The sequence below is a fragment of the Caldisphaera lagunensis DSM 15908 genome (assembly GCF_000317795.1).
GTDB classification, from domain to species: domain Archaea; phylum Thermoproteota; class Thermoprotei_A; order Sulfolobales; family Acidilobaceae; genus Caldisphaera; species Caldisphaera lagunensis.
Genome location: NC_019791.1, coordinates 461,372 through 576,714, shown reverse-complemented (window position 1 = coordinate 576,714; position 115,343 = coordinate 461,372). Strand labels below are relative to the sequence as shown.

The window sequence follows — 115,343 nt, the reverse complement described above, 5'->3', positions numbered from 1 at the left end:
AATTATCGGTGTAGGAGGAATTATGAGTTGTAAACAACTTAATGAAATATTACAATATGCTAATGCTGCAGAAATTTATACGGCTATTTTATACATGGGTCCTGGTATAATAAATAGTTTAAATGAAAGATGTAACAAATTATAAAAATTAATTATTCGACTCTTTATATTTTGCTACTTTCTCCAGGATTTACTTCTCATCGATTCTGATCCATCTCTTATAGTTCTTTTGTTATAATCATGATTTCAACGAATTCTACCAATTTGAATAACCATTTTTTGTTAACAAAGAGCTCTTAACAATATAACAAACTTTTATATTGATACTTCTAAAAAGGAAGTAATCATCTAAAAAAGGATCTGATAACAAAAAGAGAAAACTTTTAACCACAGTCCTCTAAAAAATTAATTGCCCAGTAGGGTGTAAATAAATAGTGTGAGGAATGTAATCTTGAGTGAAGGTAATCGTAAGGTATCGGACCTCCGTGAGGGGGAAGATAATGTCTCTATTAAGGTAAGGGTTTTAAGTGTTGACGAGCCAAAGGTCATCCATACAAAAAGAGGAGATAGAACAATAAGCGAAGCCATAGTTGGAGATGAAAGCGGCAGAATAAAACTTACAATGTGGGGAAATCAGGCTGGGAAAATAAATGAGGGAGATGCTATAGAACTAAAAGGCGCTTGGACAACAAGCTTTAAAGGAGATGTCCAATTAAATATAGGATCACGTGGTGAAATAAATAAGATAGATGAGGGATCACTTCCTAAGCCTGAAGATATACCAGAAAATACACCAAAGGCATCAGAATCGAGTTCAAGAAGTTATGGAAGATCTAGAGGAGGATATAGAAGAGGAGGATATGGGGGAAGAGGATATAGAAGAGATAGAGGAGGATATTCTTCCTCTTTTGGAAGTTCTGAGGAAGGAGAAGAAAGTAGCGATAGTGAGGATGAAGAGTAATAATCTTATTTTTAATTTTATTAACAGCCTATTTTTATTATAACTTTTTTATGATTTTGTTTTTAAATTAAGCTTAATTTATATTTCTTATGATTATTACTGATATAATATAAAGTTTTTAATCCTTAGTAATATTAATGTTTCTGAAAAGGTGAATGGTGATGCGCCTTTGTGGAGACTAAGAATTTAAGCTCCGTTAACATAGGACTTGTTAATATATCTGATCTTAAACAACATGAGTATGCTCTCGATGAGCACATAGAGGAACTAAAGCAGAAAATTATAATGGAGAAAATTATAAGAAAGCCGATAATTGCTGATATAAATACTGGTACAATAATAGATGGAGCTCATAGAACAAGGGCTTTAAAATCTCTAAATGTAAAATATATCCCTGCGATCTTGATAGATTATCTTAATTATAATGAAATGTATGTTGATAAATGGATTAGAATATATTATTTTGACAACCAAAGTGAAATAATAACAGATTTAAAGTCCATATTCTGTTTTGATAATATTGAGCATAATCATAAAAGCACAAAAATAAAACTATGCGATGATAATAAAATAGATGCATATATGCAAATTAACAAATTTGAAAATGAATATAAAGAACTAATAAAAGGAATTTACTTTTCTAAATCACCCCTTAAACAAAATAAAAGGAATGGAATTATAATTGATCCACCAAAATTAGATAAAAATGATGTAATATATGTAGCATTAAAGCAAATGCTGTTACCTCCAAGATCAACTAGACATATTTCGCTATTAAAGAAAATTTATATTAATTTCTCTTTAAAAGATTTATATTAAAATCTTATAAAACAAAGATACTTTAAACTCTCTTTTTTATTTAGTTACAGTGGTGGATACATTGAGTGCTTCAGTGCCGAAATATTTAGTAAGAGATGTAATGAGAACCCCAACTGTAAATATATTGCCTACCAAAAGTGTTAGTGAAATAGCAAGACTCATGATTGATAGGGATGTTGGATCCGTATTAGTAGTAAATGAAGAAGGAAACTTACTAGGAATAATTACAAAAACAGATATTGTAAGAGAGGTGGTTGCCAAAGGCTTATCTCCATTAAATATTAATGCAAGCCAAATTATGACTAAAAACCCATACTACGCATTTGAAGACGTACCATTAGAAGAAGCTGCAAGTCTAATGGGAAGCAAAGGTGTTGGCCATTTACCTATCTTGGATTCAAGAACTTTAAAGCCAATTGGAATGCTTTCTAAGAGAGATATATTAAAATTAGCTCCATATTATATTGACTTAGTTTATCAATTAAAGGCAGAAAAGATAGGAAAATAATCCTATGAGCATTGTTATTTAAATATAAGGGCTCTGATAAAAGTATTTTATCTAAGGAGATAAAGATGTCAAAATACATAGCTGATGCCATGCTTGGTACATTAACAAGATGGCTAAGAATATTAGGATATGATATTATATATTCAAGGGATTATAGCGATGGACAAATAATAAATATTGCTTTGAAAACAAAGAGAATGATAATTACAAGAGATAGAGGATTATATCATAAAGCTAAAAAACTTAACATAGATTCGTATTTAATTGAATCTACAGACATTGTTAAAATATTATCTGAATTATATTCTAAAAAAATAATAGAATTAGAATTAGACCCTGCAAAAAGCAGATGCCCCCAATGTAATGAAAAATTAATTAAAGTAACTGATAAGAATTTAATAAGAAATAGAGTTCCTCCAGGAGCATTAAAGACTTACAATACCTTTTATCTCTGCAAGAAATGTGGTCAAGTATATTGGGAAGGAGGACATTGGAAAAACATAAGAAGAATAATCAACGAAGCAAAAATTAACTCGATTAACTCTTCTGAACCTAAAGAAAATTTTAAATAAGCAAAAATATATTCATTACAACAAATGAAAGCCCATAAATTATGGTGGGAAAATTTTAAGATTTTTTCATGAATATTTTATTGATATACTTAATTTAAATTTTAATATCTAGTCTTCTATTTAATTTACATGTGCAAAGTATGCCAAGTTTACATGAATATGGTTTGATTGCAATAATAATAATTTCATTATCATTCTTACTATCAAGAAGGCTAAGACATGATATTATAGGAATTGCAACAATGATAGTTTTAATTATTGCTGGCTATTTAACCCCTCAAGAAGCCTTACAAAATTTCAGCTCGATAACCGTTATTATGCTTATTTCATTAATGATCATAGCAGGTACGTTGGCTGATTCTGGAATATTAGAAGTTATGGGAAATTATATAACATCTAAGATTAAATATGAAAAAGTTTTATTGTTATTACTTTTATCTTTAACTGTTATCGCCTCCGGATTTGTAAGTGATGTTGCATTGATCTTAGCATTTATACCTCTTATTTATTCTGTTTCATTAAGGCTTAAGAGACCTATATCAAGATATTTATTACCTTTAGCTTATGCTGCAATCTTAGGAGGTCCTACCACTCTAATTGGGACCTCAACAAATGTTATATTAACAAATGCATGGTACAATAAATTTGGATATAATCTAAATTTATTTGAGTTTGCAAAAATAAATTTAATTGCATCATTTATAAGCATAATTATATTGGTATTTGTTATAACGCCTTTTTTAGGAAGGAAAATTAAAGAGGTTTCATCATTAAAAGAAATAACAGTGCAAAGTTATATTATAGAGGCACAAATAACAGGTGATAGCAATTTTATAGGAAAGACTCCAAAGGATGTGGAAAAATCTCTCAACGCAAAAGTTATTAGAATTATTTCTCCATGGAGATTTATTGGAACGGTAAGAAAGCTAAAAGAAGGAGATATTTTATTATTAAAAATAACTCCTGCACAACTTCCTTTGATACTTTCATCTAGAGGATTAAAAATTTCTGAAAAAGAAAAGGAAGAAAAAGAAATGTTCTTTGAGTTATTAGTAACTAGTTCATCAAAACTAAAGGGGAGAAAAGTAAAGGAATTAGATTTAGATACTTATAACTCTTATGTAATAGGGATTGCATCTGCTAATTTCATAACAAGAATTAACGATTACATATTGAGACCTGGAGATATATTATTAATACAAGGAGAAGAACCTAATGTGGCAAAACTTGCAAAATACTATGACCTATTACCTATTAATAGTCAAGGATTAAAGGCTTTTGATAAAAGAAAAGCCTTATTTTCAATCTCTGGTTTAAGTATAGCAATAATACTTAGTTTCTTCAATTTTAATTTAGGCTTATCATTTTTAATAGGTGCATTAATTTCTACATTTAGCGGTTTTTCAACATTAAGAAAAATGTATGAATATGTTGAATGGCCTTTAATAGTCTTTATAGGTTCTTATTTATCTTTAGGAGAAGTCATCATAAATAGTGGGATTTCATCCATGGTTGGAGGATTGATCCATAGCTCACTCCTAATTTTGTTTTTATTAGCAATACTGCTTAGCAATACTGTTGGTTATGTTACAGCCGCTATAATACTTGCACCAATAGCGTTATCATTCCCAAATCCATTATTAGGCGTTACAGTTTTAGCTATGGGGGCTTCCTCTCCTTTTTTGACCCCATTCGCACATCAAGCTAATCTTATAGCTTATGGCACAGCAGGATATAAAAATAGAGACTTCTTATTAGCTGGAATACTAATAATCTTAATAAAGTTTTTAGTAACATTTTATTTGCTAGGATTACTTAAACTATAACTTTTGCTCCTTTTTGAATTTTTAATTATATAATCTTCTAATACTTCTACTCCAATTCCTGGTTTTTCTGGTGCAGTAATTGTACCATCTTTATTAAGCTTCCAAGGAGGTTCTACAATGTCTTTTTCATAGTATTTTTCTGATGCACTTATATCATTAGGATACCTTACTCCTGGCAAGGTTGCTGCAGAAACTAGATGGCCTCTTCCAATACCTGTTTCAAGCATACCTCCTATCCAAACATTTCTATTTGCTATTTTATACCAGAAATCGTGAATTTTTAATACCTCATTAAACCCTCCAACCCTTCCTGGCTTTATGTTTATAATCATTGCTGAATTTAGTTGATAAGCCTTTCTTGCATCATTTACATCTTCTATGCTTTCATCCAAGCATATAGGTGTTTTTATGTGTCTTGCTAATTCTGCATGATCAACTAAATCTTTCCAATGCAAAGGCTGTTCGATCATGAGCAAATTGTAATTATCTAATTTTCTGAATATCTCAATATCATTTAACTTATAAGCTGAGTTTGCATCTACCTGCAAAGGTAAATCTTCACCAAATTCTTTTCTTAATCTAATAACAGGCTCTAGGTCATAACCAGGCTTTATCTTTATCTTAATTCTTTTATAACCCTTTTCTAAAAATGATGATACTTTTTTAACTAAATCGTCCGTTGTTTTTTGTATTCCTATGCTAACTCCGCTAGAAATATTTCTATTTACTCCACCTAATAATCTCCATAAAGGCTTTCCTTCCACCTTAGCTTTTAAATCCCATAAAGCCATTTCAAAACCTGCCTTTGCCATATTATGACCTCTAATGTTTGAAACCTTTTCATTAAATTTATCTACATCAATTTCTTTCTCTTCAATAACTTTTGGTATTATAAAATCATTTAATATATGCCAAGCAGTTTCCCATGTTTCATAACTATACCAAGGTCCTTCTCCAGCTACTGATTCGGCCCATCCAACCTCTCCTCCTTTTTCTTCTAATCTAATTAATAATGCTGGTCTTTCGATTGTTTTCCCAAAACTTGTTTCAAAGTCTTCTTTTAACTTAACCCACAATTCAAAAATTTCTATTTTCTTTAACTCCATAACTTATCTCCCTCCAATAAATCGTTTAGACTAGTCTTAATTAATACAACATACCCATTGTTTTTGCTTTTAGTATAACCTATTGCAATATAACCGTTGCTTAAATAAAACTTGTATGCCTCTCTTGTATATAATCTCCACATTTGTGCAATATCTTTGTTTATTTCCTTTATAAATGATATTTCTTTTGGTATAGAAATTAAGACTATTTTATTATTTAATTTAAATTCCTTCTTTATTGGTATTTCAATATCAAAGATTTCTCCTTTTTTCCCTTTCTCTTTACTTGTTTTACTATCTATGGCTAGATAAGCTCCTTTCCCCATTAACTCTTCAAATGATGGGGTTTTAATTTTGCCTTCTAATTTATTAGAAACATATTTACTTGAGATATACCATTCAGCCTCAAATCTGTCTGTTTCCAATCCTTTATTTATTGAATCCCTTATATTGCCGTAATAATTTTCTTTATAAATCCTTCCTATAGCCCCCAATTTTTCTAAATTGAAATTCAAGTTTAATGATTGCAATGGGTCAAAAGTCCATTTAATAAGGTCTATACCTAGTTTCAATACTTCTTCTCTTTGTTTTATTTTTAGTTTATATCCAACATTTTTATATTTATATTCATTTAAAACGCCGGTCATATGGCTATAGAAATATCTATTTTCATTACATCCAACTGCCCAACCCATATTAAAACCTATCATATTTCCATTATAGAATGCTCCTAAAATAATGCCACCATTTTCTGCAAGAGCCTTTAAAATATGTACAGGTGTTGCTTCTGTATAATCAGGCATTCCCCAAGCAGATTTTTCAATTTCCATAACATTTTCCAAATCTTTTGCATCTTTTATCTTTTTTATTAATATGTCTTCCATTATTTCTCCCAATAATTTTAATATAAATAAAAATTTAAATTTTAATTTAGCTAACCAATACAAAGTTTTTTATAAAAATTTTTTGTTTTAAAAGTAGGAGAGAGAAATGAAATATAAAGTCTTTGGAAAAACAAAAATAAAAATTAGTGAAGTTGGTTTAGGTTTTTGGCAAATAGGCTCTACTTCTTGGAAAGGAGATATAAGTAAGGCCAAAGAAATAGTTAAGCAGGCATTAGATTCTGGAATTAATTTTTTCGATACCGCAGAAGTATATGGCAATGGAAAAAGTGAAATGTCTTTAGGAAATGCAATAAAAGAACTTAATGCTATAGATTCAACTTTTGTCGCAACAAAAGTTGGGGGATTCAGACCAACTGAATATTTTATAGAAAAAGGTATCAAAAGATCTATCAAAAATTTAGGATTTAAACCACATCTATTGCAACTTCATTGGCCACCACCAATTTGGATACCATTATGTTCAACTATTAGAGGTTTAGAAAAAATGGTTGACAAAGGATATGTAGATTTCATAGGGGTTTCTAACTTTTCTGGAAAATTATTAAATGAAGCCATTCATTGCACATCAAAGCATGAAATAATATCAAATCAAATTGAATATAATCTAGCCTATAGGGTACCAGAAATTGATATATTTCCCTTAGCAAAAAAAGAAAATGTTGAAATAATTGCATATAGTCCTTTAGCAAAGGGGGCTTTAGCAGGGGCCTTAAATCCTAATTCTTTGGCTCAAAAATCTGATAAAAAGTTTAACATAATTAAAAATGATAATGAACTAATATCAACACTAAATTCCATTTCTCAGAAAAGAGGTTATACATGGTCTCAAATAAGCCTAAAATGGTTAATAAATAACAATACATTACCAATACCAGGGACTAGAAACAAAAATAGAGTAATAGAATATGCAAATTCATCAGAAATTGAATTAGACAAAGAAGAATTATCGTTACTCAATAGTGTTACAAATAAATATGTTAATATGTGGGGAAATAAATATGGTAATTTAAATTCTATAAGATATGTTCCTTGCATATTGCAATATATAGGCATAAAAATTGCTGGTGGAGCTTAATTTTCAATAAGATAATTTTCAATAAGATGAAGTATTAATCCGGTGTTACCAGGGAACACTGCTAAAGTGCTCTAAAATTATATTTGTAATATAGAGTTGAGGGATAAAAAATGATAGGAGATGTTGTAAAAAAATTCTTTGCAAGAGGTCAATACAAAGAGACCGGTCTATCTCAAGAAGGCATTAATTATGATGAGATACTTGCCCAATTAGGTTTAGTTAAAATGGAGTTAGATAGAATAAAGACCACAATTATAAATGAAATACAAAATTATTATGAAAAAATGGTTAGCTCAAAGAAATTGAATAACACTGAAGATATGGAAATGAATGCTGCAGAAATAGTTTTAAAAAAGAGGGTATTGAAAGCTGTGTTAGCCTATGGAAACATGATAGAATTAACTATAAGGAGAATACAGGATACAAGAAGTCTAGAATCTATAGTTAAAGTATTGACGCCATTAAGATATGCAATGAGCGCTATGGATGAATATTTGACAGGCTTCGCACCAGAAGCCGTTACGTCATTGAGCAATGTATTAGAAGAAACTGAAAACGTAATAAGAAAGACAGGAATCATAGCAAACTCAATGCCTCAAGGAAAAAGTGTATCAGAATTAGTTCCAGAAGCAAGTGAATTAATAACTAATGCTATGGCAAAGGCTCAAAAAGAAGCAGAACAGCTTTCACCAAGGGTTCCAGAAACCTTTGATCCTGATATAATAGAAAGAAAAGTTTTTGAATATATAAAGAATAAAAATGGAGTATTAAGCTTAAGGAAAGCATCAGAAGAATTGGGTATACCTTTGGATGTAATTAGAGAAACATTATATAGATTAGAGGCAAGGGGAATAATTAAAGTAGATCTTCCAAATCAATCAACAACGTAAAATAGCCTCTCACTCTTTAAACCATTTTATTTAAATAAATAAAAAGAGGTTAGATTATGTCAGAAACAAACCCAGTTGCAATGCTAGAACAAACTGCTAGGAGAAAGATGCATGAAGCATTAGATGCTGAGAGAAATAAAGATTATGAAACAGCCATTGATAAATATAAAAGAGCTATGGAGGCTCTTGAAGAAATCATTAGAAATTATCCTGAGCATCCCATGGTAAAAATATATAAAAAGACTATAAATGAGCTGAATTTAAGACTTAAATATTTAGAAAACAAAGCTAGCCAGCCTATTGGGGAAACTGTTTCTGATGAAGTAAGGGTAGAAATTAAAGGAGATATAAATGATAGCTTGCCTGACTTTGTTTTAAAGGAAAAACCTAGCATTACATTTGATGACATAGCAGGCTTGGATGAAGCAAAAAGAGCAATAAAAGAAGCAATTATATATCCTATAAAAAGGCCTGACCTATTTCCATTAGGGTGGCCAAGAGGAATACTTCTATATGGTCCTCCAGGAACTGGAAAAACCATGCTAGCGGCTGCTGTTGCAAATGAAATTAATGGGGAATTCATATATTTAGACGCAGCTAATATAATGAGTAAATGGTTAGGAGAAGGAGAAAAGAATGTAAAGAAGGTATTTGATTATGCAAGAAATAAATCAAAAAATGGTATACCAGTTATTGTATTTATAGATGAATTAGATGCATTATTAGGGGTCCATACAAATGAAGTAGGAGGGGAAGTAAGAGTAAGAAATCAATTTCTTAAAGAAATGGATGGCCTACAAGATAAATCAATAACATTACATGTTTATGTAATAGGTGCAACAAATAAACCTTGGGCTCTTGATGAGCCATTTATAAGAAGATTCCAAAAGAGAATTTATGTACCTTTGCCAAACAAAGAGGCTAGATTAAAATTGCTTTCAATGCTTACATCAAAGATTAAAATAGATGAAGGTGTAAACTTTGATCAACTCTCAGAAATGTTAGAAGGATATTCAGGTAGCGATATAAAAGATATTGTTCAAGATGCCTATATGATAGCTGTGAGGGAATATTTTGAATCTGATGGAAAAAGTGAAACTGTTAGGCCTATAAATATTAATGATTTCAATGAGGCAATTAAACAAAGGAGGCCTAGTGTTAATAAAGAAATGCTAAAGCTTTATGAGAGTTGGACTGAAAGATTTAAGGCTATTTAAATATTGTAGGATCTTTTCTTAAAGCTGCTTCCCAAAACATTATTTCAAAATTTACACTGTTTCTGAAGACATTTTTTATCCCATCATTTAATTTTATATCATCAAGGGCATCTATTATGGTCTCTACTCTATTCTCATAATCTTTTGAACCATAAAAGCTTGCCCATAAATCGTATATTTCATTAGGTGACCCTTTTACAAATTTTCCAACAAAACTATAGCCTATCATGCAAGGCGCCCAGGATGCAAGAAAATAATCCCAACCAATCGTTGAATTATAATATAAATGTCTAGTATACGCATAATTAACTAAATTATATCCAGTATTTTCTATAGCTGCATCATCAATGTTTAATTTTTCTAAAATCTCTTTTTCTATTTCCAATCCTTTATCTCTTGTATTAAAAATAGCATTTAATATATTTGTAATTTTATTTAGAGGAGCTTTGCTTGATGCATTCAATAATGACTTAAGCATTATATTAACATATTTTGTGTCTTGGATCATATAATATTTAAATGAATCTAAAGGTAAGGTACCTTCTTTCATTTTAATAACAAATTCATGCCTAATATACTTATCCCATAAATCTTTCACATCGTCTCTTAAAATATCGAAATTGCTCATCCAAATCCCCTATTACTACTAAGAATAGTAAAAATTTTATATTTTTATCGTGGAATACATTATAAAATTAATCTTCTTTATTTTTCATTTTAAAAATTTTTTGAAATAATATAGAAATATGGACCGGCCGGGATTTGAACCCGGGACCTCCGCCGTGCGAGGGCGGCATTCTTCCACTGAACTACCGGCCCTCATAAAATAAAGAAAATTAATTAGGCTATATTTATTTTGCTAAAAAATAGTTAAGAAAGTAAAGATATGATGAAAATCAACATTATTAATATTTCCCCACCCTAAGTATATTGCTTAATTATTGTAAGAGTTTTTATATAACTTTGTTATATATATATCCAGGGTGAATATATTGAATAAATTAGGAAAAAAAGGAAGCATTATAACAATTTTATTATTAATTTCATTAATATTGGTTAGTATATCATTTATTCATGTTAGTAAAGCAGAAACAACTCCAGTTCTAAAACCATCATTTATAGCATATTCATACTGGGGTTCAAATACATCACCTATTTTAGCATATCCAGGAGCATCGTTTTTACCTTTGACTATAACAGTTACATATTTAGGACCTTATACGTTATATAATGTAACAATAAATTCAACAATTACATATCCTTTAATATTATCAAAAGGAAGCTCGATACCTAGTCTATATATTCCTGTGTTAACTCCTGGAACTACATTAAAATTATTTGGACTATTTAATGTTAGCAATACTTCAAATGGTATATATAATGAAACACTTAATATAAAATATACAATATTTAAAACTATACCTGAGACTAATCAAACAATACCTATAAGTCAATTTACTACAATAAAATATTCAGTCCCTATTTTAGGTTATGTTGACTTAAAACTAGTTGGATTCAAAACCAATCCTCCTGTTATTTATGCTGGAGACACAGCTGCGATATTAACTGTTTATTTAGTAAATCAAGGTAATGTTATTGCAAGTAACGTCAGTGCTTATCTTTATACACCTTCTCAATTATCACCATTATATTTAGGTTCTAATAAAATAAACATAGGTTATTTGCCAATAGGAACTCCAGTAAACATATCATTTCCTCTTGAAATCCAAAATATAACTACTCCTATATCATTAATAGAACCTTATAAGACTGTACAAATACCAGCTTCATTTAATACTACAGCTATTCTTGTTATTAAAGGAAATGGTATAAATGAATCATTTAATATACCAATTGAAGTTAAACCATCGGCATATTTTATTGCCACACAGGTATATCATAACTCATTAACACAAGGAGAATCAAATACATATTTAACAATATCATTAATAAACTTAGGTAGCGCAACATCAAAATTTGTAACAGTTACTTTATTGCCAAATCCAGTTATAACTCCATATGTTTCTTCAAGTATTAATCCATTAATAGGAGTTGAAACTATTAATTATACAGTTGGTGATATACCTAGCAATGCTATTTTTAATGTTACATTTGTTATTAGCGCTTCATCCGGAATAACGCCAGGAACATACTACATACCTATATTAGTAACTTGGTACCAACCTCCTACAATGACACCAATGCATCAAGTAATAGAAATTCCTATAACTATATCTTCATCATTTTCAATAGGCTCATTTAGCAAAATAAGCTCCATTGATATACTATATCTAGTAGCAATCATTGTAATCATAATACTAATTGTTATGGTTATTATTGGAAGAAGGAGAAAACATTAAACCTGGGGAACCTTATGCAAAAGGATCCTGAAAATCCATTTTTGGTTTTAGGTGTGCTAACATTTACTACTGCATTAACAAGCTATGTTGAAGCTATGGTGATACCTTCTCTACCACATATAGAACAAGCTTTGTCTGCAACAAATGAAGAGGCTGCATGGATAGTTTCTGCATATTTGGTTGTTGGAGCTGCAATCGCTCCTTTATTTGGAAAGATGGGAGATACATTTGGAAAAAAGAAACTTTATCTTATCTCATTAACTCTATATTCATTAGCTGTACTTTTTGCTGGTTTTTCTCCCAATGTTTATTTTTTAATTGGATCTAGAGCTATTCAAGGTTTTGGGTTTTCTATTTTTCCATTAAGCATTGCAATAATAACAGATATATTCCCTAAAGAAAGGGTTGCTTTAGCTCAAGGAATTTTAAGTGCTATGGTAGCAATTGGAATGACTATTGGTATTATAGCTGGCGCATATATTGAGGAATATTTAGGATGGAGGGCAATGTTTCATATAGCATTTGGCATCGCTTTAATTTCTATAATAATTTCCTATTTAAGTATAGGTCCACATCCTCCAGTTAAAAAGGAGAAAATCGATTATTTCAGCACTACTTTATTATCTATTGGCACAGCCCTAATTTTGATATATCTTACTGAGGCCCCATATAAAGGTTGGATTTCATTGTATCAACTACCTATAATTGTTTCAGGTTTAGCATTGTTTATAGGCTTCTTAGTTTATATAACTAAATCAACTAATCCATTAATAAGACCTGATCTTTTAAAAATCAAAAATGTTATGGTAGCAAATTTAGCTGGCCTTTTCTCAGGAGTAACTATGTTTACACTATATTTAGCAGTTATATATTATGCAGAGGAGCCTACACCATATGGCCTAGGATTATCAGTTATTAACGCTGCTTTTTCATTATTACCTGCAACCCTTGCTATGATAATATTGGCCCCTTTGGTTGGCTTGGCTGTTAGTTCAATAGGACCAAAACCAGTGCTTATATATGGTTCAATTGTTTCACTAATAGGTTTCTCCTTATTCATATTCAACAGGTCAGGAACCTTACCTTTAGTATTAGATTCTTTTGTAACTGGCATAGGCATTATATCTATTATGACACCTATAGTTAATATGATAGCAATTTCAATGCCTGAGGATAGCGTTACTGTTGGTCTTGGATTTAATACTATGGTTAGATTTCTAGGATCTTCTATAGGACCAGTTATGACGGCTAATTTAATGACAACATATGTTGCATATGCATCATATTATCTTCCAAAATATGGCTTTTCATTCTTTACTGAGGCTGGGCCTGTTGCATTCAATTATACATTTTTAATAGGAATTATATTTTCATTCTTAACTTTTGTAACAGCATTGTTTATGAAAAACTATACTCCAAAACAAAAATAATTTTTTTAAAAAACTAAGGGTACATATCCTTCTGAAAGATAAGAAGAAATTTTACTACCCACATACACCACATCAATACCTAATTCTGAAGAAACTGTTTGTAACTCATTTAAAGTCCCATCTTGCTCTGCTAAGAATTTGCATGCAAGAGGTTTTTGATTAGCATAAGATAAGAATTGTTTTAAAGCATCTAAGACTCTTTTATCTTTTAAACTCAGGAATTTTTCTGAAGGTCCAAAAAATACGAGTTTTAAATCAGAGACCCATTTATATTTAAATGCATTTGTTGACCATAATAATCCAGTTAATATTTTATCAATATCACTGCTTGATAAAATAACCAAAACCTTAAGTTGTGATCCCATTTATATTCCCCATTTATATAAAAGAAATCTAAGTTTTTATATTATATAGGAAAATAAAAAATTTAAAGTTATTTTATTGCAAGGGAAACAAAATCTTAGGAGAATAAAAATGGAAAAAAACATAGCAAATAAATACATTAATTTCAATAACATGCTTAGTTACGATATTGGATTATTGGAAGAATTAGATTCAATATTTGGAAATTCATGTAAAATAATTAATCTCCTTATTAAACCTCCAACTAAATTTTATTTAAGAGTTAATACGCTAAAAATAACTAGGAATGAATATTTAAACATATTAAAAGAAAGGGGGATAAAATTTTATAAAGATGAAAATATAGATTATGCTATTTATGCCCAAATAAGCGGTCCTTATGAAATTCCTATATATGATAAGAAGATTTATGTAAATAAATATGCTTCCGAGTCCATATATCTTGGTAGCAATTTATACATACCAGGAATTCTTAAGGCTGATAAAATAAAGAAGGGAGATAAGGTAACAATATTTAATAGAAATGATATACCTTTAGCCTCTGGTATATCTATAATAGATTGGGAAGACATATATAGACTCAAAAAAGGATTAGCTGTTATTGTAGAAGATTCAGTTTATAAATCTCCTAAAATTAGAGAACTTCCAGGATTTGAAGAAGGTTACATTTATTCACAAAGCCTTCCAAGCATGTGGGTTGCGGAATTAGCTGATCCTAAAGAAGGATCGATTATAATTGACATGAATGCTGCTCCAGGAGGAAAAGTTGGTAATATAGCTCAAAAGGTTGGAAAAAACTCAAGAATAATTGCAATTGATAGACCTAGTAAAACAAATGACTTAACAGAAAAAATGAAAAGACTAGGATATGATTGGGTTGAAGTTATTGGAGGAGATTCTAGATATGCAACTCAGGAACTTAATATTAAAGAAAAAGCAGATCTTGTATTAATTGACCCTCCATGCACGAACTTAGGAGTAATACCAAAGCTTAGCGATAAAAAAAGCTTAAGGGACTCAATAATTTTATCAAGATATCAAAAACAATTTATAAATGAAGCTTTTAAATTATTAAAGCCCGGAGGGATATTAATGTATTCTACTTGCACATTAACCTATACCGAAAATGAAGAAAATATAAAGTATGCCTTAGAGTTAGGTTTTGAATTAGATGAGATAAATATAAAAGAAAATGTAATTAAAAATGATTATGGAATCAGATTTTCTCCGGAGAATGACTACCCTGGATTCTTTATATCAAAGCTGATCAAAAAGAAAACTTAAAGTATCAAAATTATATTTTGATATTGGAGAATAACATTGAAAAAAGTTTTAATAATAGCCAGTGGGGGCGGGCATACAGGACATAGCATTGCATTAGCGGAATACCTTATAGATATGGGCATAGAGGTAGATTTCATAATACCTGAAAATGATACGTGGACTAGAAATTCAGTAATAAATTATGGAAATGTTGTTTCTGAAACTCCTAAATTTTTAGATCCAAGCGAATCATTGTATAAAGGCATATTAAGAGCCCCTATTGCTATTATAAAATCCCTTGCTAAGGTTAAGTCCGGATATAAACTGGTTATAGCAAGTGGTAGTAATCATAGTATTTCAACAGGATTAGCACTATGGTTAAAAGGTTCTGATATTATAGTGTTTGAATCTACAGAGAGATTCTTAGAGCCAAGTAGAACTATTAAAACATTAGGAAAAATTTCAAAATTAATTGCATTTCAATGGGAGGAACAATTAAAATTTAATGATAAAAAAGGAAAGGTTGTAGGACCTTTCTTAGGTAAATTAAAATATAATATTAAAGATGAAGGATATATATTGGTTAGTGCTGGAAGCTATGGATATAAAAAACTTTTTGATGCATTATCAAAAACAAATTTGGAAAATATTGTATTACAAACTGGTAAAGTTGATCCCAAACCATATATAGCATCGCATCCTGAATGGAAAGTTTTTCAATTCGATCCTAACTTAGAAAAATATATTGCAAGCGCAAGTATTGTTATTACCCATTTTGGAAGAACTGCTGTAGAGAGCGCCTTAAAATATAAAAAACCTACAATCCTTGCTCCAAACATTGAATGGAAATGGATGCAAAATGAGATAAGAATAAAAGAATCGGAAATTATGGCAAAAAAGTTAAATGCATATTATTTACCTCCCAATTCTCTTAATGAAAATTCTATAATGGAGGCAATAAAATATACTAAAAATTTAATTCCTTATAGTTACAACGATGGAGCATTAGAACTTGCTAAGATAGTTAACTCAATATTATAATTTAAGGTTTGAAAAATTCAAATACAATAGGTGTTTAAATAAATGCCACAACAGAATTATGAAGAAAGATTAAGGGCTGTAAAGATTTTAAGATCTGCAAGAAAATTCTTATCTCTATCAAAGATTTCAGAGCTCACCGGCTTATCCTTATCTATAATTTCTAGATATTCTTCAGAATACACTTTACCTTCTGAAGGAAATGCAAGAGAAATTATAAACTCTCTCTTATCTAAACAAATTATATCAAACATTGTCGCCAATGCAATAAAGGTTTATAATGGTTTTTATGATATTAGTGGAGTTACTTGGAATCCTGATGCTCTATTATTAATATCGGAATATGTAAAAAAGAGGTTTAATGGAAATTTTGATAGAATATTAACGCCAGAAGCTGGAGGAATTAGTTTAGCGACATCAATTAGCATTTCTTCCGGAGTACCTATGGTTGTTGCTAAAAAGCAAAGACCTATATCATCAGAACCTATTATAGAAGGAGTTCATTTCTATGGGCCTGCATCATATACAGTATTTTATGTTCCAAAAAGGGAATTACCCAAAGGGGGTAAGATACTTATAGTTGATGATTTTAGCGTTAGAGGTCATACTTTAAATGCATTAATAGAATTAATAAGAAAGGCCGGAGCTGAACCAAGATCGATGCTAGTTATTGTAGGTATTGGAAAGGATTGGAAATTATTGCCAGATTCTGAGGCTTTAATCGAGATAAGCGGATAAATTCTTAGCTATTAGTGGACCCACATCTATATAATCTACTTTGCTCTTCTTTGGTAACGTATTTGCTGCATATATTTTATTAACTCCATTAGAAAACAGTTTTTCTTCAGCATTTTCTAATAATAATGCATGTGATACCATTACATAAATATTTCTTGCCCCTTGATTTTTCAAAATTTGTGTTGCCTTTAATATAGTACCTCCTGTGCTAATTATATCATCAACCACTATTATATCCTTTCCTTTAACATCTAATTCTTTTGTTTGCATAGTAATTTCTCCTGTAATTCTATCCCTAGCTTTGATAAAGTAATCATATTCACAATTCAAATAACTGGAGAGAATTTTTGCTCTATCTATTGCACCTATATCAGGAGACAATACAGCTATATTTTTACTATCAAAACCAATTTTCTCAGCCATGTATGTATATGGCCTTATATTAATTGCTTTTTTATTGAAAAATTTTAAGCTATCTTCTTTGTGTATTTCTATTGTTGCTAAAATATTATAGTAATCGCTAAATATCTTCAAAATTCCCCTTATGCTTATAGGTTCTCCTTCCAAGAATACCTTATCTTGCCTTGAATAAGCTAAGTATGGTGTTATTAATATTTGATCTTTAGCTCCCGATTCTTTAATAGCATCTCCTAACAATATTGCCTCTATTATGGATTTGTCTTGAGGATTTATAAGAGATTGAACAACAATCGCTTTACTATCCTTAACATTGCATGGTAACCTTACATAACTTTCTCCATCTGGAAATACTTTATAAATTGGCTTACACAATTCTGCAGATAAAGAGTTTGCTAATGATTTTGCTATTTCTTCTGAAACCATATTAGTTCCTGAAATAACTATATTTTTCATCTTCAGGTCCCCTAACTATTATTATGCTTATCCCCTTAAATTATTATAAGGCATTTAAATTTAACAAATTACATTTACATATTTTTATCAATAAAATTATACATAAACTACTCAAATTAAACATTTCTAATGAAAAAGAGGATTTAATGGTCCTTAAGCATTGAGGACCAATTTTGCAATATTTTCATTTCTCAAGATAATTTTTCATGTTCATATGAATCTTTATATAAAAATTTACATAATTAAAAAATTATGATAACAAGAAAACATCTAGATTTAAAATATAATGTTAAAAAGGTACTAGAAACCTAGCTTATATAGAAATAGCAGTGAGGAGGATGGAGCGACCCTGATCAGTGATGAGCGACTTTCCTCTGAGCATCGTAATGAATTCAAACAAATCTTAATAACTTCTTTCAAATAATATTTTTAAACCTCTATCTCTAAAAAATAATTTAAAAGAAAACATAGGTGAGCCTAAGATGAATCAAAACGAATTTGATGTAATATTCATAGGAGGCGGAGGAGCTTCATATCCTGGAGCCTTTGAATTAGCCAAAGCAGGGAAAAAAGTTTTAATGATAGATAATAAGGGAAACCTAGGCGGCGATTGTTTATATGCAGGTTGCATACCATCAAAAACTGTTAGAACAAAGATATTGGAATTCACTTCAACAAATAAAGAAATAGATCCTGAAAAAATTTGGGATGAGGTTGTTAAAACAAAAGAATGGGTTCAAGAAATAAGATACCAACAACATATGGAAGAAATAAGGGAACATGAGCCAAATTTAACATTTATAAAAGGATGGGCAACAATATTATCACCAAATAAGGTTAAAGTCGAAGGAGAAGAAAACTTTGAGGCCTATGGAAAATATATGGTTATAGGAACTGGTGCTGAACACGTAATTTTAAACATACAGGGGAAAGATTTAGTATTAACAAGTGATGAATTGTTTGCATATCAAAAAACAATGAAAAAACTGCCAAAATCAATTGCTATTATTGGAGGAGGCTATATAGGGGTTGAAGTTGCAGATATGCTTTCAAGATTAGGGGTTGAAGTATCTATAATAGAAATGATGGACAGACTCTTACCAACAATGCCTATCGATTTATCTAAAGCAGCTGAGTCAAGAATGAAAGAGGCAAAAGTAAGCCTGTATTTGAATAGTCCCGTTGCTTCCATAGAAAAGAAAGGAGAGATGAAAGTAGTTAAAGCAAATAGTAAAAATGGAACTATTGAGGTAGAAGCAGAGGAAGTTTTGATGGCAGTGGGAAGAAGGCCTAGAATTAAAGGATATGGATTGGAAAACTTAGAAAAAGAGGGGTTAAAAGTAGAGAAAAACGCAATATGGGTTTCTCCATCATTAAGGACTACTCTTCCAAATGTTTTCGCAACAGGAGATGTTACTGGAAAAGCAATGCTATTCCATGCAGCAGTTAAAGAAAGTATTATAGCAGCTAAAAACATATTGATAGGAAGAGATGCCTATAGGATGAATTATCACTCTGTTCCATTTACAGTCTTTACATACCCAGAAATAGGTATGATAGGCTATACTGAAGAAGAACTAAAGAGTTTAGGGATCGCTTATGATGTGGTTGATTACAAATTAGCAGGTGATGCACAATCCCAAATAACTAATCATAGGGAAGGATGGATGAAAATATTCCTAGAAAAAGAAACACTAAGAATTTTAGGAGTTCAAGTATATGCTCATGATGCTGCAGAACTAATGGGAGCTTTTGCTGTTGCTTTAGAAAATGGATTAACAGCTAAGAACCTCGCATGGGTTTGTGGGCCACATCCATTAACTTTTGAATCAATAAACTATGCCATGAGACCCTATTTCTAAGATTCTTTAAATTTTTCTATGAAACATGTAAAGAAATATCTCTTTTAATGTTTAATTCGATAATAATTAATGAAAATAAACATATTATATATCATCTTCAACCTACAATAGATTTGCAAACATCTCATATAGAAATGTGTTCTTTGCTCATTCAATTATTTAAAAAGGTAATCTTTCATATAAATTGTTAAGCTACATTCATTTTCATTGTTAACCCCCCGGTTAACAATGTCTTATTTGTTTTAATAATAAAATTAAAATTATATTTTAAATATAATGAAAATTTTATATTATTATAACTATAGTATTTCTCAATTTAATTAAACCTTCTCATATTTTCTATCTTTCTATATAACCTATATATAGCTCTATAGTAACTATAGAAATCCTTATAAGTAAATTTTTTATCAACAAAAAAATGGGGAAAATAATTGAGTGATCACAATCCGTTTGAATATATAGACAACGTAAAAACTAATATAAGCCATATAAAAGTTTGGTTTACAGCAGGTATGGGATTTTTCACTGATGCATACGATCTTTTTGTTATTGGTATTATCTTAGTAATATTAAACAGGTTAGCATCCCCTGCATTTCATTTAACCGATCTTCTTAGTGCTTTATTAGCATCTTCAGCTATAGTAACCGCAATAATAGGACAGCTTACCTTTGGTAGAATAGCAGATATATTAGGTAGAAAGAAAGTATATGGAGTAGAGGCAATTATTTTAGTAATAGGAGCTTTGATGAGTGCATTCTCTCCAAATATATATTGGCTACTAGCTTCTAGATTTATTATGGGCTTTGGAATAGGCGGAGATTATCCAATTTCATCTACTATTATGAGTGAATATTCACCAAGAAAAGATAGAGGAAAGTTAGTTTCATTGGTTTTTGCCGCTCAAGGAATAGGAATAGCAGTTGCTGTTATAGTAGGTTTATTATCAGTATCGTTTTTCCCACATTCTATTTCATGGAGAATATTAGCTGGGATTGGAGCTATTCCACCTGCTTTAGTAATATATTACAGAAGAAAAATACCAGAAACGCCTAGATTTAGCTTATTAGCAAAACATGATAAAGAAGAAGCTGAAAAAGCTATAAAATTTGTTGGGGCTAATACAAAAGTTATACAAGTTAAAACCAAAGAATGTAGCCTAAGAGAATTTTTAAAATCCTATAGTATGTTATTAATAGGAACCTCAATACCTTGGCTTTTAATGGATATGGCTTTATATGGAACTGGAGTGTTTTCATCACCAATTACTTTGGCTATATTAGGGGGATCTAATTCATTAAAAGCAGATGTGTTAAGAGCAGGAATCCCTCTATTAATTGGAATACCTGGCTACTTCTTAACTGCCGCTTTTATTGATAAAATAGGAAGAAAAACTATACAATCAATGGGATTTGGTGTAATGGCTTTACTTTATTTCATAATATCAGAAAGCATTATAACTAGTGGAACCAAAATTGATGGATTTTTAATACCAACAACGTTAGCATATGTATTATTTGGCTTAACATTTTTATTCATAAACTTTGGTCCAAATACAACAACGTTTGTTCTACCTTCAGAATTATATCCTGTAAGATATAGAACAACAGGTCATGGAATTTCTGCAGCATCAGGTAAGTTAGGAGCGGCTATTACAACATTTTTGTTCCCATTCTTATTGCATAGCTATGGATTAAAGTTTATATTAACAATGCTTGGAGTAGTTAGTGCTATAGGACTAATAATAACGTTATTAACAATACCAGAGCCAAAGATGAAAAGCCTTGAAGAAATAAGCAAAGAAAAAATAGAAGTTTATGAAAAGCCTATAAGCGCTTAAGCTATAGGTTTACCTACAGGTTTTTCTTCTTTCTCTTTTACCTCATTATTTTCGAACACATATTTCAATAACGATAACGCCCCTTTTCTTGATAAAAACTGATTGTTATTTCCACAATAAGGTGAAAAAACACATCTTGGACATCCATCTTCGCAACTACACGATGATACAATTTTAAAAGCAAGATTTTCTATTGATTCAAATCTATCAAAAACCAATTTAGATCCTCCATGACCTCCTATAGATGAATCATATATAACTATGTGACCTGATGGATAGCTTATTCCCCCTAAATCAGTATCTGATGCTCCTATTATTGGTCTTGATGCAGAAATTAATACGTGTTCTAAGGCATGATAGCTACTTATTTTCTTTTCACCACTTTCAAACAATATTTCAGGATACCTCGTTAATACACCTTTAGTCCAATAATTCCATTTTATTGGAGTTTCATAATATGATGTTGAAATTGTATTTCCTGAATATTCATCTTTAATAACATAACCTGTTACTTCTATAGATATATGTACATCACCATATGTTAATGGTATTGTACCAGCTATTCTTTTCTCTCTAGGTATTACCTCTATTACATATATATCATAAAGAGGTTTAGTGTAAAAACTGATATCATTTAATTTTGTTACTTCAGCCTTATAGGAATCTATATCTAATTTTGTTGATAAATAAACTTCACCAGAATGATAATATATTGCATTTGGATATAGATCATATAGAGCTTGAGGCATTTCTCTAAAACCTATTCTTTTGTTTTTATAGTAAATATTAATAATTGGCCCAGAGGATCTTATTGAGTAATTGGCCACAAATGCTTTACCACTTTTCCAATTAGGATAAAGAACATCATTGTTATTGTTAATGTAGTTTTCATTTTCCAAATCTTTTAAAACATCTAAAAACTCTTCAGGTAAGTTATCTTTTTTAACAAAACCTTTTTGCAATAAATATGCAACAAAATGAAGCTTTAATATCTCTTTATTTTTGGGTTCTATAAATCCTGGATCTGGATCTTGGGAGAAATATTTATCTGGATTGTTTAAATAATAAGATTCTATAGGATCATCTCCCATTATTGTAACTACTAACCCTGGATTTTCTCTTCTTCCAGCTCTTCCAGCCCTTTGTAAATAACTGGAATAACTTTTAGGTAAAGAAGTCATAACTACAGCATCTAAATCACCAACATCTATTCCTAATTCTAACGTTGATGTGGCAACAACTCCATTTATTATACCTTCCTTTAATTCTCTCTCAACATTTTTTCTAGTTTCTGCACTTAAACCAGATCTATGGACTAATACATTTGTATTATAGCTTTTTCTAGAGATCCTTGATATTAATTCGCTCATCTGTTGAGAATCTGTAAAGGCTAGAACTTTTAGGTTCTTTTTTATTAAAGAAGAAATTATATATGAAGAAAAGGTCCACCTGCTCATATAACCATGATCAATAAATACATGAATTGCTAATCCCTTTCTCCTCTTTGGTCCATATACTACCTTTACTTTCCTTCCAAATAATTTTTCTCCCATTTCTTCAGGATTTCCAATTGTTGCCCCTGAACCTATGAATAATATGTTTTTTGATAAACTAGATAATCTATATAATATCCATTTCATATGAGATCCAAAAATTCCTTTATATACATGCATTTCATCCAAAACAACAAATCTTATGCTTCTAAAAATTTTTCTAAAATCTGATGATAAAGAAAGGCCTAGATGAATCATATCTGGATTGCTAATTAAAATTTGGGGAGGATTTTCATATATTTTTGCCCTTTCTTTTGCAGGAGTATCTCCATCTATAATCCCATATGATATTCCTAGGTCTTTAACTATATTGGACAGCCTTGATATTTGATCCCTTTCCAGGCTTTTTGTTGGATATATTAATAAAGCCCTCTCTTCTTTGTTTTTTAACAATTCATCTAATATTGGTATTAAAAAGGCTTCTGTTTTTCCAGTCCCTGTACCAGCAGTTATTACAGTATCATTGTTGTTTAGAATTGAATCCAATGCATCTTTTTGAAACTTATACAATTTTATTATTCCATAATTAATTAATGCATTTTTTAATTTCTCCGATATATTTAATTCGTTTAAACTAGGTCCTAATTCAGGATATCCATAGTCTTCCTTATAAATATTAGAGATTTTACTTTTTTGTTTCTCAACAATCTCATTCAATGTTGATAACAAATCAAGAACTTTTTCCGCTCTGTCCTGTTGCATAGTTTTTATGCCTCACATAATTTGATAATCCTATCAATTCAATAACCCTATCAATAATCCAAGATAGGTTTTTATCTCCCCACGATCTCCTTATTTTTAGCTTTTCATATTTAACTTCTAATAGGGCTTTTCCTTCATGATCATAAACTATAAATCTTCCTTTAACCTTATTTTTTGGATTTCTAACAAGAATTACATGAACTGCATATTCATTGGGATTTAAATTTAAATTTACATAACCTGATTTTCCTTCTTTATAAGTTCCCTTACCTTCTTCTATTGGATCTTTTATTATTTCTTCCTTATCTTTTCTAATAATAACTACCATTCTTCTCATTGCATGTAATCCTGTTTTGCTCTTTGTTGATTCTACTTCAAGCTTAATTTTCCCCATATTTATCCACTACTCCTAATTTGTTTTAGGACTAATAAGATTTATTAACAACATTTTAAAAAGTTTCTTTTGAATAATTTATAAAGAGATGTGGTAGATAATCTTGGATGTAGATGTAGTAATAGCGGGTTTAGGAGTTTCTGGATCATCTTTAGCCTACGCCTTATCTGAAAAGGGATATAAAATTAATGCATATGATCCAATAAAAAAATATGAAAAAGCTTGCGGGGAGCAAGTAAGTGCGTCATATAATTCAATAAATCTTCTTAAAAAATCAAATTCGATAGTAACAATGCCAAACGATATTAGCATTTATGTTAATAATAAAGAGGTTTCAAACATAAATTTTGGAGGAAATACTCCTTGGTATATTATTAATAAACCAAATTTTATTCAATATCTAAGAGATTCTGCATTATCTAATGGAGTTAACATAATATATAAACCATGGAATAATGAAAGAGGAATGATAACGGTTGATGCAAGGGGTCCCTTTTCAGGAAATTTAAAGGATAAGATCTTGGTAAAAAGATATATTGTTGAAACAGAATGGGATCCAAATCATGTTATTTTAGATTTCAGACCAAATGAATTAGGTTTGTATTGGATTTTTCCTGCTGATGATCAAGGGAAACTAGTTAATTTGGGAGGAGGGTTTGTTAATTTATGGGATGATGAGAAACTTACTAAATTGATAATTGAATATGCTAGATACAATTTAAAAAAGGTAGAAGTTAAAAACACAAAGGCTGCACCATTAGATGTTTTCTCTCCCTACAAACCTTATTCTCCTTCTGATAACATTTTTTATGTTGGAGAAGCTGCTGGTCTTGTTTTATCTATTAGTGGAGAAGGTAATAGGCCTGCGATAGAATCTTCCTATGCTCTTGCAGATGCTATAAGGAAACACAATCTAGAAGATATATATGAAATTAAAAATGATTACATAAGGTATTCAAAAAAGGTAGCTAATGAATCCTTTTTATCACGAAAATTATTTATGTTTATAACTAAATATAAAGAAAACTTCGATATGGTAAATATATTGAGCAATATACCCAAATGGTTCTGGTATAAGTATTTGTCTGTAAGCCTTGAATTTAATGATGTAATAAAATTAGGAAGTGATATAAAATTTATTTTATCTATTATTAAAGGAATTAAATAATTTTTATCAAACATAATAAATAATTTAATTACATATTATATCATCATTAATATAAATCATAAAATTTTTATAAATGGGCCCGCGGGGACTTGAACCCCGGACCGCCCGGTTATGAGCCGGGCGCTCTACCTAGCTGAGCTACGGGCCCCCTAATAGTTTTTAGATTTGTGTTGGTTTATTAACTCTTTTGGAGGAATTTAAATAATTAGCATAATAAATTAGAACATAAAGATTAAAATATATCAACCTACTAATATAAATATTGAGTTGGTGGTGGGGAAGTGTCGGAAGCTATAGTTATGATAAATGCAGATGTAGGAAAAGAGAATGATATTTTTAATAAACTAAATGAAATGCAAGAAGTTAAAAAAGTCTACATGGTATATGGAATACATGACATAATAGCGTTTGTTGAAGCAGAAAGTATGGATAAATTGAGAGGATTGATAACTGATAAAATAAGAAAACTTGATGGTGTAAAAAGCACACTAACGAGTATAGTAGTTGTTGGCAAAGAGAAAAAATAGTTAGATGAGATTTAATGAATAATATAATTTCAATTTCTTTTGATGATATTGATAGCCAGTATGGTGGATGTACAACTCATTTCACTGGAATTTTTTTTAATGAAATTAAAAATAAAGTTAAGCTAATAGATTATCCTTTGCTTATTAGACTAAACCCTGGAATACCATGGAAAACGAGAGGGAATGCTTCAACAGCTCTCAGATTTATCTATGATGATCCTAAAGAAATATTTGAAATAGCAAAAAATTTAGTTGATGAATATACAAATCCAAGACCACCTTTACCAAATAAAAAACCTGGTATAGTAATGATTCAAGGGAAACCTTGGGAAAATGAAAAATTTAAAACTTTTTATAAAAAAACATTATCAGATTTTGTCTTATTAGATGATGCTATTAAATTGTTAAATGATGAATCAAATAAAGAAAATGTGTTTTATTATGGAGGTAAAGGTTTAATTGGTGCAACAGCTGCTCAAGGCGCCTTAGGTTTATATGAACCCTATACTTATGAATTAATTTTTTATAGGTTGCCTGAAAATTGGGATAAAGAAAGATGTGTTGATGACAATACTGTTTTAAAAGTAGATAAAAGTTTACCTTCTTGCACAATTAATAATTATGATTATATTAAAGAAAAATCATCAGTAAAACCTAATGGGCCAGATCCAATTTTAGCTGGTTTTAGAGGTACTTGTGAAAAACTATTGTGGAATTATGAAAAATCTCTTTGTGAAAAACCTCATTTTTCTTTATTATATAGAAGTAATCAGCATACAAGCTTTGAGCTTTTCAAAGATTTTTATCCATACCCATATAGAAACGTTGAAATTGAAGGAACCGTATTAAATACTAAAATCCTACCTAAAGGCCATGTTATTATAACTTTAAGAACAAAGTATGGAGATTTTGATATATCATTTTATAAAGATACTGGCCCATTAAACAAAGCTGCTAAATTACTTGAAAAAGGAGATGTAATTAAAGTTCAAGGATCAGTAAGGCCTTATTCTTTTAATAACACAACAATTTCAGCCTATTCTATGGAAGTGATTTCCATTAATTATACATCAATAAAACTATCTCCTAGATGTGTTGTTTGTGGTAGTAGAATGAAAAGCCTAGGTAAAGGGAAAGGTTTTAGATGTGAAAAATGTGGATTTGAAACAAAAAATGTTGAAAAAATTGAAATAATAAAGGATAGAAAACTACTTCCAGGAATTTATTTACCAGAAACTGGAGAGCTAATGCATCTACAAAAAGAAAAATATGTAAGACTTCCAATTTTAACAAATTTTCCCAATGTAGATGAACATGATATACTAAAGATTTATAATAATCCATAATTGTTAACTCCCCAGTTAACAACCCCTCTATTTCCTATGGAAATGTATTAGAAATTGATAGTTAACTCCCATCCCCCTCTATTTCCTATGGAAATGTATAATTCTATTAATAAATGCTAGTTAATTTCCTATTGGTTTGTATAATGATTCTTTAATAAAAAGAGTTAGTTTCTGATCTTATAAAAATTTCTAGATGAAATTGAGGGGTCTAGGAATATTATATTCTAAAAAATTAGAAACTATTCTAAAAAAAAAATAGATTTGGCCAGGCCTATTAAAAGATAGTATGAAACCCCTTAGTTTCCTCTGCATCCCACTAATTAACTCTAAAATATAAACCTCCTCTGTCATATTGAAATATTGGAATGCAAGGGTGTTTGTATGTATTTAGAGCTGAGATTCCATGGTAGAGGCGGTGAGGGAGCAGTAACTGCCGCTACAATATTAGCCAGAGCAGCAGTATTAGAGAATAAATACGCTCAAGCAATACCAAATTTTAGCGCTGAAAGAAGAGGGGCCCCTGTAGAAGTTTACTCCAGAATATCTGATAAGCCAATAGAAAAACATAGCCAAGTAAGAAATCCAGATGCAGTAATAGTATTGGATTATGAGCTTATAAAAATGGTAAATGTTTTAGATGGCTTAAAGCCAAATGGGATAGCAATTGTTAACTCCCCGGTTAAAGAACCATTAAACAATGTAAAAACATATTGTGTTGATGCAACAAAAATTGCAAAAGCTCATAATTTAGTTGTTAGTGGTTGGCCTACAGTAAATACTGCTATCTTAGGGGCAGTATCAAAATCCTTAGGTATAGTTTCTATCGATTCTATTAGTAAAGCAATTATGGATCATTTTTCATCACCTAATATTGCTAAAGCTAATGCATCAGCAGCTATAGATGCATATAAAGAAACTTCCTTATGTGGTGGTCCATATTGATGTTAGGTTTTTATATATTTAGATTATTTAAGTCTGTTTATGTATACATAAAAGGGTGGATTATATGACACAGAATAGTCAAGTAATAGAGGAACCAAAGACATACTTTTTAGTCCCTATATCCAAACCTGATTATGGCTCTTCTGGAAAAACTGGTTCATGGAGAACTGAAAGGCCAGTAGTAAATGAAGAAAAATGTACAAAATGTCTCTATTGTTGGCTTTATTGTCCAGAAGATACAATATTAAGGAGGGAAGATGATATGGTTTATGTTGATTATGATTATTGTAAGGGTTGTGGAATATGTGCAGCTGTTTGTCCAGTAAATGCAATAGATATGGTTCCTGAAGTTAAGAGAGGTGAAAATTAATGATTAAAACTTTAACTGGAAACTATGCGGTAGCCGAAGCGGCTAAGCTTGCAAGAATTAAGGTAACATCAGCATATCCAATTACTCCACAAACAACAATTGTTGAGAAACTTTCAGAAATGATTGAAAAAGGAGAACTAGAGGCTAAGATGATTAGAGTTGAAAGTGAACATAGTGCATTGGCAGCAACATTAGGGGCTGCGGCAGCAGGCTCAAGGGCCTTCACAGCAACAGCAAGTCATGGATTGCTATATATGCATGAAGTTTTATGGTGGACAGCCTCAGCTAGAATACCAGTAGTTATGGCAGTTGCAACAAGAGCTATTGGTGCTCCATGGAATATACATGTTGAACATAGTGATATAGTTGATCAAAGAGATACAGGTTGGATTATAGGAATCGCGCAAGAAAATCAAGAAGTATTAGATATGACAATACAAGCTTTTGCAATAAGTGAAGATCCAAGAGTGTATTTACCAATGATTGTTGGATTAGACGGATTTATTTTGACCCATACAGTTGCACCAGTAAATGTTCCTGATCAAAAAGATGTAGATAATTGGTTGCCTCCAAGAAGACAACCATATGTAATAACCCCAGAATCAAAAATAGCGATGGGAAATATGACGAGTGATGAAGACTATTATATGATGAGATATTCAATACAAGTTGGTCAAGAAGCTGCAAAAAAGGTTATAGAAGAAGTTGATAATAGTTATGGAAAGGCATTTGGAAGAAGCTATGGAGGTCTAGTTGAATGTTATAAATGTGAAGATGCAGATTATGTAATGGTATTAATGGGAAGTTGGGCTGGAGACGCTAAAGAAGCAATAAATTCTTTAAGAAATAAGGGAATCAATGCGGGAATTGCAAGGATTAGATTCATTAGACCATGGCCTGCAGAAATATTAAGAGAAAAATTAAGCAATAAGAAAGGCGTTTTAGTATTTGATAGAAGTATTTCATTTGGAAATACAGGACAGCTCTTTACTGAATTGTCATCAACACTTTATGGAATGACAAGCATGAGAGGTGTTATTGCAGGTCTGGGAGGTGTTGATGTTTTGCCCGAAGATTTTCAAAATGAAATGATAGATTTTGTTAATAAGGTAGAAGAAAATGGAAAAGTTTATGATCCTATTAAATGGTTGTTCCCAATGAAATATAGAAAAATTGAAGAGGTGATTCAGTAATGCCAGTTAGATTAGCGGATTTTCCAAGAGTAAGATATGGAATGCCAGGTAATGCTGCCTGCCCAGGATGCCCTGAAACTATGGGTTTAAGATACGTTAAAATGGCCCTTGGAGATAACGTTGTTCTAGTTATTCCAGCAGGATGTAGTAGTGTAATCCAAGGATATACTCCAAAGAGCGGAATAAACTTCCCCATATTAAACATAGTCTTTGCTAGCGCATCAAGTGCGGCAGCAGGAATGGAAGCAGCATTTGAGGCTCAAGGTAAAGATGCAACAGTAGTAGTATGGGCTGGAGATGGAGGAACTGGAGATATAGGTTTTCAGGCTATGAGTGGGGCAGCTGAAAGAAACGATAATATATTATACATATGTGCAGATAATGAAGCTTATATGAACACAGGAATTCAAAGAAGCAGTTTGACACCATTTGGTGCATGGACGACAACAACATGGACTGGGAAAACAGAATATAAGAAAAACATACCAATGATTATGATTGCTCATGATGTACCTTATGTTGCTACTGCAACAGTTGGCTATCCTCAAGATTTTATAGATAAATTAAGAAAAGCTTCTAAAATAAAAGGATTTAAATATATACACCTATTAGCCCCTGATCCAGTAGGTTGGAAATTCGATCCAAGTCTCACCGCTAAATTAGGCCAATTAGCAGTTCAAACAGGTTTGTTCCCATTATTTGAATATGAAAATGGAAAGCTAACAGTTAGCGTATTTAGTAGATTATATAGAAGGCCAGAAAAAAGAGTTCCTATAATAGAATATATTAAAGTTCAAGGAAGATACGCTAATTTAATGAAAGACCCTGAAAAAATCAAAAAACTAGAAGAAGAAATAGAAAGACAATGGAAATGGATTGATATCTTAGAAAAATCAAGTAATCCAAGCAATGTTGCCTCTCAAGCAATAAAAGAAAATAAATAAACATTTAATAATAAATTTTTAAATCTTTTTTGTTTTAAAATATAATAACTTTAAATAGTTAAACATAGATCTCATATAAGTATATCTTTATTCCCTCTGCTTTCCTAATTAAGAATGAGGTTAGGTGTGCGCTTTGAGCGATGAACCATCAAATCTATTAGATTTGGCAAACAAATTTTTAGCATCATTGGAGGAACCATTTGTCGGAAGACATGAAGAAGCATTAGTAATAACTCTGTCTCTTATAACAGGAGAACATGTAGTATTGATTGGAGAGCCTGGAACTGCAAAAAGTGCTATGGCTAGAAGATCAGCTGATTTATTGGAAGCAAAATATTTTAAATATCTCTTAACTAAATTTACAGAGCCTAGTGAACTCTTTGGACCTCTTGATATTGCAGGTTTAAGAAGAGGTATATATAAAAGAATTACTAAAAATAAATTACCGGAAGCAGAAATTGCATTTTTGGATGAGATATTTAATGCAAACAGTGCTGTTTTAAATAGTATTTTAAGTATAATGCAGGAGAGAATATTATATGATGGATATAATGAAATAAAAGTTCCTTTATGGACTTTGATGGGTGCCTCAAATAAAATCCCAGATGAACCAGAGTTGGAAGCTCTTTATGACAGATTTTTATTTAGACATAATGTAAAGCCTGTAGATGAAGAACATTGGGACGGGCTATTGGATGCTTCATGGAATATAGAGAAAGGGGTTTATTACCAGGCTAATAAAATAATGGAAATGAACAATATAAAATCTTTAAATTCAATGATATTTAAGGTAGATATATCTAATATTAAAAATAAATTATTGAAAATGTTTATAATATTAAGTGAAAAAGGATTGCAATTAAGTGATAGGAGAAAGGGTAAAATATTAAAGGCGATAGCAGCTCATGCATTGCTAGAAAAAAGATTCCAAGCAACGGAATCTGATTTGATTGTATTAAAGTATACAGTCCCAAAGAACTTTGAGGATTTTGAGAAAATAGAAACAATATTGATGGAAGAATTAAAAACTAAAGATAGAGTTATAAGAGAACTAGAAGAAATTTCAAGTAATATAAAGAATTCCAAAAGGGTTATACAGCAAATGCAATCATTTGATCCAAGGCTTTTAGAAATATACAAGGGTCTAAAAACAGCTAAATCCAAAGTTCAAAATCTAGTCCAAGATGTAGAAGATGAAGAAGTTAGGAAAAAGGCTGAGGAATTAAATGAGATGATAGATTCATTGTCTCAAGATATTATGATAAAATTGAATATGTGAGGAATTAAAAATGGAGGAAAATCAAAATAAAAAAATAAAGCAAAGCGTTTATAAAGAAATAGGCAATATAGATGAACTAAGATTTTATAGAGGAGAAAAAATACTTAATATTGCAAAAGAACTTTCTGGAAAGAATTTAGATCCTAGAATTTCTCCGTATTTAGGAATTGATTTATTCTATACATATTATTTCCCTATACCAAATATTGAAGAATTTTCTCCTGAAGATGATGAGGAAGATGCATTTAGGAGAACTGTTATATCTACCTTGTTAAAAACAGAATCCTCATGGAAAACTAAGATATACACATCTGCTGATAGTGTAACCAGCACAGTTGCAGCGGCATCATTTATTGAAAAACTAAACAAATTATTGCCACAAAATGAAGGTAAGAATAATGGTAAAGAAGGGGCTAATCAAAATGAGTCAGATAATGAAGGCGATACTTCTCAGGAATTACAAAATGCAATACAAAAAGCATCAGAATCTGCAATGAAAGATGCAGAAATGGCAAAAGAAGTTAAAATGTTAGCTGAAAAAATGGGTGCAGGCAGGGGTAGCATATTTTCTCTAGAAAGTTCGGCGGAAGAGATATTAAAATTGGCAAGAGAAACTGATGTGGCAAAAATATTGGAAAGGATAGAGGGTTTAAAATTAATTACAAATGCAAAAACAAAAAATGCAATAAATTATTCTAAGGGTTGGATTTCTGGTATTGAAATAGGTGGAGATATTGAGAGGGTGCACTATAGTCAATTAGCATTTCCAAGTATATTATTTTATGCTGAATTTGCAAATGATAGATTGCTATTATATGAAAAGAATTTACCATCAAACAAAGGGCCCATTTATGTATTGCTAGATAAAAGCGGAAGTATGGTAGGATCTAAAATAGATTGGGCTAGAGCTGTTACTGTAGCGTTATTTAAAAAAGCTATGGATGAAGGAAGGAACTTCTTTGTAAGATTTTTCGATTCAGTGCCCTATCAAGCTATGAATTTAAAGAGCAATGCAAATCCATCAGAAATATTAAATGTGCTATCATATTTGGCAAGGGTTAAGGCTGGAGGGGGAACTGATATAACAAGGGCTATTTCATCTGCTGTTGATGATATGGAAAAAACAAAAACGAGCAGTAAAGATAAGCCTAGCGATATTGTTCTAATAACAGATGGAGAAGATAGGCTAAGCCCAGAAATAATAAATAAATTGTTGAAAAAATCTAATTCAAGGTTACATTCCGTTATGATACAGGGTCATAACGCGTTTTTACAACAGGTTTCATATAGATATCTTTCCGTTAAGAAGCTTGAGCAAAAAGAAGCATTAGAGGTTGCAGATTTTACATAGGCTTTAAGATTATTTAAGGTCTTATGTTATAAGCTTCTTCTATATTATCAACATTAATTTTATATAAATATTCTTCATTTATGTTATATTTTTTTGAAAAGTATGTAATTTTTCTAGGCAGCTCCCAAGGATATACAACCTTTTTAAATGAGGGATTATCAGGAAAATCACTTTCTATCATAAAAATTGGTGGTAGATTATATAAAACGATATTTAAAACCTCATCAATTCCATATACTGTAGCTGAATATCCTAAACTATCGATTTCAGTTAGCATAGATGGTTTTGCGTGATGGAATACTATTTTCTTTTTATTTCTTATGTTTGCTTTATTAACACTATAATCAATAATTCTTACCGTATCGGTATCTGCGTTTTCTAGATGTAAATGGATCATACAATCATAATCTTTAGCGTATTCTAAAGCCTTTTCTAAAATTATTTGAGAAATTGCAACCCTTTCTGATTGAGTTTTGTAATGTTGTCTCCCTACTTCTCCAATACCAAAAAGCTTTCCCTCTTTACATAAGCTTGCCTCATATTCAATAACCTTTAATCCTAAATTTAATACACTACTTGGACTCATTTTTACCTTATCTATTAGAAAATCAATATCTTCTGGATGAAAGCCAGCTATACATGCTGTTTTAACTCCTATTTCATTAGATTTTTGGCATTCATTTATCTGATAATTTATCATTTTCTCATAGGAATCAAATCCGTTAAAATCATCAAAATAATCCCATGGAGATGAAGAAATATATGCAATGAACCAGCCATCGTTTGATTTGAATTTTTCTGATATTTTATAGCCTAATCCTTTGATAGGATTTATATGGGAGTGTGCATCTGCAAAGATCAATTAAATCACCATGTTTAATAATTAAGCTGTCTATTTATAGATTTCTAACTATAATTTTTGTATTATTAGGATTTTTATTCTTACTGGCCCCCAAATTTTCTATAGAGCTGTTTAATGCTTCTTTTGTAATTGTTAACCGGGGGGTTAACAATGAAGATTATTTTTTAAGAAGAAGCTTGTTCCAATGTTCTTAATAATAAGGAGGGAGCAAAAACAAAATCATTCAAAAAAACTTTTGTTTTTTGTTTTAATTTTATGTTTTTGGCCCCCAGGCCAAAATTTGTGAACCCGGGGGCCATTCCTATTCCAGGCTTCTATCTGTTATGCCGAATTCAACATCTTCTGGGTTTAACTCATTAACTATATAATCAAATGCCTTCTTAGGATCGGTATGAGATCCACAACTATAAACGTCAACTGTGGCAAATCTATATTCGGGCCATGTATGAATTGTTATGTGGCTTTCTAATACAATAGCCACTGCACTAACTCCTTCACCGATTTTCCATGCCTTAACATCTAAAATTGTCATATTACCTTCTTGACCAGCCTTGTTTAATAAATTAATTAAACCCTTTTCATCGCTTAATAAACTAATGTTTTTGCATCCCTTAATGTTTCCATAGATATGACGACCTACAACTTTTGGCTTTTTCTCATAGTCATCCTCTACTCTGTAGGCAGTCTGCATTTCTTACACCCCCCTATTTAAACCCTCTATAAATATATGCCCCAGCACTTTAAAATTTACCCCCCTCTTTATAACTATAATATTTATGGTCTAATTTTAGATGAGATTAAATTCACTTACCATAAATATTTATCTTTGAAAAATTAAAGGTTATCTCGTTAGTTGATGTTGTTCTTATTTTGTTTTTTGTTAAGACAAATTATATGATATGGCTTTCATGTATTTAATATATTATATTAATTTTTATTTTTACAGCTTGTGATTGTAATTTTTGATGATATATGTTGTTTTATGTATTTTAACATCTAAATCCTAATAATTCGCACCAAATTCTAAAAACTTGATATTATATCAACTACTTCATTTCATGAATAGCTAAAATTCTTAGTATAGAAATTTTAGATATTTAAAATTAATTTTATAAATAAATTCATCAATTATTCTGTTAAAAACTTGGAAAACATATAAAAAGCCCAAAAACTAACAATGATTAAAATGGAGCGGGGTAGGGCAGCCTGGTAGCCCGCGGGGCTCATAACCCCGAGGCCGGTGGTTCAAATCCACCCCCCGCTATATTTTAAATAACTTTTTATTTATGATATAAATAACACAGATGGATCAGAGAAAATTTTAAAGAAGTAAAACCATGTCTCTTTCATTGCTAACAAATTAAATGTGAAAAGTATAAATAAAGATTTTTTATTAAAAGATCCTTAAAGGATAATCCTAATGGAAAAATCAATAAATTAATAACAAATGTATTAAGTATTTATGGATTTTAATAGTTGTTATCATTAAACTAATATATTATGAGATCAAAGATTATGAGATCAAAGCTGAAAGAAATAAATTAAAAGAATTTATTATATAAAAAATAATTTAAATAATTTAAATTGCTTAGAAACTTAATCCTTAGCTGCTATTGCTTCTACTTCTATTTGAGCGTTTGCTGGCAAATCATTTACAAATATAACTGATCTGGAGGGATATTGACCTTTGAAGTATGTTGAATATATGTTATTAAATATTGAAAATTTAGAGGAGTCTTTCATAAACACTGTTACCTTAATTAGGTTTTCAAATGTTAAATTAGACGCCTCTAATATAGCCTTTATATTTTCTAATACTCTTCTTACTTGCTCTTCAAAATTATCGCTTACAATCTTTCCAGTTTTAGGATCTAATGGAACTTGACCTGAAATAAATAACAAACCATTATATGATATCGCCTGACTATAAGGTCCAATAGGTTTAGGTGCCTTATCAGTAAAAACTGCTTCCCTCATTATAATCCCCATATACTTTTAATAATCATGAATTAAAAAATTTTATTTAAATTACCTTTTATAAATTATTTTTAAATTTTTATGAACTGTTAATTTTCTTATAAAATTCAGATATTTCTGCAATATCTTTATTCCCTATTCCCAACGCATCTGATAATTTTAATATATCAGAAACATATTTTAATAGTGGAGAATATGTTACTCCATAATCATTTATGTATTCTAAAGTTTTTTCTGCAACATATTTACTCAATTTAACACTAAATATTTCTTTATAGCTATTATTTATCATCATTGGAAATCTTGATCTTAGTTGAATGGAATCTGCGCCTCCCATTGATAAGGCCTTAACTAATAAATCCTTATCAATTCTTAGTTTATCTGCTATTTGAGAAACTTCAGCTAAAAGAACTGTATTTGCTGTTAAAAGTAATGTGCTTATCAATTTTATTATGTTGGCATTTTCATTGCTTCCTAAATAGATGTATTCTCCCATATCTTTAAACAATTTATCAGATTTATCAACTAAATCTTTTCTTCCTCCAACATAAAATATTAATCTACCAGCCTCGGCGTCCGAGGGACCTCTTTCTATTTTTGCTGAAATATAATTTAATCCATTGTTATTAATGAAATTGATAACATCATTCAATTCATCATATCCCATTGTTGTCATATCAATAATTATCCCTTTATAATTAACTAATTCTTTTAGTGCTTCTATTACTTCCTTTCCAGTTGGTAACAATAATAAAATAAAATCAGAGTCCTTAGATTCTGAAATAGAGTTAAGAGGCTTAAAGCTCTTTAGGTTAGATAAAATTTTATAAGACGTAGGGTCTACATCATAACCTTCTACATCATATCCTTTATTTACAAGGTTTTTAGCAATACCCCTACCCATTCTTCCTAAACCAATAATACCGATCTTCATTTTTAGTGCCTCTTTTAGTTTTATTTTTATAGTAGAACATTAAATTTTTTTAAAATGGCTTGTATATAGTTTTAATAGAAAGCACATATTTTTAGGAGTTTTGATAAAGATTTCAGTTCCTCCATATTTCACTAATTCTTCAAATATCTACTTTGCTGAATTCCTCCCCACTCTAATGGATGAAGTTTCTGGCGAGAAATAAGAATGATATAAATTCATGAATTACTTAAATAATAAAGATAATAAACAAAAATCTTAAAGTCTTATAAGTAATATTCTTTATTTGTTGGAAAACATGTTTAATTTTCATACGTAATTTTAAACACGAAAGTTTTCTTTTGGTTAATATCATTTAGAAAAGAATTATTAATGAAATATATTTAAAAATCTCATGAAGTTTTTATTTATAAATAATCTTTATATATTTCTTCTACACATATTTTATCGGTGAGATATATGAGTTCATATGAAGATATTTTGAAACCAAGTAGTAGTGCGTTGATAGTTTGGGATGTTCAAAATATGTTAGTTCAAGGGATTTTTAATAGAGAAGAATTTATGAATTCTTTAAATAAATTAATTTCTTCTGCTAGATCTTCTAATGTACCAATATTTTATACCAAAATTACTCCTCTTCCAGATAGGTTCGAATCTCCAGCTAGAAAGTTTATCTTATCAAGGTGGGGCAGTAGAGGTTCATGGGGTCAAGATCCTTCTCTTTATGAATTGGCAGTAAAGCCAGAAAAGAACGAAATTGTGATAAATAAAAACACTGCAAGTATATTTGTAGGTACAAATTTTGAACTTATGGTAAGAAATGCTGGTATAACCACACTAGTCTTTACTGGAATAGCAACAGAAATTGGAGTCGAAAGCAGTGCTAGGGATGCATTCAATTTAGGCTTTTATCCAATAATTGCTGAAGACGCAGTTTCATCATATGATAAGGAAGCACATGAAAGATCTTTAGCTAATATGAGAAAGATGTTTATAGTTATGAAGTCTGAAGATATAATAAATTATTGGAAAAGGCTAAAGTAGGATAAATATGCTTTTATATATTAATTGTTAACTGGGGAGTTAACACTAACTAAATTGCTCTAACCTTTTTATAATTAGAATTATATTTATAGAGAGGTGATAAGCTTGAACGATCTAGAAAAGAAAGATACTAGAGAGTTGCTTGATATGGTTTATATAAGGCTAGAGCTCTTAGAAAAGGATGTTTCAGAAATGGCTAAGAGTGAAGGATCTAGAGGAAAATTAATTGCAATAAATGAATTAACCGAAGAAATAAGAGATATACTAAATATAATAAGAACTAAATGTTGATTATTTCTTTATTCTACTCGTTACGAAGTCCTCATAAGTGAAATCAGGTTCTTGTCCTGGTGCTAATAATCCTTTATTTCTCATAATTTCTCTAGTTAATAGCCAATAAACTAATGCTAAGCTCCTCCTACCTTTATTATTTGCTGGAATTATAAAATCAACATCTTCTATTTTATTATCAGTATCAGCTAATGCAACAACAGGTATTCCTATTTTACTTGCTTCTACCAATGCTTGTCTATCCGTTCTTGTATCTGTTATTATAATTGCATCGGGCTCCATATAATTATCTAGCTTAGGATTTGTGAATATACCTGGTATAACTCTTCCACTAATTGCTTTGCAACCTAATTTATCACACATTATAGTTATTGGTCTTTGCCCATAAATTCTTGTTGAAACAACTGCTATTTTCTTGGGGTCAAATGTTGATAAGAATCTACCCGCAATTCTTATTCTTTCATCTATTTTGTTTACATCAAGCAAATAAAAGCCATCTGGAAGTATTTTATAAACAAAGTTTCTCATGTATTTTGTGCATATCTGTGTTCCAAAAATAACTCCAGCTTTTTTATATGTATCTGATGAAACTAATAATTCCTTATTTTCTTCTTCACTCAAGAGCTAACACCCTTTTCCAATTCCTTAGCCCTTATAATTCTAGCTGTGCTATATTTTGAGATCTGTTCTATATAAGCCACACTAGTATAAAGAGTTCTTCTACAACAATACCTTTTTACTCCTAGATCATCCAAAACCTTTTCAGGATCTTCTCCAGCTTCTACTCTATTCTTAAAAGGTTCATATAAATGCCCAAGAGGGGCACCGCAAGTTAAACATCTAACAGGAGGTAACATAATTTTTCACCTATATGAAGTCTGCCAACCTCTTCTAGCTCCATATCTCATGTATTTCTCAGGCTCTGTTCTTCTGTAGTCTCCTGATAGCATTGATCTGTCATATTCTTCAAATATTTGCTTAATTCTCTCTGCTATCTCGTTTCTTTTTTGGCACTCTTCACTGTTATCATTGCATTTGAAATATGAGACCAAACCTCTCGCTATAGCGGTCCTTATTGCTGCTGCTTGACCCATAACTCCTCCTCCATTAACCTTAACTTCTATATCAATTAAGTTTCTAATTTCTTTGCCAACAAGCAATATTGGTTCCAAAATTTTTGTTTTTGCCATAACGTTAGGAATTATTTCAGCAGGGACTCCATTTACTTTTACTTTTCCATTTCCAGGTTTAATTATGGCTGTTGCAACAGCCTTTTTTCTTTTCCCTGTTGATATTATTACGTTTGCATTACTCAACAAAATTCACCTTCCAACCCATATTCTCTGCAATTACTTGCAAAGTTGTATACCTACCTCCTAATTTTTCTACACTAGCTTCCTGTACTTTTATAGCTTCCTTATTTTTATATTCTTTTGGAACACCAACATAAACAATTAATCTTTTTAATGCTTCTTCTCCTTTTTTATTATTTTTAGGCAACATACCTGAAACAGTCTTTTTAAATAATCTAGTAGGAGATCTAGCTCTCTTAGGTCTCCATTTATGAGAATAGTGCGTTTTAACGTTTAATATTGTGTCTTTGTAAAACTGAATTAATTTTGTCGGATCTCCGCTTACAGCTATTTTTTCCGAATTTAATACTACAACTTTCTTTCCTTCTAATAATAATTTTGCTACATGGCTTGCTAATCTACCTAATATTGTATTGCTACCATCAATTACTATTTCTTCCATTATTATCACCTCATATTAATATTTTAATACTCTTTCCCTCTGGATATGTTTTTAATGCTTCTTCTATGGTAATATAGTTACCTCCAGAGGATCTTATTTTTTCTATAGCTTCTTTGGAAAATGAAAAAGCTATTATAGTTACTTTTTTGTTTATCCTCCCTTCTCCCAAAACTTTTCCAGGTATCAATATTACATCATTATCATTGGCAAACCTATTTATTTTATTTAAGTTAACTGCAATTCTCCTTCTCTTAGGTCTTGATAATAATTCAGCAGCATATAACCATATCTTAGATTTGGTATTCTTATATTGCTTTCTCAAACTACTGATAGTATTAAGCAATATTTCATTTGTAACTTGTCTCCTCATGCATTACTCACCTTTTCTATTTTTTCTAACAGCTCCTCTACCCTCCTATCAAGGCTATTAGAGGCTTCTAAAATAATTTGCTGTGGCTCTAAAGATCCGTTAGATTCTACAGTTAATAATAACCTGCTGCTATCATATCTAACCTTTATTATATCTTTACAAGAACTTTCTTCACAATACCTTAATCCGCTTGTGTTTATGTTTGTTTTATATTCTATTGTTGTATTTTCTCTTGCTTTTAATGAGTTGGCAACTTCTTTATAATATGAAACACATTCTATACATTCATCAGTTGCTTTTTCGCCATTTATATCAACTAATGTAGTATATTGTAAAACAGATGCAGATGCAGGGCTCCATTTTCCATGCTCTTTTCCTCTACCAAGTCTAGCGTATGCAACTAAATGAATTCTTTGTCCGGGCGCTAAATAAACAATTGGGGTATCTGGATATGCAGGCTTTATGCTTGCATCAGAAAACTTCAAATCAGATGCCTTAACATAAATACCGCTTCCACTATCATTACTTAACTCCTTTTCAAGAACTATTTGTGTGTAACAATTTGTATCTGTTTCACTTTTTCCTGCACAATTTTCTGGTAAACCATATTTGTGAATAGCATCATCAGATTTCAATACTAGTAAACCTAATCTATGAGCTATTATTTCATCATAAACGCTTGTATCATTATCGTAAAAATAAACATAATCAACTGCCATGGTTGGTACATCCGATAAAACAAGCCTCCTTAAAGCATTGCCAAATGCTATTGGAAATCCTTCTAGATATACTGTGATTCTATTGTTATTGAAATCTAATATGTCAACACTTTTTTCCATTTTTGCCACCTAATCGTCTGCAAAATAATAAATAATACCGGGCTAATTAAATTTATATTAAAAAATGAATAAGATAAGGTTTAGACTCTTCTTCCTCTCCTTCCACCAGGTCTCCTTGTTGTATCATGAGGTATTGGAGTTACATCTTCTATTCTGCCTATAACAAATCCTGCTCTTGCTAAGGCTCTTATAGCAGATTGAGCTCCAGGTCCTGGAGTTTTTGGACCGTGGCCACCAGGGGCCCTAACTTTTATGTGTATAGCTGTTATCCCTCTATCCATGGATGTTTGGGCCGCCCTTATTGCAGCTATCATTGCTGCATATGGTTGTGGTTTTTCTCTATCTGCCTTTACAACCATACCTCCTGAGACTCTTGAAGAAGTTTCAGAACCAGTTAAGTCAGTTATGTGAATTATGGTATTATTAAAACTGCTATAAATATGCGCAATTCCCCATCTAAGTTCCCTAAATGCCATCATGACTCACCTTTTTCTTCTTGAGTTCCAACACTTTCAATACTTTTTTCCATAATCTCTTTAATTGGACTCCCAACAGCATATGTTATTTTATCCTCATCATCTCTTGTAACTAAATATCCAGGATTTGTAACCCTTTTACCATTAATAGCTATATGACCATGTGTTATGAATTGCCTTGCTTGATAAATGGTTTTAGCCATGCCTTTTTTAAAGACTATTGTTTGCAACCTTCTTTCTAAAACATTTTCAGATGTTAATCCTAAGATATCATCAAGACTTGAATCTTTATTTATTAAACCTAATTTGAACAATCTATCTAGAAGGCTTTTACTAGCTTCAGATCTTTGAGGCTCTGGCAACGCTAATAGGTGTCTAGCTTGATGTCTAACCTTTCTTATTATTGTCTCTGCTGTCCATAACTCTTTTTTGTTCCTTAATCCATATCTTCCAATTATTTTAATTTCTGTTTCTAGCCTGGACTTAATCCAGGGATGTCCAGGTCCTTCCCATCTCTTTCTACTGTTTTTGGGATCCCCCACTTGTCTCCACCTTCTCCTTCTTAACTCCTATGGTCATTCCCAACCTACCTGTTGTATGGGTCTTTTGCCCCCTAACCTTTAATCCTAATTTATGTCTAACTCCTCTCCACGAATTAACTTTTTGTTCTCTTTCTACATCTCTTCTAGCCACAAATATTAGCTCTGCTCCTATAAGATGTTTATCTAATCCTGTTTCATAATCTTTTCTTCTATTGTACATCCAATTAGGTAACTTTAGCTTTGTTAAATCGTTTAATACATCTTCTAAACTCTTTAATTCTTCATTGCTTAAATAACCAATCCTTTTCTTGGGATCTATACCCAAATGCCTAACAATTGCTAAAGCTGTTTGATAACCAATACCTTTGATTTTACTTAATCCTAATATTACATTTAGATTACCATTTATGTCAGTTTCTGCAATTCTTAGCACATATTTGAATTGTTCCTCTTTTTCTCCTTTAGTTGGCATTCAACATTCCCCGAAAATAAAAGATATTTAAACCTTTAATAGTTCTATGCACCAGCTTTAGCTCTTAGTTCTTTTATTTTTTCTACAACTTTCTTAATATCGTTTTCTGCTTCTCCACCTTCTACTATAGCAACGCTAGCTGCTCCAACCTCTATGTTTACTGCTTCTCCTAATTTTTTCTTGCTGGGAACATATACAAATGGTATTTTCTTTGCATCGCATAGTAATGGCAAGTGTGCAACTATTTCCGGTGGATCTACATCTGTTGCAATAACAACTAGCTTTGCATTTCCTCTTTCAACAGCCTTTGTTGTTTCATTTGTTCCTTTCTTTACTTTACCGCTTTCTTTTGCCTTACCAACTACTTTATACACTTCCTCAGCCAGATCCTCTGGCACCTCAAACAATACATAGCTTGGTTTCGACATGCTCATTCTCCTCCCCGATTGGGTCGTCATAAATATTGTTAACTGTTTAACTTTTAAATATAACGCACCCCTATAATTAATAGGTGTGAGATAGTGTGTCTAGATAATCTAGGTCCTGGTAGTAAAGCCCCAGATTTGGTTAACATGTTTGTAGAAATTCCAATGAATAGCAGCGTTAAATACGAGCTCGATGAAGAAACTTGTTTAGTTAAGGTTGATAGATTTTTATATACAAGCATGTCATATCCATTTAATTATGGATTTATTCCAGGAACAAAATCTGAAGATGGAGATCCAATAGATTTGTTATTAATAAGCAGGGAGCCTATAATGCCTGGTTCAATAATTGAAGCCAAGCCTATAGGGATGCTTATTATGCAAGATGAAGAAGGGCCTGATAGCAAAATAATAGCTGTTCCAAAAGAAAAGCTTGATCCAATTTATGGTTCATGGAACAACGTTAATGATATACCAGATTTCTTAAAGAAAAAGATTTCTCACTTCTTTGAACATTATAAAGAATTAGAACCTGGAAAATGGGTCAAAGTTACTGGTTGGGAAGGAGCGGATAAGGCAAAAGCAGAGATACTAAATGCAGTTAAGAGGGCAAAAGAAGAAAAAGCTTAATTTTTATAATTTGATAAATTTTTATAAAATTTTATTTTATTGTTATAATAATAACATTATTTAGATTTGATCCAGTTTGACCTGTTTTTATTAATAAATTTGCCTTATTTAAAACATAATAGCTGTTGTTATTTTTTAATTCCTTTTTTATATCAATTCCAAGAGATTTAATATAATCTATATCTTCCCCGGAAAGCAATGCACCAGCAGAATCTGTAGGCCCATCTATTCCATCTGTAGCAATAGCTAAGATAGCTGTCCTATTTTTATAATGAGTATTTTCGCTTATTTTTAATCCCCATGATAATGCCAATTCCATATTTCTACCACCAATTCCATTTCCTTTTACTGTAACGCTTGTTTCTCCTCCAAGAATAAAAGCAACAGGAGGGCTAATGGGTAGGCCTTTATTAATACAATCCAAGGTTATTGATGCTAAGGCATATCCCACTTCTCTTGATTCCCCTTCAATACGAGACGTTAATATAATAGTCTTATATCCCATATTGGAAAGCAAATTTGAAACGTGTCTAAGTATTAATTCATTATTTGCTATTATTTCATTCTTTATTTTTTCAAATACCTTATCACCAGGTTTTGGGGTTTCTCTTATATTTCCTTTAATCCCTTCCGATAATACATCTAATACAGATTTTGGTATTTTGTCATTTAAACCATAATTTAAAATAACATTAAATGCATCATTAAATGTTGTGGGATCAGGAACGGTTGGTCCTGAGGCTATTTGATCTAATACATCTCCTGGCACATCGCTTGCATATAATCCATATGCTTTTTTAGGATAAATATATGATGCAAGCCTTCCCCCTTTGATTTGAGATACATGCTTTCTAACTGTATTTATTTCTGATATACTTGCCCCAGAATCTAAAAGTAATTTATTTAAAACTTTAATATCATCTAAGGAAATTTTATTTAAGGGCTTTTCAACCAAAGAAGAACCTCCACCTGATATTAGAAATAAAAAGTTTGTTTTTTCATCACTTGTTTTAATCCATTCCATTATAGAATCCGCTGCCTTAATACTGTTCTCATCTGGTATTGGATGGCTTGACTCTATTACTTCAAAATTTCCTTTAGGTCTTTTACTTCCTTTGGGTATAACAACAACCCCACCTTCAATTTTGTTATCTAATATTTCAAGTGCTCCATCACTCATTGATGTAGAACCCTTACCAAATGAGATGATTATAACGTTATTTATGTTAATGTTTTTAAGGTATTCTTTAACATGTATTGATAAGTCAGATTTTACTAATATTTCATTAATCAAACCTTTTAAATCATCTTTTGGATTAGTCATTTTAATCCTCTTAATATTGTTTATAATAAAACTTTTAAACAATATACAAAAATCCTATTTGTTTTCAACAAAATATTCTATAAAAGGTATTATAATGCCTGGGGCAATAATGAATGCAATATATATTAACAATATTATAGATAAATTTAATGTTATGTAAGCTTGTACACCATTTATTGTAATTGGTCCTGCGCTTAATATGCCATTATTAAAATAGCTTAAAATAATTAACAAACCTAGTAAAGATGAGGTAGCCCTTAACAAGGGGTTATAAATTGTTCCCTTCATAATTCTTGCAACAACATCCAATCCTACGAACAAGCCTATATAAATATATATTTCAGAAGGAAGTAACGACGTTATTGCTGTAATTTGATTACTTAAGGTAGAGGAAATTAACGTTAATAAAAAAGGTAAGAGATAAATATAAACTATTGAGTATAAAATCCCTTCCAAAATACCAAGTAATATTTGTTTTATGATCCAATATATTTTTTTCTTATCCAACGTTATTCACTTCCGTTAAATTAAAGAAGTACATATTAGCAATTTTTCCAGCAAAGGTAAATTCATATTTTGTTGCATTTTCAAAGTAATAAATAGGTATGCATTTATTAATAGTTTCATTAGGTATTAAGTTTCCCGTAAATAATATATTATTGGAAGTACTTCCATTAAAATATTTCAATTTCAATAAAATTGATGCATTATAAATTTCTATTTCGTTATTATATTTAATATTAAATAATAATCCAGGGGTTCCATTACATGTTGTTTGTGTTTCTGTAATATTTAATGGATGTTGTGTAAAGCCTGAAATAAATTCATATAATGGATATACAGCGAGTCCAATCAAAATTAAACCGGCAATAATGGCTAAAATGCCAAGCTTCAATTAAATCCCCATCATTTAATTAATTCAACTCCTTTTGATAATATTGTGGAGGCAGCAGCAAGTGATATACCTAAGAATGCAACCTTAACTAATAAGATAACCAAGGCTTCTGCCGTAAATGATATTGGTACAGAATTTGATGAGCTGGAATTTAAAGGACCTAATAAATTAAGGAATCCTGGGTTCAAAAATGAAAGGTATGCTTCATAAAAAACAAAAACTAATAATATTACACCAATAGCAATCAATGCTATTCCAATGTATTTTGATGTTTTCTTATCATTTACATTTGTTTTCTTATCATTTACATTCTTCTCTAATTGAGGTTGATTTTCTTCTTTTGAAGACAAAATTTTCACCACTATATTTTATATTATTTAAGTTTAAATTCTTTCATTAAATATTCTAGGTTAAAATAATTAGATTTATATACATTGAATAAAAATTAATAATGTATAAATTTAACTATATAAGATAAATGGTAATAACTTTATTTGGGGGAAATAATGAGTTTTATAAAAAAAGCAAAGGCACTATTTAATATGACAAAACCAGCTCAAATGGGACTACTTTTAATAACAGTATATGGAGCATATTTTGCTGCTGGAACTTCAATAAATATAAGAAACTTATTATTATTGTTACCGGTAGGTATAGGAGGTATTGGTGGAGTAACTGCTCTTAATATGTATTTAGAAGTAGATATAGATTCTATAATGGCGAGAACTAGGAAGAGACCCTTGCCCTCAAAGCAGTTATCAAACACAGAAGCCATTGTTGGAATAATATTGCTTATTTTAATTGGAATTATAGCAGCTGATTTTATAAATAAATACGTTGTATTCGCTATAATAATGGGTCTTTTCTTTGATATAATTGGATATACAGAATTAACTAAGAGGACAACTGCAACAAACATTTTGTTTGGTGGAATAGCGGGGGCTATGCCTTCTTTGGGAGGTTGGGCAGCAGCAACAGGATATTATGGCATAGGAGGTATATTATTGGCATTGATAGTTTTGGCATGGATTCCCATGCATATTTGGTTTATTGTTTATTATAATATAGATGATTATAAAAATGCATCAATACCTATGCTTCCAGTAATTTCAAATGAAAAAACCTTTGGAAATATAGTTGTATTTTCAATAATATCTCTTGCTATATTATCATGGCTTTTTTACTTTTTAGAAGGAAGAGGTATGATTGCAGCTTCCTTATCAACAATATTAGTTATAATAGCATTATTAAAAATTAATAAATTCATGAGATATCCGTCAAAAAATAATGCATTATCTGTATTTAAATTTGCAAATTCTGTTATTGCTGTTGTATTTGTTTTAGCAAGATTCTTTTAGGTGATAATAATGAGTAATCTTTGTAAAGGAATATGGTTATATGTCTGCATTTTTTATTCAATCTCAGCATTCTTATTTACATTATCAATATTAACAATGCATGAGATTATGATATCTTCAGGAATATTTTTAATTTCATTAATTGAGCCAATAGTTTTCTTAAAAAGAAGAGACTATTATATTTATGCTACATTATCAATAATTTCTGTCCTATTTGTTTTAATTTCTCTAAAATATTTATCATTGATAATATTAGTTTTATCATTGATATACGTTACTCTTAAAGAATTTAAAGCAATAGTTTCTTCATCACTTTTAATAGCTTCAATGATAATATTCATGTTTCAGTCATTATTAATAGAAAAGATTTTATTTTTTGTCTTTTTATTATTATCAACTATTTCAATAGGATTTGTTACTAAAAGAGTACATGCATTCGTTATAGTAATAGTAGCTTTAATATCACTTTTTACATCGCCTCTTGTTGGATTAATATCATCATCAGTTGTTGCAGCTATAGCATCATTTTATTTTAGACAAGAAGAAAAGGTATGTCCATTTACAACTGATGCTGGATTAGCAGTTGGTGGAGGTTTTATTGCAGGGATAACAATAATATTATCAGCATTGTATGGTTGGAATTTAATAGTATCTTCCTTGCTTGTTTTAAGCGTTTTACTTTTATTGTCAGGCTCTATGAAACCAGAAACAGTTTTAACAAATAAATATGAAAATAATTAATAATAATTCCTTATATTAATAATTAAATTTTATTGATTTCTTTGGAAGAACTAGCCTAGCCCCATCATTATTTGTTATATATTGATTTGTATTAATATTATACAAAGTATAAGGCCTTCTAAGAGTATTAACTTCAATAAATGCATCTATTGCATTTTTAATAGCAACCTCTCTTGGTTTATTTCTTATCCTTGGCAATAATGATACACCTGGTTTTCTCCAATTAATGCAGGGCGTTAATGTACCATCAGCAAGCAATCTAACTCTCATGCAACCTGCACAAAAAATGGGGTTATTATATGATTTAACCATCTCTACTGTTGTTCCATCCGGCATAATATAAATAGGTCTATTATGTAATTTTCTATTTATGACTTTAGCCCCATTTTTGATTAGCATGTCTTCTATTAATGATAGCGGGTAGTGTAAACTATTAAATTGCCTTGAACCAGCATTTATTGGTTGCAATTCTATTAGCTGAAGTGTTACTTTCTTATCAGAAGCAAATTTTATTAATTCTATTACTTCATTATTATTTAATCCATTTACAATGGAAGCATTTATTTTAACTTTAAGATTATATTTTAAAGCTTCATCAAGACCATTCAATGCTTTTTCTAGGCCATCAACCCCTGTTATTTTATAATACGTTTCTCTATTTAGTGAATGTATTGATATGTTTACCCTATTTAAGCCAACATCCCTTAGTTTTTTAGCATAAAACTCTAAAAGATAACCATTTGTAGTCATAGATATATCAGAATTTTGGGCATATTTTCTTATGTTATGAACTATATCTACTATATCATTTCTAACTAATGGTTCTCCTCCTGTGAGCTTAAATCCTGTAATTCCTATTTTTGATGCTGCTTCTGCAACTATAGAATAATCTTCCGGTGTAAGTTCTGGAGGCATTGTACCTATTTTTTGTGGTTTACCTATAGGATCTCCTTCTAAATGACAAAATATGCAATTATAATTGCATTCTCTTGTTACAGCAATTCTTAAATTTTCTAAAGGTCTTCCATATGCGTCGATAAGCCTTTTTTCTAACATTCTTTGCTCCTCTTATATAATTTTATTTTCATCATTTTATTGATTCATGTTATATAAAGATAAAATAAATGTATATATATTTAATTTAGAGTCTACTATAAAAAAGAAATGTTAGATTTAAAAGACTATGTAAATAATGAGAAAATCATTATAAAAAGAGAGACAATTAATCATAATTAATCAAAGAATTATTTAGGTTTTAAAAAATATTATAAATAAACTTATATGACTATTAAGTGCAGGAAGAACTGATTTGGAGGATTGAAAAATGAAGGGAGGAATAATATCGATACTCTCGCCAAGTGAAGAAAGCGCGAAGCAAGCAGCTGAAAGATTGGGAAAGTTACAAGATAAAGGAGATCTAAATATTTATTATAGAAAACAAAATGATTATATTTTATCTACTATAACACCAACGCAATATCCATCATCTATAATAAATGCATCAATAGCCGCATCTCTTTCTAATAAAATAATTATTTTACTAAATGAAAATTTAGATTGGAAAGATGGCGAATTATTATTAATATCAAATTCTTCTGGTGTTAAATCAATAGCTATTCATAATAATGTTACATTAATTAAGAAACTAATAGGATCTTTTGATGCAAACAATATAGAAATCAGCTCAGATTATGAAAATGAACTAAGATATCAAGAACCTGAAGAAAGAAAGGAGGATTTCGTTTATATCGATAGAATATTTACTGTTAAAGGTGTTGGAGCTGTTATGTTAGGATTTACTTTTATGGATTTAGAAGTTCATGATAAACTCATTGCACTTCCTTCAATGCAACAAGTAGAAATAAAAAATATTCAAGTATTGGATGAAGATCAAACAAAAGTAGGGAGCGGAGTAAGGGTTGGCTTAGCTTTAAAAAATGTAAAGGCAGAAGATTTAAAGGATACCTATGCTTTAATACCTGAGGAAAAGAAAGTTGTTAAATCCTTAGAAGGGGATCTTATAAAATATCCATGGAGTGAAATCAAAGATAATAGTCAATACCATTTTATAGCTGGAGGTATAACAATAATGGGTCACTTAAAGCTAGATAAAAAAGCCAAGGTTGAATTAAATAAACCAATGCCATTAACAAAAAGAATTATGGTTGTTGATGTTAATTCAAAAATTGGTAAACCAAGAATTGTTGGATATCTCATTCTCTAATGCTGATGTACTATAAATGCTAAAATTTAACAGGACATTAATTAAATATTAACTCTCTTAGATAAAAATAAAAAGGGATTAGAAATGAGCTATGACTTAAAGAAGCCTGTTGATCCTGATGAAATAAATGATGAATTGGGAAAATTATTGGTAAATATTTCAAGACAAAGCGTTGAATATTATTTTAAAAATAAAAAGGTAATGGAATTGCCCAAAGATCTTCCTGAAATTTTATACAGACCTGGGGCTGCATTTACAACTATAGAAACTTATTACTCTAAGGAACAACATTCTTTAAGAGGATGTATTGGATTTATTGAACCAATAAAGCCTTTAATAAAGACTGTAATTGATGTTTCTATAGAAGCTGCATTTAATGATCCTAGGTTTGAACCAATGAACCCAGAAGAGCTTGACACAGTTACTTTTGAGGTATCTGTACTTTCAAAATTAGAAGAAGCACCTAAAGATAAGGAAGGTAGGATAAATTTTATAGTTATAGGGAGAGATGGATTGGTTGTAGAAAGGGGGTATTATAGGGGTTTGTTATTGCCTCAGGTACCAGTTGAAAATCTATGGGATAAAGAAACATTTTTATCAGAAACTTGCTTAAAAGCCGGATTATGGCCTGATTGTTGGCTAGATCCTAAAACAAAGGTCTATAGATATAGAGCTATGGCATGGAAGGAAGTAGAACCAAAGGGAAATATAGTTAGAAGGGATTTAGCCTTAGAATATGAATCTTTAATAAATAAAACTAGGTGAACTACCCTGCTCTTAAGGACGGAGCATCCCCACCTCGCGGTGAGGATTTCCTGCTTCTTAGAGCAACCTCGATCTCCCTACATCCACAGCGGAGGTTCCATCAAACGGAACCGTTTCGTTATATCCCGTGTGGAAGAGGAGTTATGGAGGGTCTGCTCTCCACAGGCTTAATCCCCAGTCCCTAGGGTATGACCCAGCACTTTCAGCCGAGGCCTTATATTTATTATTTTATTATTACCATAAAAACATTTCTATAAGGGGGCTATCCATCCCTCGCAGAAGGGGACTTCCGCCCCTTAATCTCCATAAGGTTAAAAAATTAAAATATTTTACATTAAAACATAATAAAAATCTTACCTTTTAAGGTCTGATTATAAAAAGAGATGTGGTTTTATTATAAAAATAAAAAGCTAAATTATTTAGATTTCAAACGCGTAGTTAATAGTGAATAAGGGAGAAATAATGGAAAATCTAAGATCAAGAATTGAAAAATACATAAATAATGTTGAAGAGGCATTAAAAGATTTAGACTCAAAGAAAAATTTATTGAATGAAAAAGGAATTAATATTGAGAATTTAATGGTTAATATGAAAGCCTATTTAGAAGACGCAAAGTATTTTTTAAAGGCAGATAAATTAGAAGATGCCTTAGTTTCTATTTCCTATTCAGAAGGCCTTATAGATTCATTGAAATTTATGAATTTAATAGAAGTAAAATGGCCTGAAAATCCAATAAAAGAAACAAGGGTATTTGTTGCTGGAACGTTTGATATATTACATCCAGGTCATGTGCATCTATTAAAATTTGCTTCTCAATTCGGAAAGGTTTTTGTTGTAATAGCTAGGGATATAAATGCATATAAAAATAAAGGAAGGCCAACAATTTTAGATGAAAACACAAGATTAGAAATGGTATCTTCTATAAAATATGTGTATAAAGCAATGCTAGGCGATGAAAATGATATTATAAAGCCTATTGAAATAATAAGGCCTGATATAATAGTGTTAGGCCCTGATCAATCTATTTCAGAAGAAAAGCTGGTATCTATAATAGAGGCTAGAATGAATTACAAACCAACAATAATTAGGTTTAAGGAAAAAGAAAGATTTTCAGGAGATTTAAGAGGGTCAAGCGATATTTTAATCAAAGGGTGTGAATATTTAGAAAAATATGGAAATGTTTATAAGAATAATAAGAACAAATAAGTTAGCAATTAACATTCACAAATAACGCTTTTTATCAAATTTTCTTTTATTTAAATTGTTTTCATAAATTGTATAAAAATTAAATAATAGATGTTTAATCCTTGATAAAAATTTATTTTAATAAATTTTTAATCTCCACCAAGTATTTCGCTAGGTTCAACTCCTATATCTATTTGAGTTATGAATTTTTCGAGTTCTCTAATGGTAACCATACATAAATAATATCCAGCATCATCAACTATAGGTAAATGCCTAAAACCATAATATGCCATTGTTTTAATAGCTTTTGAAGCACTCCATGAAGGATTTCCTATAATAGGATTTTTTGTCATAACGTCTTCTATAATAACTTCTTCTAATTTTTTATTCTTAACTAATACTTTATTTAAAAGATCCCTTTCAGTAAAAATTCCAATAATTTTTCCATGTTCATCTATTACTGCCACTGCTCCAATACCCGTTTCATTCATAACCTGTATAGCCTTACTCACATTATCTTTAGGATAAACTTTAGGTTGAAGGCCAGGACAAATTGTAATTATAGGTGGCCCTTCATTTTGCATATATATCACCATATTAATGTAGGAAGTAGAAGATATTATATGTTTAAATTACGATTGTTTATTATAAATAAACTTGGTATTCTTAATTTTCTCTTTATAGAATTTATTATGGAAAGAGTTAATATCTTAAAGAGAGAATTATTATTTTCCATGATATAAAAACTATATTAAAATATAAATTCAAAAATAAGAATGAAAAAGAAGGGAAAAGGAATGCATTGCGACCCAAAAAAGGAAGCTGCTAAAGGAGCTCTTGAGTTAATAAAAGAATTCATATCAAATTATGAAATAATAGGGCTAGGTACAGGCTCTACTACTCAAGCTTTTATTATGGAATCTAAGGAATTATTAAAAAATAAAAAATTAATTAGCTCTAGTAATTCCACATCATTATTTTTATCTTCTTTAGGCTTAGAAACAAAAGAATTCCCCCTTCTTAATTCAAACTATATTTATATAGATGGAGCAGATGAAGTTACTAAACAAGGATATATGATTAAAGGAAGAGGTGGGGCATTATTAGGAGAAAAGATTTTGGCATATTCTTCAAGTCTAAATATATTTGTAGTTTCTGAAGAAAAGCTAGTAAATAAGTTAGGAGAAAAAAGACCAGTACCTATAGAAGTAATACCTAAAGCCTATCCATATCTTTTAAATATTTTTAAAAGAAATAATTTAAGGTCTGAATTAAGGCAATGCAACGCTAAGGATGGCCCTATTATTAGCGATTGGGGAGGTTATATTATAGATGTTTATACTGGTCCTATGGATGATCCAAGGTATTATGATAACATGCTTAGATCATTTCCAGGTGTTGTAGAAACTGGTATATTTATGGGTTTATCAGATTATATAGTAATTGGAAAAGAAAGTTGTGGTTATGATGTCATTAGGATTAAAAGATAGCCTTTCGTTAAAAATCGATGAACAAACATATCAAGAGACTCCTGAGAAATGGGAGAAAAAAGTAAAAGAGGAAGGATTATCTAATAAATTTATTTTAATAAGTAAAGAACCCGAATTATGGGTTTTTTTAGGGGAACATGGAGATCATTTGATATTATCTAAAAATGATACTGCAATATATTGTAGTTGTAAAGGCTTTAGGATGGAAATAGAGAAAAAAAGTAATAAAGGGTGTACCCATGTATATGCCCTTAAGATAGCAAAGAAGTTTAATAAATTTAGAGACGTCTCAGCAAATATAAGCATAGAAGAACTTAATAAGATAATAGAACAAATTATGGAACTAGATTATAGCAGTTATTTAAGAACAATTTTAATTAAATATTCTAGTTAAAAATTTTAAATAAATCTGGCAAAAATTATAATTATTGCCACAGCAGCTGATATTATTATTAATGTAGTGGGAGATATTTCTATTTTACTTTCATAGTCCTCATAAAATGATATCAACCCAGCTGCAGTCATCGGAGAAGTCTGTTTCTTCTTTGAAGACCTCTTCTTAGGCTTAGTTGACATCGATGTTCACTCCACTTCTATATACTGTAAATTAGAGCTTTTAAACTAATGGTATTTAAGAGTAGAGATCCTCTTATATGGATTCTTATTGAGAAGTTTTTGGTTAAATCAGACAGTTATAATTGTTGATACGATACTAATCATATTCTATTTTTGCTCTTTATTATGTTTAAGTTGAAAGTTTCTTTATAATATCACCTAGAGACCCATTCAGTGAAGGTAATTTAAAGAAAAATCCATATTAATTTTTAAAAGAATATTTAAGGTTATTTTTCCTATAAAAAGGAAACGTATTATAATTAATGATAAGTTAGTTCTTTATTATAATATTTTCAATAAGAATTTCTTATTGCCCTTATCATATGATAAAGAGAAAGGGGATCTTTTTCAACTATTGTGCCATTAACAATGCCATCGGCTCCAGCTTTTATGGCCTCCTTAGCGCTCTCTGGACTATTTATTCCTCCACCAACAATCAGCAATCCATCATATTCTATTTGATCTAATGCTCTCCTAACTAATGATATTGTTTGAGGTGGTATTGGATAAGGCGCACCACTCCCTGCTTCTAAATAAATAATTTTAGCGCCCAACATTGCTCCGGCTAAAGAATAAGCTGCTGCAATATCACCTCTTTCATAAGGAATAGGCCTAGCCTTTCCAATATATCCAGCAGCACCACCATGACCTATTATTATATAGGCAGTAGGTATGGTTTCAAGGCCCATTCTTAATATTATAGGAGCTGCTTGGGCCTGAACCCCGCCAACATAATAGGGATCATCACTATTTAATAAAAGCATAAATAATACAGCATCTGCAGAAGAAGTTAATCCATTAATATTGCCTGGAAAAAGTATCACAGGCAAACCAGATTCTTTACAAGATTTTACAAGCTCTGTAAGATGGGGTTCATAAACTCCTAGAGAACCCCCTATTAGTATGGCATCAGATCCAGCTTCATATGCATTCAAAGATATTTTTTTAGCTATTTCTGGGTTTGTTTTATCTGGATCAATTAATGTAAGATGAATTTTATTGTCTTTATTTTTTAACAATCTTTTAAATGTCTTATCTTTCAATTTTTCACCCTAATCAATTAATATTATTCATTCAAGGGCCATTTTAAATTTGTTATATTTCACCTTCATCATCTACCTCTTCTTCCGTTTCAGCTTCCGTTTCACTCTCAGTTTTTTCACATTCGCTTAGTTTATTATCATAACTTAGATCTACTATTTTATTATATACATCAACTCTATCTAAAACCCTAGGAACCTTTAATTCACAATATAGATGGCAATTACCACATTTTGCGATAGCCATTTTTTCGTCTTCATTTCCTCCAATTTTAGCGAAATCTATGGTTAATGTAACAGATCCACATCTAGGGCATTGGAAATATCTGCTCGGATGTCTTGGCTTCTTTGGTTTTAGTGATTTCTTCCTCCTTCTTCTTGCCACCAATGGCACCTCTTATGACTTTACAAAAAATAATGTGAAATTCACAGTTTAAATGTCTGTTCTTCTTTTAAATCTAAAAATCTGATTATTTATATTTTTATTATAATGAATTTTCCAATAGGTTAATCAGAATTTTTTCATCAATGTTTGTTCCATATAATCTATTTTTGAGTCTATCAACTACTACTGGATTAGCAAAGGCCCTTCTTATCGATTCTCTTAACATATCACGCCCAAATCCATAATCACTTAACTTTTTATTAAATCCAACAGAGCTATGGAACTCTATTAATGTTTTGGTAATTAAAGAATCATCAGAATTAGGCTTTATATTTGGATTTAATATTTTTAAAATCTTTGTGGATTCATTTGGAGAAGATTTGTGTATTAAAGGAGCTAATAATGGTCCTATTAAGGCTAAACCACATCCATGAGGCAAAGAAGGAACTAATCCACTCATAATATTTTCTAATGCATGTATTATATTTGTTGGACTTAAATCTATAGAAACACCGGCTAGCATTGATGCATATAATAAATAGTACCTTGGATTTATATCATCTAGTTTTTGTATAGCTAAAGGTAAGTTTTCTTTAATTTGATTTACTACCTCAAGGGATAGCATATGAACTAAAGGAGGACTATTTGATGTTGTAGAGGATTCGTATGCATGATAAAACGCATCGAATGTAGTACATAACACTTCTTCTTTTGGCATAGATAATGTATATTTTGGATCATCAAAGGCAGCTTTAGGATAACAAATAGCGTTACCTAGCTTATCACCTCTTTCTGTATCAGTTGTATTTGCATATCTATTAGCTTCAGAACCAGTTCCATGAGTTAAGTTAATAGCATATATTGGTATAATTTTTTCTACCTTTCTTTTTCCATATAGGTAATCAACTGTTTTGCCTCCATTAGCTGCCGTTGCTGCGCCCAGTTTTGCAGTATCAATAACGCTCCCTCCTCCAATAGCTATTATTGCATTTGGATTGTAGGAAATTATCATTTTAGCAAGTTCATCAGCTTGTGAAGATAAAGGATTTGGAGAAACATTATCGAATATATAATAGGAAACCCCATTTTCTTTTAATATTTTAATTGTATCATCTAAGGCGCCGCTTAACTTCGCTGACATCTTTCCAGTTACTATAATAACTTTCATATTATCTTTTAGATAATTTTTTAACTCTTGTATTGATGAAGGACCAAAGTTTATCTCATCATTATTGTATATCCATTTAAACTTTATCATTTTCTCCCCGAAGTTAAGTTACGTTTGACACTTATCTATATTTGTTTAAAAAGTATTAATATGCTAAATTTTAAATGTTTAATTTAAAAACCCTAAGAATGTTCTATAATTCGTGAGGGCGGCGGTAGTCTAGCCTGGATTAGGACGCTGGCCCGCCACGCCAGAGGTCCCGGGTTCAAATCCCGGCCGCCGCATTTTACTATCAAAAGCTTTAGATGAAATTTATTATAATGGATCTATAAATAAAATAATTTAAAATAATTAAAAAATAATTAATTTAATGTCTCGCTAAACCTATTAGTATACCAATTATGAAACCAAGAAGTATTGGACCCATAGTTAGTAGACCTAATGTAAACATAAGATTTCTTAATAATGGCTCTAAGCTTATTGCTTGTGATTGTAGTGTAGAAATTGTTTTACTTAGGCTTCCTCCAAAACTCCAAGCATTTAATATAACTCCAATTATAACTATAACAATAAATGCTATTATATATTTCAAAATTTTAATTGAAACATAACCTAATCCTAGCCCTAGGAAAAATTCTATTAGCAATGTTACTAGTTCATAAGGGTTATGTAAAGCATTAAAAAACATCTGAGTTGTTGAAGCATTTGTTACTGTTATTGTTGATAAAAATTCTATCATCTAATTCACCGCATATTTATTACAGAGTAAAGTATATAAGGCTGATAACATATTTTTTAAAAAAATAAACTATTAAATATAAACAAATTTATGGTTTAATATAAGCAAATCCTAACTTTTCTAGTTTAGCAATTGTAAATACTCCAGAGGGAGTTATTTCACATTCATCTATTAATTCCTCCTTAGTTATTTTAAGTGATTTCATAGATTTTTCACATATCAAAACCTTTACTCCTTTTTCTTTTAAATTTTTAATAAATTCCAATGTATTTTTGTTAATATTATTTTTTAAAAACAATAAAGGTGCTTTGTAATTAGCCAATAAAATGATCTCATACGTATAGTTTTCTGCATTTGCCTCTTCAATAAAGTTTCTTATGTTATTAAGAGATAGTATTAATGTTTCTTCATCATTTCTATCTATATGAAATAAAACCTTTATTTTCTCAATCATAGATCCCCCATAATCTGAGTTCCTCTCCTCCCTAAAAGATTATTACCCATTAATTTGAGTTTTCATGTCTTATATGAAATAAATATGGTAAAAGAAATAGGTAATTTAATACCAACAGATGTTGTTGATGATAATGAAATTTATGTAATTAGCAAAACAGGATTCGATATATTAGTTTATACTGATACAAATGTAGAATATAATGCAAAGGAGAAAGAATACGATATATACTTAATTTCTGAACAAATTGCACCTAGATTAATAAGTAACTCTGCAGCATGTGTAATCAAAATATAGTCAATAATTTGTTTACGTAATAAATTTAGTTTTTAGTGTTTTGATTATTATAACTTTCTATTTAATTATATATGTTCAAATTTAATTTAGATATTGGTTAGGATCTAAAATATTATAAATATTATAAATTTATGTTCAAATTATTTTATATGAATTTTCGATGGAAAGCAAAATACTTCAATGTTTTTCTTTTTATTTGAGAAAGATTTGCTAAGTTTTAGTAATTAGAATTTTAATTTTTAATAATAGTTTAAAATGGTGAGTCATTTCTTAAGTAATTCTATGAAAATACAAATCATGGAGGGAACAATCTTTCAGGGAGGAGAGAAGGTCAGAGGCCGAACTTGTAAAAACTACTGTATAGCTTCGTTGTTATTTCCACAGCTTTCCTCATATTGTCCATTTTTACTATATTTGGAATTTAAATTTCATGCTATCGCTCAAGCCCTTAACAAGTGAGTTGTTGTATTATAAATAATATAATGCTATAATTAAATAACTTATAAAAATTTTATATAGAGAAATGATTAGTGATTTTTATTATTTATTTTTAAATACATTTTATTTCCATATATATATTTAAAGCCCTAAACAATAATATATGAAACGGTGTGAACATGTATGACAAAGAATTTGCAGAGAAAATCAGTGAATGGAAAGAAATAGAAGAAAACCATTCAAAATCTCACAAAGAAACTATGGATAAGGTAAAATCGCCAATATTAAGATTAATATTAACTGTTATTTCTTTAGATTCATATAAACATAGTTTAATTTATGAAATCATAGAAGATACGATAAAAGAAAATAAATATAATATTCTATTAAAGGAAGAATCTGAAGAAGTTTTAAAAGAGCTTAAGAATCATATAATGGAAGAAAGAGAGGCAATAAAATTTTTAACTAACTTCTTAAATTCAAACAATGATTTTGTTAGATTTGCATTAAAGCTTATCTATAAGGATGAGTTATTACATCATGTATTACTTCATGATGCATTTAATGCATTAATTAATTCAAATGACGAATCTTTTAAAGAACTCTATGAATCAATCGATAAATGGTTAAAATGTGATGGTTAACCACTTTATTATAAAAATCAATAATAATTTAGAATTAAATTTAATAATACTGAAGTTTGCTTTATATGATAACATAGTTATACTTTCTATATAATTTTAGGTCTGATATATTTAATTATTAGCTATTTGAATAATGATGTTTATAATTATTATGAATTTATATGTAATTATCAAGAAAATGCATTCGTTTTATATTTTTTCTATCATCGTGTAATGGATTTATTATGACAATAAATGAATTGTAATTGCCATAGGAAAATTCTACATAACCTTCTTCTTTAGCCTTCTCATACATTTCTAATGTTCCCCTATCCTCCTCATCATAAATATTTTTCTTTGATAAACCTGGAATAGCTAAAACTGCCGTTAACGGATTATATTCATATGAATATGCCATTATCTTAAATCTACCTGCCGTAATATAGCTAGGAGACATCGAATATTTACATTCAATTATAATGTGTTTTTCATTTAATGATGAGATGCTCTGTAATAGAGAAATGTCTGGTCTTCCTTTAAATTTTTCTATTTTGCTTTCGCTAAAATTATCTACCATCTTTAAATTAGATGATTGTAAAGATTTATTAAAATATATTTTTAGATCATCTAATTCTATTATACCGTCATCATTAACTCTTTTAATTATTTTTCCCTTGCTTTCCAAGTATTTTATAACTATATAAAGTAAGTATAGCTCATATAGCTTGCTTTCAGTCATATACAAAACTTTTCTTAAATTTTCTTTGCTAGAATCTTTAAGCATTTCAGCGCTGACTTTAATAACATTTAAACTTTTTAATAGTCTATAAGACATAAATGCACGTTTTAGCCACTCTGGATCAGTATATATTTCATCTCTATAATATCCTTTGGGAAAATATTTGGACACTCTTTTAATCTTGGATAAATTATCTTTAAATTCATTAATAAAATCAAAATATTTTATTTCTTGTATAGATGGGTCTTGTATAGATCTCATTTGCTCATAATAATATGAAGCAATTTTTCTTGATTTTCTTATAATATAACCTAGTATTGAATATTCTGGTGCATTTAATCCTTCTCTATAAGTATAATAAGCAAAAAGGCCTTGTGGTAAAGAATTCATTGTATGATCAATGCTAATTTCTCCAAATATATCCTTATCATATTCTACTTTTAACTCTCTATAAGTTATTTTCTCTTTTCTTGCTTTTTCAGCTATACTAATAAGATCCCTTATAATAAGATTAGCAATAGATGATTGCAAATATAATAAAGAATATTTATCAATATTAACCGGGTTTTCTCCTATAAGCTTCTCATATATCTTTACAATATTCAATTTTTTCTGATATCTTATATAATATTTCCCTACTTTTCTTATTAATTCCTTGCTCATCCTTTTCTTATAATTTGATCTTTGCTTATTGATTATCAATGTTTACACCTTAACTGTCTATGGTCCTTTTTGGCACTCCTCTATTTTATTTTTAATAAAATTAATTTTGCTAGAATTTATTGTACCAATAGTAGATAATAAATAAGCTATGAACTTATCATAATTGCAATCAGATAACTTCAAAGAATCTAAAACAGATGAAAGAGGTATCGGAATCTTTTTATCTTTATTTTTATTCTTTTCAAAACAATTTAATAAATTTTTTATCTTATCTTTATCTATGCAATCTTTATTGTTTTTACTATAATTATCAACAATATTATCTAATGCTTTCGGCTTAAAATCAAACCTAATAAATCTTCTTGTTATGGCCTCACCAACATAAAACAGATTCCTTACATCAGTGAGGTTCATTGTAGCTATAAACCTTATTTTCTTTAATGGATCATTCTTAAACTTTTCGTAATTTGTTAAAAATTTTTCTGCCTCTTCATCTTTTTCATAATAATTTCTAATTTCCTCTATAAGCTCTCTTGTTATTTCCCAATTTTCTGGTAAAGGAGAATTAATTATGGTTAGAAATTCTCCAAATGCTTTATCAATATCTGCTCTGTTTATTTCATCTATTATAACAACATGATACCTATCATTACTATTAATTATTTCTGATGCCTTGTTATAGGCCCTTATTAATATACCTGATTTCCAAAAAATTTTACCATCAGAAGATAGTGTTTCGCCACCTATTACATTTCTTCTAAACCATAAAGAATTAGCTGTATATATCGATACCTCATTTCTTTTTGTTATTATTTTTGCTAAATCTTTAGCAATGGTTGTTTTAAATGTGCCAGGATCTCCTACAAATAAAAGGTTTCCTTTTTTAATAGAATTAATTAGCATATTTAATTTGTCTTCATTAGATTTACCTATTTCAGATATTTCAATTAAATTTAAAATTTCTTTTAGATTATTTTCTATTTCCTTAATTTTCTCTTCTTCAATTTCATTAATTAATGATTCATTTTGTTGTGAAATTGAAGGATTTTCTGAAAACGAAGAATATAAGGATTTATTAATTGCTTTATTATATAAATCTTGGTAAAAAGTCAAGGTGTTTTTTACTTCTTGATTATCAAATTTCTCTTTTATATAATCCTTAACTTGATTATTATACTCATTATAGCAAGTATTAGATATAGGTATTAGTTTTAAATCACTTCCCAATTCTCCATATAGATTTATCTTTTTAAAATCTTCATTTTTATCAATGTGTTCCTTTATATCTTTTATTGTCTTACTATTTAAATAAAGCACTTTTATTCTGAATCGTATTTTAAAATAACCGTTTTCTTCTTTCCATCCTATAAAATTCCTGTAATAGTCATAATTAATATCAGTCACTATACCAAAACCTATATAGCCATAGTTATTTTTTGAACTACCTTCTGTGACATAAAATAGAGAAAATAATGGTTTTTCTAGTTTAATTTCATTGCTTTCACCATTTTTATTTAAAAACTGATTTCTATACTTTTCAATCAATGATTTAAATTCGATACCTGTTTCTTTGTCTGTTCCTTTATTACCACTACCTGTATCACCCCATAAAGTGAAACCTATTTCTCCTTTAATGGAATATCTAATTGATTCCATCCAATGATCGTAGTGTCCTGGAAAGGCGCAAAATAGAAATTTGTTGTTTTCGACATACTCTTTTAATTTGTTAATTGTATTATTTATATCATAATTATAATCTAATAAAAATTCAAAACCTTTTCTTGGCTTTAACCATTGGCCATACATTCCTTGCACCCTTCGAAATTTTTAGCTAAATAATTTATAGATATCCACCTTAGTGAACCGCTCAGCCTTTCTATACGGATCACCCTCGCGATGAGGATCTCCTTTTCATAGAACAACCCTGATCCCTCTACACTACAGTGGAGGTTCCATCTAACGGAACCATTCAATTATGTTCCATTTAATAAGTTGTTGTTTGTCTATAAAAATCTTTCTACAAGGAACTATCCATTTCTCCCTCATGGAAAAGACCTTTCATCCCTTTAACCTTAATAGAGTTAAAAAAAGATAAATTTTCATTAAAAATGAAAAAGTATTATGTAGTATAATAATAAAAAATGATAAATGTAAACATATTATTAGAATTATTAGTATCATAAAATTAATCCCATTATATAATTTATGCTATTGAATTATTGTTAACCTGGGGGTTAACAATGCTATAATATAATAAAAATAATATGAAGGAAATTCATAGAATAATATAATAAGTAATTTAAGCTTAATAATCTGTTAATATATAGATAATAGTAAAATAAGTGAAAACATAAGGTATTGCAAAGTATGGCTTTAAATATATTAAATACAATTTTATGATTTATAAATTCGATATTATAAACATAGCATTTGATTAGCTTCCCCATTCTTTTTTATATAATTATTGTTTAAACTTGTATCATCAAATACAACAGGATTACTTTCTAAATTTATGACATAATCTCTTTCGATATATTCATTTAAATTATCAATAGAATTCATAATAAAATTATATGAGATTTAATCTGCAATAATTGCTAGCTAAGTTCTATTATTTTTAATTTTTTACTTTTATCATTTATTTCAATATTTTTTAGAATAACAACATTAAATGATATAATAAAATATTTATAATAATACATAAAACAAGCACAGGTATTATAATTAGTTAAAAAGTAATAAAGATTTAAATGATCAAAGTTTTCTTTCGTATCATTAGCATCAATTCTAACTTCTTTCAATAAAATTTCTAAAAATTATTTCATAAAATTATCAAATTATTCATTTATTTCATTTGTAGAAGACTTTATTCTGTTAATTACATGTAAAAGAAATTTTTCTTCAAAGAAACTTTTTAATTTATCGATTTCTATTATATATTTAACTTGCAATAAAGCAGTTTGCTCCTAAAATAGAAATGAAGGAAATAAGAAATGAGTTCATATATGGTAGAGAATCTAAAATACCTGTTCGCATTTATATTCCAAAAATTGTTGAAACACAAGGAATTCTAATTTATTTACATGGTGGAGGCTTTGTTTGGGGATCTAGCGATTCCTATGATCATGTATTGAGATATTTAGCAAATGAATGTAAATGCAAGGTAGCATCAATTGATTATAGATTAGCACCATAAGTTTCTAGCTGCAGTTATTGATACATTTGATTCAGTTAAGTATTTTTATGAAAAAATGTTGCAATAGCAGGAGAACGCATTAGTAGAAACTTATTACTTCCCCTACCAGCGAGACTTTCATTTATTGTAATAAAATATAATTTTTATATCTAATTTATAAGTTTAGGTTTATAATTTATTATTGGGAGCTAGAAATGAGCAATTTAGAGGTTAATCGAAATATAAAATTAGATGAATTAATGAGCAACATTGCTTTAATAACCGATAAGGTTGTTCAAATTGTTTTAGACTTATCTAATTCCCTGCTAATTCCTACCATGAATATGTTTAAGACAATTGCCAATACTCTTCAATCTCAAGATTTTATATCTCAAAATCCTGCATTACAAGAAAATATTAAAAATCTTGTAAAAACTCAAGAAAATCTTTTAAATTCACTTATTGGATTTTCAAATTATGTTTCAAATGTTTTAAGCAATTTAATAAATAATTTTATGGCATCCTTTGATCAAAATAGTATAATAACTTATTTTAACAAATTTATAAACTATGTTAAGGAAATAATATCAAGAGTTCTAGGCATATTAAAACAAATTTTTAATATTCAATTCCTAGACGCATTATTAAAATTTGTTGAGACTTTTATGAATAACTTATCTTCAAATATTAATAAAATATCTAATAGTGGTGGAAGCATTTCTGATATGCTAAAATTAATGCTTGATCAAGACTTTATTGCTTTTATAAACATAATATCACCAATAGCTAAGGCATTGGGCCAATCAATGAGGTCGATAAATATAGAAAAACAAGAAAATAATCAAAAAGTTAGTGATAATTCTAAGTCTTAATACTTAATTTAAAATAAGTAGTCTCTAAAAAATATTGTGGTATATGTTTATAAAGCATAATATCTACAAAATACTGGGAAGCGTTTCATGATAAAAGATATTAAAAGGGCCTTAATGATAACATTAACATCACCAGTAAAACCTGGTTCTATTCATAGATTTATGCCAGAAATAGAATTTGAAGAAAGAATTGTAGAGGCATTAGAAGTCTTTGATATTATGGACGAAGCGTATAGAAGAGGAAAGGAATTAGCTCTAGGAAATATAGATTCTAGATCCTTAGGATTAGGGCATTTAATATCTTCTGCTTATAAGAATGCCTTTGATTCTATAAACGAAAGACCATTACCGGGACTTGATGCAGCTGCTATAGTTTTATCATCAATTGATGGGTATTCTGAAGGGATAAAACAGAACGTTATTAATGGTATAAATTCTTTTTTATCAAGGATATTATATAAAGGAAAGCCTAGAGATGCAGTTGAATTTGTAGAATCTTTAGAAGATTTAGGATTATCGAATTATATTAATTTGCTTGAAAGGTCAGGCATTACCAAAGAGTCAATAGAGTACGAAGAAAGATCTCTAGGGGATGTATTTGAAATTTTATCAAAAATAGATTCAGGTTTTTTGCTTAATTTAAAACATTATAGTAATTTGTTGAAGTTTTCAAAGATGTTGATGAACTCTAAAAACGTTATACAAGCAGCTTTAAAGTCATATGTTTATATAGGGAAGGATTTATTTAAAATAGAAGAATTTTCGGATCTAGATATAAATGATCCAAACATTTTAAGCAAATTGCTCTCAAAAGATAAGTTATTAAAGAGAAATAGGGAAGATTTAAATGCAATTTTGGGAGGTGTTTTAATTATCCTCTATTTTTCATTAAATAATGAAAATCCTTTAAAATTATTTTAACAAAATTAAATACAAAAATACAATATATGAGAATAAAATTTTTAATATATCAAAAATAATTATATTAGATAAACGTTAAATATTAGTATATAAGACCCCACAGCAAATTAAGATTTGGAGGATTAAAGTTGGCAGCGCTAGAAAAAATTAAAGAATATTTGTCAGCATGGAAAAGGATAATATTGCTATCGAGAAGACCTGACGAAGAAGAGTTTAATCTCTTAACAAGGCTAAGTTTATTAGGCTTTGTTATAGTAGGAGCTATAGGATATATAATACATTTGATTTATGTATTATTGATTGCATAAGGTGATTTGCTTGTCAATTAGCAATCAAACACAAAAAAATAAAATATATGCTATTTCAGTAGTTGGGGGATATGAAGAAAAAATAGCTCTTATTTTTGCTGAAAGAGCTCAATCTTTGAAATTAGATATAAAGAGTATTGTCTACTCAGAGGATTTAAAAGGCACTGTTATAGTAGAAATAGGAGATCCTAAGGACTTATTTTATTTGATAAGAGGAATAAAGAATGTTAAAAGAAGAAGACCTATAGCTATAAGCTTACAAGATGTAATTAAGTTATTGAAGCCTCCAACAGCATTACCAACAATAGCTAAAGGACAATTAATAGAAGTAATTGGAGGTCCTTTCAAAGGTATGAAAGGGAGAATTGTGGAAGTATATGCAACTAGAAATGAGGCTGATATAACTTTATTAGAAGGCGATTCAAAAATAGTTGTTACAATACCTACAGAATATATAAAGGTTACCGAAGAAAAGTAATTTCAGCTAAGGTTAAAAGTAATGATTTTATCTTTTTGTATGATATAATTATAATATAGGAAACATTAAAATTTTGAATATAAGCCAAGTATTCATTCTCTTAACAAGAGACCCCGTCAATGAGGGCAGGGTAATTTACAATACTGAAGAATTAAACTTAAGATCAAATTGTAATTTCTATATAAAGCATTATGCATGGTCAATAAAAACTTTTCTATGGAGAATTGGCTAATCCTAAGGAAGCCCCTTGCTAATGTATTTGTTGTGTTCATGATGAATAAAAATAATACTTTAATTTTGATAAATGATTATCAATTAATATATGCAAAAGGTCTTTAAACGTAGAATATAACAAAAATTAACTGAGGTTTGATAGAAATGGCAATTTCATATGAACAAGGAACTGCATTAGGAATAAAAGCAAAAGATGGAGTAGTTCTTGCAACAGATAAAAGGATGTCCTACGGAAGCTTTATAATGAGCAGAAACGCAAAAAAAGTATATTTACTAAACGATAGAGTAGGCATTGCATTAACAGGACTTTATGCTGATGTTAGCGGTTTAGTAAGAATTATGAATGCGGAAATAAGCTATTATGAAACAACAAATGAAACTACAATGAGCCTTTATGCTATATCTAAATTATTCTCGAATATATTATATTCATATAAGATGCTTCCATTTCTAATTGAATCAATAATTGGTGGATTAGACAGAGATGGTAAACCAAAGATATATACACTTGATGCTTTAGGTTCAGTAACTGAAGATAAATATATGGCAGTAGGAAGTGGGGGGACAACAGCTTTAGGAGTATTAGAATACTCATATAATGATAATTTAACAATTGATGAGGCAGAAAAAATTGCCATAACAGCGCTGAAAACTACTATGGAAAGAGATTCCTCATCAGGTGATGGAATAGATCTACTCATAATTAAATCAGAAGGCAAACCATTAGAAAAATCATATAAATTAAAAGTAGTAGAAGAAGGTCAATAATATAAAAATGATTAAAGATGATAATAATTGTGTTGGAATTAGGGAAAATTTTAATGTTTCCATTGCTATAAATGATCAAATTTTGTTTAGTAAAAAAATTAATTTAAATGATTTTATAAATATAAGAGATATAGAAAATAAGGTTATTGCAGCAGTAGATGCATCTTATACGAAAAATGATTTAGGTATTGGAGTTGCCATAGCTTTTGAATATCCTAGTTATAATATAATCGATTGCGAATTAATAGCAAGGAAAGTGTGCATACCATACATACCTGGGCTCTTGGCATTTAGGGAAATGTATTTAATTTCTACTCCTTTATTAAAGTTATTAAAAAAAGTAAAACCCCAAGTTTTGTTTGTAGATGGCCATGGATATGCACATCCCAGATTTGCAGGGATAGCAACTCATATAGGAATAGTATTTGATATACCAACAATTGGGATAGCCAAAAAGAAACTTGTTGGAGAAGAAGTAGTTGAAAACAATGAATTATATTTAAGGTTTAAAGATCGTTTAGTTTCAAAAATATTGTTGATAAATAATAAAAAAATTTATGTAAGTCCAGGAAATAAGATATCCTTAGAAAATAGCTTTAATATAACTAAATTGATGATAGGTAAATTCAATTTGCCAATACCTATATATTTGGCAGACAAATTATCAAAGATAGCAAAAAGGAACCTTGAGGTATCTTATTTGGATAGTTCTAACATATTTTCTATAAATAACAATTTAAGCAATCTATGTAAAAAATTGATAAATAAAATAAAATAAAAAATTATTTTATTAAACTTGTTTTTTGTTTTTCTAAAAGCTTTCTAGCTCCATTAGTATGAGATTCTATTGTTATATCAGTATTATTGTCTTTTATTATTAGAACTTCATCTATTATTCTTCTTCCACAAACTGGACATCTATAATATCTTGTTATTTTTGTTGATCTACCATTATTATTTGATGTTTTTTCTGTTTCAGATAGATAATCCATGGGAACTTTACATCTAGGACATAGTATTTCTGTTCTTACTTCTTTTATCATGATTTTCACCTTATATTTTGTTTATTAGTAGTTTTTAGAGTCCACACTATTTTTGCTTTCTCTACACTTTGCTAATTACTGTCCAGACCTTATAAAATATAAAGGATTTTATGATATAGAGAAAAGTTAATATATTAGTCCTATTTTTATAAGAATTAAACTTCTATATCATGTATTCCAACTTCTTTAGCTCCCATGCTGGTTATTTTGGCTAGTCTTCCATTCCAAGCCTCCTCTATGTTTCTTGCTCCGGCATAGCCTAGAGATGCTTGAAGGCCTAAGGCCATTTCACTTATTGCATTGATTGCACTACCACAATATTCTACTAATCCTTCAACACCCTCTTCAATTGCCTTACTTGGCTTAGAATATCTATCCTCTGCATATCTTTTTTCCATAGCGCCTCTGCTTGCCATACCACGATATTGTTTATATACTTTATCTCCAATTCTTATTTTAATTCCTGGCGATTCTTCAGTACAGGCTAAATATCTTCCTACCATTATACTATTTGCTCCTGCTATAATGGCTTTTGCTGCGTCTCCAGCATTTTTTATTCCTCCATCTGCTATAATTGGGATTTTGCCAAAAAGGCCCAATTCTTCTAGAGCTTTCCTTGCGTTTATTGTTGCAGTTAAAGTTGGTACTGAAGCTCCTGCAACTTCTCCTGTTAAGCAAATACTACCACTTGATATACCCATTCTAAGCCCTGAAACATTTTCAACCTTTGATATGGTATCTTTGACTCCATCAATTGTTCCTAAATTTCCTGCAACAATCTCAGCACTAACATTTTTTGCTATTTTTGCAAGACTGCTTAATGCATTATCATTATGTAAATGTGCTACATCAACGACTAAAACATCTGCCCCTGCCTTATCTAAAATTTTTGCTCTTTCTAAGTCAAATGGTGATATGCCAGCCCCTACTCTTAGTTTATTATTTTCATCAAGGGTTGGGGTTAAATTTATCATGGATAATAATTTTGATAGGTAATCTATTTTCTTTGAATGAAGTGAATAATCTGCCCCTATCTTTAATATTATTGCTTTTATCTCTTTATTTATTACAACTGCAAAATTATCTTGTTCTTTTGATAAAACATCTTCTATCTTTGAATCTGGATCTACCTTTTGCACTTCTTCCCATAAATAAGGTTTTTGATCTTTCACTTTTGATACCTGTAATGCCTGTTCTTCCTTTGACATATTTCTATGTATTATTCCAATTGCACCAAGCCTTGCTAGAGTTGTTGCCATCTTCCAATCAGTTACAGTATCCATAGGGCTTGAGACTACTGGTATAGTTAAGGTAATATTTTTTGTAATTTTTCCAGAAATATTTACTTTTGAAGGTTCAATAGGTGATCTGCCTGGTACTATTACTACATCATTAAACGTTATGAATTCCTCTATACTCATATTTGACCCTCAACTAATTTGTTTCGAAATATAGTAAAAAGTATTTAATAAATTTTAATAAAATTTTCAAGGATAAATTAATTTAATCAAGGAATTTTGTATTAAAGAGAATAAGACAAATGCATCGTATGCCAAAAAGAAATAATTTGCTCTTTCTTAAATAGTTTATGCTAAAACATTTATTATTTCATATCTCATTACATCTACTAGACCTTTATCTGTTATACGAAGCTCAGGTATAACTGGAAGGGATATGAGCCCCAATGTCATGAAAACACTATTTAATGATGCTCCGGAAGCCTTTAATGATTCTTCTAACTGTTTAACTTCCTTATATACACTTTCATAATTGGAATCACTTATTAATCCAGCAATAGGAAGCTTTACTAAAGAAACTAGCTTTCCTTTATCTACATAAGCAATTCCGCCATTTGATTCCATTACATACTTTAAAGCAGTTATCATATCTTTAACATCATAACCTGCTACGATGAGATTATGTGTATCATGTGCAATTGTTTGAGCAATAGCCCCCTTTTCAATTTCTAAATTTTTGACAAAACCTTTACCTATGTTTCCAGTTGCATGATGTCTATCTATAACAGCTATATGCATTATGTTTCTTTCCATATCAGAGTCAACAAAACCCTTCTTAACAGGCAAGTACTCAACAATCCTTTCTGTTAATGCGCTACCTGATATTGCCTTTATTATATTGACCTTAACTTCTTTAACATTGTCGTTAACTTTTATTAGTAGATCTTCCTCATTAAATGGCTTTATATTTATAGTATTTTTAGCGTATTCTGGATATGAATAATAAGAATCTATGTCTTTAATTATATAACCATCTTTATATATTACTTCACCATTTATCATTGTCATTTTAACATTTATTTTATCTAATCTATCAGAAAAAACTATATCAGCAAACCTCCCAGGGGCTATTATACCTATTTTATCATCCATACGAAGATGTTCAGCAGAGTTTATTGTAACCATTTGAATAGCCTTAATAGGATCAATTCCCAATTCTATAGATTTATTTATTAGGTAGTCCAAATGTCCTTGCTCTACTAAATCCACAACATTAATATCATCTCCTACAAGGATTAACCTTCTGTTATCTATTTTGTGTTTTGTAATTAATTTCGATAGTTCATTTAGATTTTTCCATGCGCTTCCTTCTCTTACAAATATATACATTCCCTTTCTAACTTTTTCTAATGCTTCTTCCAACAAAGATGATTCATGATCGCTATTAATTCCTGTTATCAAATAGCCATCAAGCTTCTCTTTGTTAAGCAATGGTGCATGACCTTCTATAACTTTATTGGCAGATTTAGTTATCTCTAATTTTTCTATAATGTTGTTATTTGCCTCTAATACACTTTGAAAATCCATTACTTCTCCTAATCCTATAATTTTATCCATTTTTATTAGTTTACCTATGTCGTTTGAATCTATTATTTTACCCCCGCTATCTAAGCCTTTGTTAATATCTATTGCAGGTACACAACTTGGAGCTTCAAAATAGATTCTTGGTAAGGCATGATGACTTTCTTCTATAAATAGTTTAACTCCTTCATAGCCCAAAACGTTGCCTATCTCATGAGGATCTGCTATTATTGTTGTTACTCCATGTTTAATAACAAGTTTTCCAAACTCCCTAACATTTAAAAGGCTTGACTCTATATGTATATGGCTTTCAATAAATCCAGGCATAACATAATTATTTTTTGCATCAATTATGTTAGTTTTGTTTCCAATATATTGGCTTATATCTTCATTTTTATCCATTACCCTGATTATTATACCTTTATAAATACCTATCGATGCGCCCTCTATAATTTCTCCTGTTGTAACGCTAACTAAATTTGCATTATTTATAATTGTATCTGCTTTTATATTTCCTTGCGAAGCCATTATTAATTCCTTTAATGTTGGCAATATACCATCCTCTAGATAATATTTTTATTAGAGTAGAGTAGGCTAAAGTAAATATATTTTTCTCTTAATTTTTTATGTTTTCAATTTCTGCTTGTTTAAGTGATTCTAAAATTAACATGGTTCTATGGTAGTAGGAGGTTTTGTAGATGTTATAAATGAAACTGCTGTTATTTTTTTAACTTCATTTGTAATTCTATTTGATATTTCATCGATAACATTATTAGGAGGTAAATAGTAATCCGCTGTCATTCCATCATCGCTATTAACTAGTCTCACATTAATTATATATCCCTCTTCTCTTTCATCTCCCTTAACTCCTACCCACGATTCTGATATTGTTACAACAGATTGCCATAGGTTATTATATATACCTTTAGCCTTTAGAACATCATTTACTATTTTATCTGCCTTTTTTAATAAATTTAATTTTTCATTGGTAAATTTTCCAATAATTCTTACAGCTAATCCAGGTCCTGGAAATGGATGTCTATTTAATATTTCTTTAGGTATTCCAATGATCTTTGCTAATTCTCTAATTTCATCTTTATATAATCCTCTTAGTGGCTCTATTATATCGATATTGAACCATTTGGGAATTCCTCCAACGTTATGGTGTGATTTTATTTTTTGAGAATACTTTGTTTTCCCACTTTCTATAACATCAGGATATATTGTACCTTGAATTAAATAAGAGGCATTTTCTTTTGTTATCACTTCATTAAGTTTTTTGGCAAATAATTCACCAATTATCTTTCTCCTTTCTTCGCAACTAGTTATCCCCTCAAGTTTATTGAGGAATTCTTCTGATGCATCAATATATATAGGATTTATTCCAGCTTTTTCTAAATTTATTTTTGATTCTTCGACTTCATTTATTCTAAATAATCCATGATCAATTAAAACAGGGATAACATTATTTGATCCTATAGCTTTCATAACAATGTATGTTGCTACTGTTGAATCTATACCACCGCTAACTGCAGAAACAACCCTACCACCTTTATAAAGTGATTTTATATTATTTAATTCATAGGCATAATAATTTGATACCCTTTCGTTTGCTGAAATTTCCTTAATATCAAAACCAATGGATTGAGCAAAATTTTTGAAAATTAATTCTCCATTTCTAGTATGGGTTACCTCTGGATGGAATTGGACTCCATAAACATTCATATTAGGTACTTTAATTGCTGAAATACAACCCTTCTCAGATATAGCATTAATTTCTGCATCTCCTGCTTCAACTACACAATCTCCATGGCTCATCCAGACTTCTGCTGGACTATCAATATTATATAGTAGTTCATTTCTTTTATTTATAAAAATCCTTGTTCTTCCATACTCTGGATTATCAATGATTTTGCCGCCAAACATCAATGAAAGTAACTGATGGCCAAAGCAAATACCCAATATAGGTTTACCCATATTTATTAGATTTCCAATATTTTCTTGTATTTCCTTTATATCATCCCTTAAAGCACTCATTGGACTTCCAGATACTATAACAGCTTTTGCATTGTAAACATCTTGATTAAATTCTGAAGTTAAAATGGAATTTACATTAATATAAGTTAATCTCTTCTGAATCAAGTGAGTATATTGCGAACCTAAATCAACGATAGCAATATAATCCATTTGAAACCCTCTTTTTAATGCTTATTTAAAATAAAAGGTTTCAGGTATTATATAATTTGCTATAATAAGAAATTTTTCCTTAACTATAAATAAAAAACTTATTATAATATTAGCATAGAATTTTTTATTATAAACTTGAAGGGGGTTTTTCTCCTAAATCTCTCATAAGAAGTCTCGACGCGATTATTAATGGATCCCATGCAGGGCTTAGGGTTGGTTGATATCCTATATCACTGTTAAATAGATCCCATATCGTACCTTTTATTGTCAATAAACTGGCTATAACATTAACACGCCAGAAAACTGATTCTCCTGGGCCAATAGCTTGTGCTCCCAATAATTTGCCGGTTTTGTTGTCAGCAACTATTTTTAAATAAATTTTGTTTTCTCCCCCTGGTATATAATGTGCCCTTATTCCTGCATTCATCGATGCTTCGATTGGTTTAAAGCCTAATTTTTCTGCTTCTGCTTTAGACAAGCCAGTTCTTGCTATTATAATATCAAATGCTTTTAGTGCAGAGGTTCCCACACTTCCTCTAAATTCTGCTTCCATCCCGCCTATATTACTTCCTGCAATGTATCCCATTTTATTAGCAATTTGCGCAAAAGGTCTCCATACATATTTTCCAGTTATTAGGTCTTTATGTTCTGTAACATCTCCAACTGCATAAACATCAGGATTATTTGTTAAAAGCTTTTCATTAACAATAACTCCACCGCTATTTCCTAAATTAAGTTTCATTTGCTTTGCCAAATCATTATTTGGTTCAATTCCAATACCAATAACGAACATATCACCATCAAAATTACCATTGCTTGTTTTAACCTTTACTGCTAAATTATTTTGTATTTCAAAAGATTCCACTGGAGAATTCTTTATAATCTCAACTCCTTTAGTTTTTAAATAATCTTCTACGATACCTGCTAGATCTGGATCCAACATTCTAGGTAGAATTTGATTAAGCGCTTCTATAACAGTTACCTTTAATCCCAAATTTATTAAATTTTCTATCAGTTCTAAACCTACGTAACCAGAACCTATTATTATAGCTTTTTTACCCTTGCCAAGATTTAAAGCATAGTTTCTTATGATTTCTCCTGAATCAAGATGGGTAATATAGAAAATGTTTTTAGCATTATTAATTTCTGGCCATATTTTGCTTACCTTTGATTTTGCTCCTGTTGCTAATACAAGCTTATCCCAACTAATCGTTTCTTCTTTACCAGTTTTTAGATCTCTAAACCTTAACGTTTTATTTTCCACATCAACTTCAGTTACTTCTTTACCAAATTTTAGATCAATACCTCTTTTTGTAAATTCTTCTGGTGGATAAAATAATAAATCGTCTAGCTCTTTAACTATATTACCAATATAATATGGAATTCCACATAACGCGAAGCTTGCATAGTTTGTTTTTTCTAAAACTGTTACATTAAGAGAATTGTTTAATCTTTTTGCTCTTGATGCAACAGCCATACCTCCAGCTCCTGCACCAATTATAACAATTTTTTGCACTCTATATTCACCAAATAATTATGAGTTAAATAAGAAATTAAAGTTTTGTTATAAACAATTTATGAATTCAGAAATGTTATGATCTTAGTATAATCCCTCCTCCCGAATCCCTTATAATTTTTGTTAGTTCTGAGGTCATTTTAACAATTTCATTTGTGTTACCTTCGAGCTTAACGTTTATTGATGCTTTTGTTATTGTTTGCAAGTTTAAGCTCTCTTCTATATCTATCTTAGCTTTTATGAATATATCTTCGCAAGATGCAATGGCCCATGCCGAGGATTTAGTTGCCAAACAATTTAGACTATCAATATAGTTTTTTATCATCTCAAAACCTTTTAACAAATTGCTTGGATCCTCATAAACTACCTCGAATTCTGTTGTAGATATCACTATTTTACCCCTTGTTTTTAATTTATAAATCTAAGATTATAATTTTAATTTGTTAATCCTTATTAAGAGTGCGAATAGCTTAAATTTAGGAGATAAATTTGGTCAAATATGCTATATCATATTCAATAAATGATATGGTTGGAAAGAATGTTATAAATAATTTATTAGAAAAACTTGGAAAAATAAATATAAATTATTGTGAAAAAGCTGTTTCATGTTATGATGTAAATAAAGCCAAAATAGCAGGTTTCAACGAAGAAACAATAAATTTTGACTTTTTAGATAATGTTTTTCATGAAGAAGATTTTATTATTGTTGTTTCAAAACATCAATCAACAAGTAATAATAAAACTCTTAGCATTCATCATACAGGAAATCCGAGTAATGAAGCAAACTTTGGAGGTAAGCCGAGAGAATTATCTTATGTAAACCCTATAATAACAAAATTCATTTTTAAAAATTATTATAAAAATTCTAGAAAATTAAGCGATTATTCATTTACATTTGAGGCAACACATCATGGGCCTACTTCTTTAAGAAAACCCCTTTTATTTATTGAAATTGGAAGCACAGAAAAAGAGTGGAATGATATTAATGCGGTAGATGCATTATCTCAAACTTTAGTTGATGTTTTGGAAAGTGATCCAAAAGAAAATTGCATACCTGCTATAGGAATTGGATCTACTCATTATCCTAAGAAATTTACAGACCTTGAATTAAACAATGACTATTGTTTTGGTCATATATTTTCAAAGTATTATGTGGATTATCTTGATAAAGATTTGCTGGAACAGAGCATTAAAAAGAGTATTCCTATAGCAAGGGTTGCTATTATTGAAAAGAAGGGAATAAAATCTGAAACAAGGAAAAAGATAGAAAATATCTTGGAAAGCTTGAATGTAGAAGTAATTTATGTATAGAATTGGTAGCCGGGCGGGGATTCGAACCCCGGTCACGGGGGTTCCTTTGGCTACCTTTGCCATCCAAGGCCCCGCATCCTGGGCCGCTAGACGACCCGGCTTCAAAATTATAAGGATTAGAAAAAGGATTAAAAATTTATTTTTATGCAGAGTTGAACAAAAATAAAAATTTATAGATTATTTACCTTTAAACGATGGTTTTCTTTTTTCTAAAAATGCAGATACACCTTCAGAAACATCTTCTGTGCTAAATAGCAAGCCAAACAGATTTGCCTCTAAGTTTAATCCTGCCCATATATTGCTTTCAAGACCTTGTTCTATAGATATCTTAGCTGCCATTAATGCTAATGGTGGTTTTTCTGCGAGCTTTAATGCTAGCTCCCTTGCTTCTTGCTCTAATCTTTCCGGTGGAACAACCTTATCGACTAGTTTTAATGATAAAGCATCACGAGCCGTTATGCTATCGCCAGTAAATATCATTAATTTTGATTGTCCCCTTCCAACTAATCTAGGCAATCTCTGAGTTCCTCCTGCTCCAGGAATGAATCCTAAATTTATTTCTGGCTGTCCCAAAATTGCAGTTTCTGATGCTATTCTTATGTCTCCGCTCATAGCAACTTCTAAACCCCCACCTAATGCATAGCCATTAATTGCTATGATAATGGGCTTTGCATAGAATTCCATCTTTAAAGTTAATTCTTGGAATTTCTTTGAAAATATTGCTGCCTGTATTGGTGTAAGTCCAACAAATGCTGATACATCAGCTCCTGCGCTAAAAGCTCTTCCTGACCCTGTTATAATTAAGACTCTTATGTCATCATTTAACTCAAGTTCATCTAAAGTCTCCGCTAACTCTTTTATAAGATCAGGAGAGATTGCGTTAAGCTTGTTAGGTCTATTTAATACTATCCATGCAATTGGCTTTTCATATCTTATTATTAATGTCTTCTTGCTAACCTCTTCAACTTTCCTATATTCATAAAATCCCTTCCCTGTCTTTCTTCCAAGTTGATTATTTGATTCCATCGTCTTTAACATGTTTGTTGGCTCAAATTCTTCATATCCAAAAATTTGTTTTAATTGCTTTAAGGCATTATTTATTTTATCTATTCCAAAATCATCAGCAAACTCAAATAAACCCTTTGGCCATCCCAACCCAAGTTTTACAGCCTTATCTATGTCTTCTTTTGTTGCTACATCATTTTCTAGCAACCATGAACCTTCATTGATTGCTGGGGCAATTAATAATACGGGATCAACTTTATTTGCTATGTCTTTTGGAATTTGTGGTCTAACATAAGCTCCAGGCTTAGGATATTCATAAAATCCTTTACCAGATTTCATTCCAAGCTCTTTTGAATTGAATTTTTGTTCAAACAACGGACAATGTGTCATTTTGAAACCTCTTTCAGTCATGGCTTTGTTTACAAAATAAAATACATCAATACCACTATAATCTGCTAATTCAAACGCACCCATGGGGAAGTTTAAACTATATCTAACAGCAGAATCAATCTCTAATATTGAATATAATCCTTTGTATGCTAGCCAACAAGCTGTGTTTAAGAACCTAGCTAATACTCTATTAGCTATAAAGCCTGGAACGTCTTTTTTAACAATAACAGGTTGTTTCCCAAAATTCTTAGCTATTTGATAAGTTACAGAAACGGTATTATCTGAGGTCTTTTCACCTTTTATTATTTCTACCAAAGGCATCAATGGTGGAGGGTTAAAGAAGTGCATTCCTACAACAAGTTCTGGCGATGATGTAGCTGATGCAATTTCAGTTATGGGAAGACTACTTGTATTCGTTGCCATTATTGTATCTTGTTTTCTGTTTTTATCTATAAATTTGAACAAGGCTTGTTTCAGATCTAATCTTTCTGGAATTGCCTCAATAAACATATCAGACTCTTTAATTGCATTTTCAAATTCTTTAGTGAAATTACCTTGGGGGTCTGTGTTAACAACAGGAACTATTCTAGACATAATTGAATCAACGCTTTCTTTTAGGCTACCTTTTTCGGAAAGTTTTGAAAGACTCCATTTGATTTTTTCTAAACCGTTTTTAATAATATCATTGTTTATATCTGCAAGGAATACCTTATAACCAGCAACTGCAGCCAATTCTGCTATTCCATGACCCATAGTTCCTGCTCCTATAACTAATATTGTCTTTATTTTATCTGGAGAGGGCAATTTATTTCACCCATTTATTTATATTTTTAAGTGAAAATAAAGATTTATTGAGGAAAGTATTTATAAAACTTGATAAGGTTTCTTTATATTTAGAATTAAAGTCAATAAGTTCACAAAAATTTTAATAAAGGTACATCAGATTTCTGATAGCAGATAATAAAATTTTAGAATAAGATTTTACATCAAATAGGATTTACCTTCTAAAAGAGAAAGAAGTAAGGTTAAATAGAGTAAAATTCCCACAATTAAGAAAATATTGTACTTTCATTAACAAATTTATTTAAAAAGTTTCTTTTAACGCTATAGAAAAGGGTGGTAAAAGATGAGCGACTATTTGGACCAGGTTAAGGATGCAATAAGAGCAGAAATCACAAAGAATGGGTTAAAGATAGAATCTAGGGGAAAGAATTCATTTGCTTTAACAAAGGAAGGAGCCGATTTTATGATTGTTAGAGATTCAGATGAACAAGTAGAGATATCTTATAAAGGTCAAAGATATCAATACGACAAATACTATACAAAGCCTCAGCATTTAGCTCAAGTTATAACAAATGTAATGAATGCAGCACTAGGGATTAATAAACAAGCAGAAGGAAAATAAACTTAAAATTTTATCGATACATACTACATTTTATAAATAATTTTAGAGATTTCTTAGGCTCTCAAGAATTTATATTGTGTTGGTTTTTAATTACAGCTTCAATTCCATAAAATAACAGCATTAATGTCAAATAATGTTTAATTTATGAAATTAATATTCTTGCTTTTGTGATTAATTTGATCTTATTTTGTTTTAAAAATTTAAAAATATTAAACATAAAAACTTATAAATATTTATTTAAAAAATAAAAAATTAGTTTTTATTTACGGATAGTTTTCAGGAACTTTGGCTCTAAAGAACTTGCCTGTTTCAGGGCTCTTAAAGAGGCCTATTTTAACTCCTTTTCTGCTTTTTGGAGCCAGAGTCCATACTTTTATTGGAGACAATTCAACTTCCTTTCCAGACGATGGATCTTTTACCTTAACAGGTGGGAACTTTTCAGGCATCACATTTCACCTCATATTTCTATGGTTGATAATATGAATCTAAGTTATTAAATGTTATTGGCATAGTTTAGAAATTTTTATGGTTTATCATTAAATACCTTTAAAAGTAATATTAAAGGAATCCTACAAAATTTGTGGGATTTGTTAAATTGAATGACGAACCTCCCCCCTTTCTCGGCAGACCCAAAAATCTCACTTCTTAAAAATAAATTAAAAACACTTTAAATATATAAGTTTTGGGAAAAATTATAGAAATTAAGGGAAAATAAGTTGTCAAACACATTGTCTAAAGAAGAAAAACTTAGAATACTAAAATCTATTGAAACAGATCAAGAGTTCAGATACTCATTACTCGGGGCATTAGGTTTAACTGAAATACTAAATAGACTTGATACACATGCGAAAAATCAGGAAAATATTTTGGCAGAAATAAAAAAAATATGGGAAGAAGTAAAGGAACTTAAAGAAGGTCAAAACAAGTTATGGGAAGAAGTAAAGGAACTTAAAGCAACACAAAATGAAATACTCAAAGAAATTGCAAAATTATGGCAAGCCGTAGGAGATTTGAGAAAAGATGTAAATGAACTGAAAGAGACTACAAAAAATATGCAGAAAACTCTTGAAAGATTAACATTAACTGTAGAAGATGAAAGTAAGGAAGTTATTGCATATAGAATTGCTAATGAATTAAATGAAAAGATAAATTTAGAAAGAATTTTTATAGATGATGAAGAAATAAACATCTATGGCGTGACAGATGATTTATTTGTTATAGGGGAGGCGACAGTTAGATTAGGAGTTAGCTTAATAGATGAGCTAGAAAGAAAGATCGATAAGATTAAGAAAAATAGACCTGATTTAATAAGAAAGAAAATGATTAAAGTTATATATTTTGATATAGCTACCCCAGATTCTATAGAATTAGCAAGGAAAAAAGGTATATGGTTATTAACCATAAAAGGGGATATAACGCAAAGAATTATACATGAAACAAGTTGATTATTTATACAAGAGAAAACAAACCTCACCTCTTCTCGGTATGGCTGGGAGGAAGTCAGATTCTCTCTAAATGATTAAATGGTTTGTGTTTGAAAAATTGGAGCCCATTATGGGTGTGGCGGGCCCGCCGGGATTTGAACCCGGGACTTCCGTCAACGGCAGGCTAGGCTACTGCCCTTTGTCTACGGGTTAAGAGCCCGCCGCTCTACCTGGCTGAGCTACGGGCCCATCCAGCATTTAATCTCTAGAATGTTTATCCACTTAATAACTTTATGCTTTTATTATATTTTGAGTATTATAATAGTATTAAAACATATAAAGGGTAATTTTATAATATTAAATTTGAAAATTTTATTAGATTAGAGACATTAATTATGGTTTTATTTGAATCGTCTTTTGTCTATATTTAGTTAGTCATTTGGCGAAAGTTTTTATAGGGGTAAGATAACTTTAAAATAAATAAGGTGTTAATATTTGGCAACTCCGAAAGCAGGCATACACGGTTGGGGTGTTTACATACCCTTATATAGATTGCCATTATCAGATATAGCCAAAGTATGGGGTTGGCATCCAGACCAATATAAAGGATTAGCTGTTGAGGAAAAAGCCATTGCAAGTTCTGACGAAGATTCTTTAACAATGGGATATGAGGCAGCATATAATGCAATTCAAAGAGCTAAAATAGAACCTAAAAAAATTAGTGCAATCTTTTTTGGTACAGAATCAAAGCCATACGCTGTAAAGCCAAGTGCAACAATTATTGGAGAGGCACTAGGAATTACTCCATATACTATGGCAAGTGATCTTGAGTTTGCATGTAGAGCAGCAAGTGAAGGTATGAGATCTTTAATTGGTATGACAGCCTCTGGGCTTATAGATTTTGGTTTAGCAATAGGGAGCGATACAGCTCAAGCAAATCCAGGGGATGTGCTAGAATTCACAGCTGCTAGTGGGGCAGCTGCATTTGTAATAGGAAGAACCAATAATGCATCAGCAATAATAGAGGACTCAGTAACATTTGTTACCGATACTCCTGATTTTTGGAGAAGGGCTTCGCAACCATACCCTCTTCATGGTGAAGGATTTACAGGAGAGCCTGCATATTTCTATCATATTGAAAATGCAGTAAAGGCGTTATTAGAGAAAACAGGGCTAAGGCCAAGTGATTTTGATTATGCAATATTCCATCAACCCAATGGAAAGTTTCCAGTAAAAGTAGGTCAAGATTTAGGATTTAATATGGATCAGATGAAAGATGGATTAGTAACACCTATGATTGGAAATACATATAATGCAAGTGCATTAATGGGCTTAGCCAGAGTTTTAGATAAAGCAAAGGCAGGACAAAAAATATTATTAGCTCCTTTTGGAAGTGGTGCAGGAAGCGATGCTTATTTAATAACAGTTACCGATGAGGTGGAAAATAGAAAATATCTGGCCCCAATGGTTGATGATTATCTAAATAGAAAAGTTTTGATAAATTATGCAACTTATGCAAAGAGTAGATCTATTATTCATGTGATTAAATGAGGTGAAGTATGATGGTAGTTTATGTTGAAGGCGTTGGAATGACCAAAATAGATAGGCATTATGATTATAGCTTAAAGGATTTAGCAGCAAAGGCGGCTTTTAATGCAATAGACCAATCAGGAGGTGCTGATGGAATAGATTATCTCATATTTTCTAGTAGTCTAGCATCTTTGCAAGATTCTCAATTAGATTCAGCAAGTTATTTAGCAACATCTCTAGGATTAAAAGGGGTAAGAGCATTAAATATTGAGGCAGGAGAAGCAAGCGGATTAGCAGCAATTTCTGTTGCTAAATCGTTGTTGGAGTCTCATCAAGCAGATAAGGTATTAGTTGTTGGTGCTGAAAAATTAAACGAATTTGTAAGTTCAAAAGTTTATAAGCAATTGCAAATGTTATATGATGGAGATACAAAGTCTTTTTACAATATTGGATTTGCAGGAGAAGCTGCTTTATTAATGAGGCTATATATGGATACATATAATATAAATAGGGATACAATGTCTTATTGGCCGGCATTAATGCATTCTAATGCTAAAGAAAATCCATATGCAATGTTAAATTTTGCAATTAAACCTGATAAAGTAGCAAAATCCCAAATTTTGGCAGATCCAATTACACTTCTCGATTCATATCCATTGGGTGATGGTGCAGCAGCAGTAGTTTTATCTAATAGAGACGTAGCTAGATCTCCTATTGCTAAAATCTCTGCGATTGAATCATCAACTGGTTATGGTTCTATAGAAATGAGTGATGATCCATTGCAGTTTGATTCTTTATCAGATGCATATAGAAGGATATCTAATATTGCAGATTTATCAAATATAGATTTTATAGAGATTCACGACTCTTTTACAATAACTGCTATGATAATATTGGAAACCCTAGGATTTGCTAATCGCGGAAAGGCAGCAGAGTTGGTATCAACTGGTTATTTCTCTCCAGGAGGAAAAGGTCCTGTGGCAAATCCAAGCGGTGGATTAAAAGCTAGAGGTCATCCTTTAGGTGCTACTGGTATATATCAAATAGCAGAATCATCATTACAGGTTTCTGGAAAATTCCCTGGTATAAAGATAAGCAATGCAAAGAAAGGTTTGGTAGTATCTCTTAATGGTTTAGGATCAAGTGCTTATGTAGCTTTGGTTGAGGGGGTGTAAAATAATGTCAATGGATTTATCCATATCTAGGTTTTGGAGAAAGAAGGAGATCTTATATAAATTAAATGGTGCAAAATGCAAATCTTGCGGTAAAGTTCATTACCCGCCAAAAAATGCTTGTCCTTATTGTGGAAGCAGAGAATTGGAATACATAGAATTACCTAGAAAAGGTAAACTAATATCATATACAACAATATATGCAATACCAGATGGTGCAAGACCTCAATCACCAATATATTTTGGGTTAATAGATTTGGGTATTGCTAAAATCACTGCTGAATTAACAGATATAATTGATCCAAGCATCTTGAAAAAAGATATGGAGGTTGAGGCAACTTTAAGGAAAACTCAAGAAGATAGGGATGCAGGTCTTATTTATTATGTGTTAAAATTCAGACCATCATTGGTGCATAAATAAATGAGTAGTAACATAGATGAAATATTGGATAAGTTAGAGAAAGGAGAATTAAGCATAAGTAGGCTAGATCAATTTTTAAAAAGCTCAAATTTGGCAACATTAGTTAGAAGACATTATTTAGAGAAAAAATATAACATAAAGCTTACTGCAATCGCCTCTACTTTATTAGATTTTGAGGACTTGGTTGGCCATAATATAGAAAATCCCATAGGAGCAATTCAAATACCTGTTGGGGTTGTTGGACCTCTTAAAATAAATGGAGATTATGCAAAAGGTGAATTTTTTGTACCAATGGCTACAACTGAAGGAGCCTTAGTTGCAGGAGTAAATAGGGGTGTGAAAACATTAACATTAAGTGGTGGGGTCAAAACAAAGATATTATATGATGGAATGGCCAGGGCTCCTTTGATTTGGACTCCAAGTGTTGAAGAAGCCCATAGATTATCTATATGGCTTAGAAATAATATAGACAAATTTAAAGAGTTAACTAAGCAAGTTACTAGCCATGGAGAGCTCAAGGATATGCAGATTTTTATTGTTGGTAATATGATTTGGCCACGGTTTGTCTTTAATACAGCTGATGCCATGGGAATGAATATTGCTACCATAGCTAGCGATAGGATATGCAAATATATAGATGATACATATGAAGGAACTCATAAATGTATTAGCGTAAGCGGTAATTTATGTGTTGATAAAAAACCAAGCTACCTTGATAAAATACTAGGAAGGGGAAAATATGTTATAGCAGAAGCTATTATAAAGAAGGAAATACTTAAAGATGTTATGAAATTAAGCTCTTATGAAATAGATTATATTAATAAATCAAAAAATTTGTTAGGAAACGCAGTTTCAGGTAGTTTAAGTTATAATGCTCAATTTGCAAATATAATAGCCGCGATATTTTTGGCAACAGGGCAAGATTTAGCACAGGTTGTCGAAAGTAGTCTAGGTTATGTATGGACAGAAACTAGAGGAGAGGATCTTTACATATCAGTTACATTGACTAGTTTAGAAGTCGGTACTGTTGGAGGAGGTACATGGCTTCCAACTCAAAAGGAATCTTTACAATTGTTAGGTATATCAGGTGGGGGTAATCCTCCAGGAACTAATTCATTAAAATTAGCAGAAATTATTGCATCAACAGCATTAGCTGGGGAGCTTAATTTATTAGCTGCTCAAGCTGCAGGAGAATTAGCATCTGCCCATGAAAAATTAGGAAGAGTTAAAAAATAATTAAGTCAATAGAATTTTAAACATAATATTTATTATTAGGAAAATTTATTTTAGCATCTTAAACCTAGGTTTCTAGCACAACTAGAAATTCCATTATATGCATGCCTTATTACTTCATCAATTTTGTTTGTTGCATTCATTATAACAGGATTATTATCTAAAAGACCACTTTCATCAAGGGGGAAGGATATCAAATTGTTATATATTTTTATGTTGACTTTATCTTGTGTAATTTCTATTTTTGTATCTTTAATTCCTAATTCTATATAATCCGAAGATAATGTAAATCCAAACGCATTACTACCTGTTTTCCAAATTTTTGTCTCATTGCCATTAACTAATCTATAGGTATTTGAACAATCGCTTGAGCAAAGAACCCCTTTGTCTGTTTTGTTGCATAAATTCTTATTTGAGCTTAAGCATTCTACATATTTATTTATCTCCTCAATTCTATTTATTATATTAAGTATGTTTATAACAGATACAGATGCTATTGAGCTTAAACCTTTCTTTCTAGACATGGATTTTGATAGCGTTTCTAGTCTATTAACTAATTGGCTTTCAGACACATTCTTCACCTTTTATTTCTTCTTACCGTTTTAATTTCTAAGCAAATTGGGTTTTATAAGTACTTCTATTTTTAAGTTCTATGTCTATATAATGAGTTGGGTATTCATATGATGAAATGTAGCTGTGATGATAAATCAAAAATAGACCTAGTATTATGTCTAGCCCCACCAGCAGGAGAATATGAGGTTCAAATTGATTTAGGAAGCAATAAAAAGCTTATAATAAATACAGATGGGATTTTTGTAAGATCTTTTTCTCTTGATGATTTCTTACCTTTTATGCAAACAAGGCAGGTTAAGATAAAAGAAAAAGATATTGATCTGTTTAAGTTATCTATGAAAGATCTTTTATGTAGAACAATAGATTCTTTAATAGATGCGTCTAATCATGGCTCAATTTATGCTAAAGAAAAGGTAGAGCGTTGTTCTGAACTAATAGATGAATTATCAAAATATTGTAAGGATTCTAAATGATTTTTTAAATAACAATATTATAATTAATATGTTTTGATGATATCAATGATCTTTATCGTTAATATAAGCAAATAAATTTTATATTAAATTTTAATTTATAAAAAAAAAATATATAAAATAAAATTGATTATTCTCCTTTGACGTATTCTCTTCCGATCAATTCTCTAGCAACTATATATCTCATGATATTTTGTGAGCCTTCCGCGCCAACTAAATATGATAATACTCCTAACAGGTTCCTAAATACGTTAGCCTCTTCTGTATAAGAATATCCCCCATAGGTTTTCATTGTTGTTTCTATTGCCTGGAAAGCCGTTTCTATGGCCATAATTTTTGATGCTGATGCCCAATAATTAAGATCTTGCGGTTTATATCCTGATTCCTTTTTAATGAATATTTTATCTGCAAGTTGGGCTGATTTATAAATTAATAGTCTAGTTGCTTCTATTTTTGCTGCAACCTCTGCAATTGGAAAACTAACACCCTGGAAAGATGCTATTGGTTTATCATCAAACATCCTTCTTTCTCTAGAATACTTAACAGCCTGCTCTAAAGCCCATTGAGCTGCACCTATATTTGCTGCACTTACTAAAACTCTAGCTATTGAAAATCCTTGCATTGCCAAATAAAAACCTTTATTTTCCTCTCCAATCAAATGATTTGAATCAATTGTTGCATCTTTAAAATGTAATAATCCTGTAGATATTGCATGCCTACCAATAGTGTTTAAAATAGAATATTCAAGACCTTCAGTTATTTTCCCGTTTTTATTACCTATGAAGGCAAACGTAGATAATCCTCTATGCTTATCTTCTTGTCTTCCAGTTCTTGCAATTAGAAACCAACTACCCAAATCTAATTGTTCTAATGCTTCTCTTACACCGCTTATGTATATTTTTTCTCCATTGATTTTATACAAATTCCCTTCTTTTTTAGCAGTTGTTCTCTCTCCTGCAACATCGCTTCCTCCTATAGTTTCTGTAGAGGCTATGCCGAAGAACCCTCTTCCTTTTCCCACTATGGGAAGTATTTCTTGCTTTGCTTCTTCCTTACCATAAAGATACAATATATATGGCCAGCTATTATTTAATAAAGTAAATACAGCTGTTGCAACAGCAGGATCATTATATGCTACTTCTTCAACAGCTAGCGCAGCTAAGAGAAAGTTTCCTCCTTGACCCCCATATTCTTCTGGTACAGCTATTGCAAATAATCCCTGTTCACCCATTTTATGGATAACTTCTGTAGGTATCTTCCTTTCGCTATCCATTTTTATCCATATTGGACTGAGTTCTTTAGATAAGAACTCATGTATAGATTCTTTGAAAAGTTTTTCATCTTGGGAAAGATCAAAATCCAAATTTATCACCATGAAAATTATTATAATACTACTTAAAATATTTTATTCTATTAAAATATTTATTTCTATTATAGATCCATCATTAATATTTAACAAATCTCTCAGCTTTTTATCTGATATTATTTCTATAACTTCTTTGTTATATATTGTTATTTCAGGCCTTAAAATATATGAATTCAACGAATTAAAAATCAAAATTGGATATGCATAAACTCTCCCAAATTTTGTATTTGGAATATTTGGAGGATCTATTATAATCATCTTTGATTTTAATAAACATTGATTAAATTCTTCTACATCAGATATTAGTTTTGCATTTAGAGTTCCTGGATAGGGAATGAATCCCAATTTGTTTTTTATGTTCTTTGAGTATAGACTAACGAAGAATTCTCCTTCGTTTTTTCCGCTAAACACCTTAGCTTTAAAGGTCTTTTTGCACAAGTTTTTCCCCTTTCTACTCCATTAAGCTTAAATTAGTAATTATAAAATTTCTTAGGAGGAGGGCTAAATGGTATGATTAAGAAAAAATTATTTGTGGCATTGATTATGTTATTAATTCCATTCATATCTATAACTGGTATGGCTCAAAGCTTGTCTTATAGCATTTCCAATACAAGCGTGACAATAAATAATCAATATTATCAGATTTATTTTAATTTAAGTAATGGTGCAACTATAACCAGCTGGAAAACCTTAGTCCCACAGGTCAATCAATTCAATAGCGTAGAGATCCCCTCTATGGTAGTTTCTCTAAATGAATCAATACCAGGAAACTTATATAATAAAGCTTGGAAGGCTTCATTAATAAATAAAAATTCAAATTATGTAAAGGTGGTGATGACTCCAGTAAATAATATCAATAATGTTTCTGTTTATGAGTTTATTACAGCAAGCAACTATTATCCTTATATTAATTATGAGATAATAGTAAATACTACTGCAAACGAATCATATATAAAAGATCTTTACATAGCTATTGGAGGTAATTACGATAATAATTCATGGTCATTTGTTGTATCTAGTTTAGAAAATGGCATACCAAATTATTATGTAACAAATTCCTCTGGAAGTTATTCGGGAAATATTATGAAGATTGCAATGTTTTCCTATTCAAGTAAAGCTTATAATTCGATTATAGGTTTAAATTTCATTAGTCCTGTTCAAGCTAATTTGCAATTCTTAAAAGGCTTCATTAATGGAACCTTAGAGTCTAATATTGCATACACAATTATAGATATTAAAAATATTACGTTATCAAGAGGGAATAGTTATGAAATAAGTTTTAATTTATATGATGCCCAATTTAACCCAGAATTAATCAGCTTAACAGATTCTACTGATATGGCCTCGCAAGTGTATAATATAAATGGTAACATAACTAATTTGGTAAATTATCAAACTATGATAAAGAGTTATTTGAATAATATAACATCTTTAAATCAAAGTGTGAACTCTTTAGAGACTAAGGTAGGGGAATTGCAAGGTTTAGTAAGTTATTGGCAGGTAAGATATAATGAAACAAATCAATTGGCAGGGAGTTATTCTACCAGATTGCATAAGAGCGGGGAAGTTTCAATAGGTCTCTTTATACTTGGCTTAGTTATAGGTGTATTAGGAGGTGCGTATTTCTTAAAACCAAAACCCTTAGAGACCGTGCCAAGTAGGCAGCAAAAGAAAGAAACAAAAAAGAAATAAAATTTTATAAAATTTAAAATAAATTATTAAAATGATTCATTACTCTTTTATTTTTAAAAGACTTAACGCTTTACTTATGTTCATGCATTTCTCTATATTCCATACAATATCTATGAACTGTTTTGCATTTCTCTTATATAATTTCCCATTAGTTACTCTTAAGAATTTATCAACCACACCTTCTCTGCTAAGAGGATTCTTAAAGTGACCTGGAGGATATGTGCTGCTTTCTTCAAATGTTCTGCCATCAGATAATTTTACAGTAATTGTATTTTTAATTCCAGTGGGATATAATTTGTCATGTTCCGGATCAACTTCAACTTTCATTTTCTTTAATACATCCCTGACATCGTTTGCTAAATATCTTTCTTCATGGAATGTATCTAACCAAACTTTACCATCAAGAAGTGCAGCAGCAACTATATATGGTAAGCTATGATCTGCTGTTTCTCTTGTTTTTGGATCCCACTTTTCTGGATCTTTCACTATAATGTTATAAGAAACCTGAAAAGTCTTTACATTAACTTCTTTGATATCTTCTGGCTTTAATGAACCGGCTTTCTCCCTAATTTTTAATGCAGCATCAACAGCGCTCATAGCATGATATTCTACAGGCCAATACTTTATGCTCGTTTCTAATACCTTAAAAGGTTCATTATCTTCTCCACCCATTTTTGGTATATCGAATTTATCTCCATTTAATGCAACTCTAAAGAATCCAAACTCCCCGCTAAATATTGGAGATGGACCTTTCATGCCTCTGGAAGCGAGAATTGCAGCAAATAAACCATTTCTAGATGCATTTGCAGCTGCACAGCCTTTCCACATGCTAAGTTCTCCAGCTCTTGTTTGCCTTAATGCTGCAGCATTTACAGTAGATAAATTAATTGCCTGCAGCAATCCCTCTTTATCTAATCCTAAAACTTTTCCTGCTCCTACAGCAGATGCTATTGCGATATAAACAACGTGATCCCATCCTTTGCTCCTAACACTATATGCGTCAGCTAATCTTGCAGTAATCTCATAGGCAGTAACTAATCCTTCTAAGATTTTTTTACCATCAGCTTTTGCTATTTCTGCAGCAGCTATAATAGCTGGTATGTTATCGCTTGGGTGAAGGGCTTCTTTAGAAAGATATGTATCCATAAAATCGAAGTACCTTGATGCACATCCATTTGCAAAATCTACATGGTCTGCTGGCCCAGTCCTATCTGTACCCCAAATAGTTGCAGAAAGTCTTGAACTTGATGACGATTCAGCTACCCATCTAGCAATACTAACAGGTTCTTCATTAAATGCTCCAATAGCAACACCAAAGGTATCAAGAATCCTCTTTTTAGCTTCTTCTATTACATTGTCTGGAATGTTTTTATAAGTAATATTAGATGCCCAGTCTGCTATTCTTTCAGATAAATCCTTATAGGAAGACATCTCTTTTCTCACCATAATCATTGTAACCTTATCTATTATTAATACTTGTGGATATCAACTATTTATAACTGGGGAAAAAATGCTCACATATAGCAAATATCCGTTTATTATATCTTTAGAAGAATATAGCAAAATGAACTACGGATATAGAATTGATATAAACTCATTACTTGAGAATGAAAAAATAGTAAAAATTTCTAAAAAAAGGCTTGGAGAGGCAATAACAAAAAAGGTGAGTCCATTAAAAAATGGAGATACAACAGATGAAGAGGTTTATTCATTTTATGTTTCATTAGCTGCTATTAAAGCTTCAAATTCTGTTATTGCATTAGATTTATTCGCAAAGGCCGAAGCAAATAGGGCTAGCTATTTTATTGATTATGAAGATGAAGAAAATTTAATTGCTTTAAGTAATGCTATGGGATTAAAAATTGAAAAAGAGTTAATAAAGATACCTTGGATTATTAACACAAATGGAAAAATAACTTATAGAATGCTGCCATATTATGTAAAAATGGAAGATTACTTAAAAATAGCAGTAAATGCTCAAGAAAATGCATTTCGATTAGTAAATTCATTTTTGTTAAATGGAAAGGTTTATCTTGATATAAAAATTTTAAAAAGGCTATTAGAAGTTGGTATTATAGTTAAAATAAAAAATATATCTAAAGATTTAGAAATAAATGATTTAGTTTTAGATTTTTCAAATGAAATTTTTAGATATTTAAAGTTAGCTGAAAACAAAATACCTACAAGTAAAATTGAATATAAGGCTTTTCCTCCATGTATGACAAGCTTTAGAGAACTATTAGATAAAGGTAAAATTGATGAAGAAAGACTTTATCAATATATAGCATTTTTGATTTCCATTGGAATTGATGAAGAAGAATTAAGTGATATATTGGCTAACGGTTTAGGAATCTCTCCAAATTTATCAAAAAGGATCGCAAAAGCTTTTCTAAGTATTGAGGATTTAAGCCCTTATAGATGCGATGTAATGAAGAAGAAAAACTTATGCCCTAAAGATTGCGGGGGTAAGCATCCAGTCCTTGTCTATAAAAAGAATCTGCAAGACATGTCTAACAAGTAAGATTTTTCTTAATTAAATTAGTTAGCTTTTCAAGCCTTCTATGTCCTTCATCTAAAGCTTTATTAGATTTATTTATAATATTTGATAGAGAATTTATGTTGAAAATAAATGTATTATTTATTTTTAAGGGTTGAGTTATTTCTACGGCACTCATTAATTCTACTGTAAAGATATTGTCTGAGCTTGATATAATTCCACTATGTTTAAAGCCTGATGTTCTTGCTATGTTTAATATATTTAATGCGCAATTAATTTTTTCTGTTCTCAAATGAATTATAGGTCCAGTTATCTTAAGCCATAAATTATCAAATGGCCTGGATAATACATTAGCTAACTCATATATTGATAAATGATTATGGGTTTTATACACAACTCTTGACCTATCTCTTTCCCAAGGCCAATCTCCTTCAATAATTGTTATCCTTCCTATACAACTGCTTGATGTACTAAAGTTTTCATTATTTAATGCAAGTATGTAATTTTCAGCATTAGGATCTAAATATCCTATAATTCTTTCTTGCCTTAAAATGTCTTCAATTTTTTTCGATATAGACATCAAGTACCACCTGATATAGTCTAGGTCCTACTGGTCTGACCTCTTTTGAATTTATGATTTTATATGTAATGTTGTATTTATTTAGTTCTTCTTTTGATATGTTTTCTGCAAGATTTAAATAATCCTCATCTTTTTTTGAATTAATATGCAAGTAAATGTGAATAAATCCTTTCTTGTTTATAGCTGATATTGCATATTTGATATACTCAAGAGCTTTTTCTGGTAATGGCATTAAGACTCTATCAGAAGAATTAATTAATTTTTCCTCGATTATTTCTTTTGAATCACCCAAATAAGGAATAACAATATCATTTACCTTATTAATATCTATATTATTGACCATATATTTATATGCATAAGGATTAATATCTATACTATGAACTAATTTTGGCTTTGATTTTTTTGCAATTATTATTGAAAATAAGCCAGCACCAGCAAACATATTTGTTATAATTTCTCCATTTTTTACCAAGTTTGCAATTCGTAGATGCTCATAACTCAATCTAGGAGTAATGAAAACCTTTCTAATATCAACTTTAAAAGAACAACCATGTTCTTTATATATAGTCTCTGATCTATATTCTCCGGCAAGATGTTTATATTCTCTTGTTTTGAATTCTCCTTCAACTGGTGAAGATGCTAACCAAACACTTTTTATATATTTGTTTTTTTCTAGAATTTCATTAGCTAATTTTTTAAGTTCATCTTCATTTTTGTAATTAAATGGAGGCTTTATAATTGCTATATCTCCAATGTATTCTATTTTTGGTTTCTTCCAAACTGCTTTTATCATCCTTTGCCGCCCTTTATTTATGCGCTATCTATATCATACTAATATAAAAATAATGGATCCTTATTAACTTCTTATTTATAATTATTTATTTTAAAAATATTACATTATTAATAAATTATTTTTATTAGAGTTTTCGAATATCAAATTTTAATTTTGTTTTTGAGATAGTTTCTTATTAATTCGTTAAATTCCTTTGGTTTTTCTAAATAACAAGCATGTTGAGTACCCAAATAAATAAGCTCAGAGCTTTTAACACTATTTAATATTAAATGAGCATTGCTTATAGGAGCTATATCATCCTTTGTGCCCCATATTAATAAAATTGGTTTTCCTTCCATATTTTTTAACTTCTCTTTATAATTTATTATTCTAACTCCACCAACAATTACTGCGCCTTTAACTCTTTCTGGGAAGTTTGCAGCAACACCTGCAGCAGCATAGCCTCCAGAACTCGCTCCAACAATTACTGCATCTTTTATTCCTAGGGCATCCATAAAATCTTTGACGAATATATACTCCGTATCTTCATCATAAATACCCTTATCTGATTTTCCTTGACCTGGTGGATCTATAGAAATAACTCTAAATTTTTCATTATATATAATATCATATGTTCCAACGTCTATCCACGTCTTGGCATTATATCTTATACCCGGAACTAATAATACTGGATAACCATTACCATCGTCATAATAATGTATATTTAAACCATTTACTTTTACTATTTTTTCTGTATACATATTTCTCACAAAGTTAAAAGCTGTAGGAAAAAAATTTAAAGTTTCTATGTTAATTATATAGAATTTCTAAAAGGTTTGATTGACTAAAATTGTGTAATTATTATCTTAGAATTCTAAATAGATTAATTTTAAAAATAATTTGATAAATATATAAGAAAAATGTATTATAATTAGTAATGATTTGAAAACGATATGAGCAATTTTTATAAATTTATAATTTAAGTAATATACCAACTGATAGGGGAAAAAGATGTATGCACAATATACGCTCCATGAATGGGTTGGCGTCTCACCAGATGTAGCATTTACAGAAAATCTGAAAAAAGCAGTTATAGAAACGCTTAGAAGTGAACTTGAAGGACAAGCTGATCCTGATTTAGGAATAATTATAGCTGTATTAGATGCAGAAATTGAAGGCGATGGAATATTATTATCTGAGGACCCAAACATATATTTTCCTGTTAAATATACGTTAATTTCTTATGAACCAATGCAACTAGAGGTAAGTAAAGGAATAGTTAGAGATGCAAGAGATTTTGGACTTTTCGTTAGTTTAGGCCCGATAGATGGGTTTGTTCATAGAAGTCAAATAATGGATGAGGATATTGAATATATTCAAGAAAGAAGGGGATTTAAAGGTAAGGAAACAGGTAGGCTTATAGAAGCGGGAGACATAGTTAATGTTAGGATAACACAAATAAGCAAGACATCGAAGAAATCTGGCTTATATAGAATAGGTTTAACAATGAGGCAGCCTTATTTAGGAAAAGAAGAATGGTATAAAGCAAACAAGGAACAAAAAACAGAAAACGAACAAAAATAATTAAAATTTACTAGTTAATAAAATATTCTGAGGTGTGCGAATTTTGGAAGAAAAAATAGATTATAGTGAATTTTCAAAAATTGATTTAAGGGTTGGAAAAGTTATAAGTGCAGAATTAGTTCCAAATAGTAGAAAATTAATAAAGCTTATCGTCGATCTTGGTACAGAACAAAGGCAAATATTAGCAGGACTTCAAAAATGGTATAAACCAGAAGACTTTGTAGGTAAATTTGTTGTTGTGGTAGCTAACTTAAAATCCAAGATTATGGGAGGCTTGGAGAGCCAAGGTATGATTCTTGCAGCCCCTTGTGGAGATGATAAAAAACCTGTTTGGTTAACTCCTCAAGAACCTGTAGAGCCTGGCTCAAAGGTTTGCTAGAAAGGTTTATTGGGTTTATTTATAATATGTTATTGGGGCCTAGCAATGAAGAGGGTTTTAAGTGAAGAGAATTTAAATGATTTCGAACCCACGCCTAGAGCTGGGCCCTGCATAGAAGAATTCCTTGGAAATAGTGAGGAACTTCAAGAAGTATATAGTGTGTCCCAAAATAGAGAATATGATTACGTTGATGTTTTGATTTATGATGATAAATTTTCATTTTATTTAAAGTTATTTAATGACATTGAATGTTTGCATATAATGTATGCTATTATTGAATCATGTAATGAAAATGAAAAAGATTTTTTATTAAAATTGGCTGATGAACCTGAGGTATATAAAGTTATAATAAAGGGAAATTGTATTAAATTAATTATTCCATCTTTACCATTAATAAGAATTACAAAAATAATGGAAAAAGCAAAGATAAATTCTAAACAAATCCTTTCGTATAGATTCACAGATTATTCAGAAAATGGTGATAACGAATAATGCCAATGAGATTTAGAATTAAGTCATGGTTAAATAAAGAATTATATAAAGAACTATTGAACTTTTCAGATTTTATTTCTAGGAATCAAGGTATTTCTATATTTGAATTAAATGAAGAAAAAATTAAAAATAATAAATATAGTCCAATTGATATAATAGAAAAATTGAAAGAACTAGAAGATGTTATTGTTAAAGAAGATTTAATTAATATTGAAAACTATTTTAAGAATCAAATTGGAGTAACTATAGAATATGATAAAAAATTCATCATTTTAAAATCAAAGATTTTCTTAAAACCCTATTTAGAAGATTTTCAAATTAAAGGTAAGTATGATAACGTGCATAAATTTTATCGATTCGAACCTTATTTATATTATGATCTAAAAAATTATTTAATATCTAAGGGGCTTATGGTTGAAGATAAAACGGATATACTTAATAATAAACTACCTAGGCAAATTAAATTTAATGGAGAACTAAGAGATTATCAGATCGATGCTATAAGATCATGGGAAAATAATAAATATAGAGGAGTAATAGTATTACCGACAGGTTCTGGAAAAACTGTTATCGCTATAAATGCGATGTCTAAGTTAAGTGTAAACACCTTAGTCGTTGTTTATACTAAAGAACATATAAAGCAATGGGAGGATTCTATAAAAAAATTCACTGATGCGGGAGGCATGATAGGATCTTTTTATGGCGATGAAAAAAATATGCTTCCTATAACAATAACAACATATCAAAGCGCTTTTAGAAATATAGAATTATTTGCAAAGAAGTTTGGGTTGTTGATATTCGATGAAGCTCATCATTTGCCAGCAGAGAAATTTAAATTAATAGCAACCAAAATGCCTTCTCCATTTAGGATGGGTCTTTCTGCTACTGCTGTAAGAGAAGATGGTAAACATGAGGAAATCTTTCCATTAATTGGAGGTATAATATATCAAAAATCACCAAGCGATTTATCTAAAGAGGGATATCTAGCACCATTTATAATAAGAAGAATTAGGGTTGAGCTTAGTAATGAAGATATGAAAAGATATGACGAACTTAAGAACATCTATTTAAATTTTAGTAAAGGAAGAAGTTTTAATGAAGTATTAGATGCAGCAAAGAAGGGGGAAATTAATGCTATAAAAGCATTAAGGATAAGATCACAGATGCAACAAATTATTCAAAAAAGCAATTCAAAAATAGAAAAGGTTGTAGAAATAGCAAAGAATGAATTAAGCAAAGGATCTAAGATAATAATATTTACACAATACAGAGATCAAGCTGAAGAGCTTGCTAATAGATTAAATGCATACTTAATTCATGGCGGGATTGAAGAGAAAAAAAGACTAGAAACCTTATACAACTTTAAAAATTCTCCATCAGGTATACTTGTTATAACAACTGTTGGAGATGAGGGGTTAGATATACCTGATGTTAACGTTGGTATATTTGTATCTGGAACTGGATCTAGAAGGCAATTTGTACAAAGGCTAGGAAGACTTTTAAGGCCAATGCCAGGTAAGAAATCAATTTTATATGAAATAGTTGCAAGTAGAACAAGTGAAGAAGCACAATCTAAGAAAAGAAGAAGTGGGATTTAAATAAAAATCATTTTCCTTTTAAGGCATCGTTTATTAGCTTAGGTAATTCAAATGGTGTTTTTGCAACCTTTATTCCAACACTTTCCAGTTTTTCCACTTTATCCTTGTATGTACCTGAACCTAGCATTATTATTGCACCTGCATGACCCATCCTTTTTCCTTCAGGTGCTGTTCTTCCAGCTATGAAAGCAACAACAGGCTTTGTAAATCTTTTTTCTTCTACCATTTTTGCAGCCCTTTCTTCTGCATCTCCTCCAATTTCTCCAACTATTATTAATGCCTTTGTTTGTTTATCTTTTTCGTAATATTCCATAACTTCTGTAAATGTTAAGCCTATTACAGGATCTCCTCCAATACCTATAACTGTTGATTGACCTATACCTGCCCTTGATAATGCATAGCTGACTTCATAGGTTAATGTTCCACTTCTAGATGCGATACCAACTGGGCCGGGCATAAATACGTGAGCAGGCATTATACCAACTTTAGATTCCCCTGGTGTAATAGCTCCCGGGCAATTAGGACCTATTACATTTACTCCCTTAGATTTGGCATAATTTATGAATTCAAGCGAATCATGCACAGGAATATGTTCTGTAATAACAACAACTAATTTTAATCCTGCATCAACAGATTCATAAACTGCATCTGCAGCAAATTTTGCAGGTACAAAAATTATTGAGGTATTTGCATCTGGGTGTTCTTTAACTGCTTCAGAAACTGTATCGTAAACGGGAACGCCATGAACTTTCATACCTCCTTTACCCGGTGTTACTCCAGCAACTACCTTAGTTCCATAGTCTAGCATTAACTTTGTATGGAAAGAACCTTCATTTCCAGTAATACCTTGTACGATGACTCTCGTATTTTTATCTACTAATATACCCATCTTGTATCACCTTATTTACCAACTACAGATTTAACTGCTTCTATAGGATCATTATATGCTTCTATCCCAGCCTGTTTTAATATTTCTTTTCCTTGTTCTTCATTTGTTCCAGTTAATCTTATTACTATAGGTTTCTTAACTGATGATTCATTTAATGCCATGACTACTCCTTTAGCTACTTCATCAGCTCTTGTTATTCCTCCAAACATATTTATGAAGATTTTCTTTGCCTTCGGATAATCCAATAAGAATTTAACACAAGTCTTTACATGCTCAGCTTCTGCTCCTCCTCCCATATCTAAGAAGTTTGCAGGTTTTCCTCCATATTCATAAATTAAATCCATAGTTGTCATAGTTAGTCCAGCCCCATTTCCTAATACTCCAATGTCTCCATCAAGCTCAACGAAGGCTAGATCTAATTCGTGAGCTTTTATTTCATATTCAGTATTTTCACCAAGCCTTTCTTCTTCCTTTGCTGCATAGTTCTCATGTCTATATAATGAATTATCATCGATTGTTATTCTAAGGTCTAATGGTATAACCTTATCTTCTAAATACGCTAACGGATTACTTTCTGCTAGTTCTGCATCATATTCAATAAATGCTTTGTATAGTGTTGTTAAGAATTTTTCAAAGCTTCCTAAGGCTTTTCCACTAACACCAATGCTTTTACCAATAATTCTTGCCTCATAATTTCTTAATCCTATAAATGTATCAATTGGGTACCTAATTATACTTTCTGGATTATTTCTTGCTATTTCTTCTATATCTACTCCTCCGAACTTAGAAGCTAAAACAACTGGCTTTCTTAGAGATCTATCAATTACTATTCCAACATATAATTCTTTATCATGTGGAATAGCTTTTTCAATTAAAATGTAAGAAGGCTTTATGCCCTTAATTGAAGTTTCAAATAATGTTTGAGCTGTTTTTACAGCATCTTCTACAGTTTTAACTATTTTTATCCCACCTGATTTTCCTCTTCCAGCAACTAAAACCTGGGCCTTAACAGCAAATGGTGGTTCCATTTTTGATTCTCTTATCTTTTTTTCTATATCATCTCCCTTTTTAATTAATACACTTTGCGGGATTTCAAACCCATAATTTTTTATTATTTCTTTTGCTTCGAATTCAAATAGTTTCAACCATTTTCACCAAAATTAAAAAGCAAATAAAAGTAAATTAAATTCTTTTTGCAACGTTTGTTAATAAGATATCCATAAATTATAAATTTAATAAAAAATTAAAAATAAATACGTTAATAGCCTCATTAATGGTGTATTCATAAGTCATTATTAGTAAAAAAGAATATAAGCAATAGAATTAACGGTTATAAATGGAAATCTATGGGTGTATATAGTGAACAGGAGACGTAAGCAATCAGAAAAAGAAGATCTCTACAGAACAGATTTTTATAGACTTAGCTCTTATCCAACATATAGAAACAATGATAATAGGGAAGTATTAAACCAAGGAGATTTAATAAAGGTAGTTATAGGTAATATGGATGAAAATGGTAGAGGTCTTGCATCTTATAAAAATTACAAGGTATTTGTAAAAGGAGAGGTATTTCCTGGAGATAGGGTCAACGTTAGGATAGAAACAATAAAAGGTAATACAATAGTTGGTACCGTTGAAAAAGTGGAGGAGAGAAATAGTTGAATAATTGTAAGCCCAACAAAGATTTTATGAGAAATATTGTAAACATTGTAGTTTCTGAATATTCTGGAAAAATATCATCAAATGTAGTTGAAGATATTAAAAAAAGGTTAGGTTATGCTGAGGCTAAGTATAAATTTAGCATTTATGGAGGAAATCCATTAAAAATAATTGATTATTTAAAAAGCGAGGACTGGAATGATTTAGTTTCATATGTTAAATCAATTCATGTAGAAGACTTGTTAAAATCCATATTAGAAAGGTTATATAATGAATATAAAAATAATTGCCAAGAAGTTTCAGAATTTGCCAAAAACTTATCAGAATCTCTTAATAGCAATCAAGAGAAAAAAGATAATATAAGCTTTGAATCTATAGTGAATTCATTAAAGCTATATGGGTATCAACCAGAAGTGATGGAAAAAGAAGTGATGTTTAAAGATGGTAATGTTTCTGTAAGGATTTTATTAAACGATGGATCTCTCTCATATACAATATGCAAAGAAGGAAAAGCGCAAAATTTAGATTCAATAATGCAAAGAACAAACAAAATAAAAGAGATATAACTAAGTTAAGATATTAACAGATATGATGGAAAATGGAACCAACAAATGCTTTAATTGGAGTAGTTGGTAAAACTAATGTTGGTAAATCAACATTCTTTAGTGCTGCAACTGAAATAGATGTACCAATAGAAAATAGACCTTTTGTCACTATAGAACCTAATGTTGGTATAGGATATGCAAGGAAGAAATGCGTTCATGTAGAACTAGGATTGCCTTCATGCAATGCTGCAAATAGCGTGTGTAGAAATGGCGAAAGATTTATTCCAGTTAAGCTTATGGATGTTGCAGGTTTAGTACCGGGAGCTCATCAAGGAAGAGGCTTAGGAAACAAATTTTTAGATGACTTAAGAAGGGCTGATGTATTTTTATTAATAGTTGATGCAAGCGGTTCAACAAGTCCTGAAGGAGTTGTATCAAGCCCTGGAACCTATGATCCTATTGAAGAAATAAAATTTGTTATAACTGAAATTGATGAATGGATTTATCAATCTGTAGAAAAGGATTGGGATAAGTTTTTAAAACAATATTCAATTGGAGCAATAAAAGATCCATTAGAATCTTTTTCGCAAAGATTATCTGGGTTTGGTATAAATAAAGAACAGGTTGAAATGGCTTTGAATAATCTAAAGATATCATATAATGAATTGTTTAAAATAAGCAAAGAAGACCTGAAAAATTTGTTAAAAGAAATCAGAAGGCTAACTAAACCAATGGTAATAGTTGCTAATAAAATAGATATACCAGAAAGTGAAAAAAACTTAGAAAAAATCAGAAATTATTTTAAAGAATACCCTGTTGTACCAGCAAGTGCTGCTGCTGAATTATTTTTAAGAAAACTAGGGAAAAAGAATGCAATTGACTATATACCAGGAGATTATGATTTTAAAATAAAAGCTGGGGAAATTGATAGTAAAACAAAAGGTATTTTAGAATTAATAAAAAATAATATTATGGATAAATTCAAAGGAACAGGTGTTGTTCAATCAATTAATGAAGCATTATTTAATTCATTAAAACTAATTCCGGTATATCCAGTTGAAGATATAAATAAATTTACAGATAAGAAAAATAGGGTTTTGCCTGATGTAATACTAATACCTAAAGGTTCTACCGCAAAGGACTTAGCAGGGAAAATTCATACAGATTTAGCTAATACTTTTTTATATGCAATAAATGCAAAAAACAAGCAAAGAATAGGGGCAAATTATTTGCTAAATGAAAATGATGTTATAAAAATAGTTGCTGCATCCGGAAAAGGTTAAGAGAGCAGCTTCTTTGCCTTATTTATTGTTCCACTAGTCCTTATAGGTATTATCAATAATTCATCATTATCAATTTTTCTTATTAAAGCAATAGCAGTAATTAAATGACTAAGATAAATGTGTTTAATTCTTAAAATTCCTCTTTTTGTTTTGTTATCAAAATATATCAACTTAAGATATGAATCAGCTAGACTTGTAATGCCAAATAAATTCTTAAATTCTTCTTTTATGGAATTCTCTAATAATCCTGGATCAATATCTTTTATTGAGGCTATTTCGAATATTAAATATCTCCTTCTAGGTTTCTTAATTTTCATTTTTCTAGGTATTAATAAAAATTTATTTTCAATTTTTTTAATAAAATACATATTAAGTAAATAAGTAGTTAATAAAGATACTAGAATAGATACTATTATGAAATATAAAAGATAAAGATCCATTACTTAGGTTTACCTCTTCCTTGTTAGTTTTCTTGCTTCTCTCTCAGTTTCTCTCAGAATTATTATATCTCCAACTCTTACAGCGCCCATAACGTTTCTAGTAATTATTCTCCCTTTATCTTTACCTTCTAGAATTCTTACTCTAACCTGTGTAACCTCTCCTGCAACCCCAGTTCTCCCTATTAGTTGTATTACTTCTGCTGGATATCCAAGTTCTTCTATTATTTGAGCATCTTGCGAAGTATTCTTTTCCTTTTTCTGCTCGCTCAATTTTTTCACCTTATAATAGACTAAATAGAACCCTTAATAAGTATAGCTTAATTTTTATAAAATTCTTTAAATTTAATCTTTTTTATTTTGCGGTAAAAAATCTACAGCTTTTTTAGCAAGCTTTAGAGAAGTATTAAATATATTGTTAGCATTTATGGCAGATGATTTAAGCTCATCATATAGCTCTTTTGAAGCAAGTTTCAACCCTTCAGATAAAAATTGTTCTGCCAATAAATTTATCATTAACATCCTTCTTGAAACGAGTTTTTCTTGTAATTTATTGGATTCCTTTATAAAACTAAAATGATCTTCTATAGCTTGAACTAATTCTTCAATACCTTTACCCATAATTGCACTAGTTTTAATTAATCTAGGCTGCCAATTAGAATCATTGCCTCCTAAATCGCCTTTCTCCAAAGCAAATGAGAGGTATTCATAAGTTTTGTTAGCCTCTTCTTTATCCATCTTATTTAATACGTAAATATCCCCTATTTCCATTACACCAGCTTTTAATGCCTGTATATCATCTCCAGCCCCAGGCATTGTTACAACAACTATTGTATCGGCTGCACTCATTATATCAACTTCTGATTGACCAACTCCAACAGTTTCTATGATAATTTTTTCATAGCCTAATGCATCAAATGCTTCTATCATGGCTAATGCAGCCAGGCTAAGCCCTCCCTTAAGTCCTTTTGATGATACGCTTCTAATGAAAACTCCAGGATCTGTTGCATGTTCTTGCATTCTTAATCTATCTCCAAGAAGAGCACCCCCACTTATTGGGCTGCTAGGATCTATTGCTATTATAGCTACTTTATACCCTTTTTTTCTTAACGAAGTTATAAGCTTTGAAATTAATGTACTTTTCCCAGATCCAGGTATGCCTGTTATACCTATTATTTGCGCTTTTCCAGACCTCTTTGCAAGTTTTTCTAGGAGATCCTCAGGCATAGTATATGGATTTTCTAGGTAACTCAAAATTCTTCCTATAGCCCTCATATTGCCATTAGAGGCTTTATTTAACAGATCATCAAGCATAGTTTCTGTAATTGACAAACAGTTCAACCTCTTAATTCTAATTTCCTTTTTTCTTCTGCTAGTTTTCTAATTATTTCAACAATTTTCCTCAAGCTTTCACCAGGCAAGAAAACCTCTCTAACTCCTATTTTCTTTAATTCATCTACATCAATTATTGGTATTGTACCCCCAATAACCACAGGTATATCACTAGCTCCAGCATTTTTTAATTCTTCCATGAGCATCTTCATATGATGTATATGGGCCCCGCTCAAAATGCTTATTCCTATTACATCTACATCTTCTTGCAATGCAGAAGAAACAATTTGCTGAGGAGTTTGTCTAATTCCTGTATATATAACTTCAAATCCAGCATCTTTTAGAGCTCTAGCTATTACTTTAGCTCCTCTGTCATGTCCATCTATTCCTAGCTTTGCAACTAATACCTTAAATTGTTCTGTTTTAGTATATTGGGGGCTCAACATATGCTCCAAACACCTCCTTTAAAGTACTCATAATTTCTCCTAGAGTTGCCTTCGCTTTCGCGGCTTGTAATATATAAGGCATAAGATTAACATCCCCTTCTGCTGCCTTTCTTAACTCATTTAAAGATCTTTCCCATAATTCCTTATCTCTTTCACTTTTTATTTTATTTATTCTTGCCTTTTGTCTTTTTTCAATTTCTGCTTGATCGAACTCCAATAATGGAACATTTCTTATTTCATCGACTTGATTATCTTCAAATATATTTACTCCAACAATATATTTCTTCTTTTCATCAACTTGCTTTTGATAATTATAGCTTGCTTCAGTAACTTCTCTTTGTGGAAATCCTTTTTTAACAGCCTCTAGCATACCACCAAGCTTTTCAATTTTATCAATATATTTCCAAGCTTGCTCTTCAATTTCATCAGTGAGCCATTCAACATAATAACTACCGGCTAAGGGATCTATTGTATCAGCTATGCCAGATTCATAAGCAATTATTTGCTGTGTTCTTAATGCAATTTTTGCTGCAAATTCACTAGGTACCCTAAATGGCTCATCAAAGCTATTAGTATGTAAGCTTTGGGTTCCTCCTAAGACGGCTGCCATAGCTTCTATTGCAGTCCTTATTATATTATTCCATGGTTGTTGAGCTGTTAAGGAAACTCCAGCTGTTTGAGTATGGAATCTCATCCACATGCTTCTCTCCTTTTTTGCATGGAACCAATCTTTCATAATTTTTGCCCACATCCTTCTTGCGGCTCTAAACTTTGCAATTTCTTCAAAGAAGTTTATATGCGAATCCCAGAAGAAACTTATTCTAGGTGCGAACTCATCTACATCTAGACCTCTTGATATTAATTGTCTTACATATTCTATTCCATCTGCAATGGTAAATGCTAATTCTTGAACTGCTGTAGACCCAGCTTCTCTTATATGATATCCGCTTACACTTATTGGATTCCATTTCGGTAAATTCTTCACACTCCATTCTATTAGATCCATGCTAACTCTAACAGCAGGTTCTGGTGGAAATACATAGCTTTTCTGAGCTATGAATTCTTTTAGAGGATCATTTTGCGTTGTTCCTCCTATTTTATAATAAGGAACTCCTTGCATCTCAGCAACTCCTACATAAAAGCTTAATAAAACAGGTGCTGGCGGATTTATTGTCATATTTGTTGTAACTTCTCCCATATTTATTCCATCAAATACTATTCTCATGTCTTCAATTGATGGCACACTTACTCCTACTATTCCCACTTCTCCTTCGGCCATTGGGTCATCTGGATCTATTCCTATTAATGTAGGATAATCAAAAGCCAAGCTAAGTCCTGTTTCTCCATGTTCAATCAAGAACTTTAATCTTTTATTAGTTTCTTCAGGCCCTCCAAATCCACTAAACATTCTCATTGTCCATAGTCTGGCTCTATACATAGTTGCATGGATTCCTCTTGTAAATGGGTAACTACCAGGAAAGCCTAATTTGGAATCATAGTCAAAATCTTCTATATCTAATGGAGTATATAGATTCTTGATTTGTATATTACTTAAATTGGTAAACTCTTTTTCTCTTTCTGGAACTTGTTGTAACCATTGTGGAAGGACATTATTTTGCCAATTTTCCAACGATTTTTTAATCTCTTTTAATGAGTTTTTGTCGTATAAATTACCCATTGCACACCCCATTAGATACACGGTATTACAGGAGTTTTATAATTATTCATAATCTTAATATATACATTTGTTATGAATTTTTATCTCATAGCATATATGATATCTTAAAAATTGAAAATAAGCACGTGAGTATTTATATAAGGTTTAAAATAAAAAATATTGATTGGTGTAAAATAGTGGTTAAGCTTTACTCTGAAATATTAAGTAAAGAAATTGAGATTCCTGATAGACCTGAAAAAATTGTTAGTTTAGCTCCAGCAATTACTGAAACCCTTTATTTAATTGGTGCAGGGGATAGAGTAGTTGGGGTTAGTTTCTTCTGTAATAAGCCTCCTGAAGTAAGTAAAAAGCCAAGAGTTGGGGCATATTTAAATGTAAATTATAATTTGTTAGAAAAGCTAAATCCTGATCTCTTGTTAGTTACAACTGGTGCTCAAAGAGATAGAATTAACGAATTAGAAACAAAAGGATATAAAGTATATCCAATACCTTTACCAGTAAATATTTACGGCATACTTGATAATGTTATGATTACAGGAATAATTGCAAATGAACAAGAAAAGGCTAGAGAATTAGCATTTAACCTTACAGAAAAAATATTAAAACTTAAAGATATTCTCAAAGGCATAAGAATATATTATGAAATAGATTTAGGAGGGCCTGTTAGCGTTGGATCTCACAGCTATATAGGAGATGCATTTAAATTTATGGGTTTATCTCACGCATTTGAAAAAGAAAGAGTCCCTTATGTAATAAATCCTGATCCTAATTACATAATTAATTATAATCCTGATATAATTGTCTATGAACAAAAAATGAATGAAAATGCTACTGTAGAAAAATACATTAAGAATTTGGAAAAAAGAAATATTAAAGATATTGATGCTATTAAGAAAAAGAAAATTGTAATCATGGAATATGATAGCTTAGCTCATTATGGCCCAAGCTTTTTTGATGCTGCAATGAGGTTAGCAGAAAGAATAAAGAATTTAATATGAATTTATTGGTTATTTTCTACATTTTTATCCATTTTTTCATTAAAATATAATTTATCTAATACATTATTAATGTCAACTAGTTTGTATGTCTTTAATGCGTTAAGTTCCATTTGTTTATATTCATCGCTTCCAAATATATTAATAGCTTTTTCTAGATAATTTGAAAATTCTTCAAAATCTTTTTCGTCTATTTCCTTTGCCTTAGGGTCTGTATAGAATTCAATTAATTCTCTTAAATCCTGACCAAAAAGCCACCCATTTTCTCCATGTTTTATAACTTCTAGCGCACCTCCATCTCTTGATCCAATTACTGGAACTCCATTAGCTAAAGACTTCATATATGATGTTCCACATGCTTCCCAACCTGAAAATGGAGTAAATGTTTGTATATCACTACCAGATAAGAGCATTTTAGCATTAAAAACATCATAATTATGTAAATGAATTACATTAGGATATTTTTTAGACAATTTTCTGAAGTATCCTACATAATTTAAGCCTTCTTTATCATTAGGATGTGCCTTCCCTCCTATAACAAATATAGCATCTTTGCTAATGCTATTTTCCTCAATAAACCTTGTTATAAAATATGGTCTCTTATACGGAGTCATCCTTCTTAGCCAAATAACTATAGGCTTATTATCAATCTTTAAATCAGGTTTATAATTTTTCAAGAAAATACTTAGCTCATTTCTAGATTTTTGATGTGCATCCCATATATCTTCTTTTTCTATTTTATCTAGGCCCTTAGATTTTATAAGATCTTTAATATGATCTCCAACCCATCTATCTAAATTAACACCATTGGTAATATGATTTATTTTATCTTTATAATCTTTAAATACATTTTTTGTTATTTCTTCATGTTTTGCCGAAACAGTGTATGAAATAATAGACTTTTCAAGACCAATTTTTGTTAAGGTAACGAATTCATCGCTTGAATCATAGCCAAATTCCTCATGTAATATTGAAGATGGATAAACAGGATGACCCCAAGGTCCTGGTGTGTGGGTTGTAAACCTATAGTTTTTGAATTCTGGCAAAGCTAGCATCGTAATTGCTGTATATGCTTCTTGTAAGTCTATGTATTTTACATTTTCTAATCCAATAATGTTTTTTATATAATATGCAGATGCCTTTGCTAGAAAGATGTATTTATATATCTTTTCTTCATAACTCTTTTCTATATATAATCTATCACAAAAACCCCTAACCCATTTAGGGCATTCAGCCTCAAAAAATACTACCTTGCTTTTCCCTTTTTCATATATCCAAGGTCTTGCTATTACACTTTGAGATTTTAATAGTATTTGAAATTCCTTTTCTGGTTTTAATAAAGACTCCAATGGTAAGGGTTGGGATTGAGGGAGAGGAATTGGATTATCATTTTGATCAAAGCTATAATCAACATAACCTTGTTTATAAAGTAAAGTTAAAACATAGTATTTTAGATTTCGTGACAATGCAGCATAAAATTTATCTCCTTCTAAAATTCCTAAACCTCCAGCATAAGAATAAAATTCATCTAATGCAATTTCTGGCGTTATAGATATTAATATGTTGTCCAATTATTATCACCTAACACTGTATTGAATATAATTAAGAGATTAATATTTATTCTTATAGTTTTTAGTTTACTTATGAGATTAAAAAAGAATAAATATTTTTGTAGATTATTGGCTATTGGGGTTTGATTTGAATTTAAACACAGAAAAATTAAAGAGAATATCTTTTATAATAGGATTCATTATTACTATAGGCTTCTCTTATATGGTAGGAATTTCAGCCTATCACATCGCCACTACAACAAATGGAGGTGGTTACAATAATTCCTATATAAGTGATGAGATTTATTATGTTGATAGCGCAAGGAGGATATTAGTTAATGTATTTGGATATAAAGGTGCAACATATCCATATAGTGGTGAAACTTTATCAACATATTATAATTTTGAGCACCCTCCATTGGCCAAATATATTATAGCATTGTCAATGGCATTATTAGGTGATAAACCTATAAATTGGAGAATACCTAGCATATTAATGGCATCATTAATACCATTAATAATATATTTGGGAATATCTATCAAAAATGATATAAAATGGATTTTTTTAGGCACAATTGCTGCAATGATTAGTTCATCAGATCACATACTAATAGTTATGGGATCAGTAGCTTTATTAGATATTTATGCCGCTTTCTTTTTAACGATAGCTATTGTAATGGCCTTTAGAAAAAGGCTTTTGTTATCTGCAGTTTTTGTTGGACTTTCTGCGGCATCAAAAGAAACTGGATTGTTTGGCGTGTTAGCTCTTATAATATTGATTTTTGCGTTATATGGTAAAAAAGCTGAAGCGTTAAGGAAGATTGGAGAAGTAATATTAATTATTTTGGCAGTTATCTTAGTTGTTTATATTCCATTATTTTATCATTTTGGTGTATTAAATATATTACAACAAACCATTGGGGGGTTAAAATGGGATTTGCAAAGTAGGCCTCCAGGACCTCCAACTAGTTCACCAAGTGGATGGTTATTTAATGTAGATCCATTTATATTATCATATTCTCCCTTATTAGAAGCATCAACAACTCCTGTTATTGAGGTTCCTGCTATGATTTCAGCTATAAGCATTTTCATTACTTGTCTCCTTTATAAGAGGGAATATTGCTGTAATGTTGGATCAGTATTTTATGTATCAATATTTCTAGGATTTTGGTTAGTTTACCTTTCCGGAAATCGTACCCTTTATAGCTTTTATTCGGTAATATTAACACCTGCGGCTGCATTTACATTAATTGAAGCACTTAATTTAATCATAGGTGGAAAAAATGGAAAAGCTGAAAATAACAATAGTTCAATTTAGAAGAAGACCTTTAATAGATGAAAATCTATGGAATGCAATTTCTTTAGTTAAGAACAAAACGGATATAATTGTTTTTAGTGAAAATTGGTTATCAAATAAACCGATTGCTTTAAATGATTATAGCTATTACTTAGAAAAAATAGGAAATATTTTAGATGCAAATATTTTAGGTGGAATTCAATATGTTTATGATAATGGATATATAAAAAGTGTTGGAATGGGTTATATAGATGGAAAATTGGTTAAAATTTGTGAAAAAATAAATCCATCTAAGGCTGTTGGAGAAAGAAATTATCTGGTTGAGGGTAAATATGTAAAACCAATAAAGGTTAATAGTTGGTATATAGGATGTGTAGCCTGTGTTGATATTTTTTACCCAGAAATATCAAGAATTCATGCATTGAATAATGCTGATATATTATATAATCCTGCTAGTATATCCAATGAAAGCCTAGCATTATGGCATTCAACTTTACAAACAAGAGCAGCTGAAAATGTTGTTTATTCTATTGGCGTTAATAATACAAACACAGTTTATCCTGATAATAGAATTACAGCTGGAGGGAGTATAGTATTTAATCCTCATGGAGATAAAATTATAGAATTGGGAAGTGATGATGAAGCAATAGATATTATTTTAGATTATGATTATTTTAATTATGTTAAGAATAGATGGGCGTTTAGGGATGATTTAATAAAAAAATATTCTATTTTTTATAAAAATAATTTCTTATAATAAATGTTAGGATTTAAATAATTTAAATAATTATTGAATAAATTGTTTAATCTAATTCTTTCCATTCTAATTCAAGTTTTGATTTAGAATCCCTATAATATATTGTAGGGATTTTTGCAATCCTAAGCCTACTTCTTAGCTCTCTATCGTTTGTTGCAACAAAAACAACTTCACCTTTATTTTTCAAATCTAAAGAAGTATAGAATATGGAATCATCGGCATCAGTGACATTTTTGGTCTCTATAATTTCAACTTTATTTTTTATTATATTTAAACCGAACTTTATATTAATGTTTATTATTCTATTTTTGTTTTGTTCAGAGATCTTTTTCAATTCATCAATTACACTGGACGTCGTTATTAAATTGAATTTTTGTTCAAGCAAATCTTCAAACATAGATATGGTAATAATCCCTTTTCCAAGCATAATAATCATATTAGAATCCAAAATTACCTTAGTCAATTATTTATAAGCCCCCACCCTATTAATCTCCATCTACCAGCAATCCTTCTGCTCATTGCAACTCTTAATCCTTTCCATGCAACAACTGGTCTCTTTAATTTTACTGACACCGCTTCTTTAGATATAGAGTTTATTGTACCGATAGTTAAACTGGTACCAACAGCAAGCATTAAGATTTCATTTTTCATTAATGGTTCAACTTTTATTTCTTCTTTTGATCCTACGACATTTTTAAATAGATGATATTCAAATTCTAATTCATTAATAGCTGGTGGTATTGACCCAGGTTTGCCTATTATATTGCCAACTAAATTATCTGATTTGGTTAGTGAAGGATCTAATTTAGTTCCTATAGCAACTAATCCCCCTGGTTTAGCTTCTTCGACTTCATATTTACCAAATCTAAGACTCGTTATTTCAGTTGATATAGGTTCGTATTTATTTTCGCTAATTTGCGTACCAGGACTTATTTCAATTTCATCTCCTATTTTGAATTTACCTTGTATTATAGAACCGCCTAATACTCCTCCTACTAAATCCTCAGGCTTTGTACCTGGCTTATTTACATCAAAGCTTCTTACAACAAACATTAATGGATCTTTATTATAATCCTTTTTTGGCGTAGGGATATATTTTTCTATTGCTGCAAGGAGTGCATCAATATTTACCCTTTTGAGGGAACTAACTGGTATAATTGGTGCTTTTTCAGCCCATGTATTACTTATAAATTTCCTTATCTCATTATAGCTTTCCTTAGCTCTTTCTGTAGAAACTACATCTATTTTATTCTGAACTATAACTAGGTTTCTGATACCCAAGATATCAAGCGCTAGAAAATGCTCAAGGGTTTGAGGTTGTGGAGCCGCTTCGTTTGCAGCTATTACCAATATAGCCCCATCTATCAATGCTGCCCCGGACAACATTGTTGCCATTAATATTTCATGCCCAGGGGCATCAACATATGATATTCTTCTTATAAGTTTAGGTTTTAAATTTGGTGAACATTCACAAACAGGTTCTGGGGTATAATTTTCTGGAAATTCACAACCTTCACATTCCCATACTTCTCCATCTGCATATCCTAATTTTATGGTCATTCCTCTCTTAATTTCTTCGCTATGTCTCATAGTCCAAGTTCCTGTAAGTGCTTGAACTAATGTAGTTTTTCCATGATCTACATGGCCAATAACTCCAATATTGACTTCAGGTTGTATTTTTTCTAGCTTGTTTTCAGACATATTATTTACATACCCCTTTTTATTTTGTTCGGATAAAGGCTTAAAAACAATATATGAAAATAAAAGATAAATTTTAACTAATGAGATTAAGACCTGTTACTGAAAAAGGAAATAGCGCTCTTGCCTTAAAAATATTAATTAATATTTAAATTCTTTAGATATACATTCTATTTAGAAAAAAATTGTAGGTGAAATAGATGTTAAAAGAAGGAAATTTGGCGCCAGACTTTGAATTAACATCAAATAATGGTGAAAAAGTCAAATTATCTAATTTCAAGGGAAGGTTTGTTGTATTGTATTTTTATCCTAGAGCTATGACAGCAGGATGTACAAGAGAAGGATTGAGATTCAATGAACTATATGATGATTTTAAGAAACTTAATGTAGAAATTCTAGGCGTTTCTACAGACAGCGTAGATAAAATAAAGAAATTTTCTGAAAGATATGGATTTAAATTTAAGTTGTTAAGTGATGCCGAAGGCTATGTTGTAGGCTTATATGGTGTAAAAAAGGATTCAACATCATTGGCAGCCGAAAGAACTACTTTTATTATTGATCCTAATGGGATCATTGTTAAGATACTCAAAAATATAAGGCCTGCTGAAAAGCATGCAGATCAATCTTTGGAGGAACTTAAGAAAATTATTAATAAATAAGTAATTAAATAAAGCATCATTTTTAAATTGTTATATGGGTTAATACCTAAATTTGGACAGGCTCTGTGCGAGATCATACATTTTTATATTTTCTGGTAAAGTGTCTATTAAGAGGAGAGCCGCCGTAGCTCAGTGGGAGAGCGCCCGGCTGAAGACCGGGCGGTCCGGGGTTCAAGTCCCCGCGGCGGCAAATTTCTGGGTGTAAAAAATGAGTCTCGCTTTAATATTAGCTGGTGGATATGGCAAAAGGTTAAGACCTCTTACGTTAGATAAGCCAAAACCATTAGTACCAATTAATGAAAGACCACTAATAGTTTATCAATTAGAATGGTTAAAACATTATGATATCGATGAAATCGCCTTATTAGCTGGATATCATAAAGAAAAGCTAATAGAAGAGTTAGGAAGTGGTTCTAAATATGGAGTTTCTATTTCTTATGTTATAGAAGATGAACCTTTAGGGACTGGTGGCGCATTGAAGAAGGCAGCCCATATTTATAAAAATCATGAAAAGTTTTTAGTAACAAATGGTGATATTATAACAAATATTGATCCTAATATCATACTTTCATCTTTGAAGGGAAATATTATAGCGGCCATGGCTGTAGTTCCGCTTAGAAGCCCTTATGGAGTATTAGATATTGATAATAATGGCTATGTAAAAGGATTTAAAGAAAAACCATTACTTTATGATTATTGGATTAATGCTGGTATTTATGCTTTTAAGCCAGAGATAATTAACTATTTGCCTGATAAAGGAGATATAGAAACGACTACATTTCCTAAATTATCTTCAGAGGGTAAGATGATTGCCATAAAATTTGAAATTCCAAAATATTATTGGAGAAGTATTGATACCCATAAAGATTTAGAAGAAGCGTCTGATGAAATAAATCGTATGGGAGGTCTATTTAAATAATTTTAGGAATTCCTTGTATTTCATATTTGATCTCCATATTCACCCATCTGATCAAGTACTAATTCATAGTAGTCTTCTTTAGCCTGTTCTAATTCTTCCTTATTTTCTTCACTATTAACATTTTCTTCTTGACCTACAGTTTTAGTAGTTAATACTTTTTCCTTTTCTGCAGTTTTCGATACACTCTTATATTCATTCACTGCATTACTTGTTGCTTCCATCTCATATCCACACTTTGTACATCTCAACAAGACCTTTCCATTCTTCTTTATAGGCACCATTACGCCTCCACATTTAGGACAGAACATCATACTTACACACCAGTTGTTTTAATGCCTTATGTATTTTATCGTACAGAGTTTATATTAATTTCTATTGTATATAGGCTTTCTCTTCATTGAAGTCTTTTAGAGAGATCCTTCTTTCCTTTCATGATTCTGATTATATAATTAATGAGGATAGTCAAAAGGTGCAGAGGGCACTCCCATTTGTTGGCCTTCTTATCCGTCTTGTTGGTAGTTATCCTATAGGAGTTGCTATGCTCACTCTTCCATAGTGTTTTCTTTTAATCAAGTAAGAAATAGTGTTGTTAGCTTCATCTATGGTATCATTGGTCAGTAATACCTTTGTCCCATATTTGCTCAAGAGTATACAAGGCTATCAGCCTTTTGTAATTTATTATATAAAAATTTATAATGCTTGCTAATTTTTGTATTATAATTATGTTTTAAACATGATTATTATAAATTATTTATAGTAAAGATAAAGAAAATGGGCTTGAACTTCTTTTCTTACCCACTATATCAATCTTTGTTCCACATCTTGGACATCTATTATCGTCTGTAAGTCTCCATGCAGTTATATAGAATCCATACCTTTCTATTAAAGGATAACCGCATTTTGGGCAATATGTGTGTTCCATTTGATGACCGGGTACATTACCAATATATACATATTTAAGACCTTCATTTTTTGCTATGTTTGCAAGCCTTTCTAATGTTTTAACTGGCGTATCTTCGCTGTCAAGCATTTTATAATCTGGATGGAATCTGAGAAGATGGAATGGAACATTATCACCCAAATTTTCAACAATCCATTTAGCTAATTTCTTAATATCTTCATCTTTATCTCCAACTTTTGGAACAACTAAGTTGGTTATTTCAATCCAAATTTTCTTATCTTTCATAGCTTTTAATGTTTCTAAAATGGGTTCTGGGTTTGGTACTCCCATGTATTTTCTGTAAAATTCCTTATTTCCTCCCCCTTTAAAATCAACTGTAGCGGCATCCATTAAATTTCCAATATCATCAACAGCCTCGGGCGTCATATAACCATTGGTGACCATTGTATTGAATAGGTCATTTTTCTTTGCTAAGCTTGCTGTATCATACATAAATTCATACATTATGGTAGGTTCATTATATGTATAGGAAATACCATCAGCTTTAATGTTTATTGCATCTCTTATTATTTCTTCTGGTTCTTTTCTTTCGCCATAAAGTCCTTTTTCTAGCCTGCTTTGACTAATTTCCCAATTTTGGCAAAATGCACAAAAGAAATCACATCCAACTGTTGATATACTTAAAACTGTGCTTCCTGGATTAAAATGCATTAAGGGTTTCTTTTCTATAGGATCAGCATTTTCTGCAGTCAATAAACCATAAACCATTGTATATAGTTTTCCATCAATATTTTTTCTTACTCCACAAACACCCCACGCATTGGGTGCAATTAGGCATCTTCTATGGCATAGGTTGCATTTAACCCAGTTTTGTTTATCATTTAATGTTGTCCAAAACTTAGCAATTCTTATA

130 protein-coding genes and 7 tRNA genes (2 of these 137 running past the window's edge) are annotated in these 115,343 nt (G+C 30.3%); 70 read left to right on the top strand and 67 right to left on the bottom strand.

From position 1 onward, the window contains the following. The 6 genes from CALAG_RS02925 to CALAG_RS02900 all read left to right on the top strand — a co-directional run. Window positions 1–145, top strand: the final stretch of a protein-coding gene (locus CALAG_RS02925; protein WP_015232253.1) for a beta/alpha barrel domain-containing protein. Its footprint begins 767 nt before the window's first position; the window shows 145 of its 912 coding nt (coding positions 768–912); its start codon lies off the left edge, out of view; the stop codon is at window positions 143–145. Between the two features lie 291 nt (window positions 146–436). Further along, complete coding sequence (locus tag CALAG_RS02920; protein WP_245529255.1) at window positions 437–961, top strand: OB-fold nucleic acid binding domain-containing protein; 525 nt, start codon at window positions 437–439, stop codon at window positions 959–961. Window positions 962–1,132: 171 nt separating this feature from the next. Beyond that, the gene (locus tag CALAG_RS02915; protein WP_015232251.1) at window positions 1,133–1,780 is read left to right on the top strand and encodes a ParB N-terminal domain-containing protein; all 648 of its coding nucleotides are present in this window, start codon (window positions 1,133–1,135) and stop codon (window positions 1,778–1,780) included. A 61-nt stretch (window positions 1,781–1,841) separates the two neighbouring features. Then, window positions 1,842–2,288: a CBS domain-containing protein gene (locus CALAG_RS02910; protein ID WP_015232250.1), complete on the top strand. Its 447-nt coding sequence runs from the start codon at window positions 1,842–1,844 to the stop codon at window positions 2,286–2,288. Between the two features lie 65 nt (window positions 2,289–2,353). Next, on the top strand, window positions 2,354–2,860 hold the full coding sequence (locus CALAG_RS02905; protein WP_015232249.1) for a Mut7-C RNAse domain-containing protein: 507 nt from the start codon (window positions 2,354–2,356) through the stop codon (window positions 2,858–2,860). Between the two features lie 140 nt (window positions 2,861–3,000). After that, window positions 3,001–4,686 (top strand): SLC13 family permease, encoded by a 1,686-nt coding sequence (locus CALAG_RS02900; RefSeq protein WP_048816701.1) that lies wholly within the window; start codon window positions 3,001–3,003, stop codon window positions 4,684–4,686. Here the strand turns inward: CALAG_RS02900 and menC are convergent. After that, entirely contained in the window at window positions 4,659–5,792 is a 1,134-nt protein-coding gene (gene menC / locus CALAG_RS02895) for an o-succinylbenzoate synthase (RefSeq protein WP_015232247.1), read from the bottom strand. The two genes, CALAG_RS02900 and menC, sit on opposite strands and share 28 nt — an antisense overlap. After that, window positions 5,783–6,676, bottom strand: a complete 894-nt coding sequence (locus CALAG_RS02890; protein WP_015232246.1) for a hypothetical protein — start codon at window positions 6,674–6,676, stop codon at window positions 5,783–5,785. Before CALAG_RS02890 ends, menC begins: the two co-directional genes overlap by 10 nt. Window positions 6,677–6,782: 106 nt before the next feature. Between CALAG_RS02890 and CALAG_RS02885 the strand changes: the two genes are divergently transcribed. The 3 genes from CALAG_RS02885 to CALAG_RS02875 all read left to right on the top strand — a co-directional run bounded on the left by CALAG_RS02885 (window position 6,783) and on the right by CALAG_RS02875 (window position 9,879). Next, window positions 6,783–7,772, top strand: coding sequence for an aldo/keto reductase (locus CALAG_RS02885; RefSeq protein WP_015232245.1), 990 nt, complete (start codon window positions 6,783–6,785; stop codon window positions 7,770–7,772). 110 nt (window positions 7,773–7,882) lie between these two features. Beyond that, window positions 7,883–8,662: a hypothetical protein gene (locus CALAG_RS02880; RefSeq protein WP_015232244.1), complete on the top strand. Its 780-nt coding sequence runs from the start codon at window positions 7,883–7,885 to the stop codon at window positions 8,660–8,662. A 56-nt stretch (window positions 8,663–8,718) separates the two neighbouring features. After that, on the top strand, window positions 8,719–9,879 hold the full coding sequence (locus CALAG_RS02875) for an ATP-binding protein (RefSeq protein WP_015232243.1): 1,161 nt from the start codon (window positions 8,719–8,721) through the stop codon (window positions 9,877–9,879). Here CALAG_RS02875 and CALAG_RS02870 read toward each other — a convergent pair. Then, window positions 9,872–10,507, bottom strand: coding sequence for a TenA family protein (locus tag CALAG_RS02870; RefSeq protein ID WP_015232242.1), 636 nt, complete (start codon window positions 10,505–10,507; stop codon window positions 9,872–9,874). The genes CALAG_RS02875 and CALAG_RS02870 overlap by 8 nt on opposite strands. Before the next feature lie 119 nt (window positions 10,508–10,626). Further along, window positions 10,627–10,698: transfer RNA gene (locus CALAG_RS02865), tRNA-Ala, on the bottom strand. A 173-nt stretch (window positions 10,699–10,871) separates the two neighbouring features. Here CALAG_RS02865 and CALAG_RS02860 point away from each other — a divergent pair. Beyond that, on the top strand, window positions 10,872–12,239 hold the full coding sequence (locus CALAG_RS02860; protein WP_015232241.1) for a COG1361 S-layer family protein: 1,368 nt from the start codon (window positions 10,872–10,874) through the stop codon (window positions 12,237–12,239). A gap of 14 nt (window positions 12,240–12,253) precedes the next feature. Continuing rightward, window positions 12,254–13,669 (top strand): MFS transporter, encoded by a 1,416-nt coding sequence (locus CALAG_RS02855; protein ID WP_015232240.1) that lies wholly within the window; start codon window positions 12,254–12,256, stop codon window positions 13,667–13,669. Between the two features lie 5 nt (window positions 13,670–13,674). Here CALAG_RS02855 and CALAG_RS02850 read toward each other — a convergent pair whose 3' ends face one another. Next, a complete protein-coding gene (locus CALAG_RS02850) occupies window positions 13,675–14,034 on the bottom strand; it encodes a hypothetical protein (RefSeq protein WP_015232239.1) in 360 nt (119 codons plus the stop codon). A gap of 109 nt (window positions 14,035–14,143) precedes the next feature. On the opposite strand from CALAG_RS02850, the gene CALAG_RS02845 reads away from it, so the two are divergent. The 3 genes from CALAG_RS02845 to CALAG_RS02835 are packed head-to-tail and all read left to right on the top strand — an operon-like array spanning window position 14,144 to window position 17,071. Beyond that, on the top strand, window positions 14,144–15,316 hold the full coding sequence (locus CALAG_RS02845; protein ID WP_015232238.1) for an RsmB/NOP family class I SAM-dependent RNA methyltransferase: 1,173 nt from the start codon (window positions 14,144–14,146) through the stop codon (window positions 15,314–15,316). 36 nt (window positions 15,317–15,352) lie between these two features. After that, entirely contained in the window at window positions 15,353–16,336 is a 984-nt protein-coding gene (locus CALAG_RS02840; protein WP_015232237.1) for a UDP-N-acetylglucosamine--N-acetylmuramyl-(pentapeptide) pyrophosphoryl-undecaprenol N-acetylglucosamine transferase, read from the top strand. 42 nt (window positions 16,337–16,378) lie between these two features. Further along, the gene (locus tag CALAG_RS02835) at window positions 16,379–17,071 is read left to right on the top strand and encodes a phosphoribosyltransferase family protein (RefSeq protein ID WP_015232236.1); all 693 of its coding nucleotides are present in this window, start codon (window positions 16,379–16,381) and stop codon (window positions 17,069–17,071) included. On the opposite strand, the gene prs is transcribed toward CALAG_RS02835, so the two are convergent. Beyond that, window positions 17,051–17,944 (bottom strand): ribose-phosphate diphosphokinase, encoded by an 894-nt coding sequence (prs, locus tag CALAG_RS02830; RefSeq protein WP_015232235.1) that lies wholly within the window; start codon window positions 17,942–17,944, stop codon window positions 17,051–17,053. The genes CALAG_RS02835 and prs overlap by 21 nt on opposite strands. Window positions 17,945–18,426: 482 nt before the next feature. On the opposite strand from prs, the gene CALAG_RS02825 reads away from it, so the two are divergent. Both CALAG_RS02825 and CALAG_RS02820 read left to right on the top strand, forming a co-directional pair. Further along, the gene (locus CALAG_RS02825; RefSeq protein WP_015232234.1) at window positions 18,427–19,806 is read left to right on the top strand and encodes a dihydrolipoyl dehydrogenase; all 1,380 of its coding nucleotides are present in this window, start codon (window positions 18,427–18,429) and stop codon (window positions 19,804–19,806) included. A gap of 431 nt (window positions 19,807–20,237) precedes the next feature. Then, entirely contained in the window at window positions 20,238–21,644 is a 1,407-nt protein-coding gene (locus CALAG_RS02820; protein ID WP_015232233.1) for an MFS transporter, read from the top strand. Here the strand turns inward: CALAG_RS02820 and CALAG_RS02815 are convergent. Together CALAG_RS02815 and CALAG_RS02810 are read right to left on the bottom strand one after the other, a co-directional pair. Next, on the bottom strand, window positions 21,641–23,899 hold the full coding sequence (locus CALAG_RS02815; protein ID WP_015232232.1) for a DEAD/DEAH box helicase: 2,259 nt from the start codon (window positions 23,897–23,899) through the stop codon (window positions 21,641–21,643). The genes CALAG_RS02820 and CALAG_RS02815 overlap by 4 nt on opposite strands. Further along, entirely contained in the window at window positions 23,868–24,293 is a 426-nt protein-coding gene (locus tag CALAG_RS02810; protein WP_015232231.1) for a hypothetical protein, read from the bottom strand. The genes CALAG_RS02815 and CALAG_RS02810 overlap by 32 nt, the downstream gene beginning before the upstream one ends. A gap of 103 nt (window positions 24,294–24,396) precedes the next feature. Between CALAG_RS02810 and CALAG_RS02805 the strand changes: the two genes are divergently transcribed. Continuing rightward, window positions 24,397–25,461, top strand: a complete 1,065-nt coding sequence (locus CALAG_RS02805) for a geranylgeranyl reductase family protein (RefSeq protein WP_015232230.1) — start codon at window positions 24,397–24,399, stop codon at window positions 25,459–25,461. A 74-nt stretch (window positions 25,462–25,535) separates the two neighbouring features. On the opposite strand, the gene CALAG_RS02800 is transcribed toward CALAG_RS02805, so the two are convergent. After that, window positions 25,536–25,609 (bottom strand) — tRNA-Ile (locus CALAG_RS02800). A 133-nt stretch (window positions 25,610–25,742) separates the two neighbouring features. Here CALAG_RS02800 and CALAG_RS02795 point away from each other — a divergent pair. From CALAG_RS02795 to CALAG_RS02760, 8 genes are all read left to right on the top strand, one after another. Continuing rightward, entirely contained in the window at window positions 25,743–25,988 is a 246-nt protein-coding gene (locus CALAG_RS02795) for an Lrp/AsnC ligand binding domain-containing protein (RefSeq protein ID WP_015232229.1), read from the top strand. Between the two features lie 14 nt (window positions 25,989–26,002). Next, on the top strand, window positions 26,003–27,334 hold the full coding sequence (locus tag CALAG_RS02790; RefSeq protein WP_015232228.1) for a tRNA(Ile)(2)-agmatinylcytidine synthase: 1,332 nt from the start codon (window positions 26,003–26,005) through the stop codon (window positions 27,332–27,334). 381 nt (window positions 27,335–27,715) lie between these two features. Beyond that, window positions 27,716–28,276: a 2-oxoacid:acceptor oxidoreductase subunit gamma family protein gene (locus CALAG_RS02785; RefSeq protein WP_015232227.1), complete on the top strand. Its 561-nt coding sequence runs from the start codon at window positions 27,716–27,718 to the stop codon at window positions 28,274–28,276. Between the two features lie 64 nt (window positions 28,277–28,340). Then, the gene (locus CALAG_RS02780) at window positions 28,341–28,646 is read left to right on the top strand and encodes a 4Fe-4S binding protein (RefSeq protein WP_015232226.1); all 306 of its coding nucleotides are present in this window, start codon (window positions 28,341–28,343) and stop codon (window positions 28,644–28,646) included. After that, window positions 28,646–29,839 (top strand): transketolase C-terminal domain-containing protein, encoded by a 1,194-nt coding sequence (locus CALAG_RS02775; protein ID WP_015232225.1) that lies wholly within the window; start codon window positions 28,646–28,648, stop codon window positions 29,837–29,839. The genes CALAG_RS02780 and CALAG_RS02775 overlap by 1 nt, the downstream gene beginning before the upstream one ends. Next, a complete protein-coding gene (locus CALAG_RS02770; protein WP_015232224.1) occupies window positions 29,839–30,783 on the top strand; it encodes a 3-methyl-2-oxobutanoate dehydrogenase subunit beta in 945 nt (314 codons plus the stop codon). The genes CALAG_RS02775 and CALAG_RS02770 overlap by 1 nt, the downstream gene beginning before the upstream one ends. Before the next feature lie 124 nt (window positions 30,784–30,907). Continuing rightward, window positions 30,908–32,062: an AAA family ATPase gene (locus CALAG_RS02765; RefSeq protein WP_015232223.1), complete on the top strand. Its 1,155-nt coding sequence runs from the start codon at window positions 30,908–30,910 to the stop codon at window positions 32,060–32,062. A gap of 10 nt (window positions 32,063–32,072) precedes the next feature. Beyond that, window positions 32,073–33,413 (top strand): vWA domain-containing protein, encoded by a 1,341-nt coding sequence (locus tag CALAG_RS02760; RefSeq protein WP_015232222.1) that lies wholly within the window; start codon window positions 32,073–32,075, stop codon window positions 33,411–33,413. A gap of 13 nt (window positions 33,414–33,426) precedes the next feature. Here the strand turns inward: CALAG_RS02760 and CALAG_RS02755 are convergent, their stop codons facing one another. Further along, window positions 33,427–34,275 carry a TatD family hydrolase gene (locus CALAG_RS02755; protein ID WP_015232221.1) on the bottom strand — a complete coding sequence of 283 codons (849 nt, stop codon included), beginning with the start codon at window positions 34,273–34,275 and terminating at the stop codon, window positions 33,427–33,429. A gap of 301 nt (window positions 34,276–34,576) precedes the next feature. Then, a complete protein-coding gene (speD, locus tag CALAG_RS02750) occupies window positions 34,577–34,966 on the bottom strand; it encodes an adenosylmethionine decarboxylase (protein ID WP_015232219.1) in 390 nt (129 codons plus the stop codon). 499 nt (window positions 34,967–35,465) lie between these two features. On the opposite strand from speD, the gene CALAG_RS02745 reads away from it, so the two are divergent. After that, window positions 35,466–35,539: transfer RNA gene (locus CALAG_RS02745), tRNA-Met, on the top strand. 332 nt (window positions 35,540–35,871) lie between these two features. Here CALAG_RS02745 and CALAG_RS02740 read toward each other — a convergent pair. Continuing rightward, a complete protein-coding gene (locus CALAG_RS02740) occupies window positions 35,872–36,252 on the bottom strand; it encodes a Rid family detoxifying hydrolase (RefSeq protein WP_015232218.1) in 381 nt (126 codons plus the stop codon). A gap of 79 nt (window positions 36,253–36,331) precedes the next feature. Then, window positions 36,332–37,210: an NAD(P)-dependent oxidoreductase gene (locus CALAG_RS02735; RefSeq protein ID WP_281086585.1), complete on the bottom strand. Its 879-nt coding sequence runs from the start codon at window positions 37,208–37,210 to the stop codon at window positions 36,332–36,334. A 432-nt stretch (window positions 37,211–37,642) separates the two neighbouring features. On the opposite strand from CALAG_RS02735, the gene CALAG_RS02730 reads away from it, so the two are divergent. Both CALAG_RS02730 and CALAG_RS02725 read left to right on the top strand, forming a co-directional pair. Next, complete coding sequence (locus CALAG_RS02730) at window positions 37,643–38,227, top strand: cysteine hydrolase family protein (RefSeq protein ID WP_048816698.1); 585 nt, start codon at window positions 37,643–37,645, stop codon at window positions 38,225–38,227. Between the two features lie 105 nt (window positions 38,228–38,332). Beyond that, window positions 38,333–38,518 carry a ubiquitin family protein gene (locus CALAG_RS02725; protein ID WP_015232215.1) on the top strand — a complete coding sequence of 62 codons (186 nt, stop codon included), beginning with the start codon at window positions 38,333–38,335 and terminating at the stop codon, window positions 38,516–38,518. On the opposite strand, the gene rpsB is transcribed toward CALAG_RS02725, so the two are convergent. The 10 genes from rpsB to rpl7ae form a co-directional block, all read right to left on the bottom strand. Continuing rightward, window positions 38,519–39,139: a 30S ribosomal protein S2 gene (gene rpsB / locus CALAG_RS02720; protein WP_015232214.1), complete on the bottom strand. Its 621-nt coding sequence runs from the start codon at window positions 39,137–39,139 to the stop codon at window positions 38,519–38,521. Then, on the bottom strand, window positions 39,136–39,375 hold the full coding sequence (locus CALAG_RS02715; RefSeq protein ID WP_015232213.1) for a DNA-directed RNA polymerase subunit N: 240 nt from the start codon (window positions 39,373–39,375) through the stop codon (window positions 39,136–39,138). Before CALAG_RS02715 ends, rpsB begins: the two co-directional genes overlap by 4 nt. 6 nt (window positions 39,376–39,381) lie before the next feature. Next, complete coding sequence (locus CALAG_RS02710; RefSeq protein ID WP_157463167.1) at window positions 39,382–39,840, bottom strand: 30S ribosomal protein S9; 459 nt, start codon at window positions 39,838–39,840, stop codon at window positions 39,382–39,384. After that, window positions 39,827–40,273 carry a 50S ribosomal protein L13 gene (gene rplM / locus CALAG_RS02705; protein ID WP_015232211.1) on the bottom strand — a complete coding sequence of 149 codons (447 nt, stop codon included), beginning with the start codon at window positions 40,271–40,273 and terminating at the stop codon, window positions 39,827–39,829. Before rplM ends, CALAG_RS02710 begins: the two co-directional genes overlap by 14 nt. Window positions 40,274–40,283: 10 nt before the next feature. After that, window positions 40,284–40,643 (bottom strand): 50S ribosomal protein L18e, encoded by a 360-nt coding sequence (locus CALAG_RS02700; protein ID WP_015232210.1) that lies wholly within the window; start codon window positions 40,641–40,643, stop codon window positions 40,284–40,286. Then, window positions 40,640–41,482, bottom strand: a complete 843-nt coding sequence (locus CALAG_RS02695) for a DNA-directed RNA polymerase subunit D (RefSeq protein ID WP_015232209.1) — start codon at window positions 41,480–41,482, stop codon at window positions 40,640–40,642. The genes CALAG_RS02700 and CALAG_RS02695 overlap by 4 nt, the downstream gene beginning before the upstream one ends. 80 nt (window positions 41,483–41,562) lie before the next feature. Then, a complete protein-coding gene (locus CALAG_RS02690; protein WP_015232208.1) occupies window positions 41,563–41,958 on the bottom strand; it encodes a 30S ribosomal protein S11 in 396 nt (131 codons plus the stop codon). Next, on the bottom strand, window positions 41,958–42,500 hold the full coding sequence (locus CALAG_RS02685) for a 30S ribosomal protein S4 (protein ID WP_015232207.1): 543 nt from the start codon (window positions 42,498–42,500) through the stop codon (window positions 41,958–41,960). Before CALAG_RS02685 ends, CALAG_RS02690 begins: the two co-directional genes overlap by 1 nt. Continuing rightward, entirely contained in the window at window positions 42,478–42,972 is a 495-nt protein-coding gene (locus CALAG_RS02680) for a 30S ribosomal protein S13 (RefSeq protein ID WP_015232206.1), read from the bottom strand. The genes CALAG_RS02685 and CALAG_RS02680 overlap by 23 nt, the downstream gene beginning before the upstream one ends. 44 nt (window positions 42,973–43,016) lie before the next feature. Further along, a complete protein-coding gene (rpl7ae, locus tag CALAG_RS02675) occupies window positions 43,017–43,400 on the bottom strand; it encodes a 50S ribosomal protein L7Ae (protein ID WP_015232205.1) in 384 nt (127 codons plus the stop codon). A gap of 93 nt (window positions 43,401–43,493) precedes the next feature. Between rpl7ae and ppa the strand changes: the two genes are divergently transcribed. After that, complete coding sequence (gene ppa / locus CALAG_RS02670; RefSeq protein ID WP_015232204.1) at window positions 43,494–44,027, top strand: inorganic diphosphatase; 534 nt, start codon at window positions 43,494–43,496, stop codon at window positions 44,025–44,027. Between the two features lie 31 nt (window positions 44,028–44,058). On the opposite strand, the gene CALAG_RS02665 is transcribed toward ppa, so the two are convergent. From CALAG_RS02665 to CALAG_RS02650, 4 genes are read right to left on the bottom strand one after another with little or no spacing between them, the layout of a single operon-like run. Then, on the bottom strand, window positions 44,059–45,351 hold the full coding sequence (locus CALAG_RS02665; protein ID WP_015232203.1) for a glycerate kinase type-2 family protein: 1,293 nt from the start codon (window positions 45,349–45,351) through the stop codon (window positions 44,059–44,061). A 54-nt stretch (window positions 45,352–45,405) separates the two neighbouring features. Beyond that, the gene (locus CALAG_RS02660; protein WP_015232202.1) at window positions 45,406–45,858 is read right to left on the bottom strand and encodes a hypothetical protein; all 453 of its coding nucleotides are present in this window, start codon (window positions 45,856–45,858) and stop codon (window positions 45,406–45,408) included. Continuing rightward, window positions 45,851–46,246, bottom strand: a complete 396-nt coding sequence (locus tag CALAG_RS02655; protein WP_015232201.1) for a hypothetical protein — start codon at window positions 46,244–46,246, stop codon at window positions 45,851–45,853. The genes CALAG_RS02660 and CALAG_RS02655 overlap by 8 nt, the downstream gene beginning before the upstream one ends. An 11-nt stretch (window positions 46,247–46,257) precedes the next feature. Then, entirely contained in the window at window positions 46,258–46,596 is a 339-nt protein-coding gene (locus tag CALAG_RS02650) for a hypothetical protein (protein ID WP_048816697.1), read from the bottom strand. Between the two features lie 156 nt (window positions 46,597–46,752). Here CALAG_RS02650 and cyoE point away from each other — a divergent pair, with 156 nt between their 5' ends. Continuing rightward, on the top strand, window positions 46,753–47,604 hold the full coding sequence (cyoE, locus tag CALAG_RS02645) for a heme o synthase (protein WP_015232199.1): 852 nt from the start codon (window positions 46,753–46,755) through the stop codon (window positions 47,602–47,604). A gap of 9 nt (window positions 47,605–47,613) precedes the next feature. Beyond that, a complete protein-coding gene (locus CALAG_RS02640; protein WP_015232198.1) occupies window positions 47,614–48,345 on the top strand; it encodes a hypothetical protein in 732 nt (243 codons plus the stop codon). Window positions 48,346–48,360: 15 nt separating this feature from the next. Here CALAG_RS02640 and moaA read toward each other — a convergent pair whose 3' ends face one another. Next, complete coding sequence (gene moaA, locus CALAG_RS02635) at window positions 48,361–49,401, bottom strand: GTP 3',8-cyclase MoaA (protein WP_015232197.1); 1,041 nt, start codon at window positions 49,399–49,401, stop codon at window positions 48,361–48,363. 268 nt (window positions 49,402–49,669) lie between these two features. Between moaA and CALAG_RS02630 the strand changes: the two genes are divergently transcribed. From CALAG_RS02630 to CALAG_RS02620, 3 genes are all read left to right on the top strand, one after another. Continuing rightward, window positions 49,670–50,569: a hypothetical protein gene (locus CALAG_RS02630; RefSeq protein WP_015232196.1), complete on the top strand. Its 900-nt coding sequence runs from the start codon at window positions 49,670–49,672 to the stop codon at window positions 50,567–50,569. A gap of 84 nt (window positions 50,570–50,653) precedes the next feature. After that, window positions 50,654–51,334 carry a TIGR00296 family protein gene (locus CALAG_RS02625; RefSeq protein ID WP_015232195.1) on the top strand — a complete coding sequence of 227 codons (681 nt, stop codon included), beginning with the start codon at window positions 50,654–50,656 and terminating at the stop codon, window positions 51,332–51,334. A 462-nt stretch (window positions 51,335–51,796) separates the two neighbouring features. Continuing rightward, on the top strand, window positions 51,797–52,540 hold the full coding sequence (locus tag CALAG_RS02620) for a DUF357 domain-containing protein (protein WP_157463165.1): 744 nt from the start codon (window positions 51,797–51,799) through the stop codon (window positions 52,538–52,540). Window positions 52,541–52,668: 128 nt separating this feature from the next. Here the strand turns inward: CALAG_RS02620 and CALAG_RS02615 are convergent, their stop codons facing one another. After that, the gene (locus CALAG_RS02615) at window positions 52,669–53,103 is read right to left on the bottom strand and encodes a CBS domain-containing protein (RefSeq protein ID WP_048816696.1); all 435 of its coding nucleotides are present in this window, start codon (window positions 53,101–53,103) and stop codon (window positions 52,669–52,671) included. A gap of 192 nt (window positions 53,104–53,295) precedes the next feature. Here CALAG_RS02615 and rpiA point away from each other — a divergent pair, with 192 nt between their 5' ends. Next, complete coding sequence (rpiA, locus tag CALAG_RS02610; RefSeq protein ID WP_157463164.1) at window positions 53,296–54,009, top strand: ribose 5-phosphate isomerase A; 714 nt, start codon at window positions 53,296–53,298, stop codon at window positions 54,007–54,009. Beyond that, window positions 53,987–54,403 carry a hypothetical protein gene (locus CALAG_RS02605; protein ID WP_048816695.1) on the top strand — a complete coding sequence of 139 codons (417 nt, stop codon included), beginning with the start codon at window positions 53,987–53,989 and terminating at the stop codon, window positions 54,401–54,403. The genes rpiA and CALAG_RS02605 overlap by 23 nt, the downstream gene beginning before the upstream one ends. 5 nt (window positions 54,404–54,408) lie before the next feature. On the opposite strand, the gene CALAG_RS02600 is transcribed toward CALAG_RS02605, so the two are convergent. From CALAG_RS02600 to CALAG_RS02585, 4 genes are all read right to left on the bottom strand, one after another. After that, complete coding sequence (locus CALAG_RS02600; RefSeq protein ID WP_015232190.1) at window positions 54,409–54,585, bottom strand: preprotein translocase subunit Sec61beta; 177 nt, start codon at window positions 54,583–54,585, stop codon at window positions 54,409–54,411. A gap of 332 nt (window positions 54,586–54,917) precedes the next feature. Continuing rightward, window positions 54,918–55,667, bottom strand: a complete 750-nt coding sequence (locus tag CALAG_RS02595; protein ID WP_015232189.1) for a phosphoglycerol geranylgeranyltransferase — start codon at window positions 55,665–55,667, stop codon at window positions 54,918–54,920. A gap of 52 nt (window positions 55,668–55,719) precedes the next feature. Further along, window positions 55,720–56,049 carry a Zn ribbon-containing protein gene (locus tag CALAG_RS02590; RefSeq protein WP_015232188.1) on the bottom strand — a complete coding sequence of 110 codons (330 nt, stop codon included), beginning with the start codon at window positions 56,047–56,049 and terminating at the stop codon, window positions 55,720–55,722. A gap of 100 nt (window positions 56,050–56,149) precedes the next feature. After that, on the bottom strand, window positions 56,150–57,307 hold the full coding sequence (locus CALAG_RS02585; RefSeq protein WP_015232187.1) for an iron-containing alcohol dehydrogenase: 1,158 nt from the start codon (window positions 57,305–57,307) through the stop codon (window positions 56,150–56,152). A gap of 118 nt (window positions 57,308–57,425) precedes the next feature. Here CALAG_RS02585 and CALAG_RS02580 point away from each other — a divergent pair. Beyond that, a tRNA-Gly gene (locus CALAG_RS02580) sits at window positions 57,426–57,501 on the top strand. An 83-nt stretch (window positions 57,502–57,584) separates the two neighbouring features. On the opposite strand, the gene CALAG_RS02575 is transcribed toward CALAG_RS02580, so the two are convergent. Both CALAG_RS02575 and CALAG_RS02570 read right to left on the bottom strand, forming a co-directional pair. Then, a complete protein-coding gene (locus tag CALAG_RS02575; protein ID WP_015232186.1) occupies window positions 57,585–57,956 on the bottom strand; it encodes a hypothetical protein in 372 nt (123 codons plus the stop codon). 88 nt (window positions 57,957–58,044) lie between these two features. After that, complete coding sequence (locus CALAG_RS02570; protein WP_015232185.1) at window positions 58,045–58,410, bottom strand: DsrE family protein; 366 nt, start codon at window positions 58,408–58,410, stop codon at window positions 58,045–58,047. Window positions 58,411–58,464: 54 nt separating this feature from the next. Here CALAG_RS02570 and CALAG_RS02565 point away from each other — a divergent pair, with 54 nt between their 5' ends. Together CALAG_RS02565 and CALAG_RS02560 are read left to right on the top strand one after the other, a co-directional pair. Then, window positions 58,465–58,707, top strand: a complete 243-nt coding sequence (locus tag CALAG_RS02565; RefSeq protein ID WP_281086582.1) for an encapsulin — start codon at window positions 58,465–58,467, stop codon at window positions 58,705–58,707. 617 nt (window positions 58,708–59,324) lie between these two features. After that, window positions 59,325–59,789 carry a hypothetical protein gene (locus CALAG_RS02560; protein WP_048816692.1) on the top strand — a complete coding sequence of 155 codons (465 nt, stop codon included), beginning with the start codon at window positions 59,325–59,327 and terminating at the stop codon, window positions 59,787–59,789. A gap of 157 nt (window positions 59,790–59,946) precedes the next feature. Here CALAG_RS02560 and CALAG_RS02555 read toward each other — a convergent pair whose 3' ends face one another. The 3 genes from CALAG_RS02555 to CALAG_RS07920 form a co-directional block, all read right to left on the bottom strand. Continuing rightward, the gene (locus CALAG_RS02555) at window positions 59,947–61,209 is read right to left on the bottom strand and encodes a hypothetical protein (protein ID WP_015232183.1); all 1,263 of its coding nucleotides are present in this window, start codon (window positions 61,207–61,209) and stop codon (window positions 59,947–59,949) included. Window positions 61,210–61,227: 18 nt separating this feature from the next. Beyond that, window positions 61,228–62,976 (bottom strand): AAA family ATPase, encoded by a 1,749-nt coding sequence (locus tag CALAG_RS02550; protein WP_015232182.1) that lies wholly within the window; start codon window positions 62,974–62,976, stop codon window positions 61,228–61,230. Between the two features lie 609 nt (window positions 62,977–63,585). After that, window positions 63,586–63,732 carry a hypothetical protein gene (locus tag CALAG_RS07920; protein ID WP_157463161.1) on the bottom strand — a complete coding sequence of 49 codons (147 nt, stop codon included), beginning with the start codon at window positions 63,730–63,732 and terminating at the stop codon, window positions 63,586–63,588. Window positions 63,733–64,147: 415 nt separating this feature from the next. Between CALAG_RS07920 and CALAG_RS02545 the strand changes: the two genes are divergently transcribed. From CALAG_RS02545 to CALAG_RS02515, 8 genes are all read left to right on the top strand, one after another. Beyond that, a complete protein-coding gene (locus tag CALAG_RS02545; protein ID WP_048816691.1) occupies window positions 64,148–64,366 on the top strand; it encodes an alpha/beta hydrolase in 219 nt (72 codons plus the stop codon). A 194-nt stretch (window positions 64,367–64,560) separates the two neighbouring features. Beyond that, entirely contained in the window at window positions 64,561–65,217 is a 657-nt protein-coding gene (locus CALAG_RS02540) for a hypothetical protein (RefSeq protein ID WP_015232180.1), read from the top strand. An 87-nt stretch (window positions 65,218–65,304) separates the two neighbouring features. Then, the gene (locus CALAG_RS02535) at window positions 65,305–66,138 is read left to right on the top strand and encodes a hypothetical protein (protein ID WP_015232179.1); all 834 of its coding nucleotides are present in this window, start codon (window positions 65,305–65,307) and stop codon (window positions 66,136–66,138) included. Between the two features lie 128 nt (window positions 66,139–66,266). Next, entirely contained in the window at window positions 66,267–66,446 is a 180-nt protein-coding gene (locus tag CALAG_RS02530) for a protein translocase SEC61 complex subunit gamma (protein ID WP_015232178.1), read from the top strand. Between the two features lie 10 nt (window positions 66,447–66,456). After that, complete coding sequence (locus CALAG_RS02525) at window positions 66,457–66,924, top strand: transcription elongation factor Spt5 (RefSeq protein WP_015232177.1); 468 nt, start codon at window positions 66,457–66,459, stop codon at window positions 66,922–66,924. Window positions 66,925–67,119: 195 nt separating this feature from the next. Beyond that, entirely contained in the window at window positions 67,120–67,263 is a 144-nt protein-coding gene (locus CALAG_RS07910; RefSeq protein ID WP_157463159.1) for a hypothetical protein, read from the top strand. Between the two features lie 39 nt (window positions 67,264–67,302). Continuing rightward, complete coding sequence (gene psmB, locus CALAG_RS02520; RefSeq protein WP_015232176.1) at window positions 67,303–67,926, top strand: archaeal proteasome endopeptidase complex subunit beta; 624 nt, start codon at window positions 67,303–67,305, stop codon at window positions 67,924–67,926. A gap of 7 nt (window positions 67,927–67,933) precedes the next feature. After that, a complete protein-coding gene (locus tag CALAG_RS02515) occupies window positions 67,934–68,704 on the top strand; it encodes an endonuclease V (protein ID WP_015232175.1) in 771 nt (256 codons plus the stop codon). A gap of 4 nt (window positions 68,705–68,708) precedes the next feature. On the opposite strand, the gene CALAG_RS02510 is transcribed toward CALAG_RS02515, so the two are convergent. From CALAG_RS02510 to CALAG_RS02485, 6 genes are all read right to left on the bottom strand, one after another. Continuing rightward, a complete protein-coding gene (locus tag CALAG_RS02510; RefSeq protein WP_015232174.1) occupies window positions 68,709–68,969 on the bottom strand; it encodes a hypothetical protein in 261 nt (86 codons plus the stop codon). Between the two features lie 155 nt (window positions 68,970–69,124). Then, complete coding sequence (guaB, locus tag CALAG_RS02505; RefSeq protein WP_015232173.1) at window positions 69,125–70,390, bottom strand: IMP dehydrogenase; 1,266 nt, start codon at window positions 70,388–70,390, stop codon at window positions 69,125–69,127. Between the two features lie 165 nt (window positions 70,391–70,555). Then, a complete protein-coding gene (ade, locus tag CALAG_RS02500) occupies window positions 70,556–72,340 on the bottom strand; it encodes an adenine deaminase (protein ID WP_015232172.1) in 1,785 nt (594 codons plus the stop codon). Between the two features lie 111 nt (window positions 72,341–72,451). Beyond that, window positions 72,452–73,975 (bottom strand): glutamine-hydrolyzing GMP synthase, encoded by a 1,524-nt coding sequence (gene guaA / locus CALAG_RS02495; RefSeq protein ID WP_015232171.1) that lies wholly within the window; start codon window positions 73,973–73,975, stop codon window positions 72,452–72,454. 127 nt (window positions 73,976–74,102) lie between these two features. Then, window positions 74,103–75,491, bottom strand: coding sequence for an FAD-dependent oxidoreductase (locus CALAG_RS02490; RefSeq protein WP_015232170.1), 1,389 nt, complete (start codon window positions 75,489–75,491; stop codon window positions 74,103–74,105). 76 nt (window positions 75,492–75,567) lie between these two features. Beyond that, window positions 75,568–75,882: a hypothetical protein gene (locus CALAG_RS02485; RefSeq protein ID WP_015232169.1), complete on the bottom strand. Its 315-nt coding sequence runs from the start codon at window positions 75,880–75,882 to the stop codon at window positions 75,568–75,570. Window positions 75,883–75,980: 98 nt separating this feature from the next. Here CALAG_RS02485 and CALAG_RS02480 point away from each other — a divergent pair, with 98 nt between their 5' ends. Further along, window positions 75,981–76,802 (top strand): D-aminoacyl-tRNA deacylase, encoded by an 822-nt coding sequence (locus tag CALAG_RS02480; RefSeq protein ID WP_015232168.1) that lies wholly within the window; start codon window positions 75,981–75,983, stop codon window positions 76,800–76,802. A gap of 3 nt (window positions 76,803–76,805) precedes the next feature. Here CALAG_RS02480 and CALAG_RS02475 read toward each other — a convergent pair. Together CALAG_RS02475 and CALAG_RS02470 are read right to left on the bottom strand one after the other, a co-directional pair. Beyond that, window positions 76,806–76,903, bottom strand: a tRNA-Gln gene (locus tag CALAG_RS02475). 76 nt (window positions 76,904–76,979) lie between these two features. After that, entirely contained in the window at window positions 76,980–79,001 is a 2,022-nt protein-coding gene (locus CALAG_RS02470) for a 3-hydroxyacyl-CoA dehydrogenase/enoyl-CoA hydratase family protein (RefSeq protein ID WP_015232167.1), read from the bottom strand. Between the two features lie 322 nt (window positions 79,002–79,323). Here CALAG_RS02470 and CALAG_RS02465 point away from each other — a divergent pair, with 322 nt between their 5' ends. Continuing rightward, on the top strand, window positions 79,324–79,602 hold the full coding sequence (locus CALAG_RS02465) for a hypothetical protein (RefSeq protein ID WP_015232166.1): 279 nt from the start codon (window positions 79,324–79,326) through the stop codon (window positions 79,600–79,602). Window positions 79,603–79,865: 263 nt separating this feature from the next. Here CALAG_RS02465 and CALAG_RS02460 read toward each other — a convergent pair whose 3' ends face one another. Further along, window positions 79,866–80,048: a chromatin protein Cren7 gene (locus CALAG_RS02460; protein ID WP_048816690.1), complete on the bottom strand. Its 183-nt coding sequence runs from the start codon at window positions 80,046–80,048 to the stop codon at window positions 79,866–79,868. Between the two features lie 270 nt (window positions 80,049–80,318). Between CALAG_RS02460 and CALAG_RS02455 the strand changes: the two genes are divergently transcribed. Continuing rightward, window positions 80,319–81,047, top strand: coding sequence for a DUF8196 domain-containing protein (locus CALAG_RS02455; RefSeq protein ID WP_015232164.1), 729 nt, complete (start codon window positions 80,319–80,321; stop codon window positions 81,045–81,047). Window positions 81,048–81,163: 116 nt separating this feature from the next. Here CALAG_RS02455 and CALAG_RS02450 read toward each other — a convergent pair. Further along, window positions 81,164–81,275, bottom strand: a tRNA-Lys gene (locus tag CALAG_RS02450). 246 nt (window positions 81,276–81,521) lie between these two features. Between CALAG_RS02450 and CALAG_RS02445 the strand changes: the two genes are divergently transcribed. The 4 genes from CALAG_RS02445 to hmgA are packed head-to-tail and all read left to right on the top strand — an operon-like array spanning window position 81,522 to window position 85,385. Further along, entirely contained in the window at window positions 81,522–82,577 is a 1,056-nt protein-coding gene (locus CALAG_RS02445) for a hydroxymethylglutaryl-CoA synthase (protein WP_015232163.1), read from the top strand. Window positions 82,578–82,588: 11 nt separating this feature from the next. Then, window positions 82,589–83,731: a thiolase family protein gene (locus CALAG_RS02440; RefSeq protein WP_015232162.1), complete on the top strand. Its 1,143-nt coding sequence runs from the start codon at window positions 82,589–82,591 to the stop codon at window positions 83,729–83,731. 4 nt (window positions 83,732–83,735) lie between these two features. After that, window positions 83,736–84,149 carry a Zn-ribbon domain-containing OB-fold protein gene (locus CALAG_RS02435; RefSeq protein WP_015232161.1) on the top strand — a complete coding sequence of 138 codons (414 nt, stop codon included), beginning with the start codon at window positions 83,736–83,738 and terminating at the stop codon, window positions 84,147–84,149. Further along, entirely contained in the window at window positions 84,150–85,385 is a 1,236-nt protein-coding gene (gene hmgA, locus CALAG_RS02430) for a hydroxymethylglutaryl-CoA reductase (NADPH) (protein WP_015232160.1), read from the top strand. Between the two features lie 50 nt (window positions 85,386–85,435). On the opposite strand, the gene CALAG_RS02425 is transcribed toward hmgA, so the two are convergent. After that, entirely contained in the window at window positions 85,436–85,954 is a 519-nt protein-coding gene (locus tag CALAG_RS02425; protein WP_015232159.1) for a hypothetical protein, read from the bottom strand. Window positions 85,955–86,065: 111 nt separating this feature from the next. Here CALAG_RS02425 and CALAG_RS02420 point away from each other — a divergent pair, with 111 nt between their 5' ends. Continuing rightward, the gene (locus CALAG_RS02420; protein ID WP_157463158.1) at window positions 86,066–86,428 is read left to right on the top strand and encodes a hypothetical protein; all 363 of its coding nucleotides are present in this window, start codon (window positions 86,066–86,068) and stop codon (window positions 86,426–86,428) included. 127 nt (window positions 86,429–86,555) lie between these two features. Here the strand turns inward: CALAG_RS02420 and CALAG_RS02415 are convergent, their stop codons facing one another. Further along, window positions 86,556–87,797 carry an acyl-CoA dehydrogenase family protein gene (locus tag CALAG_RS02415; RefSeq protein ID WP_015232157.1) on the bottom strand — a complete coding sequence of 414 codons (1,242 nt, stop codon included), beginning with the start codon at window positions 87,795–87,797 and terminating at the stop codon, window positions 86,556–86,558. A 33-nt stretch (window positions 87,798–87,830) separates the two neighbouring features. After that, window positions 87,831–88,229: a DUF120 domain-containing protein gene (locus CALAG_RS02410; RefSeq protein WP_015232156.1), complete on the bottom strand. Its 399-nt coding sequence runs from the start codon at window positions 88,227–88,229 to the stop codon at window positions 87,831–87,833. 72 nt (window positions 88,230–88,301) lie between these two features. On the opposite strand from CALAG_RS02410, the gene CALAG_RS02405 reads away from it, so the two are divergent. Next, on the top strand, window positions 88,302–89,483 hold the full coding sequence (locus CALAG_RS02405; protein ID WP_015232155.1) for a hypothetical protein: 1,182 nt from the start codon (window positions 88,302–88,304) through the stop codon (window positions 89,481–89,483). Window positions 89,484–89,522: 39 nt separating this feature from the next. On the opposite strand, the gene CALAG_RS02400 is transcribed toward CALAG_RS02405, so the two are convergent. Next, window positions 89,523–90,914, bottom strand: coding sequence for an MmgE/PrpD family protein (locus CALAG_RS02400; RefSeq protein WP_157463156.1), 1,392 nt, complete (start codon window positions 90,912–90,914; stop codon window positions 89,523–89,525). Between the two features lie 79 nt (window positions 90,915–90,993). Between CALAG_RS02400 and CALAG_RS02395 the strand changes: the two genes are divergently transcribed. Further along, entirely contained in the window at window positions 90,994–92,004 is a 1,011-nt protein-coding gene (locus CALAG_RS02395) for a DNA primase large subunit (RefSeq protein ID WP_015232153.1), read from the top strand. On the opposite strand, the gene CALAG_RS02390 is transcribed toward CALAG_RS02395, so the two are convergent. From CALAG_RS02390 to CALAG_RS02380, 3 genes are all read right to left on the bottom strand, one after another. Next, complete coding sequence (locus CALAG_RS02390; protein WP_015232152.1) at window positions 91,994–92,560, bottom strand: tRNA-wybutosine modification methyltransferase TYW3; 567 nt, start codon at window positions 92,558–92,560, stop codon at window positions 91,994–91,996. The two genes, CALAG_RS02395 and CALAG_RS02390, sit on opposite strands and share 11 nt — an antisense overlap. Further along, window positions 92,538–93,353 (bottom strand): class I SAM-dependent methyltransferase, encoded by an 816-nt coding sequence (locus tag CALAG_RS02385; RefSeq protein ID WP_015232151.1) that lies wholly within the window; start codon window positions 93,351–93,353, stop codon window positions 92,538–92,540. The genes CALAG_RS02390 and CALAG_RS02385 overlap by 23 nt, the downstream gene beginning before the upstream one ends. 140 nt (window positions 93,354–93,493) lie before the next feature. After that, window positions 93,494–94,093, bottom strand: coding sequence for an alpha/beta fold hydrolase (locus CALAG_RS02380; protein WP_048816688.1), 600 nt, complete (start codon window positions 94,091–94,093; stop codon window positions 93,494–93,496). Window positions 94,094–94,343: 250 nt separating this feature from the next. Here CALAG_RS02380 and CALAG_RS02375 point away from each other — a divergent pair, with 250 nt between their 5' ends. From CALAG_RS02375 to CALAG_RS02360, 4 genes are read left to right on the top strand one after another with little or no spacing between them, the layout of a single operon-like run. After that, window positions 94,344–94,916 carry a DNA-directed RNA polymerase gene (locus CALAG_RS02375; RefSeq protein ID WP_015232149.1) on the top strand — a complete coding sequence of 191 codons (573 nt, stop codon included), beginning with the start codon at window positions 94,344–94,346 and terminating at the stop codon, window positions 94,914–94,916. A 34-nt stretch (window positions 94,917–94,950) separates the two neighbouring features. Next, window positions 94,951–95,295 (top strand): methionine--tRNA ligase subunit beta, encoded by a 345-nt coding sequence (metG, locus tag CALAG_RS02370; protein WP_015232148.1) that lies wholly within the window; start codon window positions 94,951–94,953, stop codon window positions 95,293–95,295. A 45-nt stretch (window positions 95,296–95,340) separates the two neighbouring features. Further along, the gene (locus CALAG_RS02365) at window positions 95,341–95,787 is read left to right on the top strand and encodes a hypothetical protein (RefSeq protein ID WP_015232147.1); all 447 of its coding nucleotides are present in this window, start codon (window positions 95,341–95,343) and stop codon (window positions 95,785–95,787) included. After that, entirely contained in the window at window positions 95,787–97,385 is a 1,599-nt protein-coding gene (locus CALAG_RS02360; protein ID WP_015232146.1) for a DEAD/DEAH box helicase, read from the top strand. Before CALAG_RS02365 ends, CALAG_RS02360 begins: the two co-directional genes overlap by 1 nt. Window positions 97,386–97,392: 7 nt before the next feature. Here CALAG_RS02360 and sucD read toward each other — a convergent pair whose 3' ends face one another. Further along, window positions 97,393–98,274: a succinate--CoA ligase subunit alpha gene (gene sucD / locus CALAG_RS02355; RefSeq protein WP_015232145.1), complete on the bottom strand. Its 882-nt coding sequence runs from the start codon at window positions 98,272–98,274 to the stop codon at window positions 97,393–97,395. Between the two features lie 11 nt (window positions 98,275–98,285). Further along, window positions 98,286–99,419: an ADP-forming succinate--CoA ligase subunit beta gene (sucC, locus tag CALAG_RS02350; RefSeq protein WP_015232144.1), complete on the bottom strand. Its 1,134-nt coding sequence runs from the start codon at window positions 99,417–99,419 to the stop codon at window positions 98,286–98,288. 214 nt (window positions 99,420–99,633) lie between these two features. Between sucC and CALAG_RS02345 the strand changes: the two genes are divergently transcribed. The 3 genes from CALAG_RS02345 to CALAG_RS02335 are packed head-to-tail and all read left to right on the top strand — an operon-like array spanning window position 99,634 to window position 101,761. Further along, the gene (locus CALAG_RS02345) at window positions 99,634–99,936 is read left to right on the top strand and encodes a hypothetical protein (protein ID WP_048816687.1); all 303 of its coding nucleotides are present in this window, start codon (window positions 99,634–99,636) and stop codon (window positions 99,934–99,936) included. Beyond that, entirely contained in the window at window positions 99,933–100,499 is a 567-nt protein-coding gene (locus CALAG_RS02340) for a hypothetical protein (RefSeq protein WP_015232142.1), read from the top strand. Before CALAG_RS02345 ends, CALAG_RS02340 begins: the two co-directional genes overlap by 4 nt. Window positions 100,500–100,531: 32 nt before the next feature. Beyond that, window positions 100,532–101,761 (top strand): redox-regulated ATPase YchF, encoded by a 1,230-nt coding sequence (locus CALAG_RS02335; protein WP_015232141.1) that lies wholly within the window; start codon window positions 100,532–100,534, stop codon window positions 101,759–101,761. Here CALAG_RS02335 and CALAG_RS02330 read toward each other — a convergent pair. From CALAG_RS02330 to CALAG_RS02310, 5 genes are all read right to left on the bottom strand, one after another. Beyond that, entirely contained in the window at window positions 101,758–102,078 is a 321-nt protein-coding gene (locus CALAG_RS02330; protein ID WP_172633877.1) for an Rpp14/Pop5 family protein, read from the bottom strand. The two genes, CALAG_RS02335 and CALAG_RS02330, sit on opposite strands and share 4 nt — an antisense overlap. Before the next feature lie 132 nt (window positions 102,079–102,210). After that, on the bottom strand, window positions 102,211–102,471 hold the full coding sequence (locus tag CALAG_RS02325; RefSeq protein WP_015232139.1) for a 30S ribosomal protein S28e: 261 nt from the start codon (window positions 102,469–102,471) through the stop codon (window positions 102,211–102,213). Between the two features lie 72 nt (window positions 102,472–102,543). After that, entirely contained in the window at window positions 102,544–103,530 is a 987-nt protein-coding gene (meaB, locus tag CALAG_RS02320) for a methylmalonyl Co-A mutase-associated GTPase MeaB (protein WP_015232138.1), read from the bottom strand. 5 nt (window positions 103,531–103,535) lie between these two features. Beyond that, window positions 103,536–103,976 (bottom strand): cobalamin B12-binding domain-containing protein, encoded by a 441-nt coding sequence (locus CALAG_RS02315; protein ID WP_015232137.1) that lies wholly within the window; start codon window positions 103,974–103,976, stop codon window positions 103,536–103,538. Next, window positions 103,954–105,654: an acyl-CoA mutase large subunit family protein gene (locus CALAG_RS02310; protein ID WP_048816686.1), complete on the bottom strand. Its 1,701-nt coding sequence runs from the start codon at window positions 105,652–105,654 to the stop codon at window positions 103,954–103,956. The genes CALAG_RS02315 and CALAG_RS02310 overlap by 23 nt, the downstream gene beginning before the upstream one ends. 176 nt (window positions 105,655–105,830) lie before the next feature. On the opposite strand from CALAG_RS02310, the gene CALAG_RS02305 reads away from it, so the two are divergent. Then, on the top strand, window positions 105,831–106,652 hold the full coding sequence (locus CALAG_RS02305; RefSeq protein ID WP_157463155.1) for an ABC transporter substrate-binding protein: 822 nt from the start codon (window positions 105,831–105,833) through the stop codon (window positions 106,650–106,652). Window positions 106,653–106,654: 2 nt separating this feature from the next. Here CALAG_RS02305 and CALAG_RS02300 read toward each other — a convergent pair whose 3' ends face one another. Then, window positions 106,655–108,220 (bottom strand): glycogen/starch/alpha-glucan phosphorylase, encoded by a 1,566-nt coding sequence (locus CALAG_RS02300; RefSeq protein ID WP_015232134.1) that lies wholly within the window; start codon window positions 108,218–108,220, stop codon window positions 106,655–106,657. 127 nt (window positions 108,221–108,347) lie between these two features. Between CALAG_RS02300 and CALAG_RS02295 the strand changes: the two genes are divergently transcribed. Both CALAG_RS02295 and CALAG_RS02290 read left to right on the top strand, forming a co-directional pair. Beyond that, window positions 108,348–109,517 carry a glycosyltransferase family 39 protein gene (locus CALAG_RS02295; protein WP_245529252.1) on the top strand — a complete coding sequence of 390 codons (1,170 nt, stop codon included), beginning with the start codon at window positions 108,348–108,350 and terminating at the stop codon, window positions 109,515–109,517. Beyond that, window positions 109,483–110,253, top strand: coding sequence for a carbon-nitrogen hydrolase family protein (locus tag CALAG_RS02290; RefSeq protein ID WP_015232132.1), 771 nt, complete (start codon window positions 109,483–109,485; stop codon window positions 110,251–110,253). The genes CALAG_RS02295 and CALAG_RS02290 overlap by 35 nt, the downstream gene beginning before the upstream one ends. A 46-nt stretch (window positions 110,254–110,299) precedes the next feature. Here the strand turns inward: CALAG_RS02290 and CALAG_RS02285 are convergent, their stop codons facing one another. Together CALAG_RS02285 and CALAG_RS02280 are read right to left on the bottom strand one after the other, a co-directional pair. Continuing rightward, window positions 110,300–110,716 carry a type II toxin-antitoxin system VapC family toxin gene (locus tag CALAG_RS02285; protein WP_015232131.1) on the bottom strand — a complete coding sequence of 139 codons (417 nt, stop codon included), beginning with the start codon at window positions 110,714–110,716 and terminating at the stop codon, window positions 110,300–110,302. Continuing rightward, window positions 110,713–111,954 (bottom strand): translation initiation factor IF-2 subunit gamma, encoded by a 1,242-nt coding sequence (locus CALAG_RS02280; RefSeq protein ID WP_015232130.1) that lies wholly within the window; start codon window positions 111,952–111,954, stop codon window positions 110,713–110,715. Before CALAG_RS02280 ends, CALAG_RS02285 begins: the two co-directional genes overlap by 4 nt. A gap of 197 nt (window positions 111,955–112,151) precedes the next feature. Here CALAG_RS02280 and CALAG_RS02275 point away from each other — a divergent pair, with 197 nt between their 5' ends. From CALAG_RS02275 to CALAG_RS02265, 3 genes are all read left to right on the top strand, one after another. Further along, entirely contained in the window at window positions 112,152–112,610 is a 459-nt protein-coding gene (locus CALAG_RS02275) for a peroxiredoxin (protein ID WP_015232129.1), read from the top strand. Window positions 112,611–112,728: 118 nt separating this feature from the next. Beyond that, window positions 112,729–112,800, top strand: a tRNA-Phe gene (locus tag CALAG_RS02270). Window positions 112,801–112,818: 18 nt separating this feature from the next. Further along, complete coding sequence (locus tag CALAG_RS02265) at window positions 112,819–113,529, top strand: nucleotidyltransferase family protein (protein WP_015232128.1); 711 nt, start codon at window positions 112,819–112,821, stop codon at window positions 113,527–113,529. Window positions 113,530–113,549: 20 nt separating this feature from the next. Here the strand turns inward: CALAG_RS02265 and CALAG_RS02260 are convergent, their stop codons facing one another. Then, the gene (locus CALAG_RS02260) at window positions 113,550–113,837 is read right to left on the bottom strand and encodes a transcription elongation factor (protein ID WP_281086581.1); all 288 of its coding nucleotides are present in this window, start codon (window positions 113,835–113,837) and stop codon (window positions 113,550–113,552) included. A 443-nt stretch (window positions 113,838–114,280) separates the two neighbouring features. Next, window positions 114,281–115,343, bottom strand: partial view of an AmmeMemoRadiSam system radical SAM enzyme gene (amrS, locus tag CALAG_RS02255; RefSeq protein WP_015232126.1) — the 3' portion only. 41 nt of this gene lie beyond the right edge of the window; only the last 1,063 of its 1,104 coding nucleotides appear in the window; the start codon falls outside the window, past its right edge; the stop codon is at window positions 114,281–114,283.

What these genes read in the sequence shown, in the direction of transcription:
- CALAG_RS02330 (WP_172633877.1), bottom strand. Translation starts at nt 102,078, where the DNA reads ATGAAAATTAAGAAACCTAGAAGGAGATATTTAATATTCGAAATAGCC.
- CALAG_RS02275 (WP_015232129.1), top strand. Translation starts at nt 112,152, where the DNA reads ATGTTAAAAGAAGGAAATTTGGCGCCAGACTTTGAATTAACATCAAAT.
- CALAG_RS02575 (WP_015232186.1), bottom strand. Translation starts at nt 57,956, where the DNA reads ATGATAGAATTTTTATCAACAATAACAGTAACAAATGCTTCAACAACT.
- CALAG_RS02680 (WP_015232206.1), bottom strand. Translation starts at nt 42,972, where the DNA reads ATGCCAACTAAAGGAGAAAAAGAGGAACAATTCAAATATGTGCTAAGA.
- rplM (WP_015232211.1), bottom strand. Translation starts at nt 40,273, where the DNA reads ATGGAAGAAATAGTAATTGATGGTAGCAATACAATATTAGGTAGATTA.
- CALAG_RS02310 (WP_048816686.1), bottom strand. Translation starts at nt 105,654, where the DNA reads ATGGGTAATTTATACGACAAAAACTCATTAAAAGAGATTAAAAAATCG.
- CALAG_RS02265 (WP_015232128.1), top strand. Translation starts at nt 112,819, where the DNA reads ATGAGTCTCGCTTTAATATTAGCTGGTGGATATGGCAAAAGGTTAAGA.
- CALAG_RS02385 (WP_015232151.1), bottom strand. Translation starts at nt 93,353, where the DNA reads ATGATAAAAGCAGTTTGGAAGAAACCAAAAATAGAATACATTGGAGAT.
- prs (WP_015232235.1), bottom strand. Translation starts at nt 17,944, where the DNA reads ATGAAAAATATAGTTATTTCAGGAACTAATATGGTTTCAGAAGAAATA.
- CALAG_RS02435 (WP_015232161.1), top strand. Translation starts at nt 83,736, where the DNA reads ATGTCAATGGATTTATCCATATCTAGGTTTTGGAGAAAGAAGGAGATC.
- CALAG_RS02785 (WP_015232227.1), top strand. Translation starts at nt 27,716, where the DNA reads ATGTATTTAGAGCTGAGATTCCATGGTAGAGGCGGTGAGGGAGCAGTA.
- CALAG_RS02395 (WP_015232153.1), top strand. Translation starts at nt 90,994, where the DNA reads ATGCTCACATATAGCAAATATCCGTTTATTATATCTTTAGAAGAATAT.
- CALAG_RS02715 (WP_015232213.1), bottom strand. Translation starts at nt 39,375, where the DNA reads ATGTTACCTCCTGTTAGATGTTTAACTTGCGGTGCCCCTCTTGGGCAT.
- CALAG_RS02815 (WP_015232232.1), bottom strand. Translation starts at nt 23,899, where the DNA reads ATGCAACAGGACAGAGCGGAAAAAGTTCTTGATTTGTTATCAACATTG.
- CALAG_RS02875 (WP_015232243.1), top strand. Translation starts at nt 8,719, where the DNA reads ATGTCAGAAACAAACCCAGTTGCAATGCTAGAACAAACTGCTAGGAGA.
- CALAG_RS02810 (WP_015232231.1), bottom strand. Translation starts at nt 24,293, where the DNA reads ATGGGGAAAATTAAGCTTGAAGTAGAATCAACAAAGAGCAAAACAGGA.
- hmgA (WP_015232160.1), top strand. Translation starts at nt 84,150, where the DNA reads ATGAGTAGTAACATAGATGAAATATTGGATAAGTTAGAGAAAGGAGAA.
- moaA (WP_015232197.1), bottom strand. Translation starts at nt 49,401, where the DNA reads ATGTTAGAAAAAAGGCTTATCGACGCATATGGAAGACCTTTAGAAAAT.
- CALAG_RS02280 (WP_015232130.1), bottom strand. Translation starts at nt 111,954, where the DNA reads ATGTCTGAAAACAAGCTAGAAAAAATACAACCTGAAGTCAATATTGGA.
- CALAG_RS02695 (WP_015232209.1), bottom strand. Translation starts at nt 41,482, where the DNA reads ATGGAAAAAAGTGTTGACATATTAGATTTCAATAACAATAGAATCACA.
- CALAG_RS02585 (WP_015232187.1), bottom strand. Translation starts at nt 57,307, where the DNA reads ATGATAAAGTTTAAATGGATATACAATAATGATGAGATAAACTTTGGT.
- CALAG_RS02405 (WP_015232155.1), top strand. Translation starts at nt 88,302, where the DNA reads ATGATTAAGAAAAAATTATTTGTGGCATTGATTATGTTATTAATTCCA.
- speD (WP_015232219.1), bottom strand. Translation starts at nt 34,966, where the DNA reads ATGCAGACTGCCTACAGAGTAGAGGATGACTATGAGAAAAAGCCAAAA.
- CALAG_RS02290 (WP_015232132.1), top strand. Translation starts at nt 109,483, where the DNA reads ATGGAAAAGCTGAAAATAACAATAGTTCAATTTAGAAGAAGACCTTTA.
- CALAG_RS07920 (WP_157463161.1), bottom strand. Translation starts at nt 63,732, where the DNA reads ATGAATTCTATTGATAATTTAAATGAATATATCGAAAGAGATTATGTC.
- CALAG_RS02900 (WP_048816701.1), top strand. Translation starts at nt 3,001, where the DNA reads ATGCCAAGTTTACATGAATATGGTTTGATTGCAATAATAATAATTTCA.
- CALAG_RS02730 (WP_048816698.1), top strand. Translation starts at nt 37,643, where the DNA reads ATGAGTTCATATGAAGATATTTTGAAACCAAGTAGTAGTGCGTTGATA.
- CALAG_RS02605 (WP_048816695.1), top strand. Translation starts at nt 53,987, where the DNA reads ATGTCATTAGGATTAAAAGATAGCCTTTCGTTAAAAATCGATGAACAA.
- cyoE (WP_015232199.1), top strand. Translation starts at nt 46,753, where the DNA reads ATGAGTTTTATAAAAAAAGCAAAGGCACTATTTAATATGACAAAACCA.
- CALAG_RS02905 (WP_015232249.1), top strand. Translation starts at nt 2,354, where the DNA reads ATGTCAAAATACATAGCTGATGCCATGCTTGGTACATTAACAAGATGG.
- CALAG_RS02335 (WP_015232141.1), top strand. Translation starts at nt 100,532, where the DNA reads ATGGAACCAACAAATGCTTTAATTGGAGTAGTTGGTAAAACTAATGTT.
- CALAG_RS02440 (WP_015232162.1), top strand. Translation starts at nt 82,589, where the DNA reads ATGGTAGTTTATGTTGAAGGCGTTGGAATGACCAAAATAGATAGGCAT.
- CALAG_RS02770 (WP_015232224.1), top strand. Translation starts at nt 29,839, where the DNA reads ATGCCAGTTAGATTAGCGGATTTTCCAAGAGTAAGATATGGAATGCCA.
- CALAG_RS02825 (WP_015232234.1), top strand. Translation starts at nt 18,427, where the DNA reads ATGAATCAAAACGAATTTGATGTAATATTCATAGGAGGCGGAGGAGCT.
- CALAG_RS02850 (WP_015232239.1), bottom strand. Translation starts at nt 14,034, where the DNA reads ATGGGATCACAACTTAAGGTTTTGGTTATTTTATCAAGCAGTGATATT.
- CALAG_RS02420 (WP_157463158.1), top strand. Translation starts at nt 86,066, where the DNA reads ATGAAATGTAGCTGTGATGATAAATCAAAAATAGACCTAGTATTATGT.
- CALAG_RS02855 (WP_015232240.1), top strand. Translation starts at nt 12,254, where the DNA reads ATGCAAAAGGATCCTGAAAATCCATTTTTGGTTTTAGGTGTGCTAACA.
- CALAG_RS02375 (WP_015232149.1), top strand. Translation starts at nt 94,344, where the DNA reads ATGTATGCACAATATACGCTCCATGAATGGGTTGGCGTCTCACCAGAT.
- CALAG_RS02515 (WP_015232175.1), top strand. Translation starts at nt 67,934, where the DNA reads ATGATTAAAGATGATAATAATTGTGTTGGAATTAGGGAAAATTTTAAT.
- CALAG_RS02775 (WP_015232225.1), top strand. Translation starts at nt 28,646, where the DNA reads ATGATTAAAACTTTAACTGGAAACTATGCGGTAGCCGAAGCGGCTAAG.
- CALAG_RS02665 (WP_015232203.1), bottom strand. Translation starts at nt 45,351, where the DNA reads ATGACTAATCCAAAAGATGATTTAAAAGGTTTGATTAATGAAATATTA.
- CALAG_RS02835 (WP_015232236.1), top strand. Translation starts at nt 16,379, where the DNA reads ATGCCACAACAGAATTATGAAGAAAGATTAAGGGCTGTAAAGATTTTA.
- menC (WP_015232247.1), bottom strand. Translation starts at nt 5,792, where the DNA reads ATGGAGTTAAAGAAAATAGAAATTTTTGAATTGTGGGTTAAGTTAAAA.
- CALAG_RS02790 (WP_015232228.1), top strand. Translation starts at nt 26,003, where the DNA reads ATGAATAATATAATTTCAATTTCTTTTGATGATATTGATAGCCAGTAT.
- CALAG_RS02545 (WP_048816691.1), top strand. Translation starts at nt 64,148, where the DNA reads ATGAAGGAAATAAGAAATGAGTTCATATATGGTAGAGAATCTAAAATA.
- CALAG_RS02550 (WP_015232182.1), bottom strand. Translation starts at nt 62,976, where the DNA reads ATGTATGGCCAATGGTTAAAGCCAAGAAAAGGTTTTGAATTTTTATTA.
- CALAG_RS02885 (WP_015232245.1), top strand. Translation starts at nt 6,783, where the DNA reads ATGAAATATAAAGTCTTTGGAAAAACAAAAATAAAAATTAGTGAAGTT.
- CALAG_RS02380 (WP_048816688.1), bottom strand. Translation starts at nt 94,093, where the DNA reads ATGTATACAGAAAAAATAGTAAAAGTAAATGGTTTAAATATACATTAT.
- CALAG_RS02570 (WP_015232185.1), bottom strand. Translation starts at nt 58,410, where the DNA reads ATGATTGAGAAAATAAAGGTTTTATTTCATATAGATAGAAATGATGAA.
- CALAG_RS02625 (WP_015232195.1), top strand. Translation starts at nt 50,654, where the DNA reads ATGAGCTATGACTTAAAGAAGCCTGTTGATCCTGATGAAATAAATGAT.
- CALAG_RS02365 (WP_015232147.1), top strand. Translation starts at nt 95,341, where the DNA reads ATGAAGAGGGTTTTAAGTGAAGAGAATTTAAATGATTTCGAACCCACG.
- CALAG_RS02465 (WP_015232166.1), top strand. Translation starts at nt 79,324, where the DNA reads ATGAGCGACTATTTGGACCAGGTTAAGGATGCAATAAGAGCAGAAATC.
- rpiA (WP_157463164.1), top strand. Translation starts at nt 53,296, where the DNA reads ATGAAAAAGAAGGGAAAAGGAATGCATTGCGACCCAAAAAAGGAAGCT.
- psmB (WP_015232176.1), top strand. Translation starts at nt 67,303, where the DNA reads ATGGCAATTTCATATGAACAAGGAACTGCATTAGGAATAAAAGCAAAA.
- guaA (WP_015232171.1), bottom strand. Translation starts at nt 73,975, where the DNA reads ATGGATTATATTGCTATCGTTGATTTAGGTTCGCAATATACTCACTTG.
- CALAG_RS02700 (WP_015232210.1), bottom strand. Translation starts at nt 40,643, where the DNA reads ATGAGGAGACAAGTTACAAATGAAATATTGCTTAATACTATCAGTAGT.
- CALAG_RS02615 (WP_048816696.1), bottom strand. Translation starts at nt 53,103, where the DNA reads ATGCAAAATGAAGGGCCACCTATAATTACAATTTGTCCTGGCCTTCAA.
- CALAG_RS02640 (WP_015232198.1), top strand. Translation starts at nt 47,614, where the DNA reads ATGAGTAATCTTTGTAAAGGAATATGGTTATATGTCTGCATTTTTTAT.
- sucD (WP_015232145.1), bottom strand. Translation starts at nt 98,274, where the DNA reads ATGGGTATATTAGTAGATAAAAATACGAGAGTCATCGTACAAGGTATT.
- CALAG_RS02540 (WP_015232180.1), top strand. Translation starts at nt 64,561, where the DNA reads ATGAGCAATTTAGAGGTTAATCGAAATATAAAATTAGATGAATTAATG.
- CALAG_RS02780 (WP_015232226.1), top strand. Translation starts at nt 28,341, where the DNA reads ATGACACAGAATAGTCAAGTAATAGAGGAACCAAAGACATACTTTTTA.
- CALAG_RS02535 (WP_015232179.1), top strand. Translation starts at nt 65,305, where the DNA reads ATGATAAAAGATATTAAAAGGGCCTTAATGATAACATTAACATCACCA.
- CALAG_RS02360 (WP_015232146.1), top strand. Translation starts at nt 95,787, where the DNA reads ATGCCAATGAGATTTAGAATTAAGTCATGGTTAAATAAAGAATTATAT.
- CALAG_RS02315 (WP_015232137.1), bottom strand. Translation starts at nt 103,976, where the DNA reads ATGTTGAGCCCCCAATATACTAAAACAGAACAATTTAAGGTATTAGTT.
- CALAG_RS02400 (WP_157463156.1), bottom strand. Translation starts at nt 90,914, where the DNA reads ATGTCTTCCTATAAGGATTTATCTGAAAGAATAGCAGACTGGGCATCT.
- CALAG_RS02600 (WP_015232190.1), bottom strand. Translation starts at nt 54,585, where the DNA reads ATGTCAACTAAGCCTAAGAAGAGGTCTTCAAAGAAGAAACAGACTTCT.
- CALAG_RS02620 (WP_157463165.1), top strand. Translation starts at nt 51,797, where the DNA reads ATGGAAAATCTAAGATCAAGAATTGAAAAATACATAAATAATGTTGAA.
- guaB (WP_015232173.1), bottom strand. Translation starts at nt 70,390, where the DNA reads ATGAGTATAGAGGAATTCATAACGTTTAATGATGTAGTAATAGTACCA.
- CALAG_RS02510 (WP_015232174.1), bottom strand. Translation starts at nt 68,969, where the DNA reads ATGATAAAAGAAGTAAGAACAGAAATACTATGTCCTAGATGTAAAGTT.
- CALAG_RS02890 (WP_015232246.1), bottom strand. Translation starts at nt 6,676, where the DNA reads ATGGAAGACATATTAATAAAAAAGATAAAAGATGCAAAAGATTTGGAA.
- CALAG_RS02630 (WP_015232196.1), top strand. Translation starts at nt 49,670, where the DNA reads ATGAAGGGAGGAATAATATCGATACTCTCGCCAAGTGAAGAAAGCGCG.
- CALAG_RS02740 (WP_015232218.1), bottom strand. Translation starts at nt 36,252, where the DNA reads ATGAGGGAAGCAGTTTTTACTGATAAGGCACCTAAACCTATTGGACCT.
- CALAG_RS07910 (WP_157463159.1), top strand. Translation starts at nt 67,120, where the DNA reads ATGGTCAATAAAAACTTTTCTATGGAGAATTGGCTAATCCTAAGGAAG.
- rpl7ae (WP_015232205.1), bottom strand. Translation starts at nt 43,400, where the DNA reads ATGTCGAAACCAAGCTATGTATTGTTTGAGGTGCCAGAGGATCTGGCT.
- CALAG_RS02460 (WP_048816690.1), bottom strand. Translation starts at nt 80,048, where the DNA reads ATGCCTGAAAAGTTCCCACCTGTTAAGGTAAAAGATCCATCGTCTGGA.
- CALAG_RS02390 (WP_015232152.1), bottom strand. Translation starts at nt 92,560, where the DNA reads ATGTCTATATCGAAAAAAATTGAAGACATTTTAAGGCAAGAAAGAATT.
- CALAG_RS02870 (WP_015232242.1), bottom strand. Translation starts at nt 10,507, where the DNA reads ATGAGCAATTTCGATATTTTAAGAGACGATGTGAAAGATTTATGGGAT.
- CALAG_RS02760 (WP_015232222.1), top strand. Translation starts at nt 32,073, where the DNA reads ATGGAGGAAAATCAAAATAAAAAAATAAAGCAAAGCGTTTATAAAGAA.
- CALAG_RS02880 (WP_015232244.1), top strand. Translation starts at nt 7,883, where the DNA reads ATGATAGGAGATGTTGTAAAAAAATTCTTTGCAAGAGGTCAATACAAA.
- CALAG_RS02690 (WP_015232208.1), bottom strand. Translation starts at nt 41,958, where the DNA reads ATGGCATTTAGGGAACTTAGATGGGGAATTGCGCATATTTATAGCAGT.
- CALAG_RS02260 (WP_281086581.1), bottom strand. Translation starts at nt 113,837, where the DNA reads ATGTTCTGTCCTAAATGTGGAGGCGTAATGGTGCCTATAAAGAAGAAT.
- CALAG_RS02845 (WP_015232238.1), top strand. Translation starts at nt 14,144, where the DNA reads ATGGAAAAAAACATAGCAAATAAATACATTAATTTCAATAACATGCTT.
- CALAG_RS02560 (WP_048816692.1), top strand. Translation starts at nt 59,325, where the DNA reads ATGTATGACAAAGAATTTGCAGAGAAAATCAGTGAATGGAAAGAAATA.